Consider the following 110,528-nt stretch of genomic DNA (forward strand, 5'->3'; position numbering starts at 1 on the left):
GGCCGGGGCGTCCGGCGGGGACTGAGCAGAGCTCTACGACGTTACGCTTCACCTTGTCCCGCGCCATGGCTCGCTTGACCGCACGGTTCAAGCAGGAGCGGATGGCTTCCAGGGAGCGCGTGCTGAGCACCTTGGACTTGTCGGCGAGCCACCTGTCCACGTCGTCAGCGCTGAGGTCCCGGAGCTTCCGGGCGCCCAGGGCGGGGATCACGTGGGTGTTGCAGAGGATCGTGTTCGTCGTGACCGTCGCACCGTCCCGCCCGGAGAGCCCGTACTTGAGCCAGTCAGTCACGGCGTTCTTGACCGTGTAGCCGGTGGGTGCGATCGCGAGGCCGTCCTCGTAGTCCCGCAGTACCTCTTTGAGCTTGGCCTTGGCAGCCGTCTTAGTCTTGCCGCTGGCCCTCTTCACGATCCTCTTGCCGCTGGGGTCGAAGCCGAGACTGGCCGTGGCGATCCAGCGTTGGCGGTTGTCGTCCCAGTGAAGACCGCCGTCTCCCCTGCTGCGTCGCTTCGTCATCAGGCCACCTCCGCCATCTGGTCGCGGATGAAGTCCTGTACGGCGTCGGCGGGGATGCGGCGGGCACGGCCGATGGTGATCGAGCTCAGCCGATGCGTGCGGATGAGGTCATAGACCTTGGAACGTCCGAGCTTGAGCCGCTCCATGACTTCCGGCACGGTCAGCAGTTCGGTGGTGGTGGTCATGCTGCGGCTCCTTCCAGGGCGAGTTGGTCGTTCAGGGCTTCACGGGCGGTTTCGCGGTTGAGCTGGATGTCGCGCGCGATGGTCGCGGCGAGGGCGGATTCGCCGGGGGTGTGGCCGTGCCCGGCGTACTGCCAGGAGGCGAGGACAAGCACGGTGTCCGGGTCGCCGAGCGCGTCGTGTTCCTGGGCAGCGCGGTAGTTGGCGCGGATCTGGCGGAGGGCGCCGAGGGTGGTGGAGTAGCGGCGGGACTTGGTGGAGAAGTGGCCGCGGAAACCGAGCATGTGAGCCCAGGCCGCCAGCTTCCGATCCGGGTAGAGCGGAGCGAGGTCGAGGCATGCCTCGATGAGGTGCCGGGGGTGGTCGGGCACGTCGAGGAGCACGAGGACTTCCCGGTTCCCGATGCGGCGGTCAAGACTGCCGGTCGACTCGGCTGCTTTGGTGGCGTACTTGGCGACGTACGAGGCAACTGCCTGCTCGGTAATGTCGGAGCCGTCACCGAAGGCAAGGACGGGCCGGATGTCGAGCTGCTGGCCCCAGCGAAAAGGCCGGCACGGCTGCTCCCCAGCAGCGGGCACCGTGATCGTGGTGTACGTGTGGGCGACGGCAGCTCGAATCGAGTCGGTGAGCACGTCGACCGTTGCCCAAGAAGGCGGCGGAGAGTCGGGCCCGTCCGGTCCGTCGAGGCGGATCACGGCGTGGAAGTGGATCGCGCCGCGCTTCTGAAACTCAGCCACCTTGCCGTAGGACACCCGCAGTTGCTCAGCCAGCGCGCGTTGGGTGAGACCGGCGCGGGCGGCGAGTTCTCGACGGAGCCGGGTGGTGAAGCGCTGCCACAGTTGTCCGGCGTGGTTGTTGAACAGGACCGTCCCGGCGTAGTCGTACGTCGTCGGATCGAGCGCAGTGCCCAGAGCCGGATCGTCCTCGGCATGGCGGGTGCCGCAGCGGCAGACGCCGCGATCCGGACGGTTGTGGACCGGGCCGAACGAGGGGGCGGTGAAGGTGGCGAAGACCCGAGGGTGATCGCGGACCGTGGCCGGGATGTCCTTCGCGTCGTCTCCGGCGAGCCCGGCGCGGATCAGGTGGTAGGTGTCCCCGGCGTAGGTGTAGGCGCAGGACGGGCAGCGGGAGGCGCGGCGGTTGCCGCAGGCGACGCGGAGCCGTCCGTCGGGTTCGGTGTCGGTCGAGTAGCGGCGCAGGGTTTCGCCGGTGCTCTTGTCCTTGGCGAGCGTCCAGCCGGTCAGGTGGACGGGGTCGGAGCAGCCGCCGGTGCGGCGCACCTGGTCCTGCCAGCGGTCGAAGCCGGGGGACCCGGCCACCCGGAGGATGTCCCCCAGGGTGGTCGGGTCCAGGCCCGCCAGGGTGGCGGTGTCAGTCACGCGCTCACCTCGGCGGGGGCGTTCATGCCGTCCAGTTCGCGGGCGGCTTCCTCGGCGGCGGTGGCGATGGCGCGCAGGACGTCGGCGGTTCCGGAGGGAGCGATGAGCACGACGTCCACAGGTCCGCCGCCGATGCGCAGGCTCACGAAGTCGGAGCCCGGGAAGGTGACGACGCGGGTGCCGGTGTCGGGGGCAAGGTGTGCGGTGACGGTGATGTCGTTCACGCCCGGCCCCCGATGAGCTGGGCGGTGCGGACCGTGCGCGTGCCGGTGCCGTGGCAGGCCGGGCAGTGAACGGCGATGGTCCGGAGGTAGCCGTGACGGTCGCGGCCTCCGAGGGTCACCCGCACGGTGGGGAAGCCGTCGCAGTTCGAGCAGAGGCGCGCGGAGGCGGTCCTGTGGTCGGTCATGATGGGTGTTCCTTCCTATCCTTCGGGGTGGGTTGGGAATGGCTCCGGGGCGGCGGTGACTTGGCGGTTGACGACCGCCCCGGGGCCAGTCAGAAGCGCTTGTGCGGGTTGTTGAGCAGCGAGCGGACGACGATGGCGCAGACCGCGACCGATGCGGCTGTGACGGCAACCGCGAGCAGCATGGAGACAAGGACCGCGCCGACGACGAGGACCACGGCAGCGCCACCGCCGACGAGGGCGAGGAGCGTGCCGGGGGTCATCTGGAGGGCGGGGCGAACGGCCGGGGCGGGCCCGTGAGCCGGAGCCGCAGCGGGGCTGTGCTGGCAGGCGCAGGCCGTTGCCGGGTACTGCTGCTCGATGTGGGTCGGCTGGACGATGAGCGGCGTGACGATGCCGGTCGGGGTCGGCATGGTGGGGATGCGAGGGCGCAGCATGAGCGTTCTCCTTTCGATCACTTCTGGGTGTCGTTGACGACGCCGACGCCGGTGCGGGTGCCGGACTCGATGGCGGGGGCAAGGAAGGTGTCGGCGAGGAGGAAGCCGCCGAGGAGGAGCACGACGATCAGCCAGGTCGGCGGGCGGAAGAGTCGGATGCCGAAGTAGCCGAAGACGGCGACGACGAGGATCAGCGGGAGTTCGACGTTCATTGGGCGATCTCCTGTCAGGCGATGCGGCAGCGGTGGGTGCGGGCGGCGAGGGTGGCGGCGGCGCGGCTGGTGTAGTCCGAGGACCAGCCGCAGCGGTCGGCGGTGCAGACGGCGGCGTGCTTGGTACGGCCGTGCCGGTCGCGATGGGTGCCGACCTGAACCGGGCCGACGCGCATCACGGAGTGGAAGAAGTCGCGGGCGGGCATGGTGTCCTCTCTGGTCAGGCGAGTTGGGCGGCGATGGCGTCGGCCATGGGAGCCGGGACGCCAAGGCGGGCGCGCAGAGTCTCGGTGTCGATGGGGTTGCCGGTCGCGGCGCGGTGAGCGTCGGCGAGCTTGCGGGCGTGAGCAACGAGCGGCGCGGGAGCCGAGACGGTGATCGGTTCGGGCAGCGGCGCGGGCAGTGCTGGGGCAGGCTCCGAAAGTTCGATGACCTCAGGCTCGGAAGGCGGCTCGGTAGCGGCAGCCAGTTCGGCCGGCACAACGTCGTCCGTCTCCGGTTGAGGCGCGGGAGCAGCGGTGGCGGCTGGGGAGTGGGCGAGGAGCGTGCCGCCCAGGAAGGCGAGCGCGGGCCACCCGGCGATACCGAACCGCAGCCAGGCCGGAGGGTGAGCCAGGTCGAGGAATCCGGCGGTGGCGACGTTCGCGCCGAGCGAGGCGACCAGGGCGATCAGAAACCAGCACCAGGCCAGCCGGGACGGCCCGTCGTTGCGGAGCCGACGCCAGGCGGCGACCAGGAGCAGGTCGACGCTGACCGGGTACGCCCATGCTTTCCACCCGGTCTGCCCGGCAGCGGCAGCCAGGTCGTGCAGGTGTGCGAAGGAGAGGGCCCCGGCGATCACGGCTTGCACGAGGACGGCGTCGATGCGGATCGAGTGGCGCATGTCCTCACCTCCTTTCGAGGAGTGGGCGGTCCAGCCCCCGCATCGGGCATGGCGGGGGTAGGGACCTGACGCGAGACGGTCGCGCCAACCGGGATGCAGAGGTGGATCAGACGGAGGCGGGTGCCTCAGTAGGAGCCGGGATCTTGACCAGCGAGACCGTGGGCGGCAGCGGTCGGAAGGGAGCCAGCTCCGGCAGATCCGGGGTGCGGTGCGCATTGGCGTTGCAGACGTTCACGGCCTGACGCAGCGAGGTGAACGGGGTACGGATACGGACCCAGCCACCGGTCGAGTCACCGGCCACGGCGGTGCCGGGACGATCAGCGGGAATCTGTGTGGCGGCGAGCACTGCGTCCGGGGAGATGTCGCCGAACGCCATCTTGGCGGAAGCTTCGTCGTTGACCCGGTGGGAGGTTCGGCCGGTGAGCTGTGCACGGAGCATGGTGATCCCGTCGCCAAGCTCGGACCCGAAGCGCTGCCCGCAGATCTCCACGTAGATACCGGCAGCACGTCCGAGCTGGACGAGCCGAACCAGTGCCGTGATGATCCGTTCGCGGCGCTTCTTCTCCGCCGCATTGGCAAACAGCGATAGCTCGGCTACCTCGTCGACCAGGAGCACGATCGGGACGGGACGAAGGGGTTCGGGCAGGCCCCAGATGTCGGCAGTGATCTCCGCGTCCGGGACGTCCGAGCTGATGCGCTGCTCACGGCGGACGATCCGGTACGTAGCGGCCATCCTCTCGACGAGGACGTCGAGCAGGTCGGCGGCATCATCGGCATTGTCCGCGAGCGCCGAAAAGCGCCGGGCGAGCGGGTACAGCTCCACTCCTTCCTTGCAGTCGATGCCGACCAGTGCGACGTCGAGCCCGGCGAGTTCCTTGACCAACTGCCGCTGGTAGACCGATTTCCCGGACTCCGTAGCGCCGAGGTTCAGGGCGTGCGGAACCTGGCGGTAGTCGCGGTAGTGGATCTCTCCGTCCTCGCGCAGGGCGACCGGGATGCGGAGGCCCTCACGCTCGATCCTCGCGGGCATCTGCACCCGCTTGAGCACGTCATAGCCGGTCATTCGCAGCTCGACGACACCGGACTTGATTTCGCGGGAGGTGACGCCGTGCATGGTGAATGAGTGCCGAAGCCGGTCGGTGGAGGCCGCGAAGTCGAAGGCGTCCTGACCGGGGCGAAGCTTGAGGCGGAGCACCAGGCCGGTGCGGGTCGGGCGGATGCTCAGGATTCGCGGCGGGCGAGGATCGGGTATGGGCCGGTGGGCGATACGGGCCCAGGTGAGCCGCAGCCGAGACGGCGGGACAGTGAGCCCGCAGGCGTCCATGACCGAGGCGTACCGGACCAGGACCCGCAGGACCGCGAGGGCGATGCCGAAGCCGAGCCAGTACCAGGCCGGGCGCTGCCACTTGAGCAGCAGCGCCAGCCCGACGAGGGCTAGAAGGCTGATCGCTGTCCCGGTCATGATCAGGCGGCCTTCGGCTTGGCGGTGTCCGCAGCCAGCGAGGTGACAGCCACGGCGCGGAAGCTGATGCCGTGCCGCTTCTGGCCGCCGAACTCGTTCTCCCACGGCCGGGCCACGACGCCGGTCAGACCGACCGGGGTGCCGGTGGCCAGCTCACCGGTGAACCCGGTCTCCGGAACGGTCAGGGTCAGGATCTCGGCGTTGCCGTTCATGACGAACATGACGTCGATCGTCATGAGCGTGGTGCCGGTTTCCCGGTCGGTGGCGACCTCTCCGGTCTGGCGGTTGGCAATCTTCGGCTGCGGGGACTGGGCCACCATCACAACAGCGCCGGTGGTGTCGACGGGGATCTGACGCATCGTCTTGTCTCCTGTAGTTGAGGCGGTTGGGCCGCCGCATCGGGCGGTGAGATCAGGAGACCGCAGCAAGTGGTGGACGCATCACGGCCCGTATGGACGTTTGGGGACGTCTGAGCTATCGTCAGAACGTCCCTGACGTCCCGAGGAGGCCGGTGCGAAATGGCGAACGAGCGTCTGCGAGCGGCGATTTCGGCGAAGGGCGAGACCATCCAGTCGGTCGCGCAGCATGTCGAAGTGGACCCGAAGAGCGTCGAACGATGGATCACCACGGACCGCACGCCGCATCGCGGACACCGCTGGAAGGCGTCGAGCTTCCTCGGGGTCGATGAGGTCTACCTCTGGCCTGCTGTCGCCAAGCAGGCTGAGACCGCCAGCACTTCAGAGTTAGTGACGTACTACCCGCACCGTGGAGCAGTGCCGGCCGCGCTCTGGTCATCGCTCATCGAGCAAGCCACCAGCCATGTCGAAATCCTGGTGTACGCGGGTCTCTTCCTGTTCGACAGCCACCCGGACCTGCCGGACCAGCTTGCCGACAAGGCCAAGACGGGCGCCCAGGTCCGCATACTCCTCGGTGATCCCGACTCTGAGATGGTTCATCAGCGCGGCGAGGAAGAGGGCATTGGCAGCGACCTTGCAGCCCGAGCACGGATCACCCGGCGCTACCTCGAACCGGCGACCAAGACGCCCGGCGTCGAGATCCGGCTCCACGACACGATCCTCTACAACTCGATCTACCGGTTCGACGACGACATCCTGGTGAACCCGCATGTCCTCGGAGCACCGGCCGGACAGAACCCGATCCTGCACTTCCGCTACATCCCCGGAGCCCGGACGTTCCGGCACTACATGAAGAGCTTCGACTACGCGTGGGAGCAGGGCACCCCGTCGTAACCACGCTCGACGCCGGGCATGCGACGCTGGAGCCATGGCCCGCATCGACTACTTCAACGACCCCACCGCCCCGAAGGCAAACAGCATCGTCCCGTCAGTCACGGCCGTGGCACGCAACGAGGCCGGAGAAGTGCTGCTGATCCACAAGACCGACAACGATCTGTGGGCACTTCCCGGCGGCGGCGTGGACGTCGGCGAATCAGTCGCGGACGCCGCAGTGCGCGAGACGAAGGAAGAGACCGGGTTCGACGTCGAAGTGACTGGGCTGGTCGGCCTTTACACCAATCCAGCTCACGTCATGGCGTACGACGACGGCGAGGTGCGGCAACAGTTCTCGATCTGCTTCACGGCGAAGATCACCGGCGGCAAGTTGCGCACGAGCAGCGAGAGCAAGGAAGTCGCGTTCGTCCGGCCGGAGCAGCTCGACGAACTGAACATCCACCCGTCAATGCGGATGCGGATCGACCACGGATTGTCGGGCGAGACGGAGCCTTACATCGGCTGATCGTCGAGCCGGACGAGAGTCCGCTCGACAGCGGCACCGAGGTACGGCCGAGCCTTGCTGATCGCGGTGTGCACCTCGCTGCCGGGCTGGTAGCGAACCAGGATCTCGTCAATGCGCCGGTCGAAGTCGAAGCGTTGGCCGGCGGGGCCGGTGGTCATGTCGGCGAAGATGAGCGCATCCAGGACTGGGGAGTCTTCCCGCTCATAGACGGCCAGTTCGGCTGAGAGCCCGCGTTGCTCAGCCTCGTACACGGCGCCGGAGTGATGGGCGACGAGCCGCACCAGGCGGTCGGGAGCACCGAGGGCCGACAAGTGCCGTGCACCGTCGAGCGGATGGAACCCGGTGTCGTGCAGCTCGGGCGCATACCCGATGTCATGGAGCCAGGCGGCGGCGACCAAGAGGTCCCGCTCACTCTCTGGCAGAGCCTTCGAGGCTTCGACGGCCCGCGCGGCAACAGCCTGAGTGTGCAGCCAACGGTTCCCGAGCGGCGGCAACAACGACTCGGCCAGCTCGGCCGCTCCCTGGGGCGTATCCAGCGCAGAAGGCATGAGCAGCACGTTAACGCAGCAGACGGGCAGGCCGACAGGCCCGCCAGGCCCACGGGGCGGTGCGGTAGAAGTTTCCCTACTTCATCAAGACCCCGCGCACGGCGCGGGGCGCGCCGCCTCTGCGGCGCGGCCTGCCTCCTGTCTCCGCCCCGGCTGGCCGCGCCCGGCGGCGCGCTGCGTGCTCGGGGGCGGGGAGGAAACCCGTTGTGGCTGGGGCGGTCGGCTCCACGGCTTTAGGCAGCCACTTTGGGGCGAGCCTCTAAGATCATGGCCCCGATTCGGGCTATTGCGGGCAGGCTAGGTGCTGCCCGAATCGCGGCCAGCGTAAGGGGCCATGATCACTCGCCCCAAAGCAGCTCCAGCCCAAAGCCGCTCCACCGACCGCGGGCCCAAGGCTCAGGGCGTGTAGCGCGCTGCAAGGTGCTCCATCATGTACACCATGCGTAGCAGCTGTTCAGTAAAGATCAGGGTTCCCAGTGCGCGACCCGGGTCCGTAGCCGGGATTTCATGCACGGCGATGTTCCCGTTCTTCCGGATCTCGTCCACCCATGGCTTCATCGGTGGTGTTACGTAACCACCGTCGCTCAGATAGGTGAGGTAGAAGGCGAAGGTTTTGCCGCTTTCGGCGCCCTTGTCTACGGCGACATGCATGAGGATCTTCCGACACATCACCTCAGCTGCCGTGTAGGCGTTCACTCCAGCGCACGACCTGGCTTCTTGGTACGCCTGCTCGACATCGCTGGGCAGGCCTAGTACATCGCCGCCCACCTTTGGCCCCGGAAATTGAGTTTCACCGGATACGACGGTTCCCCCTCCACAGGAGGGGCACCTGATCCAGTGAATCTCCTCTTCAAAATAGGCCGCTATGACTGCGCCAACTGCTGAATCCCCGCAGTGACCGCACACCATTTTGTAATGGGCGCTCTGGACGGAGGCATCCAGAATTTTGCTGTTCGGCCCAGCGAAATGAACTATATTGCTGTGTCCTGCCATGTAGGCATATTAGTCCCCTGTCGCGTTCAGTTGAAGAAATATCCATGCGCTGAATCCAACGGTGGCTCTGACAGAGGCCGCAGGGGGCTGCCCTGGCGGCGACTGGGGCCGTCTGTGGGCCGTGCGGGGCGGCGCGACGGTGACGGGCAACGACAAACAGTGACAGATCAATCACGCGGAAGATCCCTGAAGGGGCAGGTCGCAGCCGCCGTACCGTACCCGTTTCCGTCCCGGGGTGGACGTCAGGCAAGATGGGGTGTTTCTCTCCAGCGGGGCTCAGTCCTCACCCACCTGCAACAACACCACGGTGAAGTTGCCGCCGGTCCCCGCAACGACCCCATCGAAGGTATGCCGAGTGACCGGGTCCCATGCCCGTGCCCCCGGCGAGAGGTCGCTGATGTTTGTGTACCAGGCGGAGTGGTAGCCCAACAGGCGCACCACACGTTCCGCCGCTCGATGGACGTGGGTACGGTCGCGGCGTTGCGCACCCGGGAACACGAGGTCATCGGTCGCCAGGTAGGTCAAGAGCTCTACGGCGCGTTCATCGTCAATCGGCGAGAGTGCACCCTCGACCTCCGAGGGCGTGTCCGGGCCCACCGCCCCCTCTACGGCATAGTCCTTCCATACCTGTTCCGCCTTGGTGGCCACTTGGTGGACAACTTCCGGAACGGATCCGCCGGCCTTGTCGACCACGAGGCCGAAGAGCCCTACTTCCCGCGACAAAGAGCCGATCAGGGCGTGCAGTTCCGAAGCTATGTCCACTGAGCCATTGTTCCATCCGGCCAATGCCGACCATGCCACGACTGTGCCGCATCGTGCAGGCATGCGGTGAGTGTCTAACTGCGTGACAACGCCGACGCACAACAGCGGCCAAGCACGGACTCATGCGGACCATCAGCACAGGTGAGCAGCACAACGGCCCAAGGCGGAGGCCCCACCCAAGTTGCTTCGGGACGAAGAGGTCGTGGGTTCAAATCCCGCCACCCCGACAGCTGAAGTACCAGGTCAGGGGTCTGATCCGCATCGCGGGTCGGGCCCCTGAGTGGTTTCCGGAGATCAGTTGGGAGAAAGCTGGGAGCAGATCTTGGCCGGGCCTCCCGGCGGGCAACCACCGAGGCTCCATCAGAGGGGCCAGGACGATGACAAGAGCATCCGGGAAACGACAACGCGCACGGATGGATGATCACGGTCAGGCGTATCCGGAGCTGTCCAGCAAGTAGCTGGACCGGCTGGGTCGCTCGTCACATGAGCCGGCATAGCTGGAGGATCGCGAAGACCAGGAGCGCGACACCGCAGCATGCCTCGAGCACGCGTACGGCCAGTGGCGGCAGCGCCCTGCGCAATATCACGATGAGCCCCGCCGAGACCAGGCACCACAACATCGAGGAGACCATGAACCCGGCGAAGAAGACGCCCAGCTCCGACGTGCCACCCGGGCCCAGCACGGCGCCCAAGCCGCCGGCAACGCCCGACCAGTAGACAACGTTCCAGGGGTTCGCCAACGACATGCCCGCCCCCACAGCCATGGCCTTGCGGTCCTGATTGCCCTGTGGCTCCGTGATCGGTACGGGCCCCTGCCGCGCGAGTGCGTCGCGTAGGCCCGCCACCCCCAACCAGGCCAGCAGCAAGCACCCGGCCACCGTGAGCGGCACGCGCAAGACCGGCACCGCGAACAGCGCCCCCACTCCCGCCAGGCCGAGCAGCGCCCAGACGGCATCGCCCACCAGAGACCCGACCTGGACCGCGAAGGCGGGGCCGAACCCGCCCCGGATCCCGCGCCGCAGAGACTCGCTGAACACCGCACCCGGCGTCGCGTTGAACACCAGCCCCAACCACAGAGCCACCATGAAGATTTCGATCATGCGGCCACTGTGGCGGGCAGTGGGCTGGGCGGTCTTGTCAGATGTTGATCTGGGACAGCCGACGGTACCGGCCCGGCGTGATGGCGTAGGCCGCGGCGAAGTGGCGGTGGAAATGCGCCTGGTCGGCGAAGCCAAGCATGTGCGCGACGTCGGCGACGGGCTCGCCCTTGCGCAGGCGGCGCCGCGCCTCGGCCAGCCGGGCCGACAGGTGCCAGGCGTAGGGCGGGGTGCCGGTGGCACGGCTGAACGTCCGGATCAGGTGCTCCCGGGACATCCCGACCTCGGCGGCCAGCTCGGCCAGCCGGGGCGTGCCGGACAGGTCGGTGCGCAGGCGGTCCAGCACCGCGGCGATGCGGGTATCGGCTGGCTCTGGGGCACGCGCGCGCCGCCCTGCGGCCAGGTCGAGCAGCCGCGACAGCACCAGCACCAGCCGCTCCTGGACCAGACCAGCGGATTCGGCCGGCGCAGGGAGCCCGTCGGACGTGAGCTCGCGGAAGTCTCTGGCCGCAGCGAGGAACTCGCGGCGAAGGTGCGGAGAGCGGACGACGGGCCGTTCGAAGTCGACCGGGGCATCGCCGGTCAGCGATTCCACCACCGCTGGTGGGACGTACCAACTCACGGCCGCGAAGGACGTGTCGGGCGGGACCTGGGTGGTGCACGACTGCACCTGGCCGGGGTTGTAAAGCGTGAACTCGTCCACGCTCACGTCGAACGAGACGCGATCCAGCCGGACCCGCTCCAGGCCGCAGAAGTTGACGCTGATCACATACTCGTCGTGGCTGTGCCGCGGGAACCCGCCCGACGGGGGACGCACTACCGCCAGCTGACCTACGCCCCCCTCCGTGACCCGCATGCGTAGAGGCTACGACAGGCGACAGACCTGGCCGGACGGAGGCAGAAACCCTGCCGCCTCTCCGTTCGGGACGGGGAGAGGTGATGGCCGCTGGAGGTCATGACCGGCAAATGCCAGCGATCAAACCTGGCATCACACTGCCGAAGTGGACGTCGACCGCTACTTTCGAAGCTGGGACGAGGTACGACGGGAGCTGGAGTCCGAGCTGGGTCACCATGTCCAGTTGGAGATCGAACCCGGCCGCTGTCTTGTGGCCGGTTCCGGCACCCTGGTCAGCGAAGTTCGGCCAAGAAGCGCATGGGCCCCAACCGCTTCGTCCTCGTCGATGCGAGCATGTCGTCGAACTACAACTCTCGTCCTCTGGCGGCGGAAGTACTCGTGACAGGAGACGACGTACGTCTGATCAAACGCCGCCAGAGCATCCGGGAACTGGTTGAACTGGAGGAGCCGTTGGCGGGCGATGTGGAACAGGGCGTGCCTTCGATGGCGCGAACCGCCCTCACACAGATGCCAAAGCATTGGCGACCACCGTGTGCCCGAAGTAGATCTCGGGTCGTGAGTGATCTCGGCTCCTACCGCAGGAGACCTTCCGGACAGGCAGTGAGCGGCGTTGCGCCGGCATACGGTCCGGAGCGACAGGTGCCATGCGTCGTCACAGGATGAGCGGCAGGGAGGTGAGGCCGCGCATCAAACGCGTGTGCCGCCAGTCCAGTTCCTCAGCGGGAACTGCCAGCCGAACGTCGGGGAAGCGGGAAATGACCGCCCGGAGTGCGAGTTCGCCTTCGGCTCGTGCGAGGGGTGCTCCCAGGCATCTGTGGATACCGTGACCGAAGGCGAGGTGCCCGGTCGCACCACGGTTGAGGTCGAGCTGGTCCGGCCCGGGGAATCGGCTGGGGTCGCGGTTGGCGGCGCCGGGAGCGATGAGTACCGGAACGCCTTCGGGGATCACGGTGCCGCCGAGCGTGAGCGCTTCGGTGCTGTAGCGGAACGTGGCGATCCCGACAGGCGAGTCGAAGCGCAGCAACTCGTCCAGCGCGTTACCGAGGAGTTGTGGCTCGGCCCTCAAACACGCCAGCGACTCAGGGTGTTGGAGGAGTGCCAGGGCGGCGTTGCCGATGAAGTTCGTGGTGGTCTCATGGCCGGCTACGAGCAGCAGCACGGCGAGCGACACGAGTTCGTCCTCGGTCAGCCGGTCCTGGCCGTCGCGTACGGCGATGAGGTCGTCGAGCAGACTCTCGCCGGGCGAGCTGCGTCTGGAGGCGACAAGGTCGGTCATGTAATCGCCAACGGCATGCGAGGCGGCGTCGATCCGCCGGGAATCCCCGGCGGCGAACAGATCGCTCGACCACGTACGCACGCGCCCACGGTCGGCTTCGGGTACCCCCAGCATCTCGCAGATGACGGTGACCGGCAGCGGTACCGCGAGGCTCGCGACGAGGTCCACCGGTCCGTGATCCGGCCAGGCGTCGAGCAGCTCGTCCACCAGGCCGGCGATGTAGGGGCGCAACCGCGCGACGGCCCCGGTGGTGAATGCCTTCGTCACCAGGGCCCGCAGCCGTGCGTGCTGCGGGGGGTCGGTGGCAAGCATGTTCTGGGAGACGGCCGGATGGAGATCGCGCTGCGACGGCCGGCCGGCGAAGAACCGCGTGGTGTTCTTCGAAAGCCGGGGATCGGTGAATGCCTCCCGGGCCTCCGCGTAGCCCGTGACCAGGTAGCTGTAGCGCCCCCCTGAACCGGTGGGCACCTTCTGCACCGGCGCCGCGTTTCGCAGCCGGGCGTAGGTCGGGTAGGGATCGGCGAAGAACCGCGGGTCCTGCAACGGGTCGCTCACGCTTGCGGGTCCGTTCCCGAGGGGGCCAGTTCGTCAGTCAGGGTACGTACGATGCCGTCCTGCGCGTAGGCGTGGGCGACCAGGAGCAGCCACTCGGTCTCGGCACGGAGGTTGCCCGCCCGGGAGGCAGTCCTGGGGGCCGGCGGTGCGGCTTCTGTCTGCGGTTCGCTCCCGGTCTTCTTCGCGTGTACGGCAGCTCGCAGGATCGCGGCCTCCACGATCGCGTCTCCCTCCGGGGTGCCTGCCAGACCGCGTGTGGCGACGGCCCGCTCAGCGTTCTCCTGGACGCGCAGGCAACGGTGAGGGCGAAGGGCGAGCCCGCCGTCGTTGATCTCGATCACACGACGGTGGAGGAAGAAGTCGGAGTCGTCCGCGTGCTCCCCCTCGTGGAACCCGGCCGGGGCCAGGACGACTTCGGGTGTCGCGCTGGAGATGTCCTCCCACAGGGGGGCGAGCGCCGCAAAGGACCGCGACTCCCATCGACGGCGCAGGAACTGGCTGAATGGCCAGACGACCGCCGGGAGCGTAAGCCCCAGGGTGATGAGGAGTACGGCCAGGGCCGGCGCTGTCACGCTGAACACGCAGCGGACAGGACTGACGGGCGTCGAGCAACGGACGCCGTGCGGGAGGAGGCCCAGTTCGAGCCCGATGGATACCAGGCCGAACACTTTGTACGCGGCGTACAGCAGCGCGAAGACGCAGCCGGCGGCAGTGATGCGCAGCCCGATGCGCTGGCTCTTCCGCCGTGAGTGATGGGACTGTTTCCAGGTCTGCTTGCAGAAGTCCTTCGCGGTGACACCCAGATACGTGATGTAGATCAGCACGTAGAGCGCGTGCAGCTGGGGCGACTGGTCGTTCATCTGCCCGGCGGCGAACAGGGCCACCATGCCGACGACGGAGATCCCGAGGAAGAGCACCCGCAGACGGATGCTTCGCCTGGCCTCGTCAGGCTCCAGATTGAGCTGGAGCATGAACGCCAGGACGGAGGTCGCGGCGGCCAGCGTGAACGAGTTGCTGAGGAGGCGGCCGACGTGGGGTACGACGCTTTCGACGGCGCTCTGCACGAACGACACGTACGAGGCGAAGGCGAGGGCGAAGGACACCAGCAGTGCGGCCATGGCCCACGTGCCGGTCGGTCTGTGGCCGCCTCGCCCGCGAACCCAGTAACCGGCGGCGAGGAGAAGCACGATGGCCACGCCCGAGAACAACAGGTCGATCATGAGTGACGACGGCCCTTCTTGGTCGGTTCGGCGAACAGGGCCTCCCAGCGCTCGGCGCCCTTCTCGGGCTCGCTGGAGGGGAGTTCACGTCCGCGGTAGATGTGCTGTCGAATGACGGTGGCCATCATCTCGGCCTCGCGCTCGTCGTCCGTGGAGTAGCTCGTACGTCCGTTCATACGCCGGACAAGGGTGGGGTTGAAGCCGATGGCACGGAAGGCGTCGGCGTCCAGCTCCAGGCTGCCGGGGTGGTCGCAGATGATGTGACTGACCTCGTGCGCGAGTATGTGGTTCTGGTGCAGAGCAGACGTTCCCTCCTCGTAGAAGAGGAGGTCCGCGTCAGCCGTCTCCAGGCGGATTCCGCACGGCGCGTCGATCGCGCCGAGCGTGTTCAGGGGCCTGAGGATGATCGGACGCCCGCGCTTGTGCGCCACGGCATCACAGAGGTCCCGGGTGTTGAAGCGGTGGGGGAGCCGAAGCGCGTCCACGCGCTTTTCGCACTCGCGGCGAAGCCGCTCAAGGTCCATGTCCGGTCCTGACGTTGCTCGGGTCGGTGGCCCCTGAAGGCGTGACCCCGTACGGCCGGAGTGCGATTCGGAATCCCCGGCACCGAATCGCTCGAAAGCTTAGGCGAATGCCCGGGCTGGTCCAAGAGGATCTCTGTCCTCTGGCCGAATGGCCGGATTCTGGGAGCTGCTAGTCGTCCAGGTTGAGGGTGTTCGACGTGGTTTCGCCCGGGAGGCCCTCCAGGATCCGCGCCTGCTCGATCACTGCCGTCACCATCTGAAGGGTCTCTGTGCTCAGGCCGTTGGCGCGCAGGGCGACGGTGCGGACGTTCCGGTCCCGCATGGCGGCGAGGACGGCGATCTCCGCTCGGGTGCGATGGGCGGCCTCCTCGTCGACGAAGTAGCCGGCGGGTACGCCGAAGAAGTCGGCGAGAGCCTTGATGGTGTGCATCGTGGGGTTCTTCTTGGCACCGGTGCGCAGTTGCTGGATCGCGCTCGCGGTGAGCCCCTTGCCCTGGCCTCCCGAAGCCTCCCGGATGCCCTCGGCGACCTCGGCGTACGTGTAGGGGCCGCGACTTTCCGGGTGGACCTCTTTGAACAGGTAGTCCAGCAACTGCGCGAAGGTGCGCGGCTCGTCCTCTGTCACGTCCGGTACATCCTTGTCCTGATAGTCGCTGTGTCCACTCTGGTGCGTGATGAGTGTGAAAAGCGATGACTTCCCACCAACTCTAGTTGACGATCGCCCGCAACCAAGGTGTACGTTCTTGAGGGAGTTGCTCGCACCAGAGTGTTCCTCTGCTGTGGTCAGGCGTCTTTGACGCCATGGGGACGTGACTCTCTTCCAGGCAGGTGGCCGGGTTCCACGGGGGTGGGCCCGGCCACCTTGAAGAGAGCATCTGCACCGGGCTGCGGAGCAGGCCTCTCTGCCGCGGCGGTCATCCGGTTCGCTGGCCCCTCCTGCTGACCGACAACCACGCCCCGGGCTCCAGCGCCAGCGGCCACATGCCCACGAGCAGCGTGGACAACAACCCCTGGGGATGTTCCGGTTGAGAGCCTCCGCGTTCGACGACTTCGTCGCCATCGAACTGGTGACGTTCTCGGATGTGTGGATGCGCTACGACCTCAAGGGCAACGCTCAGCCGACCGTGTATGACGCGAACGCGCCGCGGCTGTCCGCAGCCCTTCAGTACGTTCCTATGTCGAGCGGGCATGGGGTCGGCTACCTATGGGCTTCTGACGCCGAGTGGGCCGCGAGCTTCGAACGCCGGGATGACGCCGGCGAGGAGGGTTACAAAACCGGACTCCTCTGGCTGGACCGCCTGCACTCTGCATACGCGCCTGGCCTGTCACCGTCCAGGGCCCTCACTGAATTGGCCGGTTCCTCGGGTGCAGACAGGCCCGGCAGCATGGACCTGGCCTCTCTTCGTGAACTTGAAAGCGAAGACTGATCACTTCTGAGCCGGTAGGCGAATGGTTCTGGGACCTCACCGTGCGCGACATCAAGACGGACCGTGAGGTGAGGGCGCTGGCCCTTGAGGTGTGCACGGCACCTTGAGTCGGTTCGGTCTTGTGGCCGACAAAGACGAAGGTTCAGTCGTACTCACCAACCACGATGCCATTGACAAGCCGTCGACTCTGCTCTCGATGCCGCGGCTGCGGAGGCGGACGCGGTCCGGACTGCGGCCCGGACGCATTGCGGGGGTGCCCCTGAGGCTCCCTGACGAATGGAGGGAGGCCGGGGTCGGATTTCGGGCGGAAAAGCTCTTCACCGTACGGATGGACATATCGCAAGCAGGAGTGAGGAGCGCCCTTGTGCGCCTCCGTACGTCCGAGGCTGGCTGCTTGAACCGCAGCCGGTGCGGGACATACGGCAAGTAGCCGAACAGGATCCGCATGGCCCGGCGCTGGCCTTCGCTCCGGCCTTCGGCGTGATCCCCGTACGTGCACGTTTCACCGCCACCTTCACCGTCATCGCCCATGCCCACTCGCAACGGCGCGGAAGCGCGGTCACGGTCGCTGTCGCGACGTACATCTTCTCGCTGCCGGACGCGTGCGGGTCGCTTGCGCCGCCGCCTGCTTGTGCAGTGCGACATTCGCGCGTGCCATGCAGAGATCATCAGTAGCGCCTGCTGGATGGGGCTGTCAGTGGGGCGGAGCAGAATGGGGGGATGACTGAGAAGACCACGTCCATGCCTGACTGGGAGAAGCGGTTTCGGGCGCCTCGCGTCTCGCTGCCCGACTGGGCCGAGGACGCGCCGGACCGTGCGTTGTTCGTTTCCAATGCGACCGGGACGTATGAGCTCTATGCGTGGGACCGGGCCACCGGGGCTCAGCGGCAGGCCACCGACCGGCCGAACGGGACCACGGACGGGGTGCTGACGCCCGACGGCGAGTCGGTCTGGTGGTTCAGCGATACGGACGGGGACGAGTTCGGGGTCTGGATGCGGCAGCCGTTCGGGGGTGGGGAGGATGAGCCCGCGGCTCCGGGGCTTGAGGCTTCGTATCCTGCCGGGCTTGCTCTCGGGCGGGACGGGACCGCTGTCGTGGGGCGCTCGACCGACGAGGACGGGTCCACCGTGCATGTCGTACGGCCGGGCTCCGAGCCCGTCGAGATCTACCGGCACCGGGAGTCGGCGGGTGTGGGGGACCTGTCGCACGACGGGACGCTGATCGCGATCGAGCACACCGAGCACGGCGACGCGATGCACTCCGCCCTGCGCGTGATGCGGCTGGACGGTTCGGCTGTAGCTGAGCTGGACGACACCGAAGGTGGTCAGGTCGAGCTGGGGCTGGAGGTGCTCGGGTTCGCTCCTGTGGATGGGGACACTCGGCTGCTCATCGGGCATCAGCGGCGCGGGCGCTGGGAGCCGATGGTGTGGGACGTGGCGTCGGGCGAGGAGACGGAGCTCGGGATCGAGCTGCCGGGCGATGTGTCCGCCGAGTGGTATCCGGACGGGTCCGCGCTGCTCGTCTCGCACAGCTTCGAGGCGCGCAGTGAGCTGTGGCGGTACGACTTCGCCACCCGGCAGCTGGTGGAGGTGCCGACGCCGGCCGGGACGGTGTCGGGAGCGACGGCCCGGCCGGACGGGTCGGTGGAGTTCCTGTGGTCCTCGGCTGCTGAGGCGCCGGTGGTGCGGTCTACCTCGGGGCGCGTCGTGCTCGACCCGCCCGGGATGAAGGCGCCCGGGTCGGTGCCGGTCGAGGACGCCTGGGTACAGGGGCCCGGTGGGCGGATTCACGCGCTCGTGCAGAGGCCTGCTGCGGGTGACGGGCCGTTCCCGACCGTCTTCGAGATTCACGGCGGGCCAACCTGGCACGACAGCGACGCGTTCGCCGCCGGGCCGGCGGCGTGGGTGGACCACGGTTACGCGGTCGTGCGCGTCAACTACCGCGGTTCGACCGGGTACGGGCGTGAGTGGACGGACGCGCTCAAGCACCGGGTCGGGCTGATCGAGCTGGAGGACATCGCGGCGGTCCGGGAATGGGCCGTCTCGTCCGGGCTCGCGGATCCGGCGAAGCTGGTACTGGCGGGTGGTTCGTGGGGTGGGTACCTGACGCTGCTCGGGCTCGGTACGCAGCCGGAGGCGTGGGCGGTGGGGCTGGCCGCGGTGCCGGTCGCCGACTACGTGACGGCGTACCACGACGAGATGGAGGCGCTGAAGGCGATGGACCGCACCCTGCTCGGCGGTACGCCGGAGGAGGTGCCGGAGCGCTTCGAGGCGTCCTCGCCGCTGACGTACGTCGACGCGGTGCGAGCGCCCGTCTACATCTCGGCGGGCGTCAACGATCCGCGCTGTCCGATCCGGCAGGTCGAGAATTATGTGGACCGGCTGGAGGGGCGGGGGGCGGTGTGTGAGGTGTACCGGTACGACGCTGGGCACGGGTCGCTGGTGGTGGAGGAGCGGATCAAGCAGGTGCGGCTTGAGATCGACTTCGCGGGACGGTACTTGGGGTAGTGCCCCGCCCCTTCCCGTAACCGAGGGCAAGCCCCCAGCCCCCTGGACGCCCTTCGGGTGCGTCGTCAAACGCCGGACGGGCTGGATTGCCGACGCGGCTGCGATCGCGACGTACGACGATTGGCTTCCGGGGCTCGCAACGCGGCGAGCCCCGCAGCCAGGGCGTCGGCCAGGGCGTCGGTGGGCGCCGCGCCCCCTGATGTGACGCCTCATTGCGCCCCACTGAACTAACCCGACAGTTGACGAACATCGATGCCCGGTTCACCCAAGTTTTGACCTATTAGCGAGCCCTCAGCTGCGTCATGTGCTGGGTTAGTGCACGCCGGACGGGGTGGGGTGGACCCGGGATGGGAGTGGGGTGGGGTGGGCCCGTACCTTGGTGGGGTGTACCGGTTCCTGCTGACGCCCCGCTGGTGGGGGATCCACCTCTTCGTCGTGCTGGCCATTCCCTTCTGCGTCTTCATGGGGTCCTGGCAGCTCGGACGGTTCGAAGACCGTGTCGAGACCCACCAGGCCGCCGAGGAGAAGCCCGACCCGGGCACGCAGGCCGCCGTACCGCTCGACGAGCTGCTGCCCGTCGACAAAGAAACCTCCGGGCGGCCCGCCACCGCGACCGGACGATACGCCGAGCAGTTCGTCGTGCCCGAGCGGGAGATCGACGGCAAGCGCGGCTCGTACGTGCTGACCCTGCTGCGTACGGACGGCGGCAAGGCACTGCCCGTCGTACGCGGCTGGCTGCCCGCCGGGGCCAAGATCCCCGCCGCGCCCTCGGGCGAAGTCACCGTCACCGGGGCGCTCCAGGCGTCCGAGAACGCGGGCACCGACGGCGTGCACGCGAGCGGCGGGCTGCCCGAGGGGCAGCTGGGGATGATCAGCGCCGCCTCGCTCGTCAATCTCGTTCCGTACGACGTGTACGACGCCTGGGTCACCCTCGGCAAGAGCGATTCGGGCATGGTGCCTGTTCCCGCCGTCGCGCCGCAGGGCAGCGGTCTTGACCTCAAGGCCTTCCAGAACCTCGGCTACACCGGCGAGTGGTTCGTCTTCGCCGGCTTCGTTCTCTTCATGTGGTTCCGGCTCCTGCGCCGCGAGGCGGAGGCCGCCCGGGATCTTGCTCTCGGGATTCTCCCCGAGGGAGAAGAGGGAGCAGGGGAAGCAGGCGACGGAGTTGCGGTCGTCGGGTCCGGGGCCGGTGGCGCCCGCAGCTGACGGTTGTGGCAGCGGGGCGGGCGCCGTCTCCGGCTGCGCCCGCCCCGCTTCCTTCCCCCTCCGTCGTTCCGGCTACGCCAGCACGCCTGTGCGGTAGATCGTCCCCGCGCACGCGTTCGGAACCGTCGCCGTCGCGGACAGCGCGCCCGCCTCCGGCGTGAGGCTCACCGAGACGCTGCCGTCCGCCGTGCCGCCGTCCTCCGTGCCGAGCTGCGGCTCCGTGCCGGGTTGCATCTCGCCACCGTTGCCGCCTGCTCCACCGCCGGCGCCGCCGTCAGCGCCTCCCGTGCCGCCGTCCGTCGTACCCGTGCCGGGGGGTTCCGTCGGCTGGGTGGGGTCGGGGGAGGGCTCGCTGGTCGTCGGGCAGGTTTCCGTGGGCACCCAGGCGAACTTCACCTGGTACGACATGTCCGGCTCCAGCAGCAGACCGGTCGTCTCCATGGACGGGTCCGGCAGGCCGGCCGCCGCGTCACCCGACGTGTGATCGACGACGTTGATGCGGGCGGGGTCGGCCGCGCCCATCGCCTGGAAAGTCACCGCGCCGCTGCCGGCGACGACGCACGCCATCTCCGAGATGTTCGAGACCCGGAACGATCCGTACACCTTGCCCTCGGCGTCGGCCGACGTACCCTCCGAGTAGGCCGAGAGCTGGCTCGCGCCGCACGTCGGAGCGGACGCGGGCACGCTGTCCGAGGTGCCGGTGCCGCCACCGCCCGTGCCACGGTCCCTACTGGTGCCCGGCGAACCCTTTCCGGGGCCCTTCTTCTTGTCCTTCTGCTTTTCCTTGTCCCTCTTGGAGGTCGACTTCCCCGAGGGCTTGTCCGCGTCCTTCTTGCCGTCCTTGGCGCCCTTCTCCCAGCCGGTGCCACCGTGCGCCTCCTGCCCGTGGCCCGCTATTGAAGGGTTGGCGTCGGCCGCGTCGCTGGAGTTCGCCACATGGACGAAGGCGGGGACGGCCGTACTCACGAAGAGCGCGGCGGCCGCCATACCGACGATGGTGTGGCGCCGCCTCGCGCGCCGGGCGGGGACCGCCCTGCGCAGGTGGTCCAGGGCGTCCTGCGAGGGTTCCAGTTCTTCTACGGCGCCGCGCAGCATCCGGCGCAGGGCCAGCTCGTCGGAGCCGACCCCGCCCGCATCAACGTCGTCGATGCCCAGGTCGATGACTGGAGTGGCTTCCGGTTCCGTGGCCGGCTCGGCATCCGGCTCCGTGGCCGCCTCGGCTTCCGGCTCCGTGGCCGCCTCGGCTTCCGGCTCCGTGGCCGCCTCGGCTTCCCGCTCGATGCCCGCCTCGGCGTCCGGCTCGATGTCCGGCTTCGTGCCCGGGTCGTCGCCCTTGCCAAGCTCGTCGCGCTCGTCGTTCGGCCCGTCGTTCACAGTCGCTTTTCCAGTCAGGTCGTTCAACGGCCCGTCCGGCCCGTGCCGCTCTTGCTTGCTGCTCATGCCGATGCCTCCATGGCGACGCGAAGCGCCGCGATACCGCGCGAGCCGTACGCCTTCACCGAGCCCAGGGATATGCCCAGCGTCTCGGCGCACTGCGCCTCCGTCATGTCCGCGAAGTACCGCAGGACCAGCACCTCGCGCTGACGCCGCTGGAGCCCGCGCATCGCCTTGATCAGCGCGTCGCGCTCCAGCTGGTCGTACGCCCCCTCCTCCGCACTCGCCATGTCCGGCATGGGCTTCGAAAGCAGCTTCAGCCCGAGAATGCGGCGCCGGAGCGCCGAGCGGGAGAGGTTGACGACGGTCTGGCGCAGGTAGGCCAGCGTCTTCTGTGGGTCGCGCACGCGGTTGCGGGCGGAGTGCACGCGTATGAACGCCTCCTGGACGACGTCCTCGCAGGAGGCCGTGTCGTCGAGGAGCAGTGCCGCGAGGCCGAGCAGTGAGCGGTAATGGGCTCGATAGGTCTCGGTCAGGTGGTCCACTGTGGTGCCCGCGGTCATGGCGTCTTCAGTGCCCTCGCGCGGGGACGGTATGCGGGCTGTACGCGCCGTCGGCATGGGAGCGATCACCGGCATGCCGCCGGGTGTGCGGGGCCGGCGCAGCGGGCGCACTGCCGCGCCACGAGCCGGGACCGCTGTGATGTCGAGAACCTCTGTTGCCACGCCTGTTGGACACGCTTCCCCCCGACAGGGTTGTACGCGCGAGGCACCGCGTTTGACGGTGTCACAAACGCCCCCATACGTACCCGCCCTCCTGAATGCCCCATTTGCTGTGGCGCTTTGCCGGGGCGACCGCAAAGACGCTCCCCTCCCAACTGCCGGTTGCAGTAAGGCGGGGAGCGAATAATCGAACAGCCTAACGCCCCAGCTCAAGTAGTCCAGTCTTCCACTTGCTCACAGGGCGTTCACAGATTCTATGTGGGGTTCCGCTTTACACCGTCCCGATTTCGGCGGCCACCAGCTCGGCGATCTGCGCGGTGTTCAGCGCGGCGCCCTTGCGGAGGTTGTCGCCGCACACGAAGAGTTCGAGCGCCGTCGGGTCGTCCAGCGACCGCCGCACCCGCCCCACCCACGTCGGGTCCGTACCCACCACATCGGCCGGCGTCGGGAACTCCCCCGCCGCCGGATTGTCGAACAGCACCACACCCGGCGCGGTCGCCAGGATCTCGTGCGCCCGGTCGACCGACACCTCGTCCTCGAAGCGGGCGTGCACGGCCAGCGAGTGCGTCGTGAGCACCGGCACCCGTACGCACGTGACCGAGACCGGCAGACCGGGCCGGTCGAGGATCTTGCGCGACTCGGCGCGGACCTTCATCTCCTCCGACGACCAGCCGTCGTCCATGAGCCACCCGGCCCACGGCACCACGTTCAGTGCGATCGGCGCCGCGAAGGGCCCGGTGTCGTCGCCCACCGCCCGTCGTACGTCGCCCGGGTGCGAACCCAGCTCCGTACCGGCCACGAGCGAGAGCTGAGTGCGCAGCGTGTCGACGCCGGCCCGGCCCTCACCGCTCACCGCTTGGTACGAGGAGACGACGAGCCCGGCGAGACCGAACTCGGCGTGCAGCGCGCCCACCGCCACGATCATGGAGAGCGTTGTGCAGTTGGGGCTCGCCACGATGCCGCGCGGGCGGACCCGTACGGCATGCGGATTGACCTCGGGGACGACCAGCGGAACGTCCGGGTCCATCCGGAAGGCCGCGGAGTTGTCCACCACCACCGCGCCCTTGGCGGCGGCGATCGGCGCCCACTCGGCGGCCACGTCGTCGGGTACGTCGAACATGGCGACGTCGACGCCCTCCAGGGCCTCCTCCGACAGCGCCAGGACCTCCGTCTCCTCCCCGCGCACAACCAGCTTGCGGCCGACCGAGCGCGGGGAGGCGAGGAGGCGGATCTCACCCCAGACGTCGGCGTGCTGCGACAGGATCTGGAGCATGACGGCGCCTACGGCTCCGGTCGCCCCGACGACCGCGAGCGTCGGCTTGCCCGTCACCGTCGCCGTCACTGGCGGGTCACCTTCCGGTGCCGCCGTAAACGACTGCCTCGTCGGAGTCGCTGTCCAGGCCGAAGGCGGAGTGGACGGCGCGCACGGCCTCGTTGACGTCGTCGGCGCGGGTCACGACCGAGATGCGGATCTCGGATGTCGAGATCAGTTCGATGTTCACGCCCGCGTCGGCCAGCGCCTCGAAGAAGCCCGCCGTAACGCCCGGGTTCGTCTTCATTCCGGCGCCGACCAGGGAGATCTTGCCGATCTGGTCGTCGTAACGGAGCGAGTCGAAACCGATGGCGCTCTTCGTCTTCTCCAGGGCGTCGATGGCCTTGCGGCCCTCGGTCTTGGGAAGGGTGAAAGAGATGTCGGTCAGACCGGTCGACGCGGCCGAGACGTTCTGCACGACCATGTCGATGTTGATCTCGGCGTCCGCGATGGACCGGAAGATCGCCGCGGCCTCGCCCGGCTTGTCCGGCACACCGACGACGGTGACCTTGGCTTCGGAGACGTCATGGGCGACTCCGGAGATGATGGCGTGCTCCACCTGCTGGTCCCCTTGCGGCTCGTTGCTGACCCAGGTGCCGCGCAGTCCCGAAAAGGACGAACGGACGTGGATCGGGATGTTGTATCGGCGTGCGTACTCCACGCAGCGGTGCAGCAGCACCTTGGAGCCCGAGGCTGCGAGCTCCAGCATGTCCTCGAAGGAGATCCAGTCGATCTTCTGGGCCTTCTTCACGACCCGGGGGTCGGCGGTGAAGACACCGTCCACGTCGGTGTAGATCTCACAGACCTCGGCGTCCAGCGCCGCTGCGAGGGCGACCGCGGTCGTGTCCGACCCGCCCCGGCCGAGGGTGGTGATGTCCTTCTTGTCCTGGGACACACCCTGGAACCCGGCGACGATGGCGATGTTGCCCTCGTCGAGGGCGGTGCGGATACGGCCCGGCGTGACATCGATGATGCGCGCTTTGTTGTGGACCGAGTCGGTGATGACACCTGCCTGGCTGCCCGTGAACGACTGGGCCTCGTGGCCCAGGTTTTTGATCGCCATGGCCAGCAGGGCCATGGAAATGCGCTCACCCGCTGTCAGCAGCATGTCGAATTCACGTCCGGCAGGGATCGGGGATACCTGCTCGGCGAGATCGATCAACTCGTCCGTCGTGTCGCCCATCGCCGAAACCACGACAACGACCTGGTGGCCGTTCTTCTTGGCGTCGACGATTCGCTTGGCGACCCGCTTGATGCCTTCGGCATCGGCAACGGAGGAGCCTCCGTACTTCTGCACGACAAGGCCCACGTGCGCTCCTCGTTAGTCATTACTGCGGTCGGCTCAGTTTACCGAGCGGACCCGGACCGCCCACGCTATATCGCATGGTGAGATGTCCCGCTCACGATACGATCATGGGACGGCCCTGCCCGCTCGGTGAGGATGCCTGCCCCGGACGACTCCCGGTACGCGGAACGTGGTCCTCCTCACACCATCACAAGCGCCGTCAGGTCGCCGTCAGGTCGCCGTACGCAGGCCCAGCGGCCCCGCGAGCTCCTCGGCCATGACCTTGCCGGCTTCCTTCTCCAGGTCCTCCTCGCCGAGGTCCTCGTCCGTGTCCAGGCCGTCCAGCTCCTGCAACGGCTGGTCGAGGCGGACGTGCGCCACCAGGGACTGGAGAGCGCGCAGGCACGCGGAGGCGGTGGAGCCCCAGTTGGAGAAGTACGAGAACTGCCACCACCACAGCGCTTCGGTGGTACGGCCCGCCCGGTAATGGGCCAGCCCGTGGCGCAGATCCGTGATCACATCCGCCAGGTCGTCCGAGATACGGCACGGTACGGGCGCCTTGCGCGGCTCGTACGGGTCGAAGACCTCGGAGTACACGTCGATCGGGTCGAGCATGATGGCGAAACGTTGCCGCAGGTCGTCCGGGTCGGGCTCCGGGCCGAGGTCCGGCTCGTACCGCTCGTCGGGAACGATGTCCTCGTGCGCGCCGAGCCGGCCTCCCGCCAGCAGGAGCTGGGACACCTCAAGGAGCAGGAACGGGATGGCACTGTCCGGCTCGTCGCCCTTGGCCACTTCCGTGACCGCGACGATGAAGCTCTCGATCTGGTCGGCGATCTGGACGGCGAAATCGTCCGGGTCCTGCGCGACCGCGTGCAGCAGCTTTGCGTTGGCGTCAGACATCGAGCAATCGTCTCCCCTCGAAGGCACGGCCCAGCGTGACCTCGTCGGCGTACTCAAGATCTCCCCCGACGGGGAGTCCACTGGCCAGGCGTGTCACCCGCAGACCCATCGGCTTGATCATCCGGGCGAGGTAGGTGGCGGTGGCCTCGCCCTCAAGGTTCGGATCGGTGGCCAGGATCAGCTCGGTGACGGCACCGTCCGCGAGCCGCGCCAGCAGCTCGCGGATCCGCAGGTCGTCGGGGCCGACGCCCTCGATGGGGCTGATGGCCCCGCCGAGGACGTGATAGCGGCCGCGGAACTCGCGCGTCCGCTCGACCGCGACGACATCCTTGGGCTCTTCGACGACACAGATGACCGCCGGGTCGCGGCGCGGATCACGGCAGATCCCGCACTGCTCCTCCTGCGCGACGTTGCCGCACACCGCGCAGAAACGGACCTTGTCCTTGACCTCCAGGAGGGCGTGGGCAAGGCGGCGTACATCGGTCGGCTCGGCCTGGAGGATGTGGAAGGCGATCCGCTGCGCGCTCTTGGGACCGACGCCGGGCAGCCTGCCCAATTCGTCGATGAGGTCCTGGACCACGCCTTCGTACAACGGATTGCCTTCCTTGCCCTGCCGGTCTTGCCTGGTACGTACGGTAGTTGCTGCGGGGCCGCCTTAGAAGGGCAGTCCCGGCATGCCGCCCAGCCCCTGGGCCAGCGGGCCGAGCTTCTCCTGCTGGAGCTGCTGTGCGTTCTCGTTCGCGGCCTGGACCGCGGCGACGACCAGATCCGCGAGGGTCTCGGTGTCGTCCGGGTCGACCGCCTTGGGGTCGATCACCAGGCCACGGAGCTCTCCGGAGCCGTTGACGGTCGCCTTGACCAGGCCACCGCCGGCCTGGCCGTCAACCTCGGTACGGGCGAGCTCCTCCTGTGCCTTGGCGAGGTCCTGCTGCATCTTCTGGGCCTGCTGAAGCAGCTGCTGCATATTGGGCTGGCCACCACCGGGAATCACGGTCACTCCTGGCACTTCGACGACGATTGTTTCGGTAAGGCGAGCCTACGTGTTCGGCGAGCGCCGTGCCCCATGCCGTACGAAGCGACTCTTTCGAGTGAGACTTGCGGGCTCCTCTACCTGACCACGCCGTGGTTCCGGCCGGAAATACCGGTATATCGGCTACACGGCCCACCATTCGGCGGTAGGAAGGGCATGCGTATGCGCGCGTCGCGACTTGCGCAACGTCACACCACTTCACGCGATGTCACGGACAGAGCGCAAGCGCAGAGGAGTGCCCGGTGAGCCAGCCGGAGATGCAGCCCGAGGGGCCCGCCCGGAAGGAGGGCGGGGGTGCCACTGAGCAGTCGCACGACGAGGACGATCTGACCGGCAGGCCGTTTCCGCTCGGCGACTGGGGCGAGCCCGCGGAGCGTCTCGACGAGCTCTACCGGTGGGTTGAGGCGGGCGCCCTGCACACGGCCGACTGGTACCTCGCCGACCGGGCCCGCAAGCGCCGCGCGGCGCGGGCGCTGCGCACCGGGACGGCCGCCGGCGTGATCGTCGGGGCCGCACTGCCGCTCGTCGACCTCGCGGGGGCGGTGGACGGCGCCGCGGGCTGGGGCTATCTGCCGCTGCTGCTGGCAGCGGCGTGCGTGGCCTGCGACCGGTACTTCGGGCTGACGTCGGGGTGGATGAGGGACGTGGCTACGGCGCAGGCGGTGCAGCGGCGGTTGCAGGCGCTGCAGTTCGACTGGGCGTCGGAGAGCGTACGGGAGATGCTGGGGCCCACCGAGGGCACGGCCAGTGAGGCGGCCGAGCGCTGCCTCAGTGTGCTGCGGCGGTTCTCTGAGGACATCTCGGAGCTGGTGCGCTCGGAGACGGCGGACTGGATGGTGGAGTTCCGGGCGGGGCCCGCGCCGATGGTGATGCAGTCGGGGGGTGGGCCGGGCGCGGCCCGGCCGGACTTCGGTGCGTCCGGCGGGCGGTACACGCTGCCGCCGGGCACGCGTCCGAACATGCCGCGGCAGCGGCCCCCGGAGTCGCCGCGCTGAGGCGACTGGGTGCGACGGAGCCGCTGCGCGGGGCTTTCCCCTACCCGCCCCTTCCCGCACTGGGGCCCGCCCCAGACCCCGGTCCTCAAACGCCGGACGGGCTGGATCTGCCGGGGTGGGCTGCTGGGGCTCCGCCCCAGACCCCGCTCCTCAAACGCCGGAGGGGCTGGACGGGGCAGGTTGCTAGCTGAAGATGATCATGGAGCCTTGGCCTAGGCTCCTGGTCGCCGCCGCGTGCAGGCCCAGCCAGACGTGGCGTTCGCGGGCGAAGGGGCTCTCGTCGTACGGAAGAGCGTCGGCCGGCTCCTCCAGGGTGGTCGGGCGCTCCGGCGGCCGGGGCGCCGACGGCGGGTTCGCCGGGTCGATGCCGATCGAAGGGGCGACGGACTCCAGCTCCCGCAGCAGGCCCTGCGTGGAGCCCAGCGGGCCGCCGCCCGCCAGGAGTTCCTCATTGGACAGGGGCGCCGCGTAGTCGACCGGGACGTACGCGCCCGCGTGGTCGTAGTGCCAGACCAGGTGCGACTGCTGAGCCGTCGACTCGAACATCTCCAGAAGCTGCTCGTAGTCGCCGCCCAGGGCGTCCACCGGCGTAACCTCCAGCCCGCACAGCTGGAGCAGGTACGCGCGCCGCAGGAAGTGCAGGGCGTCGTAGTCGAAGCCGGCCACCGGGGCGACGTCGCCCGAGAGGCCCGGCATGTAGGCGAATACGGGAACGGTCGGCAGGCCCGCGTCGGTCAGGGCCTTGTCGTACGACGCGATCTCTTCGGCGAAGGGGTTGTCGGGGCTGTGGCACAGCACATCGACGAGGGGGACCAGCCACAGGTCACAGGCCACGTACGGCTCGCTCTCCACTGGGTTGCGACAGTCCAGGCAGCGTAGTGCTACCAAGTCGCCGCGCACAGTCCTCGTCGCACGTCGGCAGCCTCGCCGCTAGCCGCGGTCGCCGCGCTCAAGCCGCTCCGCCCACGCCAGCATCAGCGCGTGATACCCCCCGATGACCTCCCGCAGCGCCTCGGCGTCCCCCCGCGTCACCGCGTCCACGACCTCCGCGTGGTCCTTCCACACCTGCTCCCCGGCGTCCGGATCGCCGCGCAGGTACGGGACCGAGAAGACCCAGCAGCGCAGTCTCAGCTGATGCAGGAAGCCCGAGATGTGCGGGTTCTCGATGAGGGCGCCGAGCTCGCGCCAGAAGCGCAGGTCGTACGCGATGAAGATGTCCAGGTCCCCCGCGCGGGCCGCCCGCGCCGCCTCGTCCGCCCTGCGCCTGATGGCCATGAGTACGTCGCCCCGCGTGCCGCTCCCGCCGCCTTCGGCGACCTTGCTGAGGATGCCGCCGGCGATCAGGGAACGCGCTTCGACCATGCCGCGGAAGTCCGCCACGGATATCTCGCGGACGCGGAAGCCGCGGTGCTGGTCGGAGTCGAGCAGGCTCTGCGCCGCCAGGTCGACGAGCGCTTCCCTGACGGGCGTCGCGGAGACCCCGTACTGATCGGCTATCTGCTTGACCGTGAATTCCTGCCCCGGCCGCAAACGCCCCGCGAGCACCTCGTCACGCAGCGCGTCCGCTATCTGCTGCCGCAGGGTATTGCGGGTGACAGGTCCGCTCGCGGGCATGAAATCTTTCCCCTTCGTATGGTTCCGGACACCTTAGGCGGTGCGGCCGGAAACCTGCCGAAGGGCCGTGCGCGGCAAGGCAAGGGGTGGGAGCGCCCTGCCCGCGCACGGCCGACGCCCGTCAGGCGGCCGTCGTGTGTTCGTCCGCGGCCGACAGAGCGATGTCGAGGACCGCCAGGCCCTCCTTCGCCTCCGCCTCGGTGACGTTGCACGGCGGGACGACGTGCGTGCGGTTCATGTTGATGAACGGCCACAGGCCGTTCTTCTTGCAGGCCGCCCCGAACGCCGCCATCGGGGCATTGGCCGCCCCCGACGCGTTGTACGGCACGAGCGGCTCCCGCGTCTCGCGGTCCTTGACCAGATCCAGGGCCCAGAACATGCCCGTACCGCGGATCTCACCGATGCTCGGGTGCCGCTCCGCCAGCTCGCGCAGCCCCGGGGCGATGACCGTCTCGCCGATGTGGGCCGCGTTCTCGACGACGCGCTCCTCCTCCATCACCTGGATGGTGGCGACGGCGGCCGCACACGCCAGCGGGTGACCGGAGTACGTCAGACCCCCCGGGTACGGCCGCTTCTCAAAGGTCTCCGCGATCGCGCCGGAGATCGCGACGCCGCCCAGCGGCACGTAACCGGAATTCACGCCCTTCGCGAAGGTCATCAGGTCCGGTACGACGTCGAAGTGCTCGGAGGCGAACCACTTGCCCGTACGGCCGAAGCCCGCCATGACCTCGTCGAGGACGAAGACGATGCCGTACCGGTCGCAGATCTCGCGTACGCCCGCGAGATAGCCGGGCGGCGGCGTCATGATGCCGGCCGTGCCCGGGATCGTCTCCAGAACGATCGCGGCGATGGCGGCCGGCCCCTCGAAGGCGATCGTGTCCTCAAGATGCCGCAGCGCGCGGGCGCACTCCTCCACCTCGTTCTCGGCGTAGAAGGCCGACCGGTAAAGGAACGGCGCCCAGAAGTGGACGGTCCCCGAGGTGCCGTTGTCGGAGGCCCAGCGGCGCGGGTCGCCGGTCAGATTGATCGCGGTCGTCGTACCACCGTGGTACGAGCGGTAGGCGGCCAGCACCTTGTTGCGGCCCGTGTGCAGACGGGCCATCCGGACGGCGTTCTCGATGGCCTCGGCGCCACCGTTGGTGAAGAAGATCTTGTCGAGGTCGCCGGGGGTGCGCTCGGCGATGAGGCGTGCGGCCTCTGAGCGCGGCTCGACGGCGAAGGCGGGCGCGAAGGTGGAGAGCTTCGCGGCCTGCTCCTGGATCGCCGCGACGACCTTCGGGTGCTGGTAACCGATGTTGGTGAAGACGAGGCCGCTGGTGAAGTCGAGGTAGCGGTTGCCTTCGTAGTCCCAGAAGTACGAACCCTCGGCGCCGGCGACGGCGAGCGGATCGATCAGTCCCTGGGCGGACCAGGAGTGGAACACGTGCGCGCGGTCGGCGGCCTTCACGGCGGCGCCGGCCTGGGGGTCGACATGAGGGGTCATGGCCCCAGGGTAGAGACGCGCAGGTGGGAGCTGACATGGCCACCTTGTATGGACTGCGCCACTTTGGTGGGCAGGGTGTCGAGCGGACCTATTGACAGCATCCTGCCAATACGACAGCATGTTGTCATCAAGCTTCGGGCCCGAGGAGAACGTCATGGCAAGCAAGACCGTGCACCTCGCTGTTTACGACACCTTCGCCGACTGGGAGACGGGCCACACCACCGCCCACCTCACCCAGAACGGCTACACCGTCAAGACCGTCGCCGCGACCGACGCCCCCGTCACCACCATGGGCGGCGTACGCATCCAGCCCGACCTCACGCTCGACGACGTAAACCCCGAAGACAGCGCCCTGCTGATCCTCACGGGCGCCGACCTCTGGACTGTGACACCAGCCGCTGCCGCGGCGGGCTCCGACGACCTCGCCCCCTTCGCCCGCAAGGCACGCGCGTTCCTCGACGCGGGCGTGCCGGTCGCGGCCATCTGCGGCGCGACCGCCGGCCTGGCCCGCGAGGGCGTACTCGACAACAGGACGCACACCAGCGCCGTCTCCTTCTACCTCGCGGCCACCGGCTACAAGGGCGGCGAGCACTACAAGGAGACGGACGCCGTCACCGACGACGACGGCCTCCTGATCACCGCCGGCCCGACCGAACCGGTCGCGCTCGCCCGCGAGATCTTCTCCGTCCTCGGCGTGTACGAGGGCGAGAAGCTCGACGCCTGGTACCGCCTCTTCCACGACTCCGACGCGTCCGCCATCGAGGTGCTGGAAGCGTGAGCGCCACCCGGGAGCAGGAGCTGTTGAGCCGTGCCGCGTTCGGCACCTTCCGCCTCAACGGCCAGTTCCTCGCGATCTCCGAGGAACTGGCCCGCCCGGCCGGCCTGACCGCCGCCTGGTGGCAGGTCATCGGCGCCGTCCTGCACGAGCCCCTGCCCGTCGCCGGGATCGCCCGCACCATGGGGATCACCCGGCAGAGCGTGCAGCGCATCGCCGACCTGCTCGTAGCCAAGGGGCTCGCGGAGTACGCCCCCAACCCCGCCCACCGCAGGGCCAAGCTGCTGCGTCCCACAGACGCGGGCCGAGAGGCCATCCGCAAGATCGCGCCGGGCCACGCGGCACTGGCGGCCCGCCTCGGAGCCGAGCTGGGCAACGAGGCCTTCGCCGAGACGGTACGCGTACTGGAGCGGCTCTCCCAGGCCCTGGAGGCAGTGGCGGAACCTGCCGGAATCCCGGAACCGTAGCCCGCCCGCCACCCGTCGTTGTCGTACCGGCGCACTATCCTCGGGCCACTGGGGGACATCCGGGGGAGGGGTGGCGCTGCCATGGAGAAACTGGGACCGGCCGACCCGCAACAGATCGGCGCCTACCGGCTGTTGGCGCGGCTCGGCGCGGGCGGGATGGGGCAGGTCTATCTGGCCCGCTCGGGCCGTGGCCGTACGGTCGCGGTCAAGCTGGTACGTCAAGAGCTCGCCGAGCAGGAGGAGTTCCGCGCCCGCTTCCGCCAGGAGGTGGCGGCAGCCCGCCGGGTCGGGGGCCGCTGGACCGCCGCCGTGCTCGACGCCGACACGGAAGCGGTGGTTCCGTGGGTGGCCACGGGTTACGTAGCGGGCCCGGACCTCCACTCCGTCATTTCCGGCGCCCACGGCCCACTGCCGGAACGCTCGATCCACATCCTGGCAACAGGCCTCGCCCACGCACTCAGCGACATCCACACAGCAGGCCTCATACACCGCGACCTGAAACCGTCCAACATCCTGATCACCATCGACGGCCCCCGCGTCATCGACTTCGGCATCGCGCGCGCCCTGGAAACCGTCACGGCCGCAGGCCTCACCAGGACCGGCGCCCTGGTCGGCTCCCCCGGCTTCATGGCCCCCGAACAGGTCCGCGGCGAGCGCATCACCCCATCCTGCGACATCTTCTGCCTCGGATCGGTCCTCGCATACGCCGCGACAGGCCGCCTCCCCTTCGGCACGGCCGACAGCGGCGTCCACGCACTGATGTACCGCATCGCCACAGAACCACCCACCCTGGACCAGGTCCCCGAGGGCCTCCAGGACCTGATCCGCTCCTGCCTGCACAAGGACCCCGCGGCGCGCCCCACCCTCGCCCAGGTGCTGGAGCGCACCCGGGGCGGCGACAACGGGGACCCCTGGCTCCCGGCGGCCCTGGTGGCCCAGCTGGGCCGCCACGCGATAGAGCTCCTGGACACCGAGGACCCGGCCGACGCCACCAAGCCGCCCCCCGCCCCGCAAGCCACGGTGCCAGGAGGGGACGTGCCGGGGCGCTCCCCGCAGGGCGTTGAACGCAACCACGCCAAAGAAATCCCCGTACCCGAACGTTCGACGCCCGAGGAGACGCCACGGCGCGGCACCGACCCCGCAGCCCCCGCACTGCACGCGACGCCGACCGTGGTCACGCCCCCCTCCGCGTACGCCCCGCCCCCGCCGCACACCCTGTCCGGCGGCTACGGCTACCCCACCCCGCAGTACGCCTACCAGCCGCCCACCCCGGCGCCACCGCCCCGCAGCAACCGCTCGACCGCCGCACTGGTAGCCGTGGCGCTGGTCGTAGCACTAGGTGCCGGCGGCTCCGTCTACGCGTTCATGAACGCGGGAGACCACCCGGACACAGCCCGCACAGACCCCACAAGCAAACAAGAGAAGACCCCAGCACCCACCCCACCGACCAGCACCACCCCCACCACCCCCGTCACCACCCCCACCCCCACCCCCACCACCGGCAAAATCCCCGCCGAATACCTGGGCACCTGGAACACCGGCCTGGACAGCGAATCAGGCCACAGCACACGCCGCCTGGTCATCCAGCAGGGAGAGGTGGGCGACACCGTCCTGTCCCTCACGGCTGAAGGACCGACAACGGGCGGCGGCACGTACCACTGCGTCTTCCAGGCGGAGCTCTCCGCCGCCCCGAGCGGCAGCCTCCGGATCGGCCCCTCCCGGGTAACCACCGGCGAGCCGATGAGCTCCTGCTCCCCGGGCGCCGCCACAGAAGTGACGCTGCTCCCCGACGGCCGCCTGCGCCGAGTGAACCCCGCCACCGGCGAGTCCCTCACGTACACGAGATGACACGAAGCGGGGCCCCGGCGTAAAAACCGCCGGGGCCCCGCTTCGTAGCGCCGCTACGACCTAGATGAACGAGTTGATCTCGATCGTCTCGGTGCGGCCGGGGCCCACACCGATCGCGGAGATCGGCGCGCCCGACATCTCCTCCAGCGCCTTGACATACGCCTTCGCGTTCTTCGGCAGCTCGTCGAAGGTCTTCGCCTTGGAGATGTCCTCCGACCACCCGGGGAAGTTCTCGTACACCGGCTTCGCGTGGTGGAAGTCGGTCTGGCTGTACGGGAGCTCCTCGACGCGCTTGCCGTCGATCTCGTACGCCACGCACACCGGGATCTGCTCCCAGCCGGTCAGCACGTCCAGCTTCGTGAGGAAGAAGTCCGTCAGACCGTTGACCCGCGTCGCGTACCGCGCGATCGGCGCGTCGAACCAGCCGCAGCGACGGTCACGGCCGGTGGTGACACCGCGCTCGCCACCGATGCGGCGCAGCGCCTCGCCGTCCTCGTCGAACAGCTCCGTCGGGAACGGACCGGCACCCACCCGCGTGGTGTACGCCTTGAGGATGCCGATGACGCGACTGATCTTCGTCGGCCCCACGCCGGTACCCGTGCAGGCACCACCGGCGGTCGGGTTCGACGACGTAACGAACGGGTAGGTGCCGTGGTCCACGTCGAGCAGCGTGCCCTGGCCACCCTCGAAGAGAACGACCTTGTCCTCGTCGAGCGCGTTGTTGAGGATCAGCGTCGTGTCGGCGACGTACTGCTTGATGTTCTCGCCGTGCGTCAGCAGCTCTTCGACGATCTGGCCGGCCTCGATCGCGCGGCGGTTGTACAGCTTCGTGAGCAGCTGGTTCTTGATCTCCAGAGCCGCCTCGACCTTTTGGGTCAGGATCGACTCGTCATACAGATCCTGCACACGGATGCCGGTGCGGTTGATCTTGTCGGCGTACGTCGGGCCGATGCCGCGGCCGGTCGTGCCGATCTTGCGCTTACCGAGGAAGCGTTCCGTCACCTTGTCGACCGTGACGTTGTACGTCGTGATGACGTGGGCGTTTCCGCTGATCAGGAGCTTGGACGTGTCGACGCCTCGCTCGTTCAGACCGCTCAGCTCGGAGAGCAGTACCGACGGGTCGATGACGACGCCGTTACCGATCACCGGCGTGCACTCTGGCGTGAGGATTCCGGAAGGGAGAAGATGCAGCGCGTACTTCTGGTCGCCGACGACAACCGTGTGGCCGGCGTTGTTGCCGCCCTGATAGCGCACTACATAGTCAACGGATCCACCGAGCAGGTCGGTGGCCTTTCCCTTGCCTTCGTCACCCCACTGAGCACCGAGCAGCACAAGTGCGGGCACAGGCGTACACCCCTTCCGGGCGGGGCATGTCCAAGGTCAGGGGGCGTACGTACGGCGTACACCCGATACTGAGCCGTCGGACCGGTTGCCCCGGAATAGACGAAGCCCCTGGCGCAATAGCGCAAGGGGCTCTTGCACAAAGATGCTACCCGAGGAAGGACCGAGGTGTCGGCTCCAGAGCCCGCCGCGAACACCGCGCATCCGCTGCTGGTGGTCATCGACCCGGTCGCCCGGCGTACGGACGGCGAGTCCGTACGTATCGCCAAGGACGTCCTGTGCGCCGGCGCCAACGTCAGAATCTGCCTCCCCGAGGGGCCGGAGGAGTTCGCGCGGGCCCTTGCCCGCCGGGGCAGTCGCCGCCCCGTGGTCGTCGGCGACGACCGGGCGCTGCTGCGCGCGGTGGCCCTGCTGCACCGGGAAAGAGAGCTGGGCGCGGGGGCGCTCGCACTGGTCCCGGTCGGCGCCTCGGTGGACATCGCACAAGCGCTGGGCGTGCCGATAGGGGCGGTGGCGGCGGCCCGTGCGGTCCTGGAGGGGGCCGCGCGCCGGCTGGATCTGCTGGTGGACGACAGCGACGGGGTGGTGCTGGGCGACCTGCGGATCCCGGCCGCGCCGTCGCGGGTGGCGGCCGCCGCGTCCGTCTGGGGTACGTGCCGTTCGCTGGTACGCACGCTGGTGCGGCCCGCGCCGCAGTCCGCGCCGCCGCTCGCCCGTACGTACCGGCTGCGCGTCGAGGCGGACGGGGTCCTGCTGAACGACCTGGACCGCCCGGTCGAGGACGTGTCGCTGTGCTCGCGGGGCGGGCGCGCCGAGGTGGTGATCCGCCCGCACGGCGGTGAGCAGGTGCGGGTGGAGGCGGACGCGGTGACGGTGTCGGGCGCGGACTTCCGCTACCGGGCGGACGCACTGGTGGCGGGCCCGGTCCGGACGCGGACGTGGACGGTGCGGCCGGGAGCGTGGTCGCTGACGCTGCCGGTGTGAGTGCTGGTGGGTGCGGGGCTTGCGGGGCTCCGGCGTCGCGACGTCTTGACGTGAGGGGCCGAGCCCGGCCTTCGCCGGGCCGCTGGGTAACGCCGGCCCCGAACCCGAAGCCGAGCCGAGCGCCTGCGGCGGGCTTTCCCCTACCCGCCCCTTCCCGAAGCTGGGGGCAAGCCCCCAGGCCGCAGACAACACAGACACCCTTCGGGCGTGTCCTCAATCGCCGGACGGGCTGAATGGTTGCCGCAACGCGGCACTATCCAGCCCCTCCGGCGTTTGAGGAGCGGGGTCTGGGGCGGAGCCCCAGTTCGGGAAGGGGCGGGTAGGGGAAAAGCCCGCCGCAGGCGTCGCCCGCCCCGCGACCGGGGTCAGATCTCGACGCGCAGCTCCCGCAGCCCTCGGATCACGAACCCCGGCTTCCACTCCGGCTCCGCCGCAAGCCGCAGCCCCGGAGCCCGCCGAAACAACTCGCCGAACGATGACGCCAGTTCCAGGCGGGCCAGAGGGGCGCCCAGGCAGTAGTGGATGCCCGCCCCCAGCGACACATGCGGGTTGTCGGACCGGGAGAGGTCCAACTCGTCGGGGCGGGCGAAAGCCGCCGGATCCCGGTTCGCCGAGCCGAACAGCAGCGCCACCTCCGAGCCGCGCGGAATCACCACGCCCCCGACCTCGATGTCGTCCAGCACCCACCGCTCGAAGAGCTGAAGGGGAGTGTCGAAACGCAGCAACTCCTCCACCGCGCCCGGCAGAAGGCCGGGCTCCGCGCGCAACGCCGCCAGCTGCTCCGGGTGACGGAACAACGTCCACCACCCATTGGCCGTCGTGTTCACCGTCGCCTCGTGCCCCGCGTTCAGCAGCAGCACGCACGTGGAGATCATCTCCTGCTCGCTGAGCCGGTCCCCGCCCTCCTCGTGCGCCGCGATCAGCGCCGAGATCAGGTCCTGGCCCGGATCCTTGCGGCGTACGGCGATCAACTCCCGCAGGTACGCCGAGAATTCGACCGACGCCCGCACCGCCCGCCGCGCCGTCTCCTCCGGCGGGTTCAGCTCGTACATCCCGCAGATGTCCGCCGACCAGGGCCGCAGCAGCCCCCGGTCCGATTCCGGGATGCCGAGCATCTCCGCGATGACGGCGACCGGCAGAGGTTCCGCGACGGCGGACAGCAGGTCCCCGCCGCCCCGCGCGACGAACTCCCCGACCAGCTCCGCCGCCAGCCGCCGCACGGCCGGCGCCAGCTGTTCGACCGTACGGGGAGTGAACGCCTTGGAGACCAGCCGCCGGATCCGGGTGTGGTCCGGCGCTTCGAGGTCCAGCATGCCGCTGTCGTTGAGCACGTGGAACGGCTCGTGCCCGGGCGCCGGCGGCGTACGGCCGAATTCCTCGTGCGTGAAGCGATGGGTGTACGTACGGCCGAGCCGGCGGTCGCGCAGGAGCGCGGAGACATCGGCGTGGTGCGGGATCAGCCACTGCCGCGTCGGCTCGTACCAGTGGGCGCGGCCCCGGGCGCGCAGCTCGGCGTAGGCGGGGTACGGGTCGGCGACGAAGGAGGGCGACCAGGGGTCGAAGGCGGCCGTCATACCTTGCGGACCAGAACCGTCGGAGGCAGGAGCTTTTCCATGTCGTCGACGTCGGAGGTGAAGACAGTGACCTGCCCCTGCTGCTGGAGCGCGACCACTGCGAGCACCGCGTCGATCGCGTACTTGTGGCCGTGCAGCCCGGCGTCAGCCAGGAGCCGGCGCGCCTGGCGGGCCTCGTCCTTGCCGACAGGCTGCACCCCCACCCGGGACAGCACCCAGTCCCACCGCGATTCCCTGGTACGGCCGTCCTGCGCCTCGATGATCGTCATGGGGGAGGTGACAGCCTCGGCCTCGCCACGCGACGCGAGGTTCATCACCATGCCCATGTGCCGGTCGCCACGCACGGCTGCCGTCAGTGCCTCGGAGTCGAGCACGAACGTACGCAGTGGGGAATCTACGGCTCCGCGCCGTGACCCGCGGTTCACGCGGCAGCACTCGTGTCGTTGCCGGTCTCGGCCCGGCGGCGAGCGTGCTCGGCGTCGATCTCGGCCAGTTCGGCAAGCCCTGCCGCCTGCTCCTCCTCTGTGAACGGTCCGTACTCCTCCTCCAACCAGTCCACGATCTCGCGCAGCCGGTCACGGTCCCGCTTCATACGGAGCGCCTCGGCGAAATACGCCGACAGTCCTCGTTCCGTGGCGTCCTCCCGGATCTCCTCTAGGAGGTCCTCGGGGATGGTGACAGTGACTTTCTTCGTAGCCATACTTGGCACCATACTCCGCGCACATCATGCCGTTCCACCGTTTGCCACACCGTTCACCCGCTGGGGTGAACCAGCCGCGCCTCGTACGCGAACACCGCCGCCTGCGTGCGGTCCCGCAGCCCCAGCTTCACCAGGACGCGGCTCACGTGCGTCTTGATCGTGGACTCGGCCACCACCAGATGCGACGCGATCTCCGCGTTCGACAGGCCCTGGGCGATCAGGACCAGTACCTCCGTCTCCCGCTCGGTCAGATCGCCGATCTGGGCCAGCGCGGGCGGGCGCGGGCCCTCCGACAGCTTCGAGAACTCCGAGATCAGGCGCTTGGTGACCGTCGGAGCCAGCAGCGCCTCGCCGGACGCCACCACCCGTACCCCTTCTGCCAGCTGCCGCGCCGAGGCGTCCTTGAGCAGGAAACCGGACGCGCCGGCGCGCAGCGCCTGGTAGACGTACTCGTCCAGGTCGAACGTCGTCAGGACCAGCACCTTCGCGTCCGCGTCGGCGGCGACGATCTCGCGGGTCGCGTCGATGCCGTTCAGTTCCGGCATGCGGATGTCCATCAGCACGACGTCCGGCCGCAGCGCCGCGACCTGCGTAATCGCCTCGCGGCCGTTCACCGCCTCGCCGACGACCTCGATCCCCGGCATGGCGTTGAGGAGGACCGTGAAGCCCTCACGGACCATGATCTGGTCGTCGACGATCAGTACGCGGATGTCATGGGCGGCGGTCATGCGGCCGGCTCCGGGGCCACTGCGGGCGCCACCGGCACGAACACGGCCACTTCGTAGCCGCCGTCCTCCGTCGCCTCCGCCGTCATCTCCCCGTTCAGCATCGCCACCCGCTCCCGCATCCCGGTGATCCCGTGCCCGGCCCCGGGCGACGGCTTGACCAGGCCCTGCGGCGCGGTGTTCACGATCCGTAGCCCCAGGCCCCCAAGCACGTACGACACCTCCACCTTCGCCGTCGAACCCGGCGCGTGGCGCAGTGCGTTGCTCAGGGCCTCCTGGATGATCCGGTACGCCGAAAGCTCGACGCCCTGCGGAAGTTCCCGTACGGAACCGGTCACCGCCTTGTCCACGTTCAGACCCGCGTCCCGGACATTGGCGATCAGCCCGTCCAGCTCGGCCAGCGTCGGCTGCGGGGCGTCCGGTGCCTCGTAATCCTCCGCCCGTACGACGCCCAGTACGCGCCGCAGCTCCGTCAGCGCCGCCACCGCGTTCTCGCGGATCGTCACGAAGGCCTGCTCCAGCTCGGGCGGCGGGTTCTCGACCCGGTACGGGGCCGCCTCCGCCTGGATCGCGACGACCGACATGTGGTGCGCGACGACGTCGTGCAGCTCGCGGGCGATCGTCGTCCGCTCCTCCAGCAGCGTGCGCCGGTCGCGCTCGACGGCGGTGACGGTCCGCTGGACGGTGACCTCGCGCTGCGCCTCGCGGCGGACCGTCACGACCGTGGTGACCAGCAGCGCGAACGCGGAGACGAGCAGCATCTGCGGGCTGTCGGTGGTGTAGCCGTTGTAGCCGCCCAGGAAGATTTCGGCGAACACGGCGTACGCGGCTGTGCCCAGCCACATCCAGGCGGCGGTGCGCGGCCGGGTCCTCGCCGCGACCACCACCATCACACCGAGGTGCGCGACGAAGGCGGGCGGCGTCCACGGCCAGCCGTCCCAGGAGTTGCCGAGGAAGCCGAGGAAGGGCGTGGACAGCAGTGAGACCCACCAGGCGCCGGCCGGCCTGACGAGTGTCATCAGCAGTGCGGCGGCCGGGAAAAGACCGGTCACGACGCCCTCCACACCGCCCGCCGTGCCGCTCCCGCTGATGGTGACGGAGATGAGCAGCACGAGCATCGCCAGCCCCACCACCACGGCGTGCGGCGTCCAGACCGCGTACGCCCGTATCCGCTCCGGCAGTCGCCGGGTGAGCGGTCCTTCCGTACTCATCGGCGGCAGCGGCCGGTACGCGAAGGCGTTGTGGAACAGGTCCTGGCGGAGGCCGCTCAGAGCGCCCATGGCGAGGCGGAACTCGGGACTGCGGGTCTTCTCGGTCACGTACAGAACGGTAGAGCGCGGGGACGGCCGCCGGCGTCCGCCCCCATGGGGATCCTCCCGCCTCCGTCCCAGGTACTACGCGCCGCCGCCGGGCCCACAAGCTACAGCGGCGCTCAGTACGCGAGCTGCTCGATCTCCTCCGCGACCACCGCGCACGCGTCCGCCGCCGGGTCGATCAGCGGGAAGTGCCCGACGTCTTCCAGCAGCGTCAGCCCGACCGTCTCGCCGGCCTTCGCCGCCGCTTCGGTGTAGGCCTCCGCGACCGCCTGCGGTACGACGATGTCGGTACGGCCCTGCACGACGACCGTCGCGATACCCGTCGGCAGCAGCGCGGCCGGATCGGCGTACGGCCGGCGCTCGTCGAAGTGTTCCTTGCCGCCGAGCAGCTGCGCGGTCGCGCCCTCGCACACCCCCAGCTCGTCCGCGACCACGAAGTCCGCGATCGGCGCGAGCGCGACGACTCCGCGCAGCGCGGGCGCCGCCGGCAGGTGCCACGGCGAATCCGGGGTCAGTACGTGCCGGGCGGAGGCCCACAGCGCGAGGTGGCCGCCGGCCGAGTGGCCCGTGACGACGACGCGCCGCGTGTCGGCGCCGGGCAGGGCCTCCCGTACGAGACCGGGGAGCAGGTCCATCGCCGCGGCCACGTCGTCGAACGTCTCCGGCCAGCGCCCCGCGCCGCCACTGAGGTCGCCGCCCCGCCGGTACTCGACGCTGGCGACGGCGAAGCCCCGGCGGGCGAGGAAGTCCGCGAACGGCGAGATGTGCTGCCGGTCGTACGCGGCCCGCCAGGCGCCGCCGTGCAGGACGACAACCAGCGGGGCCCGCTCCCGGCCGTCGCGCGGCGCGTAGAAGTCGATCACCTGGTCGGGGTGTTCGCCGTACGCGGCAGTGGCATCAGGCGCGACGGCCGGGTGGGAAAAGGCCGACTCCGCCTCGACAGCGTCCCGTTCGGCTGAGGGGTCCGGCATGCGGGGACCAACCCTTCGGTGCGTACAGCCAATTGATCTAGCTGTCGGGACGGTACCAGCCCTCAGGCCTGGGCTTCCGCCAGGTCCCGCCCCGCGACTCGACTCAGGACTTCACCAGGACTTCGCCCAGCACCCGCGCCGCCCGCTCCGCGTCCGCGAAGCCGACATACAGCGGCGTGAAGCCGAAACGCAGCACGTCGGGACGGCGGAAGTCGCCCACCACACCGCGGGCGATCAATTCCCGCATGACGTCGGCCGCTTCCCTGCCACCGGACCCCGCCTCGCAGCGCAGCGAGACCTGGCTGCCGCGCTCCTCATGGGCGGCGGGAGTCACCGAAGTGACCAGCCCCCGGGGCACGTACGCGTCCACACATTCCAGGAAGAAGTCCGTCAGAGCGAGTGACTTCTCGCGTACGTCTTCGACGGCGACCCCCTCCCACACGTCGAGCGCCGCTTCCAGAGCCAGCATCGACAGGATGTCGGGGGTGCCGACCCGGCCCCGCGCCGCGCCGTCCGCCGGGGCGTAGGCGGGCGTCATGCCGAAGGGGTCGCTGTGCGAGTTCCAGCCCGGGAGCGGGGAGTCGAAGGCGGCCTGGTGGCGCTCGGCGACGTACAGGTAGGCGGGCGAACCGGGCCCGCCGTTGAGGTACTTGTACGTACAGCCGACGGCGAAGTCGACACCGTGCGCGTCGAGCCCGACCGGCAGCGCGCCCGCGCTGTGGCACAGGTCCCACACGGCCAGGGCCCCGGCCTCGTGCGCGGCGGCGGTGAGGCCGGGCAGGTCGTGGCGGCGGCCGGTGCGGTAGTCGACGTGGTTGACGAGGACGGCGGCGGTACGCGGACCGAGGGCGGCCGGCAGGTCGGCCGGGGCGACGGGAACGACCCGCCGGCCCGTCATCCGCGCGGCGGACTCGGCGATGTAACCGTCCGTGGGGAAGGTGGAGGCATCGACGAGGATTTCGTCCCGTGACTCCGGTGCGAGCCGCGCAGCGCCCACAACCGCCTTGAACACGTTGACACTGGTCGAGTCACCGACGACGACCTGACCGGCGGCCGCACCGACGAGCGGCGCGATCCGGTCACCGATCCGCTCGGGCGCGGTCCACCAGCCGCTCTCGTCCCAGGAGCGGATGCGCAGCTCGCCCCACTGGCGGGTGATGACGTCGGCTATTCGCTCCGGTACGTGGCGGGGCAGGGCGCCGAGGGAGTTCCCGTCCAGGTAGACGGTCTCGGCGTCGTCGAGCGCGAAGAGCTCGCGGTGCTTGGCGAGCGGGTCGGCGGAGTCGAGCGCGACGGCCCGTCGCTGAAGATCGTTCAGTGCGTCAGACATGGCTGCGCGCCGTCCACAGCTCGGGGAAGACGTTCTTGCCGGCCCGCTTCTCCAGCCAGGCCACGCCGGCCGAACCGCCGGTGCCGACCTTGGAGCCCATGGCGCGGCGGGTCGCGACGAGGTGGTCGTTGCGCCAGCGCCAGACCAGCTCGCCGACGTCGGTCAACAGCTCACCGAGGCGGACCAGTTCGGAGTTCTGGTCGCCCTGGTAGAGCTCGGTCCAGACCGCCTCGACCTCGGCCGAGGGCTCGTACTTCTGCGACAGGTCGCGGTCCAGTACGGCGGCGGGAATCGGCAGGCCGCGCCGTGCGAGCAGCCGCAGCGTCTCGTCGTACAGGCTCGGCTCGTGCAGCGCCTTCTCCAGCTCGGCGTGCACGCGCGGGGCGCCGCGGTGCGGGACGAGCATCGAAGCGGACTTGTCGCCGAGCAGGAACTCCATCCGCCGGTACATCGCGGACTGGAATCCGGAGCCCTCGCCGAGTGCGCTGCGGTACGAGTTGAACTGGGCGGGGGTGAGGTGGGCGAGCGGGCGCCAGGAGGCGTTGAGTGCCTCCAGCTCGCGCAGGGAGCGCTTGAGCGCGTCCGTCGCGACCGGCAGGTCGTCGGCGCCGAGCGCCTTCGCCGCGGTCTCCCACTCGTGGACGATGACGGTGAACCACAGCTCCATGACCTGGGTCGTCACCAGGAAGACCATCTCTCCGGGGTCGTCGGAGAGGGTGTGCTGGAGGTGGGTGAGGACATCCGCCTGGACGTAGTCCTCGTAGGGGGTAGTGCCCGCGAAATCGAGGTTCGGGGTGTCCGAACCTGCCGCCTGGGCATCGGGGTATTGCGACATCGCTGTCTCCTCGATACGAGCTTCCAGGTAGCGGTCCGCCCCTTCCTTGTGGCCATGGAGCCCCGGTCCCTTCCCGGCATCATAAGACGTAGCCGGGAAACATGGGAGGCCCGCGCCGGACGGCACGGGCCTCCACGACTGTCGTCCCTGGTCAGCCGAGGGTTTCGGCCGCCGCCGGGGAGGAGTCCCGCAGGAAGGTCGAGCAGCGCTCGTACTCCTCCTGCTCACCGATGGACTGCGCGGCGCGGGCAAGCGCGTGCAGCGCGCGCAGGAAGCCGCGGTTCGGCTCGTGGTCCCACGGCACGGGGCCGTGGCCCTTCCAGCCAGCGCGGCGCAGGGCGTCGAGGCCGCGGTGGTAGCCGGTGCGGGCGTAGGCGTACGACTCGATCACCCGGCCGTTCTCGAACGCCTCGTCGGCGAGCTGGGCCCAGGCGAGGGAGGACGCGGGGTACTTCGCGGCGACGTCGGTCGGCGCGGATCCGTTCGCGAGCAGCTCGCGCGGCTCCGGGTCGTCGGGCAGGTGGGTGGGGGGCGGACCCCCGAGCAGATCTTTGTGAATGGCCATGAGTTCAGTCTGCCTGGCCTGCGGCGCGGGCGCGTACGTCGGGGTTGTCCAGCCCCTCCGGCGTTTGAGGAGCGGGGTCTGGGGCGGAGCCCCGGTTCTCTAACCCCCCGCGCCCTCCAGCGGAGGCGAAGTCACCCCGCAATGCACCCGGCACTCCGGCTCCCCGCATTCCCGCCCCGGAACCCGCACCGTCAGCCAAGCGATCACCGCCCCCACCCCCAACAGCCCCGCACACATCGGCATCGCCCGCCGGAACGTCTCCCCGAACTCCGCCGCCGACCGGTACGCCTCCGGCCCCATCCCCGCCAGCAGTGGCAGCGCCGCCACCGCGATCAGGCCCGCCGCCCGCGCGGCCGCGTTGTTGATGCCGCTGGCCAGCCCCGCCCTCCCGGTGGCCACGGAGGCGAGCACCGTGGCCGTGAGCGGCGCGACCAGAGTCACCATGCCCGCGCCCATCACGAGCATCGCGGGGAGCACATCGGCGACGTACGACGATCCCTCCCCCACGCGCAGCATCAGCAGCATCCCGCCCGCACACAGCAGCGGCCCCACGGTGAGCGGAATGCGCGGCCCGATCACCTGCGCCACTTCGCCGGACTTCGCGGACAGGAAAAGCATCAGCACCGTCGTGGGGAGCAGCGCCGTACCGGCCTGCAGTGCGGAGTAACCCACAACGACCTGTAGCTGGAGAGCGGTGAGGAAGAAGAATCCGCTGAACGCCGCGTACACGCACAGCGTCACGACGTTGATCGCCGTGAACTGCCGCGAGGCGAAAATCGTGAGCGGCATCATCGGCTCGGGCCGCCGCTTCTCGACGTACAGAAAGACCGCCCCGAGCACGACACCGGCGACCACGGAGCCCACCACCACGGCCGACGCACCCCGCTCCGGCGCCGCGATCAGGGCGTACGTCACCAGCCCGAGAGCGAGGGCCGCGAGCCCGGCACCCAGCGCGTCGAAGCGGCCGTGCGCCCGCGGATCCCTCGACTCCGGTACGTGCTTGAGCGCGACCGGGACACAGAGCGCGGCCAGCGGCACATTCAGCAGGAACACCCAGCGCCACCCGGGCCCGTCCACCAGCCAGCCGCCCAGGAAGGGCCCGACGGCCGCTCCCACCCCGCCGAGCCCGGACCACACCCCCACTGCCCTCGCCCGGTCGTCGGGGTGGAAGGAGGCCTGGATGAGCGCGAGGGAGCCGGGCGTGAGGAGGGCTCCGCCGACGCCCTGGAGGGCGCGTGCGGCGATCAGGAACCCGGCGTTCGGCGCCAGTCCGCACAGCAGCGAGGCCAGCGCGAACCACACGATGCCGATCACGAAGACCTTGCGCCGCCCGAACCGGTCACCGAGCGCGCCGCCGAGCAGGATGAGCCCGGCGAGGGTGAGCATGTAGGCGTTGACGGTCCACTGGAGGGCCGCCAGATCGGCGTCCAGGTCCCTGCCGATGCGGGGCAGGGCGACGTTGACGACGGTGGAGTCCAGCATCGCCATGCCGGACCCGAGCACGGTGGTGAGCACCACCCACCGGCCCCGGTCGGAGGACAGCCGAAGGTCCGGCGGCCGAATGTCCATGCGCGAATCCTCGCGGCTCCAGCCCGCGCGGGCTAGTCGAGAAGGCCCGACTTGGCCAGGAGATAGGCGAGCTGAGCCCTGCTCCGGCTGCCCAACTCGTCCGCGGCCTTCCGCACGTGGTTGGCGACCGTACGGGTGCTCATGCCCAGCCGGGTCGCGATGGCCGCGTCGGTGTACCCCTCCACCATCAGACGCAGCACGGTACGGCGCTTCTCGTCGGTCAGCGGGGCCGGCCGCGCATGGGGCACGTCGAAGCCGACGGGCTCGGCCCGGGCCCAGGCGTGGTCGAACACCTCGGCCAGGAAGCCCGCGATGCCCGGGTGGTCGATCAGCAGCGCGTGGTCGTGGGACGCATAGCGCTGGTCGCGTACGACGGCGACGGACCGGTCGTAGATGATCATCCGGCCGAAGAGTTCGTCGAGCGTACGGAACTGGCCCCCCGCCGCGTGCACCTCGACCATGAAGTCGAGCGTCGGCCCGTGGGTGCGCACCGAATGCTGGTAGAGGGTGCGGTACTGGACCCCGCGGCCGACCAGCGCGAGCATCGGCGGCAGCGTCATCGCGAGCCGGACCGGATCCCGGGGACCGCCGGGCTGAGCGGCCTGGAACTCCTGGCGGCAGGAGCGGCCGAGCTTGCGCAGGGTGTCCACGATGACGTCGCGTTCACGCAGCACCCGGACGGGAGCGACGGCCATCTGCTGCTCCTCGCGGTACAGCTTCTCCGCCGGAGACAGCGCGTCGCGCAGAGCCAGCAGCCACTGCTGCCCTTCGAGCAGGGTCCGCTCGACGGGATGGGCCAGCCGATGGGCCGCGACGTCCGGCGGGACGGGCACGTAGACATCGGGGGCGTCGGGGTCGTCGCCGTGGGGGTGGAGCAGCCCCAGCTCCCGTACGCAACTCGGCACGTCACCGGAGGTCGAGCCGTAGGTGATGGCCGCGTGGTACGCCGATAAACCGGCCGCGCACAGGACGGCCGGTCCCGCCGGCCTCCCCAGTCCCGCCGGTCCCGGTTGTTCGTGCGGTTGGGTTTTCTCCGCATCCCGACACATACATCCTCCCTGTGTCTTCCTGCACTGCTTGATCGCGCAGCCGAACAACCCACCAGTAGCAGCCTGTTGAGCCGCATGCTCGTCCCGGGCCGTCATATGAGACGGCATTCGCGGACGAGGGGGACGAAACATGACGCATTGCGAGAAGGTGACCTTCGCCGGCAGCGCGGCGAAGCTGACGGGAAACCTCTTCCTGCCCCAGCCACCCGGCGCCGGGTCCCTGCCGGTGCCCGGCGTCGTCGTGGCCGGGACCTGGACGAGCGTGAAGGAGCTGATGGCCGACCGTTACGCCGAGCGGCTGGCCGAGCGCGGCTACGCGGCCTTGTCCTTCGACTTCACCGGCTTCGGCGAGTCCGGCGGCGAACCCAGGGACGTCGAATCCCCAAAGCGCAAGATCGACGACATCCGGCACGCGGTGACGTTCCTGGCCGGGCATCCGGCCGTCGACGGCGAGCGGCTGGGCGCGCTCGGCATCTGCGCCGCCGCGATGTACATGTCCGGCAACGCCGCCGCCGACGACCGGATCAAGGCCCTCGCCCTGGTGGCGCCGTGGCTGCACGACCCGGCGATCTGCGAGGAGGCGTACGGAGGAGCCGAGGCGGTACGGGAGAAGATCGCCGCCGGCGAGGAGGCGCGCGCCCACTACGAGGCGACCGGCGAGGTCGAGTACGTACCGGTGGTCAGCGCGACCGACGAACGGGCGCCGATGCCGTACGAGATCGACTTCTACCTGAACCCGGAGCGCGGCGCCGTCCCCGCCTGGCCCAACCGCTTCGCGGTCATGGCGTGGAAGGAGTGGCTGACCCTCGACTCGCTGGCGTTCGCGCCCCGGATCACCGCCCCCACGCTGCTCGTGCACAGCGAGGACGCGGCCATCCCTGAGGGCGCGCGCCGGTTCCACGCGGGTCTCGCCGGGCCCAGGGAACTGCTGTGGACGCCGGGCACCCAGTTCGACTTCTACGACCAGGAGAGCCAGGTGACGATCGCGGTGGACGCGGCCGACAGCCACTTCGAGAGCACCCTGCGATGAACCGCGGCCAACTGCCCCGCCTCGCGGTCGTGCTGGCGGCGCTCCTCGGCCTGGCCGCCGCCGCACCGTCGGAGACCGCGACGACCACGGCCCACCGGACGGCGGGGGCCACGTACACGTCCGGCGACAACCTGACGCCGGGCCCCGCCCACCGCCGGCTCGATCCACTCGTCGGGACCTGGAAGGCCACCAAGACCAACTGGCTCCTCGGCGAGGGCGGAAAGCCGGTCGTCTCGACGGACATGACCGTAAAGGTCCGGTGGATCAAGAAGACCGGCGGCCGCTTCCTGTCGGAGGAGACCAGCGGCACGCTGGCGGGCCGCCCGTACTTCCGCCTCGGCGTCCTCGGCCACTCCACCATCGACCGACGCTACGAGTGGACGACCTTCGACAGCGTCACGCCGACGACGATGGCGTACCGGGGAGCGCCGCAGAACGCCACCACGTCCGAGATCTCGATGCCCGGTGAATTCACCGACCCCGGCGTGCTCGGCCCCGACTACCTGGGCAAGACCATCCCCATGCGGACCGTCATCACGATCCGCCCCGACAACCGCCACACGATCGACCTCTACTTCACCCCGCCGGGGCAAAGCGAGCGGCTGGTCGACCGTGTCCTCTACGAACGGAGAACACGTTGAGCCCCGCACCGAGCACCGAGGACCGGCTGGCAGTCATCGAGACGTGCACCCGGATGGCCTGGTACGCCGACCAGCGGCAGTGGGACCGGCTGGCCGGGGTCTTCGCCGAGAAGGTCACCCTCGACTACACCAGCCTCAACGGAGGCGAGCCGGTCGACCTCACCCCGGAGCAGATCGTGGCCGGCTGGCGGGAAGCGCTCGGCGGCTACGACGCCACCCAGCACCTCATCACCAACCACCTGGTGGACGTCGGCACACACACCGACACCGCCGTGTGCACGGCCGCTTTCCAGGCCACCCACCGGCTGGCCACCCCGCACGGCTCCCCGCTGTGGACGCTGGGCGGTACCTACCGCTTCGACCTCGTCCGTACGGCCAAGGGGTGGCGGATCTCCGGCGTAGTGATGACGGCGACCTGGGCGGACGGCAACCAGCACCTGCCCACCCTGGCGGCGACCCCGCGATGAACAGGTAAGGCCCGGTACCGAATCCGCGAATCCGGTACCGGGCCCTACACCACCACACTTGCGCTTACTTGAGCTTGGTGCCCGTCGAGCGCAGGTTCGCGCACGCCTCGGTGACGCGCTTGGCCATCGACGCCTCGGCCAGCTTGCCCCAGGTGCGCGGGTCGTACGTCTTCTTCGAGCCGACCTCGCCGTCGACCTTCAGGACACCGTCGTAGTTGCGGAACATGTGGTCCGCGACCGGGCGGGTGAAGGCGTACTGGGTGTCGGTGTCGAGGTTCATCTTCACGACGCCGTTCTCCAGCGCGGTGGCGATCTCCTCGGCGGTGGAGCCCGAGCCGCCGTGGAAGACGAAGTCGAAGGGGCCCGGAGAGGCAGCCTTGCCGTACTTCTCGGCGACGCCCGCCTGGAGGTCCTTCAGCAGCTCGGGGCGCAGAACGACGTTGCCCGGCTTGTAGACGCCGTGCACGTTGCCGAAGGAGGCGGCCAGCAGGTAGCGGCCCTTCTCGCCCAGGCCCAGCGCCTCGGCGGTGCGCAGCGCGTCGTCGACGGTCGTGTAGAGCTCGTCGTTGATCTCGTGGCTGACGCCGTCCTCCTCGCCACCGGTCGGGGTGATCTCGACCTCAAGGATGATCTTCGCGGCGGCAGCCTTCGCGAGCAGCTCCTGGCCGATGGCCAGGTTGTCGGCGAGGGTCTCGGCGGAACCGTCCCACATGTGCGACTGGAAGAGCGGGTTGAGGCCCTTGGCGACGCGCTCGGCGGATACGTCGATCAGCGGACGTACGTACGTGTCCAGCTTGTCCTTGGGGCAGTGGTCCGTGTGCAGCGCGACCGTCACCGGGTACTTCTCGGCGACGATGTGCGCGAACTCGGCGAGCGCGACGGCGCCGGTCACCATGTCCTTGGAGTACTGGCCGCCCAGGAACTCGGCGCCGCCGGTGGAAATCTGGATGATGCCGTCGCTCTCGGCGTCCGCGAAACCGCGCAGCGCCGCGTGCAAGGTCTGGGTCGAGGTCACGTTGATGGCCGGGTAGGCGAACTTGCCTGCCTTCGCCCGGTCGAGCATCTCGTTGTAGACCTCGGGGGTTGCGATGGGCATCTGTCCGCTCCTTATGACGTGCGGGTGTGTGGTGCTGGGCCCTGACCTAGGGGCGACGTCATCGTCGCCCCTATCTTTCCAGACTCTCGCCGCGGCTCCACCCTGCACACTGCCTGGGCATACGACAAGGGCGGACTGTTTCACGTGAAACAGTCCGCCCTCAAGGCGACCCTTAACGAAACCGCAGGTCAGGCCGGATTACGCCAGTCCGAGCTCATCCAGCGAATAGGCGTTGATGTACGGAAGCCCGGCCTCCGCGATCTTCGGAGCCGCGCCCCGCTCCACGATCACCGCGACACCGACGACCTCGCCGCCCGCCTCACGGACCGCCTCGACGGCGGTCAGCGGCGAGCCACCCGTGGTCGAGACGTCCTCGACGACCAGGCAGCGACGACCCTTGACGTCGGTGCCCTCGATCCGGCGCTGCATGCCGTGCGCCTTGCCCGCCTTGCGCACGACGAACGCGTCGAGCCGCTGCCCGCGCGCGGCGGAGGCGTGCAGCATCGAAGTGGCCACCGGGTCGGCGCCCAGGGTCAGACCCCCGACGCAGTCGTAATCCAGCTCGCTGGTGGCGTCGAGCATCACCTGGCCCACCATCGGCGCGGCCTCGCCGTCCAGCGTGATCCGGCGCAGGTCGATGTACCAGTCGGCCTCGATCCCCGAAGACAGGGTCACCTTGCCGTGCACCACGGCCTTGTCCTTGATCTGCTGGAGCAGCTCACCACGTACGTCAGTCATGCCATGAGCTTAAAGCCGCCGCTTCACAGCCGCCGCCAGGTCCAGATGGTCTCGATCTCCAGCGGTTCGATGGGCGTCACGAACCGGGGCATCGTGTTGAGCCCGTTCGGCGGCCCGGACTGCGGCTCCACGCACACCCCTTCAGCCTGCTCGTCGTACACGACGACCCACTCGGCGCGGCTCGTGACCTTCAGCTCCAGCTGCCCCGGCCAGGTGAGCGTGACGTCCACGCCGTCCGGCATCCCGAAGCAGTCGTCCCACGGGCCGGGCCGGGGCGGGATCCGCTTCCCGGTAGGGAGGTGGTCATCACCGCGCTCCTCCTGCCAGGCGGGAGCGAAGTCGATCCGCACGTCCTGCCCGCCGCCGCCGAGGTTGCGCAGGAACCAGGGGTGCCAGCCCGCCTGCGCCGGGAAGGAATCGCCGTACGTCTCGATCCCCATCGTCAGCGTGAGGGAGTCCTCGGCCAGCCCGAACGCCTGGGTGACCCTGCCCTGGTACGGCCACGGGTCGGCCAGGTCGTACGTGAACGCGGCCTCGCTCTTCTCGACCCGCGCGGTGTGCCAGGCGGCGTCGCGGCCGGTGCCGTGGATGGCGTGGGGCGGGGAGTTGAGCGGCAGTTGGTGCATGGTCGCGCCGTTGAGGAACTTGCCGCGGTCCAGCCGGCCGCACCACGGCACCATCGGGAAGCAGCCGTACCGCTCCCCCTGGCGCAGCAGCTCGGTGCCGCCGATGCGGAGGCCGGCGATGCGGCAGCCGTTGTCCTGGGCGATGGTCAGCTCGGCGTCGCCCGCCGCCAGTCGCGTCTCTTGGGTGCTCACCCTCCGAGCCTATGGGCTGCGGGCCGGTAACCGGGGCTCCGCCCCGGACCCCGCTCCTTGCTCAGCGCCTGCGCCGCAGTACCCGGCTCACCACCACCGCCGACGCCAGCGCCAGCGCGGCCGCCGGGGCGATCCAGCGCAGGGTGTCGGTGGTCGATGTCGACTGCGGGGCCGGGACCGGGGCGTAGCGCCCGCGCGGCGGCGCGTGGTCGACCTCCTCCGCGCTGCGGCCGATCATCGTGCGCCGCGCGTGAGCCGCCTCGGCGGGCGGCTCCGCCGGTGACGGCACTCCCGGTACATCCGCGAGGTCAGGCGCGTCCGGCACATCAGACACGTCGGTTACGTCGGTTACGTCGTCGGCCAGCGGGTCCAGCGACGGCGGCGGCACCTCCGTCTCGAAAACCGACGGCCGGGATTCCCCGCCGGATTCCCCGGCCCCGCCGGCCGGCGCATCCGCCAACCGGGTGGTGAAGCGGTCCAGCAGGCGCTGCGACGCGGCCAGCGTCGCCGCCGCGTCGAGCTCCGTGATGCGGCCCTCGCCGCTCGCCGTCCCCGCGTACGTCACCGTCGTACCGCCGTCCGCCTCCGTCAGGCGTGCCGTCAGCGCCAGCTTGACCGAGCCCGTGCCGCGCGCCTCCGTGCCCTCGCCCTCGACGGCGAAGGTGCCGTCCGGCTGACCGGTGACGCGCAGGGTTCCGCGGTACGTGATCGTGTGGCCGTCGATGCGGACCTTCAGCCGTCCCGCGATCGGGCCGGACGCCTCGTCGGCGTCCTGCTGGAGCCCCGGGACGCAACGCGCCACCCGGGCGGGGTCCCCCAGCGCCTGTCGGAGGGTCTCTGCCGGAACCGGAACGAACACCTCATGCTCCATGGGAACCGAGCCTACTCACGCCCGCCCGCGATGTACCCGCCTCTGCGAGGAATCGCCACACGCGATCCGCGGCGTAATCACCGCGTATAGCGCGGATGGACCAGCGTCGAAGGCGGCACCCCCCGCACCCGCGCCCCCTCCGCCGACCGCTCCCCCCTCCGCAGCACCGCCGACGAGAGCGAGCGCAGCCGGGGCGCGTCGGCGGCGAGTCCGAGTCCGGGGCGCGCGCCCTGCCCGGCCAGTACGAAGCCCCAGTCCTGCGGCGCCACCGCCGCGCCCGACGCCCGGTCCGGGCCCCCGGTGAACCCGGAGAGGCGGCCGGTCGTTCGGTACGGACGCGTCCGCAGCCCCGCCGCCCGCAGCGTCGCGTCGACCGTCCAGTACGCCCGCGGCCGGGTCGCCAACGGCCCCGCGTGGACGACGATGCGCCCGCCGCCCGCGAGGACGCGCGACGCCAGCCCGTAGAACTCCTGGGAGTACAGTTTCGTGCTCGGTGTGATGCCGGGATCGGGCAGATCCGAGATCACCACGTCGTACGGCCGCCCCTCCCGCCCCGCCTCCCGCAGCCAGGTGAACGCGTCGGCGGTGTCGACCCGCAGCCGCGGATCCCGCAGGGCCCGTTCGTTCAGCGCCGACAGGCCGGCGTCCGTACGGGCCAGCTCGACGACGGCCGGGTCCAGTTCGACCACCGTGAGCGACTCCACGTCCGGATAGCGCAGCACCTCCCGCGCCGCGAGCCCGTCGCCGCCGCCCAGGATCACCACTCGCGCGTGGCGCCCGCGCATCGCGGGGTGGACGAGCGCCTCGTGGTACCGGTGCTCGTCGCGGCCGCTGACCCGCAGCCGTCCGTCGAGGTAGAGGTCCAGCGGCCCGCCCGGGCCACCGGTGACGACGATCTCCTGTACGTCGGTCTGTACGGCGACCCGCACCCGGTCCCCGTACACCGCCCGCCGCGCCGCCCGCTCGAAGTCGTCGACGAGGGCGGTCGCGGTGGCGAGCAGCGCCAGCACCACCGCGTTCGCGACGACCAGCAGCCAGCGCTCACGCCGTGTCAGCTCGTGCCGGAAGAGCCACAGCACCAGCGCCCCGCCCGCCACCGCGTTGACCGCGCCGGTGAGCAGCGCACCCGTCAACTGCCCGAGCAGCGGCAGCAGAAGAAAGGGGAAGGCGAGGCCGCCGACCAGCGCCCCGACGTAATCCGCGGCGAAGAGGTCCGCCACGTCGCCGCTCGCGTCCCGGCGCTCACCGCGCCGCGCCACGCGCTGGATCAACGTCATCAGCAGCGGGATCTCGGCGCCGATGAGCACGCCGATCGCCAGCGAGAAGGCGACCAGCGCGTACCGCGACCCGCCGAGCCAGGCGAACGTCGCGTACAGCACCAGCGCCGAACAGCCGCCGCACAGCGCCAGCGCGGCCTCCAGCAGGCCGAATCCCACCGCGGCACGGCACCGCAGCCGCTTGGCGAGCAGCGAGCCGATGCCCATCGCGAAGACCATCACCGAGAGCACGACGGACGCCTGGGTGACCGAGTCGCCGATCAAGTACGAAGCGAGTGCGACCAGTTCGAGCTCGTACACAAGTCCGCACGCGGCGCAGACGAAGACCACACCGAGCACCAGGAACCGGCCGGTCCGCGGCCGCACAGGCAGGGCGGCCGGGGCTTCCGGCACCGACAGCGACACAGGCGAATCGATCACCATGCGAACGCTACGTCACGAAGGACTCACCCCTCGTCACCCACAAGGGTGTAACTAGGTGTAACTACAGGCTTGCGGGCATACGTGCGCCTACCCGTGATCTCGTCACCACCAACTGCCCCTCCTGTGGATACGCGTGCCACGTTCGCCACCGCACCTGCCCCTCATACCGCTGCGCCAGCATCGCCGTGAACGCGTGCGGGCTGCCGGGAAACGTTCCCGCGAGCCCGTTGGGGTGGTCGGCGACGAGCGCGAGGAGTTCCTGCGCGCGCCCCGCGAACTGGCCCTGGGTGAGGGTCTCGACGCGCGCGGCGAACTCGTACTCCCAGTGTCCGAGTCGTTTGGCGACGCCCAGCGGCAGCGGCGTACTGCTGCCGGGCATACAGGCGACCGTCTCGGAGCAGGAACCTTCGTCCTCCTCCAGAAGCACTTGATGCGAGGCGCCGAGGAGCCTCAACTGGAGGACAGCAGCGCCAAGTTGCAGGTCGAGCACGGCCAGGGCCGGCAGCGGCTCGCGCCCCAGCGCCCAGGCGAGGTCGGCGGCACGCGTGTCGGTGTAGGCAGTCTTGAGAGTCGTGAGCATGAGTGGGCTCCGCAGACAGGCGTTTGGGAAGGGTGGACCGGGGTCACCCGGGAGGTGTCGTACGAGGGGATTCGGGGACCGCCTGCTCGGGTCCACATGAGGTCCGAGGGCTGATGTTCTCGACAGCGAGGGAATCATGAAGTGCGCTGCGCTCACAGCGTTTTTACCCAACTTGGAGTGGTTTCCATCCCCTCGGGGGCCAGTCGGTTCATCTGTTCAACAAGAAGGCGCCCGGCGGGAGTTAACCCGCCGGGCGCAAGGGCCTGACGATCGGAACGGTGCAGATGTGGTACGGGCGGAGGCAACTGCCCCGTGTCAGTCGCCTCCGCCTCCACCACCGCAACCGCCGCCGCCCCCGCAGGACGAACCGCCACTGCAGGACGAGCCGCCGCCCCCGTGACCGCCCTCCCACCAGCTGCCCCCGCGGGTGCGGGACCGCCTGCCGCCGCGCTTTCCCGCGACCGCTGTCAGCCCGACAATCACCAGCACCACGATCACCAGCAGGGCGAATTCCATGGCCCCCACCGTCCTTCCGGTCCCCCGAAGCGAGGTGCTCGCTTCTTACGTGACTGGGGGATGCCCCCAGCCGTCGAAAGCCAAAGCAGACTTGAGCAACTCCAGAGGTTCGGCCCAGGATGGCCGCCATGACGACGCCGAGAGACCACACAGCCGGCCGGCCCCACAGCCCGCGCCCCCTCCTCAATCGCAGACTGGCGGAGTTCGGGACGACGATCTTCGCGGAGATGTCGGCGCTGGCCCTGAGGACCGGCTCGATCAACCTCGGACAGGGCTTCCCCGACACCGACGGCCCCGAGGAGGTGCGGGAGGCGGCGGTCCGCGCCCTGCGCGACGGCCGCGGCAACCAGTACCCACCCGGCCCCGGCATCCCCGGCCTGCGCACCGCGATCGCGGACCACCAGCACCGCCGCTACGGCCTGTCCTACGACCCCGACACCGAGGTCCTGGTCACCACCGGCGCCACGGAAGCCATCGCCGCCTCCCTGCTGGCCCTGCTGGAGCCGGGCGACGAGGTCGTGGCCCTGGAGCCGTACTACGACTCGTACGCCGCCTGCATCGCCATGGCGGGCGGCACGCGCGTCCCCGTGACCCTGCGCCCCCACGAGGGCCGGTACGTACTCGACCTCGACGAACTGCGCGCCGCCGTCACCCCACGCACCCGCCTCATCCTCCTCAACACCCCGCACAACCCCACCGGCACCGTCCTGACCCGCGAGGAGCTGGCGGCGATCGCCGCGCTCGCCGTCGAGCGCGACCTCCTCGTCGTCACCGACGAGGTCTACGAACACCTCGTCTTCGACGGCGAGCACATCCCGCTCGCGTCGTTCCCCGGCATGCGCGAGCGCACGGTCAGCATCTCCTCGGCGGGCAAGACGTTCTCCTTCACCGGGTGGAAGGTCGGCTGGGTCACGGCGTCGCCCGCTCTGGTGACGGCCGTCAGGTCCGCCAAGCAGTTCCTGACGTACGTGTCGGCCGGGCCCTTCCAGTACGCCGTCGCCGAGGCGCTGCGCCTGCCCGACGCGTACTTCACCGCCCTGCGCGACGACCTGCGCGCCAAGCGCGATCTGCTGAGCGCGGGGCTCGCGGACGCGGGCTTCGAGGTCTACCGCCCCGCCGGGACGTACTTCGTCACCACCGACATCCGTCCCCTCGGCGAGACCGACGGCTTCGCCTTCTGCCGCGCGCTGCCGGAGCGGTGCGGGGTGGTCGCGATCCCGAACGCGGTCTTCTACGACCACCGGGAGGTGGGCGCCCCGTTCGTGCGATTCGCCTTCTGCAAGCGGACTGAGGTGCTCCAGGAGGCGGTGACCCGCCTGAAGGGCCTGGCCGGCGGCTAGATCGGGCGCCTGCGGCGGGCCTTTCCCCACCCCGCCCCTTCCCGAACTGGGGCTCCGCCCCAGACCCCGCTCCTCAAACGCCGGAGAGGCTGGATGGTGCCGTTGAGCGGGAACGTGCCGCCGGCCGCAAATCCAGCCCGTCCGGCGTTTGAGGACACGCCCGGAGGGCGTCCCGGGGGTCTGGGGGCCTGCCCCCAGTTTCGGGAAGGGGCGGGGTGGGGAAAACGCCCCGCGCAGCGGTAGGCGCACCCTGGGCCGGTCGGGCGAGCAGCGGTCGCGGTGCGGCGGCGGGGCGCTCATCGTCGGGGGCAACGACTCGCGCGCGCCCGGAGGTAGACCGTGTCCGTCGACACCGCAGAGAGGGCCGCCGTCCGCCCCACCCGCATGCCCGCGCCCGAAGCGGTACGCGCCCTGCGCCGGGCGGCACCCGCCCTCGCCCTCTTCGCCGCCGCCCGCCTCACCGGCGTACTCGCAGTCGCCCTCTGCTCCTGGTACGTCGGCAAGAACCCCCTCGCACGCCTCGGCGACACCTGGGACTCCCGGTGGTACACGGGCATCGCCGCCCACGGCTACGGACACCGCACCCTCACCTTCCCCGACGGCGGGACCCAGAGCGACCTGGCCTTCTTCCCGCTCTACCCCGCCCTCATCAAGGCGGTCACGACCGTCGTCCCCCTCTCCGGCGGAGCGGCCGGCCTGCTGATCGCCTGGACCGCCGCCGCGGGCGCCGCCTGCGGCATCTACCTGGTCGCCGACCACCTCTACGGCCGCCGCACCGCCACCGTGCTCGTCGTCCTGTGGGGCCTGCTGCCGCACTCCGTCGTCCTGACCATGGCGTACACGGAGCCGGTGCTCACCGCCTTCGCCGCCTGGTCGCTGTACGCCGTCCTCCGCGGCCGGTGGCTCTGGGCCGGCACCCTGGCCGCGCTCGCCGGACTGGCCAGGCCCAACGGGATCGCGGTGGCCGCGGCGGTGGGCGCGGCAGCGGCGTACGAACTGTGGACCCACCGGAAACACAGGGCCCGCGTGCCCCGGCGGATCTGGGCGGGGGCCGCCCTCGCGCCGCTCGGCTGGGCCGGCTTCGTGCTGTGGGTGGGGGCCAGGGAGGGCGATCTGCTGGGCGGATACTTCGCCGTGCAGGACGGGTGGGGTTCACGGTTCGACTTCGGCGCCGGGGGCCTGCGCTTCACGAAGCACCTGCTCCTCGCACGCGAGGTCCTGCCGTTCCCGATGGTGCTGGTGATCGTCGCGGCGGCGCTCGTGCTCTTCGCCCTGCTGCTCCTGGACGACCGCGTCCGGCCGCCGCTGCCGCTGCTCGTCTACACGACCGTACTCGTCCTCATCACGGTCGGCGGCTCCGGCTTCTTCGAGTCCAAGGCCCGCTTCCTGCTCCCCGCCTTCCCCCTGCTCCTCCCCCTCGCGCACGCCATGACGAAAGCCCGGCCGAGGGCCGCGATCGTGGTGACCGCCGCCCTGGCCGGGCTCTCGCTGAGTTACGGGACGTATCTGGTGACGATCGCCCCGGTGCCCCTGTGAGGCGCCGTGCTCAGGCCTCGCCGTCGCCGGAGCCGTCGCCGTCACCCTCGGCGGAGTCGACGTCCTTCTCCAGGCCCAGCTGCTCGACGAGCCACTTGTCGAATTCGATCGAGGCGCGCACCCAGCCGACCGTCGACGACACGAAGTGCTCAAGGCTGACGCCGGTGCCGATCAGCATCTGCGCCTCACCGATGAGACGGACGGCGCCGTCGTCGTGGGTGTGGCTGTAGACCTTGGGCCACAGCGTGCGGCGGTTCCAGTCGTCGATCAGCTCGAGGAGCTGGACCTTCTCCTCGATCTGGTGCGGCCGGTCGTAGAAGGTCCGTACCGAGAAGACCTGCTGGTCGTCCTCGCCACGGAACATGAAGTACGTACGGAATTCCTCCCACGGCGCGGCGAGGTCGCCCTCGTCGTCGACGACGTACTTCAGCTCCATCTGCTCCAGCAGCTGCTTGACGAGGTCCTGGTCCGGGACAACCGGGCCGGCGGGGCCTTCGGGCTGCGGTTCGGGCTGGCCCCCGAAGTTCGGGATCGAGGACGGGTCGATAGACATGTTCAATACTCCTGGGGTCTCGCGTGTGGGGTCTTCGCGTGGCTGCCTGACATCGACCCTAGTCGCGAAAGCGGGCGAGGGTCCTTCGCCCTGGGCTGAAACCCCTACTGCGCCGCGCCCACCGTCAAACCGTCCCCGGCACGGTCCACCCGGACCGTGTCGCCGTCGGTGATCTCGCCCGCCAGGATCTCCTTCGCCAGCCGGTCACCGATCGCCGTCTGGATGAGCCGGCGCAGCGGCCGGGCGCCGTAGGCAGGGTCGTTGCCCTCTTCCGCCAGCCAGGCCAGGGCGGCCGGGGTGACGTCGAGGGTGAGGCGGCGGTCGGCGAGGCGCCTGGCGAGGCGGCCGATCTGGAGCTCGGCGATGTGCGCCAGCTCGTCCCCGGACAGGGCGGAGAAGACGACCAGATCGTCGAGCCGGTTGAGGAACTCCGGCTTGAAGGTGGCCCGTACGATCTCCAGGACCTGCTGCTTCTTCTCTTCGTCGCTGGTCAGCGGCTCGACGAGGTACTGACTTCCGAGGTTCGACGTCAGCACGAGGATAGTGTTGCGGAAGTCGACCGTCCGCCCCTGCCCGTCCGTCAGCCGCCCGTCGTCGAGGACCTGCAACAGGATGTCGAAGACCTCCGGGTGCGCCTTCTCGACCTCGTCGAGGAGTACGACGCTGTACGGGCGCCGGCGCACCGCCTCCGTGAGCTGGCCGCCCTCCTCGTAGCCGACGTAACCGGGCGGAGCGCCCACCAGCCGCGCCACGCTGTGCTTCTCGCCGTACTCGCTCATGTCGATGCGGACCATGGCCCGCTCGTCGTCGAAGAGGAAGTCCGCGAGCGCCTTGGCCAGCTCGGTCTTGCCGACACCGGTCGGGCCGAGGAAGAGGAACGAGCCGGTCGGGCGGTCGGGGTCGGCGATGCCGGCGCGGGTGCGGCGTACCGCGTCCGAGACCGCCTGGACGGCCTCGTGCTGGCCGATCAGGCGCTTGCCGAGCTCGGCCTCCATGCGCAGCAGCTTCTGCGTCTCGCCCTCCAGGAGGCGTCCGGCGGGGATGCCGGTCCAGGCGCCCACCACATCGGCGATGTCGTCGGGTCCGACCTCCTCCTTGACCATGGTGTCGGTACGGACCTCCGCCTCGGCGGCGGCGGCCTCCTCCAGCTCGCGCTCCAGGCCGGGGATCTCGCCGTACAGCAGCTTGGAAGCGGTGTCGAAGTCACCGTCGCGCTGGGCGCGTTCGGCCTGGCCGCGCAGGTCGTCGAGCCTCTCCTTCAGCTCACCGACGCGGTTGAGGCCCTGCTTCTCCTTCTCCCAGCGGGCGTTGAGACCGCGCAGCTCCTCCTCCTTGTCGGCGAGGTCGCGCCGCAGCTTCTCCAGGCGCTGCTTGCTCGCCGGGTCGGACTCGTTCTTGAGCGCGAGCTCCTCCATCTTCAGCCGGTCGACGGCGCGCTGGAGCTCGTCGATCTCCAGCGGCGAGGAGTCGATCTCCATGCGCAGGCGCGAGGCGGCCTCGTCGACGAGGTCGATGGCCTTGTCGGGGAGGAACCGGGAGGTGATGTACCGGTCGGAGAGGGCCGCGGCAGCGACCAGCGCGGAGTCCGCGATCTGCACCTTGTGGTGGGCCTCGTAGCGCCCCTTGAGGCCGCGGAGGATCGCGATGGTGTCCTCTACGGTCGGCTCGGCGACCAGCACCTGCTGGAAGCGGCGCTCGAGGGCGGGGTCCTTCTCGATCCGCTCCCGGTACTCGTCGAGGGTCGTCGCGCCGACCATGCGCAGCTCACCGCGGGCCAGCATCGGCTTGAGCATGTTGCCCGCGTCCATGGCGGAGTCGCCGCCGGCGCCGGTGCCGACGACGGTGTGCAGCTCGTCGATGAAGGTGATGATCTGCCCGTCGCTCTCCTTGATCTCGGAGAGGACGCTCTTCAGCCGCTCCTCGAACTCACCGCGGTACTTGGCCCCGGCGACCATCGCGCCCAGGTCCAGTGCGACCAGCTTCTTGTTCTTGAGCGACTCGGGTACGTCGCCCTTGACGATGCGCTGGGCGAGTCCCTCGACCACGGCGGTCTTGCCCACACCCGGCTCACCGATGAGCACGGGGTTGTTCTTCGTACGCCGCGACAGGACCTGCACGACGCGCCGGATCTCCTGGTCCCGCCCGATGACCGGGTCGAGCTTGCCTTCGCGCGCGGCCGCCGTGAAGTCGGTGCCGAACTTCTCCAGGGCCTTGTACTGGCCCTCCGGGTCGGGGGTGGTCACCCGGCGCCCTCCCCTGATCTTCTCGAACGTCTCCAGCAGCTTCTTGGCGCTCGCGCCCTCCTGGGACAGTACGTCCCCGGCCTTGCCGCCCTTGGCCGCGATGGCGATGAGCAGGTGCTCGGTGGACAGGTAGTCGTCCCCCAGCTCCTTGGCCTGCTGCCCGGCCTCGGCGATCACCGCGAGCATCTCGCGGTTGGGCTGGGGCGGGGCGACGGTGGCCCCGGTAACGCTGGGCAGCGCGGCGAGCAGGCGCTCTGTCCCTGACCGTACGGCCGCCTGGTCCGCGTCGACGGCGGCCAGCAGGTCGATGATGTTCGCGTTGTCCTCACCCGAGAGCAGGGCCAGCAGCAGATGCGCGGGGGTGAGGTCCGCGTGCCCGTCCTGGACGGCGCGGTTGCTCGCCGCCTGGATCGCGTCCCGGCTCTTGTTGGTCAGCTCTGCGTCCACTGCGCTCTCTCCTCCTCGGCGGGCGGTGTCACCTTGCCTGCTGTCAGCTATGACATATAAAGCATACGCAAAGTTGAGTCTATTCCACTCAAGGCAGAGAAAGACAGCCGACTACTCTTGGCCCATGGCCAATGACCTCGACGTACGGAATCCCAGTCCCGAGTACCTCGCCTTCTGGCGCGAGTACCACCTGTGCACCCTGACAACCCTGCGCCCGGACGGCTCGCCGCACGTCGTGCCGGTCGGGGTGACGTACGACCCCGAGGCGGGGATCGCCCGCGTCATCACCAACAAGAGCAGCACAAAGGTGGCCAACGTGCTGGCCGCGGGACCGGCGGGCGCGCGGGTCGCCGTCTGCCAGGTGAAGGGCGGCCACTGGGCGACGCTGGAAGGGCGCGCGGTCGTCCGTACGGAGCCGGAACTGATCGCGGAGGCGGTACGCCGCTACGCCGAGCGGTACGAGCGCACGCCGGCGCCGAACCCGGACCGCGTACTGATCGAGATCACTCTGGACCGCGCGATGGGCCGCGCCCCGAGCGCGGTCTGACAGGGCGGGACAGCACAGCACAGCGGCGCCATCGTGTTCAGGTCCACGATGACGCCGCTGTGTGGGGGAGCGCCTGGGCGATTGTCAACGACGGGGGAATCGCTTCAGGCGCTGCGGGGGGTGGCGGTGCTGGTTACTGGTTCGATCAGCTGGTGGTCACGCTGGTCGAGATTGACGAACACCATGCCGTACCGCACGGCACAGCGAACGGGCTGCGGAGCCCCCCGGGGCTTGCGAAGGCACCGGTAGGCACGGACGTCCTCATCCTCTTCACGCGCGACCAGGATCGGCTCGCCGAAAAGGGTGACCATCAGCGAGTCGCCACGGTGGGGAATGGCCGTGACCAGGTCGATGAAGTGCCAGCCCGAGCGGTAGGCCGTGGCCATTTCACGTCTGAAGGTGCGGTCGTCCGGTGGGACAGTCATGTCATGCGCCCGCTGCGGTCGGCGCGGGCCCCCAGCTGATCTCACCGGGCCCTGCCGCGGCCTCAATGTTCCAGCTGATCTCACCTGGTGACGTGGTCGCCGCCTCGGAACTCCAGCTGATTTCATCACTGCCCAGTACGCCGTAGCCCAAGACCGCGACGAAAGCGGTGGCAAGCACCGAGCGAAGCATTCGCTTATACATGGTCGGCTTCGTCCTCACTTGTGGATTCATCTCCCCCGTCTCTAAGACGATGTCTCACCTGGGCACGCGAACACCACCGGGTCGATGCATCATGTTCCTGCATGTTCAGGAACCTGGGGGGTGGAGATATGGCCACAAACAACACAAAACCGGCACATCCTCATGGGATAACCGAACTGTGCGACGACGGGAGGCGTCTTTACGCCAGCGCGCTGCGTTCTGGACGCATAGCTCGCAACGAAGTAGAGCCGGCGCCCTGCCTGATGGACTTCGCGCTCCTGCACCCCGACCCGGACGACGCCGACTGGCTTCGCCCAGTTCCGCCGTCCGCCGCACTCGCGCAGCGGCTGCACCCCATAGAGCGGGAGATCCAGGAGCGCCGACGGCACTCCGTCGAACTGGCCGACTCATTCGAGCCGTTCATGGACATCAGCGCCCAGGACCCGCCGACCACCCACGCCATCACGGTGCTGGAGGGGGTCAACCGGATCAACGCCGCGCTCGACCTCGCCACCGCCGAGTGCCGTGCCGAAGTCCTCACCGTGCAGCCCGGCGGCGACCGGGGCGAGGACCGTCTGCGCGAAGGCCTGGAACGCGGCCTGTCGGTGGTCGACCGAGGCGTCAGCATGCGCCACCTCTACCAGCACACCGTCCGGCACAGCCAGGGCACGCTCGCCTACGCGGAACGACTGGCCGACCGCAAGGTCGAGATCCGTACGCTCGAAGAACTCATCGAGCGCCTCATCGTCTTCGACCGGACAGTCGCGTTCATCCCGGCCCGCAACGACGACCAGGTCGCCCTGGAACTGCGCCACCCCGGACTGGTCGACTACCTGGTCAACGTCTTCGAGCAGCTCTGGAGCCGCGCGGCCCCGCTTCTCGAGGAGCTCCAGTACGACCCACCTCCCAAGGGCATCAGCGGTGTTCAGCGATCCATCGCCCAACTTCTCGTCGAGGGCCATGTCGACGACTCCATCGCCCGCCGCCTCGGCATGAACGTGCGGACCTGCCGCGCGCACATCGCCAAACTGAACGCCACGCTCGGCAGCGGCAGCCGGGCCCAACTCGGCTACCTCATAGCCCAGTCCGGCATCCTGGACGACACCCACTGACTGACCACTCCTCCTGCTTGGTCTTGACACTCCCCGGGTGACTACGATTTCGCCACCGTCATCTTGTTGCACTGCAAAAAGCGGGGGGAGTCCAGATGGACGAATATCAGGAAAAGCCGGTGCACCCACACAGCGACCGGGAGCTGTGCGCCCCCGCGATCCGGCTCTACACCGAGGCAGTCCGCACAGGACGGATCGCGCGCGCCGACCTCGCGTCCGCCCCCTGCCTCATCGACATGGCGCTGCTCCAGCCCGATCTCCGGGACGCCGCATGGCTCCACCCCGTGCCACCGTCCGCCGCCCTGGCGCACCTCCTGCAGCCGATCACGCAGGAGATCCACGAGCGTTTACGGCTCACCGTCGCGCTGGCCGACTCGCTGGCGCCCCTGACGTCCGTCGCGAGTGAGGACCCCAACCTCGCCATCACCGTGCTCGAAGGAATGCCGCTGATCCACTCCGCCCTCGACGACGCCATGGCCGTCGCCAAGGAGGAGGTCCTGACGGTCCAGCCCGGCAGCACCCGCCCACCCGACGCACTGCGCCAGGGACTGGCCCACGCCAAGCCCGCCATCGCGCGCGGGTCGGCGCTGCGGCACATCTACCAGCACTCGGCGCGTTACAGCCCGCACCTCAGGGACTACTTGAGCCAGTTCGCCCCCGGACAACTCCAGGTGCGCACCGTGGAGCAGACGATCGAGCGGCTGATCATCATCGACCGTACGGTCGCGTTCCTCCCCGCCACCCGCCGACGCGACGTAGCCCTAGAAATCCGGCACCCCGCCCTCGTCACCTACCTCGTCCAGGTCTACGAAGTGCTGTGGGCGCAGGCAACCCCCATCGCGGAGCACCTGCCTCTGGTGTCCCCGGACACTCCTGTCACCGCCGTGCAGCGCAGCATCGCCTGCCTCCTGGTCGAGGGGAACGTGGACGAGGTGGTGGCCCGCAAGATGGGCATCAGCGTACGCACGTGCCGCGCCCACATCGCCAAGCTGATGCAAGCACTCAACGCCTCGGGCCGGACCCACCTGGGCGCCCTCCTGGTCCAGTCCGGAATAGTCGAAACGCACAGTCCGCCACTGCCTCAACTGGACCTGAACAACGGGTAGTTTCACACCATCCTCACCTGTACAGTCACCCTTCTCTTCATTTCATTCCCCCCACGTCTGTGACTCCTCTTCCTCAACAGAAAGAGCTGCCCAGCCGTGTACGTGGACACCAGAACCACCCTCCGTGCCGCCGCAGCGGCCACCGCACTGCTGATGACCACCGGAACGGTGTACGCACTGGCCGCCACCCCGGCCTCAGCCGCCGCCGCGGCCTGCACCTCTCCGCAATGGCAGGCGCAGTTCTTCGCGAACACGACCTTCAGCGGAACACCCGCCGCGACTGTCTGCGACGCCGCCATCAGCGAGAACTACGGCACCGGAGACCCGGCAGGCGTCACCCTCCCCCACGACAACTTCGGCGTCCGCTGGTCACTGACGCGGGACTTCGGCTCCGGCGGGCCCTTCGCCCTCACCGCCGAAGCGCTGGACGGCATCAGGGTGTACGTCGACGGGGTGCGCCAGATCGACCTGTGGCAGGACGTGACGACCGTCCAGAAGAAGACGGTCAACGTCACGATCCCCAAGGGCACCCACACCCTGCGCGTCGACTACGCCGCCTTCACCGGTTCGGCGAGCGTCAACTTCACCTACGCGCCCCGCACTTCGCCCGAAGTGGACACGACGCCCCCACTCGCTCCCACGGGCACAAGCACGACGTACGACACGACCACGCGCAGGGCAACCGTCACCTGGTCCCGGAACGCCGAGATGGACCTGGCCGGCTACCGGGTCTTCCGCCGCCTCAAGGGCACGAGCACGTACATCAACGTCACGGGCGCGACCCACCTCACCGGCACGACGTACATCGGCGTACCGCCCGCGACGGGCGAGGTCTGGTACTACGAGGTCCGAGCCGTCGACAAGGCGGGCCGCGAGGGCCCCGGCAGCATCGACATGCCCGTCACCACGGTCGACGCGACACCGCCGGCCGCCCCTACGGGCCTGGCGGGCAGTCCGGAGTCCGGTGGTGCCAACTCCCTCACCTGGCAGGCGGTAGCGGACGCGGCGAAGTACGAGGTGTACCGCGCGGCCGGGGACTCCCGCGACTACACGAGGATCGCGACGGTGGAGGCGGTGGCAACTCCGGCGTACACGGACGCGACCCTCGACCCGGCGGTGACGTCGTACAAGTACACGGTGAAGGCCGTGGACGCGGCCGGGAACGCATCGCCGTACGCCACCCACATCACCATCGCGGCCCCCGACACCACCCCGCCCTTGCCGCCCACCGAGCTCGCGATCACCGTCGAGGACGACAAGGGCGTAACGCTGGCGTGGCAGAGCGGGGCAGCGGCAGACACGAAGACGTACAACGTCTACCGCGCACCGGAGGACCTGGACGTGGAGACAAAGGTCGGCACCACGGAGGGCCTCACCCTCCAGGACACGACCGGCCAGTCGGGCCAGCGCTTCCGCTACCGCGTCGCGGCCGTCGACGCGGCGGGCAACGAGTCGGCGAGGACGGATTGGGTGTTCGGCAAGCGGGCGGTGGGCCCCGAGTCCGTACCGACCGCGCCGCAGGAACTGACCGGCACCCTCACCGGCGGACGCCTGAACCTCAACTGGACGGCGGGCCCGTACGTCCCGGTGACGGAGTACCGCGTCTACAAGAGCGAGACGAGCCCGGTCCCGACGGGCACGGACGTGGAGCCCTACCGAGTCACCCAGACCCCCACCCTCACGGTCGACGACATCCCGGCGGACGAGTGGGACCACTTCTACGCGGTGGTCGCGGTAACCCAGTACGGCGTGGCCTCCCCCGCCTCCGGCTCCTTCAAGCCCGTCTACCAGGCGCACCAGCCGCCTGCCGCGACGCGGATTTACGACGTGTCGGGCCACGACGGGATGGTGTGGTTCGTCTGGGACCACGTGGAGGCCGACGAGGGCGCGCCGGCGATCACGGGCTACCGCGTGTACCGCGCGACGGAGCCGGGCGTCACGAAGGAGAACGCGACCGCGCTGCCGGTTACCACGGACAACGAGTTCAGGGACACGGAAGTGACCAACGGGACGACCTACTACTACGCCGTAGCGGCGGTGGACGCAGCGGGCGGCGAAGCCCCGCTGTCGGCGGAAGTCTCGGCGACGCCGAAGGCAGCGGACGCGACGCGGTAAGTGGGTCGTCCGCCATGGGAGACGCTCCGCAGGAGCCCGGCGAATGGCGCCAGGGACGCAACCCACAGCGCCGGAAAGTCGGGGTGCTGGGCTGGGCGCTGCTGGTCCTGCTCGTGGTCGCGCTGTTCACCCTGTGGCCGAGCTGACCCGACCCAAGCTGAGACGGCGCGGCGGGGGCGGAGGAGGCCCGTGGCTTCGGGCGGCCCGTGGCGTTGATGGCCTCTGCGATGGGGGCCGCCACATGTAAGTGTGGCGCCGGAGGCCCGCCCCTCAAGGGCGCTCCTGCGTCGCGTCGCCTACGGCGATTGCGCTCCGCTACACCCTTGACCGCCGACCCTCCGCCGCAATGCATCTGGGGGGCGGCCCCCGGGGGGAGCCCACGGGGAAACTCCGGGGATTGGCCGCTCGCCGCTGCCGAGTGGCGGGCTCGGTGAGTGGGGCGCGGCAGGTTGAGGGAGCGGCGCGGCCCCTGGTTCGGCGACTGCGGGAACGGCCGTTGGCTGGACACCCCATTCCGACGCACACGACCACCGACGCCGGTGGACAGCTGGGCCGCCGGGCCGACCTGCGAACTCGTGTCGGCGCGGCTGGGGCGCGACAGTTGAATGGGGCGACTCGGGCGGGTGTGGCGTCCACCCCGGCCGGTGGCCGGTTGAACTGCAAGCCCGTTGCTGATGTGGGTGGGGGGAAGGGCGTCCAGGAGTCGGCGGCGCGGTTCCCGGCTCTCAGCCGGGCGGGATGGGACGAACCCAGCAGAAGACGAACACGGGCACCCAATTTGCCCTGTTTTGACACGTCGGAAGGGGATCCCCATGCGTCATGTGCTGGGTTCATCGCACGCCAGCAACACGGCCTTCCCTCCGCAGCTGCGGCCACCGCTTCAGCGCCTTCACCACCAGAAGGTGAGTATGACTACTCATGTGCGCAGTGATCAGCATCGCGAATGCTGCGTGCATGCGATCGACATCCCTCCTGAAGCCAGCGCTGATGGCCGCACTCGCCTGCATCGCGCTGTCCGGCTGCGCCTCCCACAAAGCCATCGCCGACCATGCCCCCGCAAACAGCGCCACCCAGGCAGCAACCCCTCCGGACGCATCCTCGATCGACAACCACCCGGAGCTGCGCTTCCTTGAGCTGATGACCCGCATTACGCAGAGCTGCGCCCCGGACGCCCCCCAAGGCGGCGCAAACGGTGAGCCGCCCAGGCCCGAAGACCTGCCCGGCTGGGAAGGTTCTTCCACGCCGAGCTACGTGCCGGGCCAGGCCCCGCCGAGCGCCGATGGGGGAAACCCGGTCACCCTCCCTCCCGATGCTCCCGCGCCGCCGGAGTCGACCCCTTCCCACGCCATGCCCAAGTCGGTCAAGGAAGTGCCACTGACCGGTATCGAGAAGTGCAGCGGCGACGAGCACGCAAAGCGCATCAGCGAGGCGTTCAAGAACAAGAAGGCAACCAGCTACCAGGTGACGGAGAAGAAGCTGATCGGCCTGAACTACCCGGCGTCGCGGATTCACCAGATGCCGAACCATGCGGGTGCGCCCCGGGCAAGGCTCGACTTGCGCATGATGGGCAGCCACTTGGCCTTGGAGGTCACCGGCACCAGCAGCGGGGTGACCGTCGAAACCTTCGGGGCTCCGGAGACGGAGGACGTGAAGGTGACCGATGTGAAGCGCAAGCCGAAGTTGGCCCCGCCCACGTCCTGAGCGAATCGCACGGGGCCTCTCCCCGCAACGGCGATGAGTTTGCCCGGCCCAAGCAGTCTCACCGTCATGAGGAAGCACGTGGATCAGCTGCTGAGAGTCCAGAACTTCAATGTCTCGCGTGACGGTTTCGGTGCGGGTGAGCACCAGAGCTTCGAGAGACCGTTCGGCCACGCCGATCCCGGGGACGTGTTCGCCTGGGCCGGCGCCACGGCGAGCTGGCCCATGCGCACCGACCCCGGGGGCAGCCGAGGCCTCGACGACTACTTCACGCGAGACTTCGCACGCAACATCGGCGCCGAGATCATGGGCCGCAACAAGTTCGGGCCCCAGCGCGGCCCCTGGCACGACCATGACTGGCGCGGCTGGTGGGGTGATGAGCCCCCGTTTCACACGCCGGTGTTCGTAATGACCCACCACACGCGTCCGTCGTTCACACTCTCCGACACCACGTTCCACTTCGTCGACGGCGACCCGGCCACGGTCCTTGAGCAGGCGCGGGTTGCTGCGCAGGGCAAGGACGTCCGACTCGGCGGCGGGGCCACCACCATCAGGCAGTTCCTTGACGCCGACCTCGTCGAGACCATGCATGTGGCGGTCTCGCAGGTGAAGCTCGGATCCGGGGTACGACTCTGGGAGTCACCCGATGAGCTGCTGGACCGGTTCCACCTCGACGTCGTGCCCAGCCCCAGCGGCGTGACGCACCACCTGTTCTGGCGAAGGTGACACGAAAGGCTCACTCGGGCTCGGCTGCTGTGCGGCTCGAGGGCAGCACCCAGCTGGCGGCGCGCCCCCATCACGCGGCAGACCGGCTCGCGGGGCCTCGCGTGGACCGAATCCACCACATGACACTCACTCAGACTGCCCATATGCGTCGAAACTGGTGCGAAAACGGCATGCGGAGTCGTCATGTGATGGATTCGGACCACCGAGTGCCAGCGGCCACCGCTGTCCGTCCGGCCGGACCATCGGCAGGACCGCTCGCTCCCGGACAGCCCTCCACCCACCCACACCCACCACGTGCTTGAGGCGTCACCGAGCACCGTGGTGGGTGGACGCCGCACTCACCCGAGTCACCCGATTCAACTGTCGCGCCCGACCCGCAAGCGGGACTGTCCGCAGGTCGACCCGAACGCCCAGCCGGCCGCCTGGGTGGGTGGTCGTGTGCGTGAGAAAGGGGATGTCGCACCAGCGGCCGTTCCCGCAGTCGCCGAACCCGGGGCCGCGCCGGCCGCTCAACCTGCCGCGCCCCACCCACCGGGCCGCAAGCCACCGAGCCAACCCGCGCCCATATTCCAGTCGGCGTGCAGGGCGTTTTTCTTTGGGCCGTCCCCGTGGAAAGCGTTAGCGGTGGGCCGGGGCGGCGGGTCAAGGGTGGGCCGCAGGCACATCGCGCAGCGACGCGACGAAGGAGCGCCCTTGACGCGCCGTCACGGCCCACCGACCCTGGAGCGCTCGGGAACGACCCGAAACCCCCAGAAGCAAGCTGTGGTTACCCCCGCCCCCGCCAGCAAGGGCGAGAGGCCTTCCTAGCCCCCGCCCAGCTCGAACCAGACCCCCTTCGCATACCGCCCCGCGCGCTCCCCCGCCACACCCCACGCGTCGGCAGTCCCGGCGACGAGCGCGAGCCCACGCCCCCAGCAGGTCTCGTCGGCGGCCAGACGCCGGACCGGCAAGTCCGGGCTCTCGTCGAAGACGCTGACCCGGACGCGTACGGGTTGAACCTGCAGCCGGAGCATGGCCGAACCCTTGGTGTGGAGGTGGACATTGGTCACCAGCTCGGAGGTACAGAGCGTCGCAGGCATGACGAGCCCGCCCCGCCCGAGAGCGATGAGTACGAGTCGGACGAAGTCCCGGCACACCTTGGGCGCGGTGGCATCGGCGGGAGCAAACAAGCTGTAGTCGTACGACAGTTGGCCGGACCGGTGACATGCCGGCCGGCGACCGAAAGGGTCGGAGTCCATGAGTATCGGCTCCCGTCAGGGGCGTGGGGGATGAGGGCACTGCGCGGAGCGATGGCATTGCCCGAGCGCTCCCGGCTGGAGCGGCAGGTGCGCTGTCGGCTTACAGGCACAGGAATTGAATGACGCGAGGCCATACGGTCAGTAATTGGCGCCGCACTCACGGTAAGGCGAGACGGTTATCTGGTGCAACCGAATCGACGAATCGACTGGACCGCTCCCGCCGCTCAGCGGCACACTGAACCCAACCCCGCTACGAAGGACGCACGTTGGCACTCCGCACGAGCACCACGGAACGGCAGCGTCGACTCGGCGCCGAGCTCAAGAAGTTGCGCGAGCAAGCCGGTCTGAACGTGACCGATGGCGGCGCGTTCATCGGTATGGGACGAGCGCACCTGAGCCACGTCGAGGCAGGACGCACGGCCATCCCTACCGACAAGCTTCGCAAGCTCTGCCACTCGTACGGGTGCACTAGTGCCCCGTATATCGACGCCCTGGTCTCCATGAGCGAGACAGACGGCAAAGGCTGGTGGACGGAGTACCGCCGTCTACTCAAACCGCCGGCCCTCGACCTCGCGGAGCTGGAAGCGGCAGCGAACTCCCTCGCTTCGTACGAGTCCCTGTTCATCCCGGGCGTTCTGCAAATCGCTGACTACACTCGCGCCATCTTCCGGTCCAGTCAGCAGGACTGGTCGGACAAGGACCGTGAGAAGGCGGTCCAGTTCCGCATGGACCGGCAGAAGATTCTCACCACCGATCAACCGCCCGCCTTGCACGCCGTGATCCACGAGTCCGCGCTGCATGTTCGGTTCGGAAATGCTGACGTCCGACGACGCCAGCTTCTGCACCTGGTGCGGATGGCCAAGTTGCCCCACGTCATCATCCAAGTGCTGCCGTTCACGGCCGAGGGGCTGTCGGCTTTCAGCACTCCGTTCCTGCTGGTCGAGTCACACCAGTCGACACTGCACACGGTGCTCGCGGAGACCCATGCCGCGTCCGCCTTTCTGCACGACGCGGACTCGTTCACGAAGTACCGCTCACACTTCCACAGGCTCGCAGCCGCAGCACTGCCGCCACTCGACCCGGACGTCGCCGCGTACGACCATGGAACCCACGACTCGCTCGGCCTCGTCCAGCACATTCTCTATACGCTCCAGGAGCACTGAACATGCCCGAGTTGCACTGGCAGAAGTCGTCCTTCAGCGAAGACCAGGCGAACTGCCTCTACGTCGCGACCGCGCCCGACGGAACGGTCCGCCTCCGTGAGAGCGACGACGAACCCGACATCACCCTGACCGCCACTCCCACCCAACTCGCCGCCCTAATAGCCCGCTTCCGGACCGAGGACGCACAGCGAGCGCACCCGATCGGGTGAGTCGCCTGGGCACAGCGAGTCGCGCCGCGCTGCCGTGGGCAGAGCCCAGGAGTTGAGCGTAAGGAGAGAGCACCCCATGGCGCTGACCCGCGCAGAGCGCGAACAGTTCCTCGCGCAACCGCACGTCGCCGCCCTGTCCGTCGACGCGGGGGCCGGCCGCGGACCGCTGACCGTGCCGATCTGGTACCGGTACACGCCAGGCGGCGAGGTCTGGGTGATGACGGACGCGGACTGCCGCAAGGCGCGGCTCATTCACGCGGCGGGCCGCTTCTCCCTGATGGTCCAGTCCACAGAACCGGCCGTCCGTTACGTCTCCGTCGAAGGACCGGTGACCCGTACGTCTCCCGGCTCCCTCGACCTCTTCCGTACGGTGGCGGCCTACTACCTCGCACCCGAGGACGTCGACGGCTGCGTCGACATCGCTGCGCAATACAGGGGCGAGCGGATCGTCTTCCACATGCGCCCCGAACACTGGCTGAGCAGAGACCTCACCCCGTCGTGAGGCCACACCCCAGAAAGGCCCGTCACTCCACAGACTCTGGAGTGACGGGCCTTCCCCGTAAACCTTGATCGACGAACCGCGAACCGCGAACCGCGAACCTACTCCGCCGGCCTCTTCGGCTTCGGCCGCCACACCACCAGCGCGCTCGCCTGCTGCACGTCCTCGTACCGGACAAGGTCGCGCCGGTACGACGCGTGCACCTGCGCCTCGCGCTGCTGCAAAGCCGCCGCCGCGCCGTCCACCGCCGCGGAGAGTTCGGTGATGCGCTGCTGGAGCGCGGTCACCTGGTTCTCCAGCTCGATGATGCGCTTGATGCCGGCCAGGTTGATGCCCTCGTCCTGCGACAGCTGCTGCACCTGCCGCAGCAGCTGGATGTCGCGGGCCGAGTAGCGGCGGCCGCGCCCGGCCGTGCGGTCGGGGGAGACCAGGCCGAGGCGGTCGTACTGCCGCAGGGTCTGCGGGTGCAGGCCGGAGAGCTGTGCCGCGACCGAGATGACGTACACCGGTGTCTCGTCGGTCAGCTGGTATGGATTACGTCGTATGCGCGGGTCCATCTCACGCTCCCTTCGCGGCCTGGAACAGCTCCGCCCGCGGGTCCTCCCCGGCGGTCGCCTCACGGTAGGACTCCAGTGCCTCACGGGCCTTGTCGTCAAGGTCCTTCGGCACTTCGACCTCCACGGTGACCAGCAGGTCGCCGCGGGTGCCGTCCTTGCGGACCGCGCCCTTGCCGCGAGCGCGCATCGTACGGCCGTTCGGCGTGCCGGCCGGCAGCTTGAGGGTGACCGGCGGGCCGCCCAGTGTCGGGACCTTCACCTCACCGCCGAGCGCCGCCTCCACGAAGGTGACGGGCACGGTGACGGTGAGGTTGTCGCCCTTGCGGCCGAAGACCGGGTGGGCGTCCACGTGGACCACGACGTACAAGTCGCCCGACGGACCGCCCCGTTCACCGGGACTGCCCTTGCCGCGCAGCCGGATCCGCTGACCGTCGGAGACGCCCGCCGGGATACGGACCTGCATGGTCCGCGACGACTTGGCGCGGCCGCTGCCCTTGCACACCTCGCAGGGGTCCTGCGCGATGAGCCCGCGACCCCGGCAGTCGACGCACGGGTCGGTGAGCGAGAAGCCGCCACCGCCGCCGCGCGAGACCTGTCCCGTACCGACGCAGGTCGGGCACACGCGCGGTGTGCCGTTCTTGTCGCCCGTACCCGAACAGGCCTTGCAGGGTGCCTGGCTGGACATCCGGAGCGGGACCGTGGCCCCGTCGACCGCCTCGGTGAAGCTGAGCGTCACCTCGGACTCGATGTCCTGGCCGCGGCGAGGCTGCGTACCCGTACGCGCACCCGGGCCGGCGCCCCGGTTGAACAGGCCCCCGAACACGTCCCCGAGGCCGCCGCCGAACCCGCCGGCGCCGCCGGTCTGGGCCCCGCCCTGGGCGCCTCCGAAGAGGTCGCCCAGGTCGAAGTTGAAGGAGCCGCCACCGGCGCCCGGGCCCGGCCTGCCCTGCCTGTTGAACAGGGCGCCGTTCCCGAACAGAGCACGCGCTTCGTCGTACTCCTTGCGCCGCTTGGGATCGCCGAGGACGTCGTTCGCCTCGGAGATCTCCTTGAAGCGGTCCTCCGCCTTGGCGTCGCCCTTGTTGGCGTCCGGGTGGAACTCGCGGGCGAGCTTCCGGTACGCCTTCTTGATCTCGGCCTCGGTGGCGTCCTTCGGGACGCCGAGAACCTTGTAGTAGTCCTTCTCGACGAAGTCCTTTGTGCTCATCCCCGACGTCCCTCCTTCCTACTGTTCCCCGTCACGTCAGCCCTCGTCCGGGCCACCGCTCTCCTCGTCCGGAGCCGGAGTCGCCGACGGCTCGTCCGCCTTGGCGGCGGGCGCGGCCGGCGTGGCGCCCGGCTGGGGCTCCGCCACCGCGACCCGCGCCGGACGGATGGTCCTCTCGCCGATCCGGTAGCCCGGCTGCAGAATCGCGACGCACGTCGTCTCTTCGACGTCCGGTGCGTACGAGTGCATCAGCGCCTCGTGGATCGTCGGGTCGAAGGGCTCGCCCTCCTTGCCGAACTGCTGCAGGCCCATCTTGGCGGCGACCGTCTCCAGCGATTCGGCGACCGACTTGAACCCGCCCACCAGCTCGCCGTGTTCCCGCGCGCGGCCGATGTCGTCGAGGGTCGGGAGGAGCTCGGTCAGGAGGCTCGCGACAGCGATCTCCTTGACCGTGACCCGGTCCCGCTCCACGCGGCGACGGTAGTTCTGGTACTCCGCCTGCAGCCGCTGGAGGTCCGCGGTGCGCTCACTGAGCGCCATACGTACCTGGTCCAGCTGTGCGGTCAGAGCTACGTCCTGTACGTCCCCGGCCGGGGCTGCCGCCGGGCCCGACTCCTCGACGGAGTCGGTCCCTGCCTCTTCAGGCGAAGGCGCGGCAGCCTGCGGTTCGGCGTCTTCTGGAGTGGCGCCGGAAGGGACGTCGGGCTTCTCCTCGAAGCCCGGAGTCTCCTCCGTCATGCGGCGCCTCCCTGACGTCCGGCGCCGGCGTCGCGCTCGTCGTCGACGATCTCGGCGTCAACGACGTCGTCGTCCGCCTTCGCGTGCCCGTCCGCACCGGGAGCGTCGCCGCCCGCGGCCTGAGCGCCCTCGGCGTTGGCGTACATGGCCTGGCCCAGCTTCTGGGAGACGGCCGCGACCTTCTCGGTGGCCGTGCGGATCTCGGCCGTGTCCTCACCCTTGAGCTTTTCCTTCAGCTCGGTGATGGACGTCTCGACCTCTTCCTTCACGTCGCCCGGAACCTTGTCCTCGTTGTCCTTGAGGAACTTCTCCGTCTGGTAGACGAGCTGCTCGGCCTGGTTGCGGGTCTCGGCGGCCTCGCGGCGCTTGTGGTCCTCGTCCGCGTACTTCTCGGCCTCTTCGCGCATCCGGTTGACCTCGTCCTTCGGCAGCGAGGAGCCACCGGTGACGGTCATCTTCTGCTCCTTGCCGGTGCCGAGGTCCTTGGCTCCGACGTGCATGATGCCGTTGGCGTCGATGTCGAACGCGACCTCGATCTGCGGGACACCACGCGGGGCCGGCGGCAGACCGGTCAGCTCGAACATGCCGAGCTTCTTGTTGTACGCCGCGATCTCGCGCTCGCCCTGGTAGACCTGGATCTGGACGGACGGCTGGTTGTCCTCGGCCGTCGTGAAGATCTCGGAGCGCTTGGTCGGGATCGTCGTGTTGCGCTCGATGAGCTTCGTCATGATGCCGCCCTTGGTCTCGATACCAAGCGACAGCGGCGTGACGTCGAGGAGCAGAACGTCCTTGACCTCGCCCTTGAGGACACCGGCCTGGAGCGAGGCGCCGATGGCGACGACCTCGTCCGGGTTCACACCCTTGTTGGCGTCCTGACCGCCCGTGAGCTCCTTGACGAGCTCGGCGACGGCCGGCATACGGGTCGAGCCACCGACGAGAACGACGTGGTCGATCTCGGAGAGCTGGATGCCCGCGTCCTTGATGACGTTGTGGAACGGCGTCTTGCAGCGGTCCAGCAGGTCGGCGGTCAGCTGCTGGAACTGCGAGCGCGTGAGCTTCTCGTCCAGGTGCAGCGGGCCCTCGGCCGACGCCGTGATGTACGGCAGGTTGATCGAGGTCTCGGTGGAGGAGGACAGCTCGATCTTGGCCTTCTCGGCCGCCTCGCGCAGACGCTGGAGCGCCATCTTGTCCTTGGAGAGGTCCACGCCGTGACCGGAGTGGAACTGCTTCACCAGGTAGTCGACGACGCGCTGGTCCCAGTCGTCACCACCGAGGTGGTTGTCACCGTTGGTGGCCTTCACCTCGACGACACCGTCGCCGATCTCGAGCAGCGATACGTCGAAGGTGCCGCCACCGAGGTCGAAGACGAGGATCGTCTGGTCGTCCTTGTCGAGGCCGTACGCCAGGGCGGCGGCGGTCGGCTCGTTGACGATACGCAGGACGTTGAGGCCCGCGATCTCGCCGGCCTCCTTCGTCGCCTGACGCTCGGAGTCGTTGAAGTACGCGGGGACGGTGATGACCGCGTCGGCCACCTTCTCGCCCAGGTACGCCTCGGCGTCGCGCTTCAGCTTCTGCAGGATGAAGGCGCTCATCTGCTGCGGGTTGAACTTCTTGCCGTCGAGCTCGATGTTCCAGTCGGTGCCCATGTGGCGCTTGACCGACCGGATCGTCCTGTCGACGTTGGTGACTGCCTGGCGCTTGGCAACCTCGCCTACCAGCACTTCACCGTTCTTCGCGAAAGCGACGACGGACGGCGTGGTCCTGGCGCCTTCGGCGTTGGTGATGACGGTGGGCTCGCCGCCCTCCAGAACGCTGACGACGGAGTTAGTGGTGCCCAGGTCGATGCCGACCGCACGTGCCATTTCGATTCCTCCAGCTGACTTGAGTGGAACAGACTCAAGGATGCATGACGGATCCCATCGCGTCAACAGACCTGAGCGGAGGTGACTCAACTCTTATGCGGCCCTTATCGGCATGAGCACGGCACGCCGCAGCTCTCCAGGGTGCCACGTGGGGGCAAAATGGATGAAAAGGTACGTCGCATGTCCGCGAAGCGCCTCTTCGACCTGACGGCCGGCTCCGTACTGCTGGCGATCGCCGCCCCTCTCCTGCTCCTCACCGCCACAGCTGCGGCCGTAACGGCACGCGGCTCGGTTCTCGTACGGAACACCCGAGCCGGCCTGGGCGGCCGCCCCTTCGAGATGCTGACGCTGCGCACCGATCCCCGCACCCCGGCCGGCCGGCTGCTGCGCCGCTCGCGTCTCGACGTACTGCCGCGGCTTATTCACGTACTGCGCGGCGAGATGTCCCTGGTCGGGCCCTGCCCGCTGCCGCCGGGCCACCCCTCAGCCACCCGGGCGAGGCTGTCTGTGCGGCCGGGTGTCACCGGGCTGTGGCAGGTCAGCGGACGTTCGGAGCTGCCCTGGGAGGAGATGGACGTTCTCGATCTGCACTATGTCGAGCAACACTGGCTAGGACTCGATCTGGCGATCCTCGCCCGCACGATCCCGGCAGCCTTCACCGCCTTCACCGCCAGTGGACCAAGGGGCTGAGGGAAGCCTTACGCGATACAGATCACCGCCTGCCCAACTACAGTGCGGCGCCATAACTGGGTACGCTCAGCACGAACTGATTAAGTTACCGCTTAGTAATCCGCTGATTCTTACCCTCGCCAGGCCCGCCCGAGGAGCCCCTCATGCAACTCGCCGCGATCATCGTGTCGCTGGTCATCACGGTGGTAGCCGTCGCGCTGTTCGGCCGTGCCATCGCGCAGATCTACCGTTTCGTGCGACTCGGCCAACCCGTGCCCGCGGGCACGCGCACCGGCGACCCCACGCAGCGCACCATCACGCTGGCCAAGGAGTTCCTCGGCCACACCCGCATGAACCGCTGGGGCGTCGTCGGCGTGGCGCACTGGTTCGTGGCGGTCGGCTTCTTCGCGCTGCTGCTCACGATCGTCAACGCCTTCGGCCAGCTCTTCCAGGCCGACTGGCTGATCCCGGTCATCGGCGACTGGCTGCCGTACGAGATCTTCACCGAGTTCCTCGGCCTGATGACGGTCCTCGGCATCGTGACCCTGATCGTGATCCGGCAGCTGAGCCGGCCGGGCAAGGCGGGCCGCAAGTCCCGTTTCGCGGGCTCCAAGACGGGCCAGGCGTACTTCGTCGAGGCCGTCATCCTGATCGTCGGCGTCTGCATCATGACGCTGCGCGCCCTGGAGGGCGCCCTGCACGGCGTCGACAGCTGGGAGCCCGGCTTCCTCGCCTCGTACCCGCTGATCGCCGCCCTCGACGGGCTGAGCCTGAGCACCCTCCAGCACCTCACCTACTTCTTCGCGGCGCTCAAGATCGTCACGTCCTTCACCTGGATGATCACGGTCTCGCTCAACACCAACATGGGTGTGGCCTGGCACCGCTTCCTCGGCTTCCCGAACATCTGGTTCAAGCGCAACGCCGACGGCTCCACCGCCCTGGGCGCGCTCCTGCCGATGACGTCCGCCGGCAAGGAGATCGACTGGGAGGACCCGGCCGAGGACGCCGTCTTCGGCGTCAGCCAGGTCGAGCAGTTCAGCTGGAAGGGCATCCTCGACTTCTCCACGTGTACGGAGTGCGGCCGCTGCCAGTCGCAGTGCCCCGCCTGGAACACCGGCAAGCCGCTCTCCCCGAAGCTCCTGATCATGTCGCTGCGCGACCACGCGCACGCCAAGGCGCCGTACCTGCTCGCAGGCGGCGGCAAGGACATGGAGGGGAATGAGAAGGCTTCCGCCGAGCAGCTCAAGGACGTCCCGGCGTCCGCCCTCGCGGAGGCCGAGCGCCCGCTGATCGGCACGCTCGAAGAGAACGGCGTCATCGACCCGGACGTGCTGTGGTCCTGCACCAGCTGCGGCGCGTGCGTCGAGCAGTGCCCGGTCGACATCGAGCACATCGACCACATCGTCGACATGCGCCGCTACCAGGTGATGATCGAGAGCGCGTTCCCGTCCGAGGCGGGGACCATGCTCAAGAACCTGGAGAAGAAGGGCAACCCCTGGGGTCTTGCCAAGAAGCAGCGCGTCGAGTGGACGAAGGAAGTCGACTTCGAGGTGCCGATCGTCGGCAAGACGATCGAGGACCTGTCCGAGGTCGAGTACCTCTACTGGGTCGGCTGCGCCGGCGCCCTGGAGGACCGGGCGAAGAAGACCACGAAGGCCTTCGCCGAGCTGCTCCACATCGCGGGCGTGAAGTTCGCGATCATGGGCGGCGACGAGAAGTGCACGGGTGACTCGGCCCGCCGCCTGGGCAACGAGCCGCTGTTCCAGCAGCTCGGCCAGGAGAACGTGGCGATGCTGAACATGGCGTACGGCGAAGACGATGAAGACCCGTCGACCCGCAAGCCGAAGTCGTCGAAGAAGATCGTCGCGACCTGCCCGCACTGCTTCAACACGATCGCGAACGAGTACCCGCAGCTGGGCGGCGAGTTCGAGGTCATCCACCACACGCAGCTGCTCCAGCACCTCATCGACGAGGGCAAGCTCATCCCCGTCACCCCGGTCGAGGGCCTCATCACGTACCACGACCCGTGCTACCTGGGCCGCCACAACAAGGTCTACACGCCCCCGCGCGAGATCATGTCGGCCGTCCCGGGCCTGCGTCAGCAGGAGATGCACCGCCACAAGGAGCGTGGCTTCTGCTGCGGCGCCGGTGGTGCGCGCATGTGGATGGAGGAGCGGATCGGCAAGCGCATCAACACCGAGCGCGTCGACGAGGCGCTGTCCCTGAACCCGGACATCGTGTCGACGGCCTGCCCGTTCTGCCTGGTGATGCTCACGGACTCGGTCAACGGCAAGAAGAACGACGGCGCCGCGAAGGAATCCCTCCAGGTCGTGGACGTGGCGCAGCTGCTGCTCGACTCGGTGCGGACGCCGGCCGAGCCGGCGGACGAGACGGAGTCCGAGGACGCGCCGGAGCCGGAACCGGCGAAGTAGCGCACGTACGTACTCAGTCGCATCAGTCGTAAAAGAAAGCGGCCGGATCTGTCTCGGGGGCAGGTCCGGCCGCTTTCGTATGCCCTGCTTACCGAAGCGGTCAAAAAAGAGCATCATGTGGCGACTGAAACTTGCGATACGGACGAGGTGGGTGGGTCGTGCGAACAGCGATCGCAGCGGCGGCAGTTGCAGTGAGCTGCGCGGTACTGCTGACAGCCACAGGCTGCGGCCCCTCCGCCGGCGGCGACTCCCCGGCCACCGGCGCCAAGGAGGGCGCCTCCCCCGCCGCCATGGCGAACAAGGCCGCCTCGCCCCTCCACCCCGTACCGCACGGCAAGGGCAGCCGCGTCGCCGAGGACTTCAACGGTGACGGTTACCGCGACCTCGTGCTCAACGACCTGGTCAAGGGCCCTGAGGACCGTCTGGGCGACGACGCGGGCATTGGCATCGTGTACGGCGCCAAGCCCCCGCAGGCGGCCCTTGATCCCTCCGTACGCCAGCTCCTCACGCCCACCCGCAACGCGGCCCGCACGGAGGGCGTGCTCCCCGCGGCCTTCGACGCCGAGGCGGCCTGCGACCTCGACAAGGACGGCTACGCCGACCTGGTGGTCACCACGGACCCGCCGTTCAACGGCACGGGCATGCCGCCCGTACCCCTCCAGATCCTCTTCGGCTCTGCGAACGGCCTCACCGGCAAGGCGGTCAAGCTCCGCATCCCGGACCGCGCCCGGTTCGGCAACGAGTGGCCCGACCACCCGGTCTGCGGCGACTTCGACGGCGACGGCAGCAAGGACCTCGCCGTGACCGCCAGTGGCGGCCGTCTCAGCTTCCTGCGCGGCCCGTTCAGCCGCGCCGGCGCCCCGCGCGCGGCCGCGGGCGCCATCCCGGGCGTCGGCCCCGTCCTCGTCGCCCCCGACCTCTCACCCGATGCCAACGGTGACGGTTACGACGACCTGGTCTCCGCCACCCGCCCGCACGAACCCGGAACGGCGGCGCGCGCGAAGCTGCTGCTGGGCGGCCCGACGGGCCCCGGGCGACCGGGCGGTACGTACACCTTCAAGGCGGTGAAGCCGCGGCCGGGCGACCTGCCGGCCGGCGAGGAAACGCCCATCACGGGCGTCCTGCGCCACGCCGACTTCGACGGCGACAAGAAGCCGGACACGGTCGTACGGACGCACCGGGGCGAGACGACGGACATCATCACGCTCCACTACTCCCACTCCTCGACCGCCAACTCGACCGCCAACTCGACCGCCAAGCGGACGATCACCTTCTCCACGGCGGTGTTCTCCGCCCAGCAACGCTGACCCGGGGGATATCCCGTCAGGGACCCCCTAGGGGATGTCACAGCTCGGCCGCAAAGCCGGGCCTGTTGCGGCAGGCCCGGCATACGGTGCATCAGGACCAGGTACGTTCGATTACGTGGCTGGATTCAGGATCGGACGCGGCCGGGACAACCGCACCCCGCAACAACAACCGCAGCGGCAACAGCAGCAGCAACGGCAGCAACCGCCGTACGGGCAGCAGGCACCATCGCCTCAACCCCCGTACGGCCAGCAGCAGTGGCCGCAGGCACCGCAGTACGGCGGACAGCACGGCGAGCCCGAATACTTCGGCGACCCCGACCCGCACCCGCACCAGGGCCACGCCCAGGGCGGACACAGCGGCCCCGGCGGTTACGGAACGCGCGGCGGCCATGGCGCCCCGGGGGGAGGTGACCCGTACGCCAACAGCAGCAACAACCCGGGCCACACCACGGCCTTCAGCATCGGCGAGGACCCGTACGGCGACGGCAACACCTACCAGGCCGGCAACACCCCCGCCCCGCCCGCCGGCCCGCGCCTGCACTGGAAGCAGCTGCTGAGCGGCATCGTGCTGCGGCCGGGCCCGACGTTCTGGCAGATGCGCGACTACCCGGTGTGGGGACCGGCCCTGGTGGTCACGTTCCTGTACGGCCTGCTCGCGATCTTCGGCTTCGACAAGGCCCGCGAAGAGGCCATCAACGCGACGCTGTCGAATGCCATCCCGTACGTGCTGACGACCGGCATCGCGGTGATCATCTGCGGCCTGATCCTGGGCGCGGTGACGCACACGCTCGCCCGCCAGCTCGGCGGCGACGGCTCCTGGCAGCCGACCGTCGGCCTCTCGATGCTGATCATGTCGATGACGGACGCCCCGCGCCTGGTCTTCGCGATCTTCCTGGGCGGCGAGAACGCGCTGGTCCAGGTGCTCGGCTGGGTGACGTGGCTGGGAGCGGCGGCCCTGTTCACCTCAATGGTGAGCAAGTCGCACGACCTGCCGTGGCAGAAGGCCCTGGGCGCATCCGCGATCCAGCTGGTGGCGCTGCTGTCCCTGATCAAGCTGGGCACGATCTGACGCAAGGCACGACGAACAGAAAAGGGCCCCGGCGCGAAGAAGCACCGGGGCCCTTTTCTGTTCGTCCTGCCTACGCGTCCAAAACCTGCCCGGTGCGCCGCACGACGGGCTTCTGCACGCTCCAGGGGAAGTTGATCCACTCGTCGGTGCGCTTCCACACGTACTCGCACTTCACGAGCGAGTGCGACTTCTCGTAGACGACCGCGCTGCGGACCTCCGCCACATGATCGAGGCAGAAGTCGTGCACGAGCTTGAGCGTCTTGCCGGTGTCGGCGACGTCGTCCGCGATCAGCACCTTCTTATTACTGAAGTCGATCGCGTTCGGGACGGGCGCCAGCATGACCGGCATCTCGAGGGTCGTCCCGACGCCTGTATAAAATTCAACATTCACCAGATGGATGTTCTTCACATCGAGGGCGTAGGCCAGCCCGCCGGCGACGAAGACCCCGCCACGGGCGATGCTCAGCACGATGTCCGGCTCGTACCCGTCGTCGGCGATGGCCTGCGCGAGCTCGCGCACGGCGCTGCCGAACCCCTCGTACGTCAGATTTTCCCGCACAGCACTCACACTCACACTCACACCTGCGTCCGATGGAAGTTGAGGAAGGACCGCGAGGCCGTCGGCCCGCGCTGGCCCTGATAACGCGACCCGTACCGCTCGGAGCCGTACGGGAACTCGGTGGGCGAGCTCAGCTGGAACATGCACAGCTGCCCGATCTTCATGCCGGGCCAGAGCTTGATCGGCAGCGTTGCCAGATTCGACAGCTCAAGGGTGACATGCCCGGAGAACCCGGGATCAATGAATCCGGCGGTGGAATGCGTAACGAGCCCGAGCCGCCCGAGCGAGCTCTTCCCTTCCAGCCGGGAAGCGAGATTGTCCGGCAGGGTGATCGTCTCGTACGTCGACGCCAGTACGAACTCACCGGGGTGCAGGATGAACGCCTCGTCCCCCTCCGGCTCCACCTCGCGCGTCAGATCCGCCTGCTCGACGGCCGGATCGATGTGCGGGTACCGGTGGTTCTCGAACACCCGGAAGTAGCGGTCGAGCCGCACGTCGATGCTCGAGGGCTGCACCATTGATTCGTCGTACGGATCAATACGCACGCGTCCGGCATCGATCTCGGCCCGGATGTCCTTGTCTGAGAGAAGCACGCCCCGAGGATACGCAGAACGCGCGGGCCCGCCCCAACCGGACCGGTCCCGCGCGCCTCTCACTCCGACCTCTAGCGCTGCCCCATCACCACGGGAACGGCATTCCGAAGCCGGGCACAGCGCGGACAGCGGATAAGCCGCCCTGGTCCGATCCGGCCGGCTCCGAGCTGCTGCAGCGGGAACGATGTGGTGCTGAACACGTGCCCCTCGGCACAACGGACGACGGTGGGCTCCATCAAGTCCATCAAGTCCCTTCCCCAAAGCGTGGACGAGAAGGCCACATTAGGGGATGAACAGGACGCCACTCCAGGCGGCACTCCGCCCTCCAAGGTACGCCCACACGACGACACGAAAACCCCGCACCGCATACGCCGGGGCGAGGACTGGGGTACACTGTCGGACGACGCGGTGCTGATCAACAGCCCGCTGCGCGGGTGTAGTTTAATGGTAGAACATGAGCTTCCCAAGCTCAGAGCGCGAGTTCGATTCTCGTCACCCGCTCCACGCAAGAGCCCCAGGCCAAGAGCCCGGGGCTTCTTTGTTGTCTGGACCAGTTCAAGCGTCCCGCACCAGATCCGCACCAGAAGGCCCCTGATCAGCCTTCTTGCGGGCGGCCCGCACGAGATCATCCAGCCCGCTCGCCACTTCCTGCTGTCGCTCAAGATCCGAGTGCTGATAGATGAGCGCAGCCTTCTCCGACGACTGCCCGGCCCGCACCATCGTGTCCTTGAGCGTGGCGCCGGAGCGCGTCGCGAGGGTGTGCCCGGTGTGACGAAGATCGTAAAACCGGAAGCCCTCCGGCATCCCGACGAGAGCGCGAGCCCTGCGCCACTTCCGCCCGAAGGTGGAGCGCCGGAACGGCTTGCCCTTCTCCCCCACGAACAGCAGTCCGTCAGGTCCCTTCTCGGCGTACCAGTCGAGATGCCTCCGAAGGTCGGTCCGCAGAAAGGCCGGCAGGACCACGACCCGCTTGCCCGCTTCGGACTTGGTCGGCCCCTCGGCCCGCTTCCCGGTGTTCAGCTCGGGTGCTGCCTGACGGATGCGGATAGTCATAGCGTCCAGGTCGACATCCTTGCGGCGTAGCTCGGCCTGTTCCTCCGGTCGCATCGGTCCGTACGCGCCGAGGTAGACCATCAGCCGCCAGCGGGGTCCGACCGCATTGGCGAGCTCGTCGACCTGGTCGACGGTGGCGATCTGCCGTTCGGCGGACGACTCCTTGCCCGCGCCCTTGATGCGGCAGGGATTGCGGCGGATCAGTTCGTCATCGACGGCTGTCTCCATGACGGCCTTGAGCAGTCGGTATGACTTGGCGACGGTCGTCCCGGCCCCCGTAGAAGCCAGTCGTTCGGCCCGCCAGGTGCGGACGCGGGGTGCGGTGATCTCGTCGAGGTCCAGGCCCTCGAAGGTGGGCAGGATGTGCAGCCGCAGGAGTCGGCGGTACAGCTCATCCGTGGTGGCGGCGAGACCGCGCTCGTCGACCCATTGGAGCGCGTACTCCCTAAAGTTCACGGCCCCCGCGTCCGGGTCCTGCCAGTTGCCGCGCGAGAGGTCGGCCTCGATCTGTGAGAGCCACACCTCAGCGTCGCGCTTAGTCTCGAACGTCTCAGGAGCGCGGAACTCCTGTCCATCCGGGCCCAGGTAGCTGGCGGTCCAACGGCCGGACCGATACTGCCGCACCGCACCGAAGCGGCGGCGGCTCCCCTTCTTGTTGCCCATCAGGCAGCCCTCCCGTAGCGGGAGCGACGACGGCGGATGGGCTGCACCGTGTTGCCGTCGATGTAGGCGTCCAGGACGCTTTCCGCGATCCGCACATGGCGGCCGACCTTGACGAAGGCGATGCGCCGTTCGGCGATGAGCCGCCGGGGAAAGCGGACCGTGGTGCCGAGGCGTTCGGCGGCTTGCTCGACGGTCAGCAGGAGGTCACTCACGACCGGTCTCCTTCCAGGGCTAGGGCTTCACGTGCGGTCTCGCGGTTGAGCTGGAGATCTCTGGCGATGGAGGCGGCGAGTACGGACTCACCGGGTGTGTGGCCTTGCCCTGCGTACTGCCAGTCGGTGAGCACGAGGACAGTCGGGTCCTGGTCCGGGTCGGACAGGCCCAGTTCTTCGCGCTGCTGGGCGGCGCGGTAGTCGGCGCGGACCTGTCGGAGGGCGCCGAGGGTGGTCGAGTAGCGGCGTGACTTGCTGGAGAAGTGACCGCGGAAGCCGAGCATGTGGGCCCAGGCCCGCAGCCTTCGATCCGGATACAGACCGTCCAGGTCGAAGCACGCTTCGATGAGGCGGCGTGGGTGGTCCGGTACGTCGAGGAGCACCAGAACCTCACGGTTGCCGACGCGGCGGTCGATGGTGCCGGTTGTCTCGGCTGCCTTGGTCGCGTACTTGGCCACGTAGGAGGCGACGGCCTGTTCGGTGACGTCGGTGCCGGCCTTGAAAGCTCGGATGGGCTGGACGTCGAGCCGCGAGCCCCAGCGAAGCTCACGGGCGGGCTGGTCGGCGGCGGCCGGGACGGTGATGGACGTGTACGAGTGGACGACGGCCGCGCGGATGGAATCGGTCAGCAGCTGCACGGTGGCCCAGGAGGGTGGCGGGTCCTCGGGTCCGGCAGGCCCGTCAAGGCGTACGACGGCATGGAAATGGACGGCTCCGCGCTTCTGGAACTCGGCGACCTTGCCGTACGAGACCCGTACGACTTCCTTGAGTTCGCGTTGCGTGAGCCCGGCGCGGGCGGCAATCTCGCGGCGGAGCCGGTTGGTGAAGCGCTGCCACAGGTTGCCCGCGTGGTTGTTGAAGAGCACGGCGGCGGCGTAGTCGTAGGCGTCCGGGTCGAGCGGCGTGCCGAGTGCCTCGTCGTCAGGAGCGTGCCCGGTGCCGCAGCGGCAGCGACCGGAGTCCGGGCGGTTGTGCACCGGGCCGAAGCTCGGTGCGGTGAGCGTGGCGAATACGCGCGGGTGATCCCGGACGGTGGCCGGTACGTCCTTGTCCTGGTCGCCCGCCAGCCCGGCACGGATCAGGTGGTAGGTGTCGGCGGCGTACATCCAGGCGCAGGCCGGGCAGCGCGAGGCGCGGCGATTGCCGCAGGCGACGCGGAGTCGTCCGCCGGGTTCGTCCTCGGTGGAGTAGCGGTGCAGAGCCTCGCCGGTGACTTTGTCCTTGGTGAGGGTCCAGCCGGTGAGGTGGATCGGGTTCGCACAGCCGCCGGTACGTCGCACCTGGTCGCGCCAGCGGTCGAAGCCCGGAGACCCGGCCACCCGCAGCAGATCGCCAAAGGTGTCCGGGTCCAGGCCCACGAGGGTAGCGGTGTCGGTCACACGCGCTCCTGGTGGCCGAGGGCGAGCGGGTCCTGCGAGGGCATGAGGCCCGTGCCCCTGCAGCGGCGGCAGGTCACTCGGAGGGTGGCGCGGGTGCCGTCGGAGAGGCGGGTGCCGGTGTCGATGGCGACGAGGGGGAAGCCATCGCAGTCGGGGCAAATGCGCGTCCGGGCATGGGTGTGCTGGGCCATGATGGTGGTCCTTTCGATTGCGGTTGGAAGGGGCCGGACCGTCCGGGCGGCGGCGATGCTTGGCGGCTTGTGCGCCGCCCGGAGGCCGGTCAGTGAGCGGTGGAGCGAGGACCGCGACGGCCGACGGTGCCCTTGGCGGCGTACATCGCGGCATCGGCGGCGGCGAGCGCGTCACTGAGGTTGCGGGTGGTCAGATCCGCGAGGCGGCAGGCACCGACCGACACGGAGAGCGGAAGCAGCCGACCGCCGTACGGCAGCGGCTCGTTGAGCGAGTGGGCGAGCACGTCGAGTTCCGCAGCGCGGTCGGTGTCTCGGACCACGACAACGAACTCGTCTCCACCGAGACGGCCTGCGATGCCGTGTCGGTCGCACCAGGCGGCGAGGCGGGCGGCGGTGGCGGCGAGTGCTGCGTCCCCGGCGGCATGGCCGTACGAGTCATTGAGGTTCTTGAAGTCGTCCAGATCGAGCAGCAGGACGACCGCGTCCCGATGGTGGCGGACGATCCGCTCGGCAACAGCGGTCCAACCGGCGCGGGTGCGGAGCCCGGTCAGAGGGTCACGGCGGGCGGCAGCCAGGCGACGGACGAGCAGACCAGAGTGAGCGGCCCAGCCGATGAGCGGCAGGGATAAGGCGAGCGCTTGCGTGTCCACGGTTCTCCTTCGTTGCGGTTGGAAGGGGTTGCGTGGGCCGTCCGGGCAGTGGCGATGCTTGGCGGCTTGTGGCACTGCCCAGAGGCCGGTCAGCGGCGGAATTCCTGGCGGAGCATGCGGAGGAGGACCAGGAGGACGACGCCGCTGATGGAGAGCGCGAGTCCAGTGATGGCAACGGCCAGCAGCGTGGAGGTGAGCACCACGCCGGTCACGACGACACCGGCCACGGCGGCGGCGGCGTTGCTGCGAGCGATGTCGACGAGGCCAGACCGGGTGGGAGCGGGTGCCGGCGGGGCGGGCTGCTCGACCGAGACCGGGGCGTGAGTGTGAGCGGTCGGGACGTACGTGTCAGGGGCCGGGTACTTGGGCTTGAACACGGTGGTTCTCCTTCCAGGCGGGTTACTTGGCGAGCGGGTCGATGACCGGGGTCAGGAAGCTGTCGGCAAGGAGGTAGCCACCCAGCAGCAGCACGGCGACCAGCCAAAGCGGCGGGCGGACGAGCTTGATGCCGAGTGCGCCGACGACGATCAGGGCGAGCCAGAGCGGTACGTCCATGGCAGTGATCTCCTCAGCTTTCAGCGGGGGTTGCAGCGGTGCGTACGGGCGGCCAGCTCAGCGGCGGCGCGGTTGAGGTAGTCGGCCGACCAGTCGCAACCGGGGGCGGTGCAGGCGGCGGCGTGCGCCTCCCGGCCCTGGCGGTCGCGGTGGGTGCCGATCTGGACGGGGCCGATGCGGTCGACGTCCCAGAAGCGGTTGCGGGCCATAGTCGAAGTCCCTTCCTTTCACGTGAGTTGGGCGGCGATGGCGTCGGCCATTGGAGCCGGGACACCGAGGCGGGCGCGCAGGGTGTCGGTGTCGATGGCTTGGCCCGTAGCCGACCGGTGGTCGTCGGCGAGCTTCCGCGCATGGCTGATCAGCGCGGGCGGTACCGCAGGCGACGCGGCAGGCAGTTCCGGGGCCGGGGCGGGCTCAGGCTCGGTGACGACTTCGCGCACCAGCTCGGCTTGATCCTCGACCGAATCGATCGGCGTTGGTTCCGCACGCTCGGTCTCCGGGGTGTGCACGAGGAGCGTGCCGCCGAGGAAAGCGAGTGCCGGCCATCCGGCGACGAGGATGCGGAGCCAGTCCGGTACGTCGTCGAGGTCGAGCAGCCCCGCGGTGGCGATGTTCGCCCCGAGGGAGGCAGCAAGGGCGACAGCGAACCAGGACCAGGCGGCCCGCCTAGGAGCGTCGGAGTCCCGAAGAGTGCGCAGTCGACGCCAGGCGGCGACGAGCAGCAGATCCACGGAGACCGGATAGGCCCACGCCTTCCAGCCGTCCTGCCCGGCCGCCTCAGCGAGGTCGTGCAGATGGGAGAAGGACAGGGCACCAGCGATCACGGCTTGCACGAGTACGGCGTCCAGTCGGAACGATGACCGCATGGCGTCAGTCCTTGTCCGGGGCCAGGGCGAAGGCATTGCCGGGTGCTGCCGGGCGGAACGCTTCAAGGCCGGGGACAGCGGGCGTCAGATGCGCGTACTCAGCGCAGGCCGCGACCGCATCCGCGAGTTCCGTGAGCGGACTGCGGACGAGGGACCACCCACCGGAGGAGTCACCGACCACCGCCATGCCTCGCTGATCCGGCCCGATGCTCGTCGCAGCGAGAACAGCCACAGGACTGATGTCTCCGAGCGCCATCTTGGCGGTGGTCTCGTCGTTCACCCGGTGCGAGATTCGCCCTGTGAGCTGGGCCCGCAAGGCGGTTGCTCCCTTGCCGAGTTCGGCACCGAAGCGTTGGCCGCACACCTCCAGATAGATGCCGGCGGCCCGGCCGAGCTGGGCCAGTCGTACGAGCTGGGTGACCATCTGGTCCCGGCGCTTCTCGTCGGCGGCGGTCGCCGTGAGGAAGAGCTCTGCCACCTCGTCGATGAAGACCACGACCGGCACCGGCCTCATGTCATCGGGCAGTCCCCAGATGTCCGAGGTCATCGACTCCGGAGAAGAACCGGGCCCAAGACGCTGGACGGTCCTGATCAGCTCGTACCGCTCGGACATCTCGACGACCAGGGCGTCAAGCAGGTCTGCGGCTTCTTCCGGTGTGCAGGCGAGAGCCGACAGCCGGGGAGCGAAGGGGGCCAGTTCCACGCCCCACTTGCAGTCGATGCCGACGAGGGCAACCGGCTGTGACGCAAGCCCTGACACCAGACCGCGCAGGTACACCGACTTCCCCGACTCCGTCGCGCCCATCACCAGCTCATGAGCCACGGTCCGGAAGTCCCTTGCGTGCACGGCCCCATCGGAGCGGAGTGCTACCGGGACGCTCAGCAGCTTGGGGTCGACAGCACGGGGCATCACGACCCGGCGCAGCACGGCGTACCCGATGACCTTGACCTGGAGCCAGCCCGGAGAGAGCGCGGAGACGTGCACCGCGTAGGCACGCCAGGAGTGCCGCAGGCGCTCGGTCGCCGTCTCGAAGTCGTGCACCTCCTGCCCCGGCTGCATCTTGATCCGTAAGACCAAGCCACTGGCAGTGACACGAACGCGGGTCAGACGCGGCACCATCCGGGACGGCGTCCGCTTCGTCGCGGCGGCGATGGTGAGCCGAAGGCGAGACGGGGGCTCGGTAAGCCCACACGCCTCCATGACCGAGCGGTACGTGAGCGCGATCCGGGCCAGCTTTGCCGGGGCACCGAAGGCGAGCCAGTACCAGACGGGACGCTGGCGACGCAGAACCAGTAGTCCGAAGACGATCAGCACGAGGCCGATAAACGCGAGGATCTGTCCGGCGGTCACCGGTCAGCCCACCAGCGAGGTGACGGCAGCCGCTCGGAACGAAATCCCGTGCCGCTTCTGCCCGTTGAACTCGTTTTCCCACGGCCGGGCCACCAGGCCGGTCAGCGCCACGGGGGTACCCATGGCCAGATCGCCAGAGATGTCGTCCTCGGTCACGGTGACCGTGATGACCTCGGCGTTGCCGTTGGCGACGAACAGGACGTCGACGGTCATGAGAGAACCGCCGGTTTCGATGTCGACGGCTACAACGCCGTTCTTCTTGTCGCGCATCTTGGTCTGGGGCGGCTGGGCGACCATCACGGTCACGCCGGTCATGTCGACGGGGATCACACGCACAGAGATCACTCCTCTAGAAGTGCTGGACTCCGCCACTCATGTACATGAGTGACATGAAGAAGAGTGCATCACTCCTATACATGAGTCAACCCGCCGAGACGAAGAAGTCGCGGCGGGCTGTGGTGAGTTGAGCGAGCGTCAGTCGGTAGCCGGGATCCGGTAGCTGAAAACGAACTGGTCAGCGGCCATAAGCGTGTCGCAGACCTCCACGACGCGTCCTTCTTCAGTCACTGCGTTCCGGATGAGGTGCACGACGGGTGCGCCAGGGTTCAGAGCCAACTCGGAAGCCTCCGCCTTGGTGGCGAGACGCGCTTGCAAGGTCTCGACGAACTCAGCGAACTCATGCCCGTGATCTTCCAAGCGGGCGTAGATGCCACCGGGGCCAGGGTTCTCCGCGAACAGCTCGGGGATGTCCTTCGCCACGTCCCACGGCACGTACGAGGTAGCTGTCTCGACGGGGGTTCCGTTGCGGAAGTAGAGGCGCCGACGCGCGAGCACCTGGGTGCCGACGTCGATGCCGAGCCGTTCAGCGATCTCCGCAGGCGCGTCCAGAGCACCGCTGTACAGAAGGTTCACCTTCGCCGTTGCGCCCGACTGCTCAGACTCAGCCAGGTACGCAGCCTTGCCGCCACGCCTGTGCGACCTCCGGAACCGGTCCGACGACCGCAGCCGTACGGGCGGCCGGTCCTTCACCATCGAACCCTTGCCGTGGCGGGTGTCTACGAGCCCACTGGCCCGGACTTCCACCATGGCCTTACGGATCGTCCCGCCGGAGACGCCGTAGCGCTCGACCAGCTCGGACTCACTGGGCACCATCTCCCCAGGCTTGAGGAGACCTGCCCTGATCTGCTGCACAATCTCGTCGGCGATCTGCACGTACCGAGGTACGGCCCTGCCACCTCCTACCGCAGTTCCCATAGTCCTTCTCTTCCTCCTATGCTCCTGTACATGAGTAACGGGTCCCAGCAAAGCACGTCAACGCCGCTGCACTCCGTGTCTGTCGCGGGAGCGGTGCTTCGCGAGGACGGCCGGCTACTGGCGATCCGCCGGGCGGACAACGGGACATGGGAGCTTCCGGGCGGAGTCCTGGAGCTTTCCGAGGCACCCGAAGAGGGCGTCAGGCGCGAGGTACTGGAGGAGACCGGCGTCCACGTCGAGGTGGATGAGCTGTCCGGCGTCTACAAGAACACGACGCGGGGCATCGTCGCACTGGTCTTCCGCTGCAAGCCCTCCGGAGGCATCGAGCGCACCTCTGACGAGTCGACCGCGGTTGCCTGGCTCACGCCCGAGGAAGTCGCAGAGCGGATGTCCGAGGTCTACGCGGTCCGACTCCTGGACGCCCTGGACGCGGAAGGCCCGCACGTCCGCAGCCATGACGGCAAGCGCCTGACCCCAGCGCGGTAGAACTTTCCCTACTTAATCAAGGCCCGCGCACGGCGCGGGCGCGCGCCGCCTCTGCGGCGCGGCCTGCCTCCTGTCTCCGCCCCGGCTGGCCGCGCCCGGCGGCGCGCTACGTGCAGCGGGCAGAAGGTGGGGAACCCCTCTGTGGCTGGGGCGGTCGGCTCCACGGCTTTAGGCAGCCACTTTGGGGCGAGCCTCTAAGATCATGGCCCCGATTCGGGCTGTTGCGGGCAGGCTAGGTGCTGCCCGAATCGCGGCCAGCGTAAGGGGCCATGATCACTCGCCCCAAAGCAGCTCCAGCCCAAAGCCGCTCCACCGACCTGACGTCCAACATCCGGTTACATCTCCGGAGTGCCACCAGCTCCAACACCTCGCAATACAGCTCGCGCCGCGACAAGCATGGAATGGACAGCCTCAGGGCTCATAGCCCATTTGTCGGATCCACGACGGTGAGGGATCGACAGAAAGGAACCACTCACCTTCGGCCCAATAACCGCCCCCTTGACAATGAAGGGCTTTATTTCTTCTGGTTGCGGCGGTACATAGATGGCCATGATGTCACCGGCACCAATGGGAACAACATCTATACGCAAGCCCTCCACCGCAGGGATGACACGATCTTGGAGAATCTGCATATAGCGCTGAATGTTGAGCGACCCGCGCTTGCACGGAGTAACTCGGGTAAGCACATCATTTCCCGAGTCGTCCTTCGCGGAAGATATTCCGATGACAATCAGGCCCCCCTGATCCGAGTTGGCAAACGAGGCTACGTCGCAAGCGAACTCATACTTCTGAGACTCGACAGCGATTCCGTAGTTTTCTCGCTTCACCTCCAACCATTCACTCTCGGCTTCCCCTAATACCATGACGGGGGCCCCAGCACTAACCAATGCGTAAGCGCCTGAGGGCGTCTTCAGATTCAGCCGATCGCTCTGTAGGAGCATGGCCAGGGTGTCTGAGAACGCCGCGCACTGCAGCACTGTCCAGTTCAGGGGGAGGGCGACACGCAATTCTATCGACTCTGCCGGGCCACAGAACCTAACCAGTAGGGCATCGACACCCCTTCTGGTGAAATAGTCAGTCAGACGCTCTTCGAAATTTTCCCGAGTCTTCACTAACGCATAGTCAACACTCAAAGTGAGAGATATGCGGTCCTCATCCTCATCAAGTAGCTCCAGAAGCTCATACCTTACTTGATCATCGCCTCCGTAGACTCGGATTCCGTCAGTCGCGGGCGCAACCAGGATAAAGGAAGGGGGAGCATCGTTTTCCTTTTCCAGTCCCTTGCGGGCATCTCGCAGAAAATCTCTGATCTGCTGGAGCGTCGCCTCGCTGACCCGATCGCGAGGGATATCGAATTCATTCGCCCTGTTAGCTGTGGTAGACCAGCCATCGCTCAGCTCAAGAAAATTGCCTGACCTGTTGAAGGTAATTCGCATCTCTACCCCCGCAGCCGTATCCGACGTACACGCTGTAAGACCTTATCTGCAGGGCCGGGTTCGCCGCCACGAATTCTCTCTACGAAGCGGCGCAGACTGCCAGCCTCGCCGCGGTGAGTGCGGCTACCCAGCACAGTCGCAGTCGCGCTGGACCGCCGCCCGCCCCTCGCAGACCTCCGCAACACAGCCGCACCAGAAGGGCACCAGATAGAGGGGGGAACAGCGGTCAACAACGGCCCGACCTCGAAAACGTCCCGCAGAGGCGCTGCGCGGTTCTGCCTGGTCAAGCTGCCGACGCGCTCCGAACCGCTCGTGATTCCCAAGCTCAGAGCGCGAGTTCGATTCTCGTCACCCGCTCCAAACAAAAGCCCCAGGCCACGAGCCCGGGGCTTTGTTGTTGTCTGGAGCGGCACAGGCGTAGCGCACCCTCTGGAGCCTCTCCTGCGGGCTTCAGCCCCACAGGAAGCATCAGTTGGCACCCCCGGACCCGTCAGAGGGGCAAGTCGTCGGGCAGGACTCGGAACGCTTTGTGGCGGCCGAGAGGGCGGACGGCACGAAAGTCGCGTCGGTCCAGGGTGAGAATCGCATCGGTGTCGTAGTCGGCCGCCAAGGCCACATTCACCGCGTCAGCCAGATCGAGATCGAGTCCCAGGTAGCGGGCACGGACGGATTGGGCAACGCCCAGGCGTTCCTCAGTGATCTCGGGTACGGAGACCCGGCCGCGGCGCATCCAGCCCCGGATGTCATCGATCGCACTCATCGCGGCCTCACGGCCGAGCACTCGGGTAACCACGTGATCGAGTTCAGCCAACAGCAGCGGAGACATGACGAGCAGCCCGGCGGCCATGATCGCTTCCTGGGCCGCCTCGCACTCTGGGTGCGTTGAATCGAGGGCGGCCAGCAGGCCGGACGTATCGGCGATGGCGATGATCACGCGGCGGTTCCGGGATCCGTCTCGCGCTGGACGGCGTCGGCGACGGCCTCACGCACTTCGTCTTTACGAAGGGTGCGCCCCGGGCCGGGGAAGGTACGGGAGAACAGTGGCTCGTCCCACACTCGGTTGGCCATCGCGGCGAGATGGATGCCTTGCCTGATGATCTCAGCCTCGCTTATACCGCGGCGCTTGGCCGCTTCCTTGATGATCGCGAGGTCTTCCGGGTCGGCGTAGACGTTAGTGCGCTTCATCGACATGTACCAACCATAGTCCATGTACCAGGATGATGTACGTATGCGCGCTAACCAAGAAACGTCACGCGCTTGCAGCGTCTCGATGACCACAGATCCCGCACCAAAAGCTGCGCCCCCTGCTTCCCGTGGCCCGAGCGAAGTCGCCACCGCGCGGGCACTCCCCTGAGAGCCCCGTGCCACTACGCGCCATTCGGAGGAGAAAGCAGCGGTCACTACGGGCACCTTCTGCCGCCGACCAACAGCACATCCGCACAGGGTTCTCGCTGGCCAGAGGCGTTCCTGGCGACCGAGTGCCGGTTGATCCCCAAGCATAGAACGCGCATTCGATTCTCGTCACCCGCTCCAGAGAAAAAGGCCCAGGCCAGAGGCATGATCCCCGACCCGGGCCATTGTGTTGTCTAGACCGATTCAGGCGTCGCGCACCACGTGCGCACCACTGCCCCTCTTCGAGCCGCTGGCGATCTTTGCATTTGGCCACCCCTTGCTCAGGGGTAAGACATCGGGGCTCGGCGTGTCCCCAACGCGCCGGGTGTCTTGAAGACGGCAGCGGTCTGGAGGACGAGTCCGTCGGCTTGGTCCTGGAGCGCAGCGACGACGAGTGAACGCACCCGGCGGCCGTCGTGAAGCCAGGCGAGGAGCTGACATCAACAGCGGTGGATAGCAGTACTCGTGGCCGTCTCCCCACGGCGCGGGTAGCTGTGGGAACGCAAGCAAGCACGAGTGTCGGGGGGAACTCCTAAAGCGAGTGTCGCAGGTTCGAAGCGTGCCGACAGACCAGCGAAGGGGCCCTCAGCCGATCACGGCTGGGCGTCTGCATCGACTCCCGGGCTAACCGGCTCGACCTAACGCTAGGGTGCGGGCGGGGGGCCAGTGCGAGGAAGACTGCCAGTCGAAAATGCGGGGAGCGGCTCACTGTGGCTCGAGCCGGGTGAGGCCGTCACCGTCTCACCAGTGGGGGACGGCCACAACGTCCAGTTCACTGTGACCGTCGCGGCCGAGCTGGTGAGTGTGTGGCTCTACGAGGACGGCGATCCCGACAAGGTCGTCGCAGAATCTCAGGTGATCGATGCGTCCGGTACTCCGCTGAAGTGTGGGCACCAGCGTCCCGACCGACGGATCCCCTGGGCCGCCTCTTTGCCATCCGAATCCGATTGATGCCCGTCCACGCGGTAGTCAGAGGCTGTCCCCCTCCTACAAGAGCAGCCGCGACCGTGCCAGATCCGTGGCATGTCTGGCGGTACGCCGATCGTTCGCCATTGCGGCTCGCTGCCGCTGGCAAGCGACACTCCCAAGCTCACGAGCGGGTTCGATTCCCGTCAGCAGCTGGCTACTAACGAAGACCCCAGGCCAGCGGCCTGGGGCGGGACCATGCGGCAAGGCGCGGGAGGAGTGCCGACTCACGCACGTCCCGCGCCTTGCGGCACTTACCGCACGTCCAGGTAATCGCCAGCTGTCTTGACCGCCGGGGTCGTGCTGGTGCCTGCGAAGTGGTAGCGCCAGTAGCCGTCGCTGGAGGCTGTGACGGTGGTCTTCAGGCCGCCAGTGCTGTTGGTGTTCACGGTTTTGACCGTCGTGTACGTGTCAGTCCCAGCCTTCCGGAACTGCAACTTGACCGGCTGGTTGGTGTAGCCACGATAGTCGTGGGTCTCCCAGTTGGCCCGAGTCAGCTTGCCGGTGATGGTGATGGTCTTTCCTTTGGCGACCGGTTCCGGCGACGCGTTGACGGTGAGCTTCGAGTAGCGCTGAATGTTGACGTTCTTATAGACATCCACGGAGATGCCACCGTTGCCTTTGTCGAAGGCGTCAACGGCAACGTTCCACTTGCCCGCCCATGCGTTGGCCAGGCCGCGAGGGTCGATCGTGAAGGTGACCTCGCAGGTCTTCGTCGTGCTGTTGACGGCTGTGCATGTCCTCGGGCTACGCGGCACGGTCATATCCATGTCGTCTTCACCTGTTCCGTGCCACACGTAAACCATGGCCGTCTCGATGCCGTCAGGGTCGGTGGCGGTTATCGAACCAGGGAAGGTGACCACGTTTGACGTGCCGACCGCAATGTTCTTACCACCATTGACCGTGGCATTGGTGATCGTAGTGTCGCCGCCCCAGATCTCGTCGGCCTGAGCCGTTGGAACAGTGAAGATGGCGAGTGCCAGAGCGCCAGACAGTGCGGCACCTATGGCGAATGAGCGCATGAAGTCCCCAGGATGGTGAGGCCTGCCGGCTAGCCCACCGCCGCAGGCACCCGATTGGTGGGGGAAGTGTACAGACGTAAAGAAGGCTGAAGGACAGGACCTGTCCTACATCTCCGACAGTCCGGTTACGCCTGTGACCTGCGATAACAGTCCGGGCTATCCGGTACAAGCGGCTGTAACACCTCGCAAGCAGTGTTCCAGCCGGTCGGCTTGCCGACCTTCGGTAGTCGCAGGCGCTCAAAGCGCGAGTTCGATTCTCTTCACCCGCTCCAAGCAAAAGCCCCAAGCCGGCGGCCGGGGGCTTCGGTTGTGTGGACCAGCTCAGGCGTCCGGCACCAGATCCGCACCAGGAGCGTGGGCCCGGCCCGGAGCGGGTCGCGAGGGTGTGCCCGGTGTGACGAAGGCCGTAGAACCTGAACTCCTCCGGCACGCCGAACTTCACCCGCGCCTTGCGCGCGGCGGCTACGACCGGGTGCCTGAGCGCTCCGTCAAGCGGGTGGACAGCACGTGGCCCAGCGCCAGCACGCTCAGGGCGAACATCAGGGTGCCCAGGGGGACATGGAGCGACGGCATGTGCGCGATGCCCAGCACCACCTGCACCGAAGCGAGTACGAGGAAGCCGGACGCGTACAGGATGGGGCGGGGTGACCCGCCGCCCGGCCGCCATGCCAGGATCGCGGCGAGCACGTACAGCATCGACGCGCCGTACATCACGCGCGATCCGGCGTCGTGCAGCACCGCGCCGTGGGACGAGTTCAGCAGCATTCCGGCGGTGACCGCCTGGAAGAAAAGCGACAAGGTCTGCAGGGCGATCGCGACCTGCAGGAACGTGACGCTGCGGTGTTCTGCCGTCGTCTGTGTGGCCATGGCGCGGTCCCCTCTTCTGCCTCGCGGCGGTGGATCGGTAGTGTCTCGGTGGTCCGACGACGTGGGCCCGCGAAATGTGAGGCGAAGCGCGGACCTGACAGTCCGGGGCGGTGTTTCGTCGAAGTGTCGAGAGCGGAAGCGGACGAGAAGAACCAGGGAGCGGTCGCGACCGGGAGCACCCCGTCCGAGCCACGGCATGACCGGTCCGAGCCGGGACTGAACGCGATCGTCGGTGAGCGTCGCCAGCTGATCAATGTCGCCTACCGGCTGCTCGGTTCGCTGGCCGAGGCCGAGGACGCCGTACAGGAGACCTACGCCCGCTGGTACGCGCTGTCGCGGCAACAGCAGGAGGCCATCGAGTCGCCCGGCGCCTGGCTGACGACGGTGGCCGGCCGCATCTGCCTGGACGTGCTCGGCTCGGCGCGGGTCCGGCGCGAGCGTTACGTCGGCGAATGGATACCCGAGCCGCTGCCCGACCGTACGGAGTGGCTCGGCGGGCGGGCGGGCGGCGGCAGGGCCGAGCCGGCCGACCCCGCCGACCAGGTCACCCTGGACGAGTCGGTGAACATGGCCTTCCTCGTCGTACTGGAGTCGATGACGCCGGCCGAACGCGTGGCGTTCATCCTGCACGACGTCTTCCGGTACCCCTTCGCCGAGGTCGCCGAGATCGTCGGCCGGACGCCCGCGGCCTGCCGGCAGCTGGCGTCCTCGGCCCGTCGACGTATTCGCGCCGCGCAGACTCCGGTGGTTCCGACGGCCGGACAGGCCGGTCTGGTGCGGCATTTCAAAGAGGCGTGGGAGGCCAGGGACATCAAGGCCCTCGTCGACCTGCTCGACCCCGACGCCACAGTGATCGCTGACGGCGGCGGCCTGGTCGGCACCGTCCTCCGCCCGGTCGTGGGCAGCGAGCGAATCGCCCAGTACCTGATCCACATCGCCGGCAAAGCCCCTGGGCTGACCCTCCTGGAGCGGACGGTCAACGGCCGGCCCGGCCTGGTCGCCCAGCACGCCGGCATCACCGTGACCGTGGCGGCGTTCAGCCTCACCGGCGGCCGCATCAGTCGCATCTGGGCAGTCCGCAACCCGGAGAAACTCCGCCCGTGGACGAAGAACGGACAGAGCTGACCCGGCGCCACGAACCTGATCTCGGCGTCGCTCTGGCTGCCCCGCCGTCCAAGCCGCACGGCCTGGTCGACCGGCTCAGCCAGGATCTCAACTGGAGCGACGCGGATGGCGCGTAAGAGCCCTGGAGGCGGACCCGCTGTCCGCGCGACTGATCGTCACCGATCCCGCCAGCCGTGAAGAATGCGAGGTCGACATCCTCAAGGAAGCACTCTGGCGACCGCCCGTGCAGACCGAACACGGATGGGTGCTCTCCCTCGAGGATGTCGTCGGCACCAAGGTCCGTGCGCCGGCCGACCGTGGACTTGCCCGTGACCTGATCGACGTACGAGCCGCTACGGACCGGTGGAGCCACGTCGAGCTCGAAGAGCTCGGGCGGCGCCATTCCCGTGGCTCCTTCGACCTCACCGATCTCCAGGCACGTCTGGGCGGAGCCGACTGGATCGATGACACCGAATTCGCCGCCTACGGGCTCGACGAACACGCGATCACCTCATTGCGGCAGTGGGCACAGGAGTGGGCACAGGAGTGGGCCGACGACATCGCTGAACGACTCCACGAGCTGGAAGTCGCTTGCGTCGCCTCAAAGCTCTCGCTACAGATCCATGCCAGGTGGCTCGGCCTCCGTCTGGGGGCCTACCCCACGACCGCCTTCCTTCTCAGCGACTCGATCGCCCGGGCAAGGCTGGCGGCGCCGTGGCCCTGTTCGATCTGGTGCTGGAACAGGGAGTGGAGAGGGGCGAGCAGGGCGACGTCGATGCCCTGGGCCTTGGTGGCGCTCAGGATGTTGGCGAGGCCCACGGTGTTGATGGCGAGATTGGACGTCTCGGTGGCGTAGTCACCGGAGTCGATCTCCCGCGCGAAGCCGGGCAGGGCATCGGCGGCCGCCTTCAGCCAGGGCACCAACAGGTCGGTGATCTCAGCGGCCTTGATCTGTGCCGAGTCTCCCAGAGCCACCGACTGGAAGAACCCCCCGAACATCCCGTACATCCCGCTGAGCAGTGCGATGTCGTACACCGACGCGAGACCGGCGTCGGGGCCGACGAACGTGCTCTTGCCGAGGAGGCCCAGCTGGTCCTTGTACGTCCCGAAGACGTTGAGCGATCCGCTGTAGAGGACGAATGCCTCGGACGTCCCGATGGTCTGGGGAACCGCGTACACCGCGCCGTCGAGGTACGCGGCGCCGTGTTCGGCCGTCCAGGCGGCCAGTTCGCGGGCCGGCTGCGGGGTTCCGGAGGTGAGGTTGACCAGGGCGCGGCCGGCGAGGGGGCCGGCGGCAGGGGTGAGGACTTCCCGTACGGTCTCGTAGTCCAGTACGCAGAGGATGACGAGGTCGCTCGCCGCGATGGCCTCGGCCGCTGTGGCCGCCCGCACCGCGCCCCTGTCGACCAGGGCGTCCGCCTTGCCCGGTGAACGGTTCCACACGGTCGTGCGGTGGCCCTGGTCCAGGAAGGTCCCGGCCAGTACCTGGCCGAGGTTGCCCAGACCGATCACCGTGATCGAGTGCTTGTGGTCGGTGTTCATGTCACTCCTCCGTCGTGTTCCGGCTGTGGGGACATCGTGTCTGCGGGGAGTGCCGATCGGCTGTCGGTCCACTGCCGGTCATGCCAACAGGCCTGCGCGAGGGCCGCGTTAGGGTGGGCGCCATGCGATTCGGGGTGCTCGGTCCGTTGGCGGTGTGGACTGCGGATGGTCAGCCGGTGCCCGTACCCGGGACGAAAGTCCGTGCCCTGCTTGCCCGGTTGCTGGTGACCCCGGGGCGGGCGGTGTCCGCCGACCGGCTGATGGACGATTTGTGGGGTGCGGGGCTGCCCGACCATCCCCGTAACACGCTCCAGGGGAAGGTCTCCCAGTTACGCCGGGTGCTGCACCGGGCCGAACCGGGGGGCCGGGAGCTGGTGGTGTCCGGGGCTGCGGGGTACCTGCTGGCGATCGACGGCGACGCGGTCGACGCGGGGCGGTTCACCGCCCTGCTGAACCGGGCGCGAGCCGGCGCCGCGCCCGGGGTGAAGGCAGCGCTGCTGTCCGAGGCGCTGCTGCTGTGGCGCGGCGAGGCGTTCGCCGACTTCGCCGACGAGCCGTTCGCCCGCGCGGAGATCGGCCGGCTGGAGGAGAGTCGGCTGGCCGCGCTGGAGGAGCGGGCCGAAGCACGCGAGGAGCTGGGAGAGGACCGGCAACTCGTCGGTGAGCTTGAAGGGTTGGTCGGCAGGTATCCACTCCGCGAACGTTTTCGTGCCGTGCAGATGCGTGCGCTGTACCGGGCCGGCCGGCAGACGGAGGCGCTCGACAGCTATGAGGATCTCCGGCGCCGGCTCTCCGACGAGCTCGGCCTGGAGCCCGGCGGCGAGCTGATGGCCCTGCAGCGGGCGATCCTGCGTCAGGACCCCGCGCTGGACGCGGCGCGCTCCGGCGGCACCAATCTGCCCGCGCCCGTCGCACGGCTCATCGGCCGGGACGAGGCCGTCGCCGCCATCGCCCCCATGATGGCGTCCTCGCGCCTGGTGACGCTCACAGGTCCCGGCGGGGTCGGCAAGACGCGGCTGGCCGTGGAGGCCGCGCGGCATTCGGCCGACGGCTTTCCCCACGGCGTATGGCTGGTCGAGCTGGCGGCACTCGCCCCCTCACCCCGGATGCTTTCCGGTACGAACGCCGTGGACGCGGTGGCCGAGGCCGTGATGAAGGTCCTGGACATCCAGGAGGCGGGCGAGCCCGGAGAGGTGGTGTCGCCGGTCGGCCGGCTGGTCGGGGCCTTGCGGGACAGACGGCTGCTGCTGGTCCTGGACAACTGCGAGCACGTGGTGCATCAGGTCGCCGAAGTGGTCGGGGCGCTGTTGCGCGATACGCCGGGTCTGACGGTACTGGCGACCAGCCAGGAGCCGCTTCGCGTCGGCGGTGAGCTGGTGCGGCCGGTGCCACCGCTCGAACAGCCGGACGCCGTCGAACTGTTCATGTCCCGCGCCGCCACCGCGCCCGGTTACACCCTCGACGCGGGCAACGCCGAGGCCGTCGCGATGCTCTGCAGGCGCCTTGACGGCATTCCTCTGGCGCTGGAGCTGGCGGCCGCCCGGGTGCGGACCATCGGCGTACACGGTCTGGTGGACCGCCTCGACGACCGGTTCGGGGCGCTGACCGGCGGCGCCCGGAACGCGCCCGAGCGGCAGCGGACGCTGCGCGCCGTGATCGACTGGAGCTGGGAGTTGCTCACGGCCGCCGAACGCGTCGTGCTGCGCAGGCTGTCCGTCCACGCCGAGGGTTGCACCTTGGAGGCGGCCGAGGCGGTCTGTGCCGGGGAGGGTGTGAAGGCCACGGAGGTGGCCGACCTCCTGGAGCAGCTGGTGGACCGATCATTGGTCGTACTGTCCGACCGCCCCGACGGCCCCACGTACCGGCTGCTGGAGTCCGTGAAGGAGTACGGCCGCGAACAGCTGCGGACAGCGGGCGAGACCGACGCCGTAGGGGAACAGCACAGTCTGTACTACACCGCACTGGCTCTCCGGGCGGCGCCGCTGTTGCGTGGCCCCGGGCAACAGCGCTGGCTGGAGCGGCTGGACCGGGAGGGAGCCGAGCTGCGCCGAGCGCTCGACTTCGCCGTACGACGGGGAGCGGCGGACCGGGCCCTGCGGACCGTCAACGCGCTGGCCTGGTACTGGGTGCTGCGCGGCCGGGTCGCCGAGGCCCGCAGGTCGTTGGAGACGGTCCTCGCCGCCACCCCCGCGCGGCTCACGCCCGACCGGGCCCTGGCCATGGCGTGGAAGGCGGGCATCGCGCTCCTGGAAGGCGCCGCTGATGCCGGAGCGGAGGAGATCGACACCGTCCTGTCGGCGTACGACGAGATCGACGATCCCGTGGGGCGTGCCACGGCACTGTGGTTCCTGGGCTTCGCCCACATGGGTTCCGGAGAGGTCACCACGGGGGAGGCGCTGGTCAATCGCGCCCTGGACGGCTTCCGGGCCGTGGGGGATGCCTGGGGGACCGCGGCGGCCCTGAGCGTACGAGCCCGGCATGCCATGGCCCGCGGTGACCTGGACGCGGTCGGGCGTGACGGTGAGGAGAGCGCCCGTCTGTTCCAGGAGATCGGTGACCAGTGGGGGTCGTTGCAGACCGTCTTTCCCTTGGCGGCACTCCGCGAGATCACGGGTGACTACGGACAGGCCACCCGGCTCCAGCGGGACGGGCTGGCCATCGCCGAGAAGCTCGGGCTGTGGAAGGAAGCCGCCAAACGACTGTCCGGCCTCGGGCGGCTCGCCCTCCTCGCGAGGGACTACGCGCAGGCCAGTACGTACCACCAGCGGGCCATGAAACTGGCGCGCGAACAGAACTTCAGGTCCGGGGAGGTGGACGCCGAGATCGGACTCGGGCTCGGAGCACGCCGGGAAGGCGACTACGAGTCGGCCGAGACCCACATGCGCGGCCTGCTCGCGTGGTTCCGGAAGGTGGGTTACGGGCCCGGCATCACACTCGTACTGGCCGAACTGGGTTTTGTCGCGGAGCTCCGTGGTGACGCGGCAACGGCGCACGCCCTTCACCTCCAGGGCTTCGACGCGGTGCGCGAGCTCGGTGACCCCCGGGCGGTGGCTCTGTCGCTGGAGGGTCTGGCCGGTGCCCGGGTCCTCGCCGGGAGTCCAGGGCACTGCGCGATGCTGCTGGGCGCGGCAGCGGCCGCCCGTGATTCCATCGGTGCTCCGCTGCCGCCCGCTGAGCGCCAGGATGTGGACCGCATCGCCGCCGCGTCCCGAGGTGCCCTGGGGCAGGAAGCCTTCCGCACCGAGTTCGACCGCGGTGCGTCGCTGGACTTCGACCGAGCCCGCGCCATCGCGTGCGACGGTGCGACGGCGCCATAAAAAGACGAAGAAAGTTGTCGTCGGATGTCGAGGGCCGGTCGCCGGCTCCGACTGAAGGGTGAGAGCGCGCTGAGGGGGCGCGCGGAACATCTCCGACCCGAAGCTGTGGCGCGGCTCCCTCGGGCAGGCGCTGCCTCCGGCGGTCGTCCTGCTCGCCGACCTTTTCTAGCGGCTTCTGGCGGCGACGTACGGATGCTGTCCTGACCGTTGAGCACGGGGTGCGCGCCACGTCGCCTTCGCTCTCCTGGCCGTCGGTGGCAGTTGGGTCCTCACCCGCCCACGCCGGTAGCGCGTGGCGGGGCTATTGAACGGAATCACTCCATTCGGCGAACGGCCGATGAATCCACATACGGAACGCGCGCACGCGTCGCGGCATCCGCACAGAGAATCACGCGTTTCGCTCGGAATGCGACGACATATCCGTGAGTACGAGACGCCATCGCCCGTAAATCTTCGCAGCAGCGTCACAAGGGCTGCGCACCACCTTCGGGGAGTGCCATTAGCGTTACGGCCGCTCGACCCCGCGTGCGAACTCAACAGGTCGCCGGCGTCCCTGGCGGCGCAGCCAGCACAGAAAGATCGCAATGGACTACTGCTCGTCGTGCCGCCGAGACCTCAACGGGGTGTTCGTGTGTCCAGGGTGCGGCGCATACGCTCCGGACATCGCCCCGCCCGCCCGCCGACAACACGGCGCGGGCGCCGCTACCGCGACGACGCGGGACGTATGGCCGACGGGGGAAGTTGCCGATGCGACGGCCGACGCATCGGGCACTGATTCCTCCAGCGGCGCCGAAGACGCCGCCGCCACCGGCGCCGCCGCCACCGGCGAGGGCCGGGCGGCTCGGCGCCGGCAGCTGGCCCGCTGGAAGAAGCACCGGCGCCGGGCCGTGGCCGCGACAGCGTTTGCGCTGGTCAGCGGCGGCCTGACCATGGCCGCGCTGCCGAGCGCCAGGCCGACCACCAGCCAGACGAACGCGGGCCCGCCGCCGGAGCCGGTGACCGCGTCGCCCACGCCCCAGGCAGCCACCGCCGGCTCTTCCGTGGAGCAGCCGGACACCCCGGTGGCGAAGAAGCCCAGCACCCGCCCGCCCGGAACAGCCGAACGCCCGCAGAACACCACCGTCGCCACGCCATCCACCGCGACGACGAACCGGCAGCCGGAAACCGCCGCCACGAACCAGCCGCCCGCGACCTCGAACGCGACACCGCACACCACGGCGGTACCGGCACCCCGGCCGGCCGAGCGTACGGGCGCTGACACCACCGGCACCCCGCCCTCAGCTCCCGCGCCCTCGGTCGAAGCCCCCGCCCCCGCCCCAGAGACGCCGCCGCCCGCTCCCGCCGAACGCCCCGGCGTCGTAGGCACGGTTGTGGGCCTTCTGCCGGGTACGACGACAGCCGAGCCGACCTCGCCGACGCAGGTGTGCCTCATCGGTGTGTGCATCCGCTGACACCGCCGCGACATAAGGAGGCCGAGTACCCGTGAGCAATGCCTACGTAGCCCGGCTACACAGAATTGGCCGGTGGTGGGCCGTCGATGTTCCGGACCTTGACATCCATACGCAGTGCCGCACTCTGGATGAGGCCGAGGACATGGCGCGCGACGCCATCGCGCAAGCAATTGGCATTCCACCGGAAACGATCACTGTGGATTTGGTGGTTCCGGAATTCGCATCGCTTCTGCAGTGCGTTCTGGAGGCAAAGAGGCACCGTGCCGCGGCCGACGCTGCCGAACAGCGGGCGCTCGCCGATGCCGCTCGCACGCTGGTCGAGGACTTGCGCGTAAGCCAGGGCGACGCCTGCCGACTGCTCGGCCTGTCTCACCAGGAGGTGTCCCACCTCTCCCCGTCCCTGGGCTCAACCGACGCACGGCCATGGCAGTTTGCTCCGCCGTCCACGCCGTCCACGCCGAGCACATCGGCCTTGGCCATCCGTGGTGATACGTCGCAGCCCGCAAAGGGACATCAGCCTCAGCGGCAGCGTCAGCGACCAGCACTCGCCAATGGCTCAGCCAGGCAGGCTTCATTCAGCCGTCCTGGCTGGGCGATTGCCGAGGATGACGGATGACGGATGGCGCATGACGAATGACGCTTGAAGGACACCAAAATCGATATGCGATCGCAGGTTTGGAAGCGGTTTCGCATACGTGGATCAGGCAAGCAGGGAGAGCATGAGCAATTCCCATGAACCCATGCCCGTAAACGACACCTACACCCCCCACACCCCCTACGCCCCTAACCGGGAAGGCGTCGGAGCAAATCGGGCAGCCTTGGTCATCCACACGATCGCGGACGTCGCCGCAGCCTTTCTGGGGCTTTGGATCCTGCTGTACCTGCTCGGCGCCAACGAGGGAAATGTCTTCGTCGGCTTTGTGCACGGAATGGCGGACTGGCTGGCCGGCTGGTCCCAGGACATCTTCACCATGGAGACCGAAGGTCTGAGAGTTTTTCTCAATTACGGTCTGCCCGCCGTGATTTACCTTCTGCTCGGACACGGGATCGCCTCGCGGGTACGCCGCCTCTGACCCTTCAGGCCGGCGGCGGCGTCCCGCGTCATCCCGCCCGGTGTTCTCGGGCCCCCTCCACCAGGGACGCCAGGTACTCCCCCGCACCGACGGACCCTCGCGCGAGCGCCGCCGCCTGGCCTGACCACAGATTGACGTACTCCGCCCGCCCCTGACCGCCCGCCGCCCGGCGGATCGGCTGCATCAGCGCGTTCTGTACGGGGTACGGGGGCACCTCGTCCTCGTACGCCGCCATGTCACGCACAAAGCGGTTCGGGATTCCGCGCGCGGTGCGGCCCGAGAAGAGCCGGGTCAGCACCGTCGTCCGCGCGTCGGGCCCGCTCAGCGCCCGCCGGTGTACGGCACTTGCCCCGGATTCGCGGGTCGCCAGGAATCCGGTGCCGATCTGCACGGCGTCGGCGCCCAGTGCCAGCGCGGCGGCGATGCCGCGGCCGTCGGCGATTCCACCCGCCGCGACGACGGGCACCGACACCGCGTCGGCCACCTGCGGGATCAGGGAGAACGTACCGACCAGGGACTCCCGTACGGGTCTCAAGAACGCACCCCGGTGACCGCCGGCGTCACTGCCCGAGGCCACGACGGCGTCAACGCCCGCTCGCTCCAAGGCGACTGCCTCGTCCACGGTGGTCGCCGTGCCGATCACGGCTGTGCCACGGCGCCGCGCCTCGTCGATCACCCGCCGGGGCGGGATGCCCATCACAAAGCTGATGACGGGCGGCCCGGCCGCCAGCAGGGCGTCCACCTGAGCGCCGAAGTCCAGCCGGGCGCCGTCGACTTCCTCGGCGGACGGCACCGACAGGCCGAGTTCCGCGTAGTACGGAAGCAGGCGTTCGGCATGCCGCGCCAGCTCGGCGTCGTCCGGCCGCAGGTCCTCCTCGCCGTCGAGCGGCACCCAGAGGTTCACGGCGAAAGGCCGTTGCGTACCGGCCTTCAGCTCCGCGACCAGGTCCGTGATCGCCTCCGGGGAGAGGATGTGAGCGCCGTACGAACCGAGCCCGCCGCCTTCGGACACCGCCACGGCCAGCGCGACGGAGGACAGCCCACCGCCGAACGGCCCCTGTACGACGGGATGGTCGATGCCCAGCAGCTCGCCGAGCCGTCCCGCAGCGGCGCTCATGCCGTCACCGCCAGGCGGGCGGCGGCCTCACGGCCGAGAGCGAACTGCAGCGCTGTACGCGCGACTCGCTGCCCCAGGTGGTGTGCCGTACGCAGATCCGATTCGCTGGGCGCCTGCTCGGCGCTGAGGTCGGAGGACGACTGCGCCATGGCGCCGACGAACCCGCCCATCCGGTTCAGGTCCTCCGGTCCGCCGGACGAGGTGTAGATCCAGCCGGGAAGCAGCCCCAGGGGTATCCAGTTCATGCCGTGCTGCGCGGCCAGCACAGCCATCGACAGCAGCGCGTTGTCCTTGTTGCCGTTCACACCCGCCGAGTTGGTGAACCCGGCCGCCAGCTTTCCCTGCCAGCCCCGCTCGGCCCAGACCGGCGCGCTGGCCTCCGCGAACTGCTGGAAGACGGCCGACGTACTGCCCATGTAGGTCGGCGAGCCGAATATGACGGCCTCGGCGGAGTCCAGTGCCGCCCAGAGCCCGGCGTCCAGCGTGGTGACGTCCCGTGTATCGGCACGGACCCCGGGCACCGAGTCGACGCCCGCGGCGACGGCGGCGGCCTGGCGAGCCGTGTGCCCGTAACCGCTGTGATGGGCGATGACGACAGAGATCGGTACTGCGGGGATGGGCACCACGGACATGGAGGTCCTCCAGTGTCGTCGACGGAGCGTTTCCCCGTCGCTGCGAGAACGACACTAGACGACCGGTCAACTAAAAGGCCATAGGGGCGGGTGCCGAATAGTTGACCGAACGTATACTCGCCCCCATGGGACGCACGAGCACCGCACGCGAACGGCTCCTCGACGCCACCTGCGAGCTGATGCAACGGCGCGGCTACAGCAGCCTGGGCATCGCCGAGATCTGCACCAGTGCCGACGTGAAGAAGGGCAGCTTCTACCACTTCTTCGCGTCGAAGCAGGCCCTCACCGTGGAAGTGATCAATGCGTACTGGCACGGTCAGCGCGCCGACTGGACCGCCGAACTGGCCGGCTGCGACCCGGCGTTGACTCGCCTCCAGCGCCTCCTGTACGCCATGACATCGACCCAGCGGCGCAGGAAAGAGACTGCCGGAGCGGTCGAGGGATGCCTGCTGGCCAACCTCGCCATCGAACTCAGCACGCAGGAACCCGACGTACGGGCCCGGCTCGACGAGATCTTCGACGAGCAGACCGCGCTCGTCACCGCCACACTCCAGGACGCGGCAGCCGAGGGCAGCATCCCCCGGACCCGGGCCACCACCACCACGGCACGCGCCGTCGTCGCCCAGCTCGAAGGCCTGGTCCTCTTCGCCAAGCTCAAGAACGACCCGTCCCTCCTGGACGACCTGTGGCCGCACACCCTCCTCCTGCTGGGCGCCGACCGCCAATAGCGCGCGCGGAGGCGGCCGCGGCGCCAGGGACCTAACGTGGTCCGAGAGAGCGCCTTCAATCCGACCGGCGCTCGGGAGGAGGCCACGATGGACGAGCACTTCGTCTGGGTGACGACGCGCCGCATCAAGCCGGGTGCCCTGGAGGACTTCGAGCGGGCCTGGCGGCCGGGGTCGCATCCGCACGGCATGCTCCGCGCCTTCGCCTACTGGTCCGAGGACGGGCAAGAGGTCACCGGCGTGTCGTTCTGGGACTCCAGGCAAGCGTGTGACTCCTGGCGTGCCTCCGACGCGGAGAAGCGGCGCCGAGATGCCATGGCTCCGTACGTCGTCGAGGAGCGGGAAGGCTTCTACCGCGGCGGCGAGCTCTCGCTGTCCAGCGTGTAGCAGCCGGTGGTCACGGGCGTCGGCTGGATGACGAAACCGAATCCGGGCGGCGGCCTGACGGTTTCCGTCGCAGGACCTGTGCTTGACCGACCGGCGCCGGGCCATACCCACTCCCGCTCCCACTCCTGAACACGATCCGCGCCTCATGCGTGCAGTCGCAGACGCTGGCCGGGGTAGATGCGGTCGGGGCCCTCGTCGAGCTTGTGCCTGTTCAGTTCGTACAGCGCCTGTGTGCCGCCTCGGACATCGGCGCGGTCCGCGATGACGGAGAGGCAGTCACCCGGTTGTACGACGTAGGTCTGCGCGGTGATGGCCTCGTGGGAAATCCGGGGCGGCGCGGGAACCGCTGCCTGAGGCTGGGCCTGACGCTGGGGTTGTGTCTGGGGCTGTGCCTGAGGCTGGGCCTGAGGCTGAACCTGACGCTGCGGCTGGGCGGTGGCGGCGGGGGCGCCGGCTGCCGCGTTTCCAGAGCCGGTGGCAGTGTGACTACTGCGGCGACCGCAGTTGGGCCACGCCGACAGGCCACGGTCCTGGGCGACTCGCGCGGCGACGGTGATCTGCTCGGAGCGCGAGGCCAGGTCGGCGCGTGGGGCGTAATGATGGCCGCCGTACGCACGCCAGGTGGAGCGGTCGAACTGCAGTCCACCGTAGTAACCGTTGCCGGTGTTGATGTTCCAGCGGCCGCTGCTCTCGCAGGCGGCGATGCTCTCCCAGTCGGTCTGTGCCGGAACCGACCGCAGCGGAGCCGACTGCGCCGAGACCGAGTGCGTCGCGGCACTCGTCGTGGCGCTCGCCGTGCTCTGGCCGGCCAGGCCCAGAACGCTCAGCAGGACGAGAAGCAGAGACAGCATCGTTTCGACTGACCGCTTGGCAAGGGGTGAAGACGACATCCGGGTTCTCCTCCGCTGACTTCCGGCAGCGCCGTGACGCAGTGCCCGCCACGGCCGGTGGGCTTGCAACAGATAACCCGCCAGTACGCTTTTCGGCGTGCACGCCGAACGCGACGTGCCGGGCGTTCACTCGCTTGGAGGCCCCGTACGCCGCCCCTGATCACGTCGCATAGACTCCGCCCTCGGCGGAAGATCAGCCCCACCTGAACCCGCCCGCTCACGTCGCGCTTCCCCCTCCCCCCGCACCGCGACATCTGCGTTCTCCGGGCTTGAAAGGGCTGTTCACCCGTGACCCCCACCCCTCGCAGGCGGCTTCGTGCCGCCGCCGCGCTGTTCGTTGTCTCCGCGACAACCGGCGGTCTGCTCACC

121 protein-coding genes, 1 tRNA gene and 2 pseudogenes (2 of these 124 only partly in view) are annotated in these 110,528 nt (G+C 69.0%); 43 read left to right on the top strand and 81 right to left on the bottom strand.

The features are described from left to right. The 11 genes from ABZX79_RS07945 to ABZX79_RS07995 all read right to left on the bottom strand — a co-directional run. Positions 1-517, bottom strand: partial view of a site-specific integrase gene (locus ABZX79_RS07945; RefSeq protein ID WP_355253325.1) — the 5' end (the start) only. The gene continues 671 nt to the left of window position 1, outside the view; 517 of the gene's 1,188 nt are visible here — the first part of the coding sequence; the start codon lies at positions 515-517; the stop codon falls past the left edge of the window. After that, a complete protein-coding gene (locus ABZX79_RS07950; protein WP_355253327.1) occupies positions 517-702 on the bottom strand; it encodes a helix-turn-helix domain-containing protein in 186 nt (61 codons plus the stop codon). Before ABZX79_RS07950 ends, ABZX79_RS07945 begins: the two co-directional genes overlap by 1 nt. Beyond that, on the bottom strand, positions 699-2,078 hold the full coding sequence (gene repSA / locus ABZX79_RS07955; RefSeq protein ID WP_355253329.1) for a replication initiator protein RepSA: 1,380 nt from the start codon (positions 2,076-2,078) through the stop codon (positions 699-701). Before repSA (ABZX79_RS07955) ends, ABZX79_RS07950 begins: the two co-directional genes overlap by 4 nt. Continuing rightward, complete coding sequence (locus tag ABZX79_RS07960) at positions 2,075-2,302, bottom strand: hypothetical protein (protein WP_355253331.1); 228 nt, start codon at positions 2,300-2,302, stop codon at positions 2,075-2,077. Before ABZX79_RS07960 ends, repSA (ABZX79_RS07955) begins: the two co-directional genes overlap by 4 nt. Further along, positions 2,299-2,487 carry a hypothetical protein gene (locus ABZX79_RS07965; RefSeq protein WP_355253333.1) on the bottom strand — a complete coding sequence of 63 codons (189 nt, stop codon included), beginning with the start codon at positions 2,485-2,487 and terminating at the stop codon, positions 2,299-2,301. Before ABZX79_RS07965 ends, ABZX79_RS07960 begins: the two co-directional genes overlap by 4 nt. Positions 2,488-2,576: 89 nt before the next feature. Then, positions 2,577-2,921, bottom strand: a complete 345-nt coding sequence (locus ABZX79_RS07970) for a SpdD-like protein (RefSeq protein WP_355253335.1) — start codon at positions 2,919-2,921, stop codon at positions 2,577-2,579. Between the two features lie 17 nt (positions 2,922-2,938). After that, positions 2,939-3,133, bottom strand: coding sequence for a hypothetical protein (locus ABZX79_RS07975; protein WP_355253337.1), 195 nt, complete (start codon positions 3,131-3,133; stop codon positions 2,939-2,941). Positions 3,134-3,147: 14 nt separating this feature from the next. After that, positions 3,148-3,339, bottom strand: a complete 192-nt coding sequence (locus ABZX79_RS07980; protein ID WP_355253339.1) for a mobile element transfer protein — start codon at positions 3,337-3,339, stop codon at positions 3,148-3,150. A gap of 14 nt (positions 3,340-3,353) precedes the next feature. After that, a complete protein-coding gene (locus tag ABZX79_RS07985) occupies positions 3,354-4,016 on the bottom strand; it encodes a DUF2637 domain-containing protein (protein WP_355253341.1) in 663 nt (220 codons plus the stop codon). Positions 4,017-4,122: 106 nt separating this feature from the next. Then, on the bottom strand, positions 4,123-5,478 hold the full coding sequence (locus ABZX79_RS07990) for an FtsK/SpoIIIE domain-containing protein (RefSeq protein ID WP_355253343.1): 1,356 nt from the start codon (positions 5,476-5,478) through the stop codon (positions 4,123-4,125). A gap of 2 nt (positions 5,479-5,480) precedes the next feature. After that, positions 5,481-5,837, bottom strand: coding sequence for a hypothetical protein (locus ABZX79_RS07995; RefSeq protein ID WP_355253345.1), 357 nt, complete (start codon positions 5,835-5,837; stop codon positions 5,481-5,483). Positions 5,838-5,996: 159 nt separating this feature from the next. On the opposite strand from ABZX79_RS07995, the gene ABZX79_RS08000 reads away from it, so the two are divergent. Together ABZX79_RS08000 and ABZX79_RS08005 are read left to right on the top strand one after the other, a co-directional pair. After that, positions 5,997-6,728: an XRE family transcriptional regulator gene (locus ABZX79_RS08000; protein WP_355253347.1), complete on the top strand. Its 732-nt coding sequence runs from the start codon at positions 5,997-5,999 to the stop codon at positions 6,726-6,728. Between the two features lie 34 nt (positions 6,729-6,762). Beyond that, positions 6,763-7,233, top strand: coding sequence for an NUDIX domain-containing protein (locus ABZX79_RS08005; protein WP_355253349.1), 471 nt, complete (start codon positions 6,763-6,765; stop codon positions 7,231-7,233). Here ABZX79_RS08005 and ABZX79_RS08010 read toward each other — a convergent pair. The 9 genes from ABZX79_RS08010 to ABZX79_RS08050 form a co-directional block, all read right to left on the bottom strand. Beyond that, the gene (locus tag ABZX79_RS08010; protein ID WP_355253351.1) at positions 7,221-7,781 is read right to left on the bottom strand and encodes an HD domain-containing protein; all 561 of its coding nucleotides are present in this window, start codon (positions 7,779-7,781) and stop codon (positions 7,221-7,223) included. The genes ABZX79_RS08005 and ABZX79_RS08010 overlap by 13 nt on opposite strands. A gap of 396 nt (positions 7,782-8,177) precedes the next feature. Beyond that, entirely contained in the window at positions 8,178-8,774 is a 597-nt protein-coding gene (locus ABZX79_RS08015) for a DUF4145 domain-containing protein (RefSeq protein WP_355253353.1), read from the bottom strand. Positions 8,775-9,050: 276 nt separating this feature from the next. After that, on the bottom strand, positions 9,051-9,536 hold the full coding sequence (locus tag ABZX79_RS08020; RefSeq protein ID WP_355253355.1) for a hypothetical protein: 486 nt from the start codon (positions 9,534-9,536) through the stop codon (positions 9,051-9,053). Positions 9,537-10,015: 479 nt separating this feature from the next. Further along, positions 10,016-10,636 carry a LysE family transporter gene (locus ABZX79_RS08025; protein ID WP_355253357.1) on the bottom strand — a complete coding sequence of 207 codons (621 nt, stop codon included), beginning with the start codon at positions 10,634-10,636 and terminating at the stop codon, positions 10,016-10,018. Between the two features lie 37 nt (positions 10,637-10,673). Beyond that, positions 10,674-11,489, bottom strand: a complete 816-nt coding sequence (locus ABZX79_RS08030) for an AraC family transcriptional regulator (RefSeq protein ID WP_355253359.1) — start codon at positions 11,487-11,489, stop codon at positions 10,674-10,676. Positions 11,490-12,141: 652 nt separating this feature from the next. Further along, on the bottom strand, positions 12,142-13,320 hold the full coding sequence (locus ABZX79_RS08035; RefSeq protein WP_355253361.1) for a cytochrome P450: 1,179 nt from the start codon (positions 13,318-13,320) through the stop codon (positions 12,142-12,144). Continuing rightward, positions 13,317-14,540: an MAB_1171c family putative transporter gene (locus ABZX79_RS08040; protein WP_355253363.1), complete on the bottom strand. Its 1,224-nt coding sequence runs from the start codon at positions 14,538-14,540 to the stop codon at positions 13,317-13,319. The genes ABZX79_RS08035 and ABZX79_RS08040 overlap by 4 nt, the downstream gene beginning before the upstream one ends. After that, entirely contained in the window at positions 14,537-15,064 is a 528-nt protein-coding gene (locus ABZX79_RS08045) for a regulator component (protein WP_355253365.1), read from the bottom strand. The genes ABZX79_RS08040 and ABZX79_RS08045 overlap by 4 nt, the downstream gene beginning before the upstream one ends. Before the next feature lie 169 nt (positions 15,065-15,233). Then, complete coding sequence (locus ABZX79_RS08050) at positions 15,234-15,689, bottom strand: helix-turn-helix transcriptional regulator (protein WP_355253367.1); 456 nt, start codon at positions 15,687-15,689, stop codon at positions 15,234-15,236. Positions 15,690-16,080: 391 nt separating this feature from the next. Between ABZX79_RS08050 and ABZX79_RS08055 the strand changes: the two genes are divergently transcribed. From ABZX79_RS08055 to ABZX79_RS08070, 4 genes and pseudogenes are all read left to right on the top strand, one after another. Then, the gene (locus ABZX79_RS08055; RefSeq protein WP_355253369.1) at positions 16,081-16,491 is read left to right on the top strand and encodes a hypothetical protein; all 411 of its coding nucleotides are present in this window, start codon (positions 16,081-16,083) and stop codon (positions 16,489-16,491) included. Between the two features lie 417 nt (positions 16,492-16,908). Beyond that, a pseudogene (locus ABZX79_RS08060) lies at positions 16,909-17,088 on the top strand (hypothetical protein); the annotation flags it as partial. A gap of 123 nt (positions 17,089-17,211) precedes the next feature. Further along, positions 17,212-18,999: a prolyl oligopeptidase family serine peptidase gene (locus ABZX79_RS08065; RefSeq protein ID WP_355253371.1), complete on the top strand. Its 1,788-nt coding sequence runs from the start codon at positions 17,212-17,214 to the stop codon at positions 18,997-18,999. 384 nt (positions 19,000-19,383) lie between these two features. Further along, complete coding sequence (locus tag ABZX79_RS08070; RefSeq protein WP_355253373.1) at positions 19,384-20,205, top strand: SURF1 family protein; 822 nt, start codon at positions 19,384-19,386, stop codon at positions 20,203-20,205. A gap of 72 nt (positions 20,206-20,277) precedes the next feature. On the opposite strand, the gene ABZX79_RS08075 is transcribed toward ABZX79_RS08070, so the two are convergent. From ABZX79_RS08075 to ABZX79_RS08105, 7 genes are all read right to left on the bottom strand, one after another. Then, a complete protein-coding gene (locus ABZX79_RS08075) occupies positions 20,278-21,645 on the bottom strand; it encodes a hypothetical protein (RefSeq protein ID WP_355253375.1) in 1,368 nt (455 codons plus the stop codon). Beyond that, the gene (locus tag ABZX79_RS08080) at positions 21,642-22,217 is read right to left on the bottom strand and encodes a SigE family RNA polymerase sigma factor (protein WP_069933897.1); all 576 of its coding nucleotides are present in this window, start codon (positions 22,215-22,217) and stop codon (positions 21,642-21,644) included. Before ABZX79_RS08080 ends, ABZX79_RS08075 begins: the two co-directional genes overlap by 4 nt. 355 nt (positions 22,218-22,572) lie before the next feature. Next, positions 22,573-23,643, bottom strand: a complete 1,071-nt coding sequence (locus ABZX79_RS08085) for an aspartate-semialdehyde dehydrogenase (protein ID WP_355253377.1) — start codon at positions 23,641-23,643, stop codon at positions 22,573-22,575. Positions 23,644-23,650: 7 nt separating this feature from the next. Further along, complete coding sequence (locus tag ABZX79_RS08090; RefSeq protein WP_214976971.1) at positions 23,651-24,922, bottom strand: aspartate kinase; 1,272 nt, start codon at positions 24,920-24,922, stop codon at positions 23,651-23,653. 207 nt (positions 24,923-25,129) lie between these two features. Continuing rightward, on the bottom strand, positions 25,130-25,798 hold the full coding sequence (locus tag ABZX79_RS08095; protein ID WP_355253379.1) for a DUF5063 domain-containing protein: 669 nt from the start codon (positions 25,796-25,798) through the stop codon (positions 25,130-25,132). After that, positions 25,791-26,390 (bottom strand): recombination mediator RecR, encoded by a 600-nt coding sequence (gene recR, locus ABZX79_RS08100; RefSeq protein WP_028810454.1) that lies wholly within the window; start codon positions 26,388-26,390, stop codon positions 25,791-25,793. The genes ABZX79_RS08095 and recR overlap by 8 nt, the downstream gene beginning before the upstream one ends. A 63-nt stretch (positions 26,391-26,453) precedes the next feature. Next, positions 26,454-26,789 (bottom strand): YbaB/EbfC family nucleoid-associated protein, encoded by a 336-nt coding sequence (locus ABZX79_RS08105; protein ID WP_355253711.1) that lies wholly within the window; start codon positions 26,787-26,789, stop codon positions 26,454-26,456. A gap of 281 nt (positions 26,790-27,070) precedes the next feature. Between ABZX79_RS08105 and ABZX79_RS08110 the strand changes: the two genes are divergently transcribed. After that, positions 27,071-27,823: an SLATT domain-containing protein gene (locus ABZX79_RS08110; RefSeq protein WP_355253382.1), complete on the top strand. Its 753-nt coding sequence runs from the start codon at positions 27,071-27,073 to the stop codon at positions 27,821-27,823. A gap of 183 nt (positions 27,824-28,006) precedes the next feature. On the opposite strand, the gene ABZX79_RS08115 is transcribed toward ABZX79_RS08110, so the two are convergent. The 3 genes from ABZX79_RS08115 to ABZX79_RS08125 form a co-directional block, all read right to left on the bottom strand. Further along, positions 28,007-28,657 (bottom strand): hypothetical protein, encoded by a 651-nt coding sequence (locus tag ABZX79_RS08115; RefSeq protein ID WP_355253713.1) that lies wholly within the window; start codon positions 28,655-28,657, stop codon positions 28,007-28,009. 96 nt (positions 28,658-28,753) lie between these two features. After that, a complete protein-coding gene (locus ABZX79_RS08120) occupies positions 28,754-29,437 on the bottom strand; it encodes a GntR family transcriptional regulator (protein WP_355253384.1) in 684 nt (227 codons plus the stop codon). A 121-nt stretch (positions 29,438-29,558) separates the two neighbouring features. Next, the gene (locus tag ABZX79_RS08125; protein ID WP_355253386.1) at positions 29,559-30,920 is read right to left on the bottom strand and encodes an aspartate aminotransferase family protein; all 1,362 of its coding nucleotides are present in this window, start codon (positions 30,918-30,920) and stop codon (positions 29,559-29,561) included. Positions 30,921-31,074: 154 nt separating this feature from the next. On the opposite strand from ABZX79_RS08125, the gene ABZX79_RS08130 reads away from it, so the two are divergent. From ABZX79_RS08130 to ABZX79_RS08140, 3 genes are all read left to right on the top strand, one after another. Then, complete coding sequence (locus ABZX79_RS08130; protein ID WP_355253388.1) at positions 31,075-31,698, top strand: DJ-1/PfpI family protein; 624 nt, start codon at positions 31,075-31,077, stop codon at positions 31,696-31,698. After that, a complete protein-coding gene (locus tag ABZX79_RS08135; RefSeq protein ID WP_355253390.1) occupies positions 31,695-32,162 on the top strand; it encodes a MarR family winged helix-turn-helix transcriptional regulator in 468 nt (155 codons plus the stop codon). The genes ABZX79_RS08130 and ABZX79_RS08135 overlap by 4 nt, the downstream gene beginning before the upstream one ends. Positions 32,163-32,243: 81 nt before the next feature. Continuing rightward, the gene (locus ABZX79_RS08140) at positions 32,244-34,010 is read left to right on the top strand and encodes a serine/threonine-protein kinase (protein ID WP_355253392.1); all 1,767 of its coding nucleotides are present in this window, start codon (positions 32,244-32,246) and stop codon (positions 34,008-34,010) included. A gap of 60 nt (positions 34,011-34,070) precedes the next feature. On the opposite strand, the gene ABZX79_RS08145 is transcribed toward ABZX79_RS08140, so the two are convergent. After that, positions 34,071-35,354 (bottom strand): adenylosuccinate synthase, encoded by a 1,284-nt coding sequence (locus ABZX79_RS08145; RefSeq protein WP_215127847.1) that lies wholly within the window; start codon positions 35,352-35,354, stop codon positions 34,071-34,073. Between the two features lie 165 nt (positions 35,355-35,519). On the opposite strand from ABZX79_RS08145, the gene ABZX79_RS08150 reads away from it, so the two are divergent. After that, entirely contained in the window at positions 35,520-36,335 is an 816-nt protein-coding gene (locus ABZX79_RS08150) for a diacylglycerol kinase (RefSeq protein WP_355253394.1), read from the top strand. Between the two features lie 365 nt (positions 36,336-36,700). Here the strand turns inward: ABZX79_RS08150 and ABZX79_RS08155 are convergent, their stop codons facing one another. The 11 genes from ABZX79_RS08155 to ABZX79_RS08205 form a co-directional block, all read right to left on the bottom strand. After that, complete coding sequence (locus tag ABZX79_RS08155; protein WP_355253396.1) at positions 36,701-37,909, bottom strand: cytochrome P450; 1,209 nt, start codon at positions 37,907-37,909, stop codon at positions 36,701-36,703. After that, entirely contained in the window at positions 37,906-38,334 is a 429-nt protein-coding gene (locus ABZX79_RS08160; protein ID WP_355253398.1) for a PIN domain-containing protein, read from the bottom strand. The genes ABZX79_RS08155 and ABZX79_RS08160 overlap by 4 nt, the downstream gene beginning before the upstream one ends. Beyond that, positions 38,331-38,609 carry a CopG family transcriptional regulator gene (locus tag ABZX79_RS08165; protein WP_355253400.1) on the bottom strand — a complete coding sequence of 93 codons (279 nt, stop codon included), beginning with the start codon at positions 38,607-38,609 and terminating at the stop codon, positions 38,331-38,333. Before ABZX79_RS08165 ends, ABZX79_RS08160 begins: the two co-directional genes overlap by 4 nt. Positions 38,610-38,662: 53 nt before the next feature. Next, complete coding sequence (locus tag ABZX79_RS08170) at positions 38,663-39,337, bottom strand: response regulator transcription factor (protein ID WP_355253402.1); 675 nt, start codon at positions 39,335-39,337, stop codon at positions 38,663-38,665. After that, positions 39,334-40,614: a histidine kinase gene (locus tag ABZX79_RS08175; RefSeq protein ID WP_355253715.1), complete on the bottom strand. Its 1,281-nt coding sequence runs from the start codon at positions 40,612-40,614 to the stop codon at positions 39,334-39,336. Before ABZX79_RS08175 ends, ABZX79_RS08170 begins: the two co-directional genes overlap by 4 nt. A gap of 152 nt (positions 40,615-40,766) precedes the next feature. Beyond that, complete coding sequence (locus ABZX79_RS08180) at positions 40,767-41,621, bottom strand: alpha/beta hydrolase (protein ID WP_355253403.1); 855 nt, start codon at positions 41,619-41,621, stop codon at positions 40,767-40,769. A 103-nt stretch (positions 41,622-41,724) separates the two neighbouring features. Further along, complete coding sequence (gene kynU, locus ABZX79_RS08185; RefSeq protein WP_355253405.1) at positions 41,725-42,951, bottom strand: kynureninase; 1,227 nt, start codon at positions 42,949-42,951, stop codon at positions 41,725-41,727. Next, on the bottom strand, positions 42,944-43,786 hold the full coding sequence (locus ABZX79_RS08190; RefSeq protein ID WP_355253406.1) for a tryptophan 2,3-dioxygenase family protein: 843 nt from the start codon (positions 43,784-43,786) through the stop codon (positions 42,944-42,946). Before ABZX79_RS08190 ends, kynU begins: the two co-directional genes overlap by 8 nt. A gap of 151 nt (positions 43,787-43,937) precedes the next feature. After that, positions 43,938-44,351, bottom strand: coding sequence for a DUF3151 domain-containing protein (locus ABZX79_RS08195; protein ID WP_214976950.1), 414 nt, complete (start codon positions 44,349-44,351; stop codon positions 43,938-43,940). A gap of 99 nt (positions 44,352-44,450) precedes the next feature. Continuing rightward, positions 44,451-45,920, bottom strand: coding sequence for an MFS transporter (locus ABZX79_RS08200; protein ID WP_355253408.1), 1,470 nt, complete (start codon positions 45,918-45,920; stop codon positions 44,451-44,453). 32 nt (positions 45,921-45,952) lie between these two features. Continuing rightward, positions 45,953-46,825 (bottom strand): helix-turn-helix transcriptional regulator, encoded by an 873-nt coding sequence (locus ABZX79_RS08205; protein ID WP_355253410.1) that lies wholly within the window; start codon positions 46,823-46,825, stop codon positions 45,953-45,955. Positions 46,826-47,099: 274 nt separating this feature from the next. On the opposite strand from ABZX79_RS08205, the gene ABZX79_RS08210 reads away from it, so the two are divergent. Genes ABZX79_RS08210 through ABZX79_RS08220 form a run of 3 tightly spaced genes read left to right on the top strand, consistent with a single transcriptional unit; the run spans position 47,100 to position 49,107 of the window. After that, positions 47,100-47,999, top strand: a complete 900-nt coding sequence (locus ABZX79_RS08210; protein ID WP_355253412.1) for an alpha/beta fold hydrolase — start codon at positions 47,100-47,102, stop codon at positions 47,997-47,999. Further along, on the top strand, positions 47,996-48,640 hold the full coding sequence (locus tag ABZX79_RS08215; protein ID WP_355253413.1) for a DUF1579 family protein: 645 nt from the start codon (positions 47,996-47,998) through the stop codon (positions 48,638-48,640). Before ABZX79_RS08210 ends, ABZX79_RS08215 begins: the two co-directional genes overlap by 4 nt. Beyond that, positions 48,637-49,107 (top strand): nuclear transport factor 2 family protein, encoded by a 471-nt coding sequence (locus ABZX79_RS08220; RefSeq protein ID WP_355253415.1) that lies wholly within the window; start codon positions 48,637-48,639, stop codon positions 49,105-49,107. Before ABZX79_RS08215 ends, ABZX79_RS08220 begins: the two co-directional genes overlap by 4 nt. Before the next feature lie 64 nt (positions 49,108-49,171). Here the strand turns inward: ABZX79_RS08220 and fbaA are convergent, their stop codons facing one another. From fbaA to ABZX79_RS08255, 7 genes are all read right to left on the bottom strand, one after another. Then, positions 49,172-50,203 (bottom strand): class II fructose-bisphosphate aldolase, encoded by a 1,032-nt coding sequence (fbaA, locus tag ABZX79_RS08225; protein WP_355253417.1) that lies wholly within the window; start codon positions 50,201-50,203, stop codon positions 49,172-49,174. A gap of 198 nt (positions 50,204-50,401) precedes the next feature. Then, complete coding sequence (pyrE, locus tag ABZX79_RS08230; protein ID WP_214980261.1) at positions 50,402-50,941, bottom strand: orotate phosphoribosyltransferase; 540 nt, start codon at positions 50,939-50,941, stop codon at positions 50,402-50,404. Between the two features lie 23 nt (positions 50,942-50,964). Then, the gene (locus tag ABZX79_RS08235) at positions 50,965-51,759 is read right to left on the bottom strand and encodes an aldose 1-epimerase (protein ID WP_355253419.1); all 795 of its coding nucleotides are present in this window, start codon (positions 51,757-51,759) and stop codon (positions 50,965-50,967) included. A 61-nt stretch (positions 51,760-51,820) separates the two neighbouring features. Then, on the bottom strand, positions 51,821-52,630 hold the full coding sequence (locus tag ABZX79_RS08240; protein ID WP_355253421.1) for an SRPBCC domain-containing protein: 810 nt from the start codon (positions 52,628-52,630) through the stop codon (positions 51,821-51,823). Between the two features lie 77 nt (positions 52,631-52,707). After that, a complete protein-coding gene (locus ABZX79_RS08245; RefSeq protein ID WP_355253423.1) occupies positions 52,708-54,327 on the bottom strand; it encodes a polyamine aminopropyltransferase in 1,620 nt (539 codons plus the stop codon). 64 nt (positions 54,328-54,391) lie between these two features. After that, positions 54,392-54,910 (bottom strand): DUF2617 family protein, encoded by a 519-nt coding sequence (locus ABZX79_RS08250; protein WP_355253425.1) that lies wholly within the window; start codon positions 54,908-54,910, stop codon positions 54,392-54,394. A gap of 315 nt (positions 54,911-55,225) precedes the next feature. After that, on the bottom strand, positions 55,226-55,426 hold the full coding sequence (locus tag ABZX79_RS08255; RefSeq protein WP_355253427.1) for a hypothetical protein: 201 nt from the start codon (positions 55,424-55,426) through the stop codon (positions 55,226-55,228). A gap of 128 nt (positions 55,427-55,554) precedes the next feature. Here ABZX79_RS08255 and ABZX79_RS08260 point away from each other — a divergent pair, with 128 nt between their 5' ends. Both ABZX79_RS08260 and ABZX79_RS08265 read left to right on the top strand, forming a co-directional pair. Then, the gene (locus ABZX79_RS08260) at positions 55,555-56,766 is read left to right on the top strand and encodes a pyridoxal phosphate-dependent aminotransferase (RefSeq protein ID WP_355253429.1); all 1,212 of its coding nucleotides are present in this window, start codon (positions 55,555-55,557) and stop codon (positions 56,764-56,766) included. A gap of 384 nt (positions 56,767-57,150) precedes the next feature. Then, positions 57,151-58,302, top strand: a complete 1,152-nt coding sequence (locus ABZX79_RS08265; RefSeq protein ID WP_355253717.1) for a hypothetical protein — start codon at positions 57,151-57,153, stop codon at positions 58,300-58,302. Positions 58,303-58,312: 10 nt separating this feature from the next. Here the strand turns inward: ABZX79_RS08265 and ABZX79_RS08270 are convergent, their stop codons facing one another. After that, a complete protein-coding gene (locus ABZX79_RS08270; RefSeq protein WP_355253431.1) occupies positions 58,313-58,855 on the bottom strand; it encodes a YbjN domain-containing protein in 543 nt (180 codons plus the stop codon). Positions 58,856-58,959: 104 nt separating this feature from the next. Further along, positions 58,960-61,545, bottom strand: coding sequence for an ATP-dependent chaperone ClpB (gene clpB, locus ABZX79_RS08275; RefSeq protein ID WP_355253433.1), 2,586 nt, complete (start codon positions 61,543-61,545; stop codon positions 58,960-58,962). A 124-nt stretch (positions 61,546-61,669) separates the two neighbouring features. On the opposite strand from clpB, the gene ABZX79_RS08280 reads away from it, so the two are divergent. After that, a complete protein-coding gene (locus tag ABZX79_RS08280) occupies positions 61,670-62,092 on the top strand; it encodes a TIGR03618 family F420-dependent PPOX class oxidoreductase (RefSeq protein WP_355253435.1) in 423 nt (140 codons plus the stop codon). Between the two features lie 104 nt (positions 62,093-62,196). Here the strand turns inward: ABZX79_RS08280 and ABZX79_RS08285 are convergent, their stop codons facing one another. Both ABZX79_RS08285 and ABZX79_RS08290 read right to left on the bottom strand, forming a co-directional pair. Further along, positions 62,197-62,517 carry a (2Fe-2S)-binding protein gene (locus ABZX79_RS08285; protein WP_215135961.1) on the bottom strand — a complete coding sequence of 107 codons (321 nt, stop codon included), beginning with the start codon at positions 62,515-62,517 and terminating at the stop codon, positions 62,197-62,199. 1 nt (position 62,518) lies between these two features. Then, positions 62,519-62,695: a hypothetical protein gene (locus ABZX79_RS08290; RefSeq protein ID WP_355253438.1), complete on the bottom strand. Its 177-nt coding sequence runs from the start codon at positions 62,693-62,695 to the stop codon at positions 62,519-62,521. A gap of 152 nt (positions 62,696-62,847) precedes the next feature. Between ABZX79_RS08290 and ABZX79_RS08295 the strand changes: the two genes are divergently transcribed. From ABZX79_RS08295 to ABZX79_RS08320, 6 genes are all read left to right on the top strand, one after another. Beyond that, positions 62,848-63,831, top strand: a complete 984-nt coding sequence (locus ABZX79_RS08295; RefSeq protein WP_355253440.1) for a helix-turn-helix transcriptional regulator — start codon at positions 62,848-62,850, stop codon at positions 63,829-63,831. A gap of 95 nt (positions 63,832-63,926) precedes the next feature. Beyond that, entirely contained in the window at positions 63,927-64,937 is a 1,011-nt protein-coding gene (locus ABZX79_RS08300) for a LuxR C-terminal-related transcriptional regulator (protein WP_355253442.1), read from the top strand. A gap of 96 nt (positions 64,938-65,033) precedes the next feature. After that, positions 65,034-67,052: a cellulose 1,4-beta-cellobiosidase gene (locus tag ABZX79_RS08305; protein WP_355253444.1), complete on the top strand. Its 2,019-nt coding sequence runs from the start codon at positions 65,034-65,036 to the stop codon at positions 67,050-67,052. Between the two features lie 14 nt (positions 67,053-67,066). Then, positions 67,067-67,198, top strand: a complete 132-nt coding sequence (locus ABZX79_RS08310) for a hypothetical protein (protein ID WP_355253445.1) — start codon at positions 67,067-67,069, stop codon at positions 67,196-67,198. A gap of 781 nt (positions 67,199-67,979) precedes the next feature. Continuing rightward, a complete protein-coding gene (locus ABZX79_RS08315; RefSeq protein WP_355253447.1) occupies positions 67,980-68,753 on the top strand; it encodes a hypothetical protein in 774 nt (257 codons plus the stop codon). Positions 68,754-68,831: 78 nt separating this feature from the next. Beyond that, positions 68,832-69,476: a dihydrofolate reductase family protein gene (locus ABZX79_RS08320; protein WP_355253719.1), complete on the top strand. Its 645-nt coding sequence runs from the start codon at positions 68,832-68,834 to the stop codon at positions 69,474-69,476. A gap of 803 nt (positions 69,477-70,279) precedes the next feature. On the opposite strand, the gene ABZX79_RS08325 is transcribed toward ABZX79_RS08320, so the two are convergent. Continuing rightward, positions 70,280-70,714, bottom strand: coding sequence for an ATP-binding protein (locus ABZX79_RS08325; protein ID WP_355253449.1), 435 nt, complete (start codon positions 70,712-70,714; stop codon positions 70,280-70,282). Positions 70,715-70,980: 266 nt separating this feature from the next. On the opposite strand from ABZX79_RS08325, the gene ABZX79_RS08330 reads away from it, so the two are divergent. The 3 genes from ABZX79_RS08330 to ABZX79_RS08340 all read left to right on the top strand — a co-directional run bounded on the left by ABZX79_RS08330 (position 70,981) and on the right by ABZX79_RS08340 (position 72,588). Further along, complete coding sequence (locus ABZX79_RS08330) at positions 70,981-71,877, top strand: helix-turn-helix transcriptional regulator (RefSeq protein ID WP_355253451.1); 897 nt, start codon at positions 70,981-70,983, stop codon at positions 71,875-71,877. A gap of 2 nt (positions 71,878-71,879) precedes the next feature. Continuing rightward, positions 71,880-72,086, top strand: a complete 207-nt coding sequence (locus tag ABZX79_RS08335) for a DUF397 domain-containing protein (protein WP_355253452.1) — start codon at positions 71,880-71,882, stop codon at positions 72,084-72,086. A 76-nt stretch (positions 72,087-72,162) separates the two neighbouring features. Continuing rightward, positions 72,163-72,588: a pyridoxamine 5'-phosphate oxidase family protein gene (locus ABZX79_RS08340; protein ID WP_355253454.1), complete on the top strand. Its 426-nt coding sequence runs from the start codon at positions 72,163-72,165 to the stop codon at positions 72,586-72,588. Positions 72,589-72,686: 98 nt separating this feature from the next. On the opposite strand, the gene ABZX79_RS08345 is transcribed toward ABZX79_RS08340, so the two are convergent. From ABZX79_RS08345 to dnaK, 4 genes are read right to left on the bottom strand one after another with little or no spacing between them, the layout of a single operon-like run. Next, positions 72,687-73,142: a helix-turn-helix domain-containing protein gene (locus ABZX79_RS08345; protein ID WP_355253456.1), complete on the bottom strand. Its 456-nt coding sequence runs from the start codon at positions 73,140-73,142 to the stop codon at positions 72,687-72,689. 1 nt (position 73,143) lies between these two features. Continuing rightward, positions 73,144-74,349 (bottom strand): molecular chaperone DnaJ, encoded by a 1,206-nt coding sequence (dnaJ, locus tag ABZX79_RS08350; protein ID WP_355253458.1) that lies wholly within the window; start codon positions 74,347-74,349, stop codon positions 73,144-73,146. Between the two features lie 36 nt (positions 74,350-74,385). Beyond that, positions 74,386-75,087, bottom strand: a complete 702-nt coding sequence (gene grpE / locus ABZX79_RS08355) for a nucleotide exchange factor GrpE (protein WP_355253460.1) — start codon at positions 75,085-75,087, stop codon at positions 74,386-74,388. Next, positions 75,084-76,949 (bottom strand): molecular chaperone DnaK, encoded by a 1,866-nt coding sequence (gene dnaK, locus ABZX79_RS08360; protein ID WP_215135952.1) that lies wholly within the window; start codon positions 76,947-76,949, stop codon positions 75,084-75,086. Before dnaK ends, grpE begins: the two co-directional genes overlap by 4 nt. Positions 76,950-77,129: 180 nt before the next feature. Here dnaK and ABZX79_RS08365 point away from each other — a divergent pair, with 180 nt between their 5' ends. The 4 genes from ABZX79_RS08365 (at position 77,130) to ABZX79_RS08380 (ending at position 82,426) form a co-directional block, all read left to right on the top strand. After that, positions 77,130-77,639 (top strand): sugar transferase, encoded by a 510-nt coding sequence (locus tag ABZX79_RS08365; protein ID WP_355253463.1) that lies wholly within the window; start codon positions 77,130-77,132, stop codon positions 77,637-77,639. A 143-nt stretch (positions 77,640-77,782) separates the two neighbouring features. After that, complete coding sequence (locus tag ABZX79_RS08370; protein ID WP_355253465.1) at positions 77,783-80,050, top strand: (Fe-S)-binding protein; 2,268 nt, start codon at positions 77,783-77,785, stop codon at positions 80,048-80,050. Positions 80,051-80,208: 158 nt separating this feature from the next. Continuing rightward, a complete protein-coding gene (locus ABZX79_RS08375) occupies positions 80,209-81,357 on the top strand; it encodes a VCBS repeat-containing protein (RefSeq protein WP_355253467.1) in 1,149 nt (382 codons plus the stop codon). Between the two features lie 115 nt (positions 81,358-81,472). After that, positions 81,473-82,426 carry a Yip1 family protein gene (locus ABZX79_RS08380; protein WP_355253469.1) on the top strand — a complete coding sequence of 318 codons (954 nt, stop codon included), beginning with the start codon at positions 81,473-81,475 and terminating at the stop codon, positions 82,424-82,426. A 70-nt stretch (positions 82,427-82,496) separates the two neighbouring features. On the opposite strand, the gene ABZX79_RS08385 is transcribed toward ABZX79_RS08380, so the two are convergent. After that, entirely contained in the window at positions 82,497-82,994 is a 498-nt protein-coding gene (locus ABZX79_RS08385; protein WP_355253721.1) for a phosphoribosyltransferase, read from the bottom strand. Positions 82,995-83,002: 8 nt separating this feature from the next. Further along, positions 83,003-83,578 carry a dCTP deaminase gene (gene dcd / locus ABZX79_RS08390; RefSeq protein ID WP_214970457.1) on the bottom strand — a complete coding sequence of 192 codons (576 nt, stop codon included), beginning with the start codon at positions 83,576-83,578 and terminating at the stop codon, positions 83,003-83,005. A gap of 430 nt (positions 83,579-84,008) precedes the next feature. On the opposite strand from dcd, the gene ABZX79_RS08395 reads away from it, so the two are divergent. Further along, positions 84,009-84,082: transfer RNA gene (locus ABZX79_RS08395), tRNA-Gly, on the top strand. 51 nt (positions 84,083-84,133) lie between these two features. Here the strand turns inward: ABZX79_RS08395 and ABZX79_RS08400 are convergent. From ABZX79_RS08400 to ABZX79_RS08455, 12 genes are all read right to left on the bottom strand, one after another. Beyond that, positions 84,134-85,294, bottom strand: a complete 1,161-nt coding sequence (locus ABZX79_RS08400; protein ID WP_355253471.1) for a tyrosine-type recombinase/integrase — start codon at positions 85,292-85,294, stop codon at positions 84,134-84,136. Then, entirely contained in the window at positions 85,294-85,506 is a 213-nt protein-coding gene (locus tag ABZX79_RS08405) for a helix-turn-helix domain-containing protein (protein WP_355253473.1), read from the bottom strand. Before ABZX79_RS08405 ends, ABZX79_RS08400 begins: the two co-directional genes overlap by 1 nt. Further along, on the bottom strand, positions 85,503-86,885 hold the full coding sequence (gene repSA, locus ABZX79_RS08410) for a replication initiator protein RepSA (protein WP_355253475.1): 1,383 nt from the start codon (positions 86,883-86,885) through the stop codon (positions 85,503-85,505). Before repSA (ABZX79_RS08410) ends, ABZX79_RS08405 begins: the two co-directional genes overlap by 4 nt. Continuing rightward, positions 86,882-87,076: a hypothetical protein gene (locus tag ABZX79_RS08415; protein WP_355253477.1), complete on the bottom strand. Its 195-nt coding sequence runs from the start codon at positions 87,074-87,076 to the stop codon at positions 86,882-86,884. Before ABZX79_RS08415 ends, repSA (ABZX79_RS08410) begins: the two co-directional genes overlap by 4 nt. Before the next feature lie 89 nt (positions 87,077-87,165). Beyond that, positions 87,166-87,726, bottom strand: a complete 561-nt coding sequence (locus ABZX79_RS08420) for a GGDEF domain-containing protein (RefSeq protein ID WP_355253479.1) — start codon at positions 87,724-87,726, stop codon at positions 87,166-87,168. 89 nt (positions 87,727-87,815) lie between these two features. After that, positions 87,816-88,103: a SpdD protein gene (locus ABZX79_RS08425; RefSeq protein ID WP_355253481.1), complete on the bottom strand. Its 288-nt coding sequence runs from the start codon at positions 88,101-88,103 to the stop codon at positions 87,816-87,818. A gap of 22 nt (positions 88,104-88,125) precedes the next feature. Beyond that, complete coding sequence (locus ABZX79_RS08430; protein ID WP_167518215.1) at positions 88,126-88,281, bottom strand: hypothetical protein; 156 nt, start codon at positions 88,279-88,281, stop codon at positions 88,126-88,128. A 20-nt stretch (positions 88,282-88,301) separates the two neighbouring features. Next, the gene (locus ABZX79_RS08435; RefSeq protein WP_355253484.1) at positions 88,302-88,490 is read right to left on the bottom strand and encodes a mobile element transfer protein; all 189 of its coding nucleotides are present in this window, start codon (positions 88,488-88,490) and stop codon (positions 88,302-88,304) included. An 18-nt stretch (positions 88,491-88,508) separates the two neighbouring features. Then, positions 88,509-89,147, bottom strand: coding sequence for a DUF2637 domain-containing protein (locus tag ABZX79_RS08440; protein ID WP_355253486.1), 639 nt, complete (start codon positions 89,145-89,147; stop codon positions 88,509-88,511). 4 nt (positions 89,148-89,151) lie between these two features. Further along, positions 89,152-90,435: an FtsK/SpoIIIE domain-containing protein gene (locus tag ABZX79_RS08445; RefSeq protein ID WP_355253723.1), complete on the bottom strand. Its 1,284-nt coding sequence runs from the start codon at positions 90,433-90,435 to the stop codon at positions 89,152-89,154. A 66-nt stretch (positions 90,436-90,501) separates the two neighbouring features. Further along, positions 90,502-90,834, bottom strand: a complete 333-nt coding sequence (locus ABZX79_RS08450) for a hypothetical protein (RefSeq protein WP_355253488.1) — start codon at positions 90,832-90,834, stop codon at positions 90,502-90,504. A 138-nt stretch (positions 90,835-90,972) separates the two neighbouring features. Further along, on the bottom strand, positions 90,973-91,752 hold the full coding sequence (locus tag ABZX79_RS08455) for a GntR family transcriptional regulator (protein ID WP_355253490.1): 780 nt from the start codon (positions 91,750-91,752) through the stop codon (positions 90,973-90,975). An 18-nt stretch (positions 91,753-91,770) separates the two neighbouring features. Here ABZX79_RS08455 and ABZX79_RS08460 point away from each other — a divergent pair, with 18 nt between their 5' ends. Next, positions 91,771-92,238 (top strand): NUDIX domain-containing protein, encoded by a 468-nt coding sequence (locus tag ABZX79_RS08460; RefSeq protein WP_355253492.1) that lies wholly within the window; start codon positions 91,771-91,773, stop codon positions 92,236-92,238. Positions 92,239-92,573: 335 nt separating this feature from the next. Here ABZX79_RS08460 and ABZX79_RS08465 read toward each other — a convergent pair whose 3' ends face one another. The 3 genes from ABZX79_RS08465 to ABZX79_RS08475 form a co-directional block, all read right to left on the bottom strand. Further along, a complete protein-coding gene (locus ABZX79_RS08465) occupies positions 92,574-93,674 on the bottom strand; it encodes an ATP-binding protein (RefSeq protein ID WP_355253494.1) in 1,101 nt (366 codons plus the stop codon). A gap of 490 nt (positions 93,675-94,164) precedes the next feature. After that, positions 94,165-94,608 carry a PIN domain-containing protein gene (locus ABZX79_RS08470; RefSeq protein WP_355253496.1) on the bottom strand — a complete coding sequence of 148 codons (444 nt, stop codon included), beginning with the start codon at positions 94,606-94,608 and terminating at the stop codon, positions 94,165-94,167. Then, the gene (locus tag ABZX79_RS08475) at positions 94,605-94,865 is read right to left on the bottom strand and encodes a CopG family transcriptional regulator (RefSeq protein WP_355253498.1); all 261 of its coding nucleotides are present in this window, start codon (positions 94,863-94,865) and stop codon (positions 94,605-94,607) included. The genes ABZX79_RS08470 and ABZX79_RS08475 overlap by 4 nt, the downstream gene beginning before the upstream one ends. Before the next feature lie 948 nt (positions 94,866-95,813). Here ABZX79_RS08475 and ABZX79_RS08480 point away from each other — a divergent pair. Next, complete coding sequence (locus ABZX79_RS08480; RefSeq protein ID WP_355253500.1) at positions 95,814-96,017, top strand: hypothetical protein; 204 nt, start codon at positions 95,814-95,816, stop codon at positions 96,015-96,017. Between the two features lie 269 nt (positions 96,018-96,286). Here the strand turns inward: ABZX79_RS08480 and ABZX79_RS08485 are convergent, their stop codons facing one another. Together ABZX79_RS08485 and ABZX79_RS08490 are read right to left on the bottom strand one after the other, a co-directional pair. Continuing rightward, the gene (locus ABZX79_RS08485; RefSeq protein WP_355253502.1) at positions 96,287-97,054 is read right to left on the bottom strand and encodes a calcium-binding protein; all 768 of its coding nucleotides are present in this window, start codon (positions 97,052-97,054) and stop codon (positions 96,287-96,289) included. A 462-nt stretch (positions 97,055-97,516) separates the two neighbouring features. Beyond that, a complete protein-coding gene (locus ABZX79_RS08490; protein ID WP_355253504.1) occupies positions 97,517-97,921 on the bottom strand; it encodes a hypothetical protein in 405 nt (134 codons plus the stop codon). A gap of 123 nt (positions 97,922-98,044) precedes the next feature. Between ABZX79_RS08490 and sigJ the strand changes: the two genes are divergently transcribed. The 3 genes and pseudogenes from sigJ to ABZX79_RS08505 form a co-directional block, all read left to right on the top strand. Then, positions 98,045-99,046, top strand: coding sequence for an RNA polymerase sigma factor SigJ (gene sigJ / locus ABZX79_RS08495; RefSeq protein ID WP_355253506.1), 1,002 nt, complete (start codon positions 98,045-98,047; stop codon positions 99,044-99,046). Next, positions 99,022-99,162, top strand: a complete 141-nt coding sequence (locus tag ABZX79_RS08500; protein ID WP_355253508.1) for a hypothetical protein — start codon at positions 99,022-99,024, stop codon at positions 99,160-99,162. Before sigJ ends, ABZX79_RS08500 begins: the two co-directional genes overlap by 25 nt. Beyond that, a pseudogene (locus ABZX79_RS08505) lies at positions 99,138-99,611 on the top strand (hypothetical protein); the annotation flags it as partial. The gene ABZX79_RS08500 and the pseudogene ABZX79_RS08505, both read left to right, overlap by 25 nt. A 68-nt stretch (positions 99,612-99,679) precedes the next feature. On the opposite strand, the gene ABZX79_RS08510 reads toward ABZX79_RS08505, so the two are convergent. Next, entirely contained in the window at positions 99,680-100,567 is an 888-nt protein-coding gene (locus tag ABZX79_RS08510; RefSeq protein WP_355253510.1) for an NAD(P)-binding domain-containing protein, read from the bottom strand. A 122-nt stretch (positions 100,568-100,689) separates the two neighbouring features. Between ABZX79_RS08510 and ABZX79_RS08515 the strand changes: the two genes are divergently transcribed. The 4 genes from ABZX79_RS08515 (at position 100,690) to ABZX79_RS08530 (ending at position 106,408) form a co-directional block, all read left to right on the top strand. Then, positions 100,690-103,884: a BTAD domain-containing putative transcriptional regulator gene (locus ABZX79_RS08515; protein ID WP_355253512.1), complete on the top strand. Its 3,195-nt coding sequence runs from the start codon at positions 100,690-100,692 to the stop codon at positions 103,882-103,884. Between the two features lie 584 nt (positions 103,885-104,468). Continuing rightward, complete coding sequence (locus ABZX79_RS08520; protein WP_355253514.1) at positions 104,469-105,335, top strand: hypothetical protein; 867 nt, start codon at positions 104,469-104,471, stop codon at positions 105,333-105,335. A 31-nt stretch (positions 105,336-105,366) separates the two neighbouring features. Next, positions 105,367-105,951 (top strand): hypothetical protein, encoded by a 585-nt coding sequence (locus tag ABZX79_RS08525; RefSeq protein ID WP_355253516.1) that lies wholly within the window; start codon positions 105,367-105,369, stop codon positions 105,949-105,951. A gap of 124 nt (positions 105,952-106,075) precedes the next feature. Further along, positions 106,076-106,408, top strand: a complete 333-nt coding sequence (locus ABZX79_RS08530; protein ID WP_355253725.1) for a hypothetical protein — start codon at positions 106,076-106,078, stop codon at positions 106,406-106,408. Between the two features lie 28 nt (positions 106,409-106,436). On the opposite strand, the gene ABZX79_RS08535 is transcribed toward ABZX79_RS08530, so the two are convergent. Both ABZX79_RS08535 and ABZX79_RS08540 read right to left on the bottom strand, forming a co-directional pair. Continuing rightward, on the bottom strand, positions 106,437-107,525 hold the full coding sequence (locus ABZX79_RS08535; RefSeq protein WP_355253518.1) for a nitronate monooxygenase: 1,089 nt from the start codon (positions 107,523-107,525) through the stop codon (positions 106,437-106,439). After that, positions 107,522-108,157 (bottom strand): flavodoxin family protein, encoded by a 636-nt coding sequence (locus tag ABZX79_RS08540; RefSeq protein WP_355253520.1) that lies wholly within the window; start codon positions 108,155-108,157, stop codon positions 107,522-107,524. Before ABZX79_RS08540 ends, ABZX79_RS08535 begins: the two co-directional genes overlap by 4 nt. A gap of 125 nt (positions 108,158-108,282) precedes the next feature. Here ABZX79_RS08540 and ABZX79_RS08545 point away from each other — a divergent pair, with 125 nt between their 5' ends. Both ABZX79_RS08545 and ABZX79_RS08550 read left to right on the top strand, forming a co-directional pair. Next, positions 108,283-108,885 carry a TetR/AcrR family transcriptional regulator gene (locus ABZX79_RS08545; protein WP_355253522.1) on the top strand — a complete coding sequence of 201 codons (603 nt, stop codon included), beginning with the start codon at positions 108,283-108,285 and terminating at the stop codon, positions 108,883-108,885. A gap of 87 nt (positions 108,886-108,972) precedes the next feature. Further along, positions 108,973-109,269: an antibiotic biosynthesis monooxygenase gene (locus ABZX79_RS08550; protein WP_355253524.1), complete on the top strand. Its 297-nt coding sequence runs from the start codon at positions 108,973-108,975 to the stop codon at positions 109,267-109,269. 143 nt (positions 109,270-109,412) lie between these two features. On the opposite strand, the gene ABZX79_RS08555 is transcribed toward ABZX79_RS08550, so the two are convergent. Then, positions 109,413-110,159 (bottom strand): transglycosylase family protein, encoded by a 747-nt coding sequence (locus ABZX79_RS08555; protein WP_355253526.1) that lies wholly within the window; start codon positions 110,157-110,159, stop codon positions 109,413-109,415. 288 nt (positions 110,160-110,447) lie between these two features. Between ABZX79_RS08555 and ABZX79_RS08560 the strand changes: the two genes are divergently transcribed. Beyond that, positions 110,448-110,528: the start of a PA14 domain-containing protein gene (locus tag ABZX79_RS08560; RefSeq protein ID WP_355253528.1), read on the top strand. Its footprint extends 1,944 nt past the window's final position; the window shows 81 of its 2,025 coding nt (coding positions 1-81); its start codon is at positions 110,448-110,450; its stop codon lies beyond the right edge, outside the window.

Origin of the sequence: Streptomyces sp. NPDC002994 (assembly GCF_040611155.1) — a bacterium.
GTDB lineage: Bacteria > Actinomycetota > Actinomycetes > Streptomycetales > Streptomycetaceae > Streptomyces.

Bases quoted from the DNA above. Each gene is read 5' to 3' on its own strand.
- ABZX79_RS07990 (WP_355253343.1), bottom strand. From the start codon at position 5,478: ATGACCGGGACAGCGATCAGCCTTCTAGCCCTCGTCGGGCTGGCGCTG.
- ABZX79_RS08040 (WP_355253363.1), bottom strand. From the start codon at position 14,540: ATGATCGACCTGTTGTTCTCGGGCGTGGCCATCGTGCTTCTCCTCGCC.
- ABZX79_RS08045 (WP_355253365.1), bottom strand. From the start codon at position 15,064: ATGGACCTTGAGCGGCTTCGCCGCGAGTGCGAAAAGCGCGTGGACGCG.
- ABZX79_RS08270 (WP_355253431.1), bottom strand. From the start codon at position 58,855: ATGTCTATCGACCCGTCCTCGATCCCGAACTTCGGGGGCCAGCCCGAA.
- ABZX79_RS08215 (WP_355253413.1), top strand. From the start codon at position 47,996: ATGAACCGCGGCCAACTGCCCCGCCTCGCGGTCGTGCTGGCGGCGCTC.
- ABZX79_RS08440 (WP_355253486.1), bottom strand. From the start codon at position 89,147: ATGCGGTCATCGTTCCGACTGGACGCCGTACTCGTGCAAGCCGTGATC.
- ABZX79_RS07995 (WP_355253345.1), bottom strand. From the start codon at position 5,837: ATGCGTCAGATCCCCGTCGACACCACCGGCGCTGTTGTGATGGTGGCC.
- dnaJ (WP_355253458.1), bottom strand. From the start codon at position 74,349: ATGAGCACAAAGGACTTCGTCGAGAAGGACTACTACAAGGTTCTCGGC.
- ABZX79_RS08535 (WP_355253518.1), bottom strand. From the start codon at position 107,525: ATGAGCGCCGCTGCGGGACGGCTCGGCGAGCTGCTGGGCATCGACCAT.
- ABZX79_RS08485 (WP_355253502.1), bottom strand. From the start codon at position 97,054: ATGCGCTCATTCGCCATAGGTGCCGCACTGTCTGGCGCTCTGGCACTC.
- ABZX79_RS08080 (WP_069933897.1), bottom strand. From the start codon at position 22,217: ATGCCGGTGATCGCTCCCATGCCGACGGCGCGTACAGCCCGCATACCG.
- ABZX79_RS08175 (WP_355253715.1), bottom strand. From the start codon at position 40,614: ATGGGCGCTCTGAGCGGCCTCCGCCAGGACCTGTTCCACAACGCCTTC.
- ABZX79_RS08025 (WP_355253357.1), bottom strand. From the start codon at position 10,636: ATGATCGAAATCTTCATGGTGGCTCTGTGGTTGGGGCTGGTGTTCAAC.
- ABZX79_RS08295 (WP_355253440.1), top strand. From the start codon at position 62,848: ATGGCCACAAACAACACAAAACCGGCACATCCTCATGGGATAACCGAA.
- ABZX79_RS08515 (WP_355253512.1), top strand. From the start codon at position 100,690: ATGCGATTCGGGGTGCTCGGTCCGTTGGCGGTGTGGACTGCGGATGGT.
- ABZX79_RS08005 (WP_355253349.1), top strand. From the start codon at position 6,763: ATGGCCCGCATCGACTACTTCAACGACCCCACCGCCCCGAAGGCAAAC.
- ABZX79_RS07970 (WP_355253335.1), bottom strand. From the start codon at position 2,921: ATGCTGCGCCCTCGCATCCCCACCATGCCGACCCCGACCGGCATCGTC.
- grpE (WP_355253460.1), bottom strand. From the start codon at position 75,087: ATGACGGAGGAGACTCCGGGCTTCGAGGAGAAGCCCGACGTCCCTTCC.
- ABZX79_RS08555 (WP_355253526.1), bottom strand. From the start codon at position 110,159: ATGTCGTCTTCACCCCTTGCCAAGCGGTCAGTCGAAACGATGCTGTCT.
- ABZX79_RS08370 (WP_355253465.1), top strand. From the start codon at position 77,783: ATGCAACTCGCCGCGATCATCGTGTCGCTGGTCATCACGGTGGTAGCC.
- fbaA (WP_355253417.1), bottom strand. From the start codon at position 50,203: ATGCCCATCGCAACCCCCGAGGTCTACAACGAGATGCTCGACCGGGCG.
- ABZX79_RS08180 (WP_355253403.1), bottom strand. From the start codon at position 41,621: ATGCCGGACCCCTCAGCCGAACGGGACGCTGTCGAGGCGGAGTCGGCC.
- ABZX79_RS08075 (WP_355253375.1), bottom strand. From the start codon at position 21,645: ATGAGCAGCAAGCAAGAGCGGCACGGGCCGGACGGGCCGTTGAACGAC.
- ABZX79_RS08520 (WP_355253514.1), top strand. From the start codon at position 104,469: ATGGACTACTGCTCGTCGTGCCGCCGAGACCTCAACGGGGTGTTCGTG.
- ABZX79_RS08195 (WP_214976950.1), bottom strand. From the start codon at position 44,351: ATGGCCATTCACAAAGATCTGCTCGGGGGTCCGCCCCCCACCCACCTG.
- ABZX79_RS08165 (WP_355253400.1), bottom strand. From the start codon at position 38,609: ATGGCTACGAAGAAAGTCACTGTCACCATCCCCGAGGACCTCCTAGAG.
- ABZX79_RS08120 (WP_355253384.1), bottom strand. From the start codon at position 29,437: ATGCCCGCGAGCGGACCTGTCACCCGCAATACCCTGCGGCAGCAGATA.
- ABZX79_RS08325 (WP_355253449.1), bottom strand. From the start codon at position 70,714: ATGGACTCCGACCCTTTCGGTCGCCGGCCGGCATGTCACCGGTCCGGC.
- ABZX79_RS08490 (WP_355253504.1), bottom strand. From the start codon at position 97,921: ATGGCCACACAGACGACGGCAGAACACCGCAGCGTCACGTTCCTGCAG.
- kynU (WP_355253405.1), bottom strand. From the start codon at position 42,951: ATGTCTGACGCACTGAACGATCTTCAGCGACGGGCCGTCGCGCTCGAC.
- ABZX79_RS08455 (WP_355253490.1), bottom strand. From the start codon at position 91,752: ATGGGAACTGCGGTAGGAGGTGGCAGGGCCGTACCTCGGTACGTGCAG.
- ABZX79_RS08465 (WP_355253494.1), bottom strand. From the start codon at position 93,674: ATGCGAATTACCTTCAACAGGTCAGGCAATTTTCTTGAGCTGAGCGAT.
- ABZX79_RS08200 (WP_355253408.1), bottom strand. From the start codon at position 45,920: ATGGACATTCGGCCGCCGGACCTTCGGCTGTCCTCCGACCGGGGCCGG.
- ABZX79_RS08545 (WP_355253522.1), top strand. From the start codon at position 108,283: ATGGGACGCACGAGCACCGCACGCGAACGGCTCCTCGACGCCACCTGC.
- ABZX79_RS08000 (WP_355253347.1), top strand. From the start codon at position 5,997: ATGGCGAACGAGCGTCTGCGAGCGGCGATTTCGGCGAAGGGCGAGACC.
- ABZX79_RS08255 (WP_355253427.1), bottom strand. From the start codon at position 55,426: ATGGAATTCGCCCTGCTGGTGATCGTGGTGCTGGTGATTGTCGGGCTG.
- ABZX79_RS08095 (WP_355253379.1), bottom strand. From the start codon at position 25,798: ATGTCTGACGCCAACGCAAAGCTGCTGCACGCGGTCGCGCAGGACCCG.
- ABZX79_RS08010 (WP_355253351.1), bottom strand. From the start codon at position 7,781: ATGCCTTCTGCGCTGGATACGCCCCAGGGAGCGGCCGAGCTGGCCGAG.
- ABZX79_RS08250 (WP_355253425.1), bottom strand. From the start codon at position 54,910: ATGCTCACGACTCTCAAGACTGCCTACACCGACACGCGTGCCGCCGAC.
- ABZX79_RS08345 (WP_355253456.1), bottom strand. From the start codon at position 73,142: ATGGACCCGCGCATACGACGTAATCCATACCAGCTGACCGACGAGACA.
- ABZX79_RS08065 (WP_355253371.1), top strand. From the start codon at position 17,212: ATGACTGAGAAGACCACGTCCATGCCTGACTGGGAGAAGCGGTTTCGG.
- ABZX79_RS08550 (WP_355253524.1), top strand. From the start codon at position 108,973: ATGGACGAGCACTTCGTCTGGGTGACGACGCGCCGCATCAAGCCGGGT.
- dnaK (WP_215135952.1), bottom strand. From the start codon at position 76,949: ATGGCACGTGCGGTCGGCATCGACCTGGGCACCACTAACTCCGTCGTC.
- ABZX79_RS08155 (WP_355253396.1), bottom strand. From the start codon at position 37,909: ATGACGGCCGCCTTCGACCCCTGGTCGCCCTCCTTCGTCGCCGACCCG.
- ABZX79_RS08340 (WP_355253454.1), top strand. From the start codon at position 72,163: ATGGCGCTGACCCGCGCAGAGCGCGAACAGTTCCTCGCGCAACCGCAC.
- ABZX79_RS08055 (WP_355253369.1), top strand. From the start codon at position 16,081: ATGTTCCGGTTGAGAGCCTCCGCGTTCGACGACTTCGTCGCCATCGAA.
- ABZX79_RS07980 (WP_355253339.1), bottom strand. From the start codon at position 3,339: ATGCCCGCCCGCGACTTCTTCCACTCCGTGATGCGCGTCGGCCCGGTT.
- ABZX79_RS08265 (WP_355253717.1), top strand. From the start codon at position 57,151: ATGCCCGCGCCCGAAGCGGTACGCGCCCTGCGCCGGGCGGCACCCGCC.
- ABZX79_RS08540 (WP_355253520.1), bottom strand. From the start codon at position 108,157: ATGTCCGTGGTGCCCATCCCCGCAGTACCGATCTCTGTCGTCATCGCC.
- ABZX79_RS08280 (WP_355253435.1), top strand. From the start codon at position 61,670: ATGGCCAATGACCTCGACGTACGGAATCCCAGTCCCGAGTACCTCGCC.
- ABZX79_RS08510 (WP_355253510.1), bottom strand. From the start codon at position 100,567: ATGAACACCGACCACAAGCACTCGATCACGGTGATCGGTCTGGGCAAC.
- ABZX79_RS08210 (WP_355253412.1), top strand. From the start codon at position 47,100: ATGACGCATTGCGAGAAGGTGACCTTCGCCGGCAGCGCGGCGAAGCTG.
- ABZX79_RS08460 (WP_355253492.1), top strand. From the start codon at position 91,771: ATGCTCCTGTACATGAGTAACGGGTCCCAGCAAAGCACGTCAACGCCG.
- ABZX79_RS08335 (WP_355253452.1), top strand. From the start codon at position 71,880: ATGCCCGAGTTGCACTGGCAGAAGTCGTCCTTCAGCGAAGACCAGGCG.
- ABZX79_RS07950 (WP_355253327.1), bottom strand. From the start codon at position 702: ATGACCACCACCACCGAACTGCTGACCGTGCCGGAAGTCATGGAGCGG.
- ABZX79_RS08530 (WP_355253725.1), top strand. From the start codon at position 106,076: ATGCCCGTAAACGACACCTACACCCCCCACACCCCCTACGCCCCTAAC.
- ABZX79_RS08285 (WP_215135961.1), bottom strand. From the start codon at position 62,517: ATGACTGTCCCACCGGACGACCGCACCTTCAGACGTGAAATGGCCACG.
- ABZX79_RS08130 (WP_355253388.1), top strand. From the start codon at position 31,075: ATGGCAAGCAAGACCGTGCACCTCGCTGTTTACGACACCTTCGCCGAC.
- ABZX79_RS08300 (WP_355253442.1), top strand. From the start codon at position 63,927: ATGGACGAATATCAGGAAAAGCCGGTGCACCCACACAGCGACCGGGAG.
- ABZX79_RS08015 (WP_355253353.1), bottom strand. From the start codon at position 8,774: ATGGCAGGACACAGCAATATAGTTCATTTCGCTGGGCCGAACAGCAAA.
- ABZX79_RS08030 (WP_355253359.1), bottom strand. From the start codon at position 11,489: ATGCGGGTCACGGAGGGGGGCGTAGGTCAGCTGGCGGTAGTGCGTCCC.
- ABZX79_RS08140 (WP_355253392.1), top strand. From the start codon at position 32,244: ATGGAGAAACTGGGACCGGCCGACCCGCAACAGATCGGCGCCTACCGG.
- ABZX79_RS08475 (WP_355253498.1), bottom strand. From the start codon at position 94,865: ATGTCGATGAAGCGCACTAACGTCTACGCCGACCCGGAAGACCTCGCG.
- ABZX79_RS08260 (WP_355253429.1), top strand. From the start codon at position 55,555: ATGACGACGCCGAGAGACCACACAGCCGGCCGGCCCCACAGCCCGCGC.
- ABZX79_RS08310 (WP_355253445.1), top strand. From the start codon at position 67,067: ATGGGAGACGCTCCGCAGGAGCCCGGCGAATGGCGCCAGGGACGCAAC.
- pyrE (WP_214980261.1), bottom strand. From the start codon at position 50,941: ATGACTGACGTACGTGGTGAGCTGCTCCAGCAGATCAAGGACAAGGCC.
- ABZX79_RS07975 (WP_355253337.1), bottom strand. From the start codon at position 3,133: ATGAACGTCGAACTCCCGCTGATCCTCGTCGTCGCCGTCTTCGGCTAC.
- ABZX79_RS08190 (WP_355253406.1), bottom strand. From the start codon at position 43,786: ATGTCGCAATACCCCGATGCCCAGGCGGCAGGTTCGGACACCCCGAAC.
- ABZX79_RS08365 (WP_355253463.1), top strand. From the start codon at position 77,130: ATGTCCGCGAAGCGCCTCTTCGACCTGACGGCCGGCTCCGTACTGCTG.
- ABZX79_RS08435 (WP_355253484.1), bottom strand. From the start codon at position 88,490: ATGGCCCGCAACCGCTTCTGGGACGTCGACCGCATCGGCCCCGTCCAG.
- ABZX79_RS08170 (WP_355253402.1), bottom strand. From the start codon at position 39,337: ATGACCGCCGCCCATGACATCCGCGTACTGATCGTCGACGACCAGATC.
- ABZX79_RS08240 (WP_355253421.1), bottom strand. From the start codon at position 52,630: ATGGAGCATGAGGTGTTCGTTCCGGTTCCGGCAGAGACCCTCCGACAG.
- ABZX79_RS07965 (WP_355253333.1), bottom strand. From the start codon at position 2,487: ATGACCGACCACAGGACCGCCTCCGCGCGCCTCTGCTCGAACTGCGAC.
- ABZX79_RS08125 (WP_355253386.1), bottom strand. From the start codon at position 30,920: ATGACCCCTCATGTCGACCCCCAGGCCGGCGCCGCCGTGAAGGCCGCC.
- ABZX79_RS08415 (WP_355253477.1), bottom strand. From the start codon at position 87,076: ATGGCCCAGCACACCCATGCCCGGACGCGCATTTGCCCCGACTGCGAT.
- ABZX79_RS07985 (WP_355253341.1), bottom strand. From the start codon at position 4,016: ATGCGCCACTCGATCCGCATCGACGCCGTCCTCGTGCAAGCCGTGATC.
- ABZX79_RS08400 (WP_355253471.1), bottom strand. From the start codon at position 85,294: ATGGGCAACAAGAAGGGGAGCCGCCGCCGCTTCGGTGCGGTGCGGCAG.
- ABZX79_RS08430 (WP_167518215.1), bottom strand. From the start codon at position 88,281: ATGGACGTACCGCTCTGGCTCGCCCTGATCGTCGTCGGCGCACTCGGC.